Genomic DNA, 110982 nt, shown 5'->3' on the forward strand with positions numbered 1-110982 from the left:
CAGCCACGGAATGGCGGCAACCAGCAGCAGGCCGATGAAGATCGAGCACATGTATCCCACGATAGGCTTGATGCCCTTGTCGGGAGCGACCCGTCCGATGGCGCAAGCGGCGTAGTAGCCCACGCCGAACGGCGGAGCGAACAGCCCGATGCCCATGGCCAGGATGGCCACCATGGCGTAGTGCACGTCATTGATGCCCAGCTCTTCCGCAATGGGAAACAGCAGCGGTCCCAGCAGCACCACGGCGGGAATACCTTCCAGCACGCTGCCCAGCACGATGAATGTGACGATGGACACGCAGAAGAAAGTGAATGCGCCGCCCGGCAACGAACCCATCAGGTCGGCCAGGTCGGCCGAAAAGCCCGACTGCGTCAGCGCCCAGGCCATGCCCGTGGCGGTTCCGATGATCAGCAGAATGGCGCCCGACAAGGTCGCGGTGTCGATCAAGATGGGATACAGCCGCTTCACGTCGAACTTGCGATAGACGCAGATGCCGATAATGCACGAATACACAATGCCGATGGTCGAGACTTCCGTGGCGGTGGCAACCCCTTCGACCACCGCGGCGCGAATCACGAACGGCAGTGTCAGGGCAGGTAGCGCAACAACGAAACTCTTGAGCACTTCCGAGCGCGGCTGGCGCACCACGCCGGTCAGGTCGACCTTGCGGTTGCGCCACCACACCACCAGACACAGCATCACGCCCAATACGGCGCTGGGCACCAAGCCGCCGATGAACAAGGAAGTAATCGACACGCTGGTCACCGACCCAATGGTAATCAGCACCAGGCTGGGTGGCACGGTTTCGGTTTGGGCGCCGGTGGCCGACAGCAGCGCCACCAGCTCGCCTTCGTCAGTGCCGCGCGACTTCATTTCCGGAAACAGCACGGGCGCGATGGCGGCCATGTCGGCCGCCTTCGCACCCGAGATGCCGGACACCAGGTACATGGCGCCCACCAGTACATAAGACAGGCCGCCGCGCACATGGCCCAGGATGCTGGCCAGGAAAGACACCATCTTGTGCGCCATGCCGGTCATGTCGATCAACAGGCCCAGGAACACGAACAGCGGCACGGCCAGCAGGATCAGGTGCGACATGCCTTCGTCCATGCGTCCCACCAGCACCATTACGGGCACATACGTGCTGAACGACAGGTACGCATAAGTGGCAATGCCGAACGAGAACGCAATGGGCACCCCGGTGAAGACGCCGACGGCCACCAGCACCACGAAGAAGACCACCAGCGTGTAGTTGCCCAGGTCTTCGAAGAACGGCGTCATGGCATACAGCGCCAGGCCGATAGCCGCTATCAGCAGCAGGGCCTTGCCGACCAGCCGCCAGTTCGAAATTTCGATCAGGCGCATTACCGCGAAAACGGTCATGAACACCAGGCCGGTGGGCAGGGCCGCGGTGCGCCAGGCCATGCTGATGCCCATGGCGGGCGTGGTAATGACGGATTGTTCAGCCACCGAACTGAAGCCTGGCTCGAGCACCAGCAGCACGAAGACCAGCGACACCGAAATGGCGAACACATTCAGGAAAGCCTGGGTGGATGGCGACGCCCGGTTCACGAACGCCGTCATGCGCATGTGTTCGCCACGCCGGAAAGCCACCGCCGCGCCGAGCATTGCCAGCCACAGGAACAGCAGCGAAGCGAGCTCGTCGGACCAGATCAGCGGGGTATTGAGCACGTACCTGGCAAAAATGCCCGAAAACAGAATCACCACTTCCGCGATGACGAGCAGCGCGACGGGGATTTCTATCAGGTATCCCAGGAAGGTATCGAGCGGGCGTATCCATTTATGCCCGATACCCGGACTGGGCGCAATAGCATCTGGCGTATCTGGCATGGCGGTGGTTTGAGAGGACATCGAACGGTTCCCCTCTTATGCCAGCGAGCCGACCGAATCTTCCAGAATGGCCCAGGCCTGGTCGCCGAACTTGCCCTTCCATTCGGAATAGAAGCCAGCTTTCTTGAGTTGGGCGCGGATCGGGGCGACGTCAGGCGTGTTGAACTGCATGCCTTCCTCGGTCAGCTTCTTCTGCAGTTCGTCGTTCAGCGCGTGCACGTCTTTGCGTTCGTTCATGCCGGCTTCGTTGATATGCTTGCTTACCACGGCCTGGATGTCCTTGGGCAGGCGATCCCATGCTGCCTTGTTGCCCAGGAACCAGAAACCATCCCACATGTGGTTGGTAAGCGAGCAGTATTTCTGCACTTCGAACAGCTTGGCCGTCTGAATGATGGCCAGCGGATTTTCCTGGGCGTCCACCACCTTGGTCTGCAGGGCCGAATACACCTCGTTGAAGTTGATGCTGGCCGGCGCCGATTGCAGGGCCTTGAACATGGACGTCCACAGCGGGCTGACCGGCACGCGGATCTTCAGATCCTGGAAGTCTTCGGGACCGTTGATGGGCTTGGTGCTGGTGGTGATTTCACGGAAGCCGTTGTCCCAGATTTTTTCCATGACGATCAGGTCGTGCTTGTCGATCTCGCCGCGAATGTACTCGCCCAGCTTGCCGTCCATCGATTTCCAGACGGTGTCGTAATCGGGGAACGCGAATCCGATGCCGCTGATGGCGGCCGCGGGCACCAGGGTGGAAAGAATCAGGCCAGACAAGGTAAAGAACTCGACCGCGCCCGAACGCAGCTGGTTCAGGGTTTCGGTATCAGAGCCCAACTGGCTGCTGGGGAACACCTGCAGCTTGAATGCGCCATCGGTTTCATCGGCAATTTTCTTGGCCATTTCCTTTGCGCGCAGATTCATGGGGTGCGACGGCGGCAGGTTGTTGGCGTACTTGTAGCGATACGTCTTGGCGGCGAACGCGGACTGCAGGGGAACGCCGAGCATGGCTGCGCCAGCAATACCGGTGGTCGAAAGCATGAACGAGCGACGGGAAAGCGTCATCTTTGTCTCCTAGGCCAGGTCAGGCCCGTTGTTAGTAATAGGTATGAGCAGGCGATCAACTCGACGAGCGCGGTTCATAATATGAACCGAAAATGAATCATGCCCCATCGGTTTCGTTGATTTTATAAAGCCGGCGCGTAGAATTGGCAATTAGTTAATTTCCTACGGTCCACCATATGGAACTACTGGACTCTCCTTCTGATACTGCGCGCGCCAACGGGTCCCAGGCCATACACCGTGCGATCAGTGTGTTGCGCTGCATTGCGCGCGGCCGCAACCAGGGGGTTGCCCTGTCGATCATATGCCGACAAACAGGCCTGAATAAATCCACGGTTCATCGTCTTACCACGGCCCTGATCATCAACGGGCTGGTTCAGCAAGATGAACAAACGCGCCGGTATTTCCTGGGCGCGGAATGCTATGCCCTGGGATTGGTGGCGTCCGACCGCTTCGGCCTGCACAACTTCGTGGGGCAACCCGTGCGGCGGCTGGCCGCCACCACGGGCGATGCCGCATTTTTTTCGTTGCGCCAGGGCACCCATTCTTTGTGCCTCTTGCGTGAAGAAGGCAACTATCCGCTGAAGTCGCACGTTCTTCAAGCCGGCGACCGTCATCCGCTGGGCGTTGGTGGAGGCAGCCTGTCGATGCTGGCCGCGCTGGACGACGCCGAAGTCGAATCGCTGCTCGACCAGAACATGGAAGACATCGCCCTGGTGTATCCCAACTACACGCGCGAAGCGCTGCTCGAGCACGTGCAGGCCACCCGTGCGCGGGGATACGCGCTGAACCGGGGCATGGTGCTCAAGGGCTCCTGGGGCCTGGGCGTGGCCGTGCGCGACCCGGACGGCAAGGTGGTCGGGGCCTATAGCATCGCCACGGTCGAAAGCCGCATGACGCCCGAACGCGAAGCGCAGTTGTACGGCCTGCTTAGAAAAGAAGCCGACGCGCTGGAAGAATACTTGCGGGAACGAGGGCTGCCGTGTGCGTTCAACACACAAGCCCACGCATAAGAAACGAAGAAACACTCACCATCAAGGAGACACAATGACCAAGGCAGTGATTGCAGGATGGTCACACATTCCGTTCGGCAAGCTGGCGGACCCCGACACCGAAAGCCTGATGGCCCAGGTTTCGGGCGCCGCGCTGACGCATGCCGGCATCAGCGGCAAAGACGTCGACGGCATCTACGTCGGCGTCATGAACAACGGCTTCCAGAAGCAGGATTTCCAGGGCGCCCTGGTAGCCCTGGCCGACCCGGACCTTGCCCATGTTCCGGCCACCCGGCTCGAAAACGCCTGCGCCACCGGCTCGGCCGCGCTGTACACGGCCATGGATTTCATCGAATCGGGCCGCGGCCGTATCGCGCTGGTGGTGGGCGCCGAAAAAATGACTTCCCGCCCTACTCCCGAAATCGGCGACCTGCTGCTCAACGCCAGCTACCGCAAGGAAGAAGCCGACATCAAGGGCGGCTTCGCAGGCGTTTTCGGCCAGATCGCCGGCGAGTACTTCAAGCGCTACGGCGACCGCAGCCGCGAACTGGCCATGATCGCCGCCAAGAACCACAAGAACGGCGTCGCCAACCCCTACGCGCAGATCCGCAAAGATCTGGGCGTGGAATTCTGCGACACCGTGTCCGAAAAAAACCCCTATGTCGCGCCGCCCCTGCGCCGCACCGACTGCTCGCTGGTGTCCGATGGCGCGGCGGCCATCGTGCTGGTGGACGAGGCGCTGGCCGCCCAGTTTCCGCGCGCCATCGGCTTTCGCGCCAGGCAGCATGTCAATGACATCCTGCCGCTCAGCCGGCGCGATCCGCTGGCGTTCGAAGGCGCATCGCGCGCCTGGCGGCAGGCGCTGCAGGCGGCGGGCATCACGCTCGACGATCTCAGCCTGGTGGAAACGCACGACTGCTTCACCATTGCCGAACTGATCGAGTACGAGGCCATGGGCCTGGCAGCGCGCGGCGAAGGCTACAAAGTGGTGCGCGAGGGCATCGCCCAGAAAGACGGCAAACTGCCCATCAATCCGTCGGGCGGCCTGAAAGCCAAGGGCCACCCCGTGGGCGCCACCGGCGTTTCCATGCACGCCATGGCGTGCATGCAGCTTACCGAATCGGCCGGCGACATGCAGGTTCCCGGGGCCCGGTTGGCGGGCGTGTTCAACATGGGCGGCGCCGCGGTGGCCAACTACGTCAGCATCCTGGAGCGCATCAAATGACGGCAGCGCGGCAAGACTCTCCCGCAGGGGGGCTGGCTCCGGTGTCGCGGCGGGTCATGAACCTGGCCACTTTTCTCAGCCAGGTCGCGGCGCGGCTGCCCGACGAACCCGCGCTGATCATCGACGACCAGGTCACCACCTGGCGCGAACTGGAACGGCGCGTGCAGGCTTTGGCCGCCGCCTTCCAGGCAGCGGGCCTGGCCAAGGGCGACCGCGTGCTCACGCATTCGTCCAACTGCCGCGAGCTGCTGGAAGTGATGCTGGCCACCTTCCGCATAGGCGGCGTATGGGTGCCCACCAACTTCCGCATCACGCCCGACGACGTGGATTACCTGGCCCGCAGCTCGGGCGTGTCGGCCTTCATTTGCCACGCCGATTTTCCCGAACATGCCCGGCTTGCCCAAAGCCTGGAGGGACTGAAACTCGTGGCCGGCGCCGGGCCCGCCGCCGGGGCCAACGGCATCGAGGCGATCATCGACGAGAACCTTGCGGCCGGCGCGTCGCACCAGACGCAGCAGGTCGATTACGACGACCCGTGCTGGTTCTTCTTTACTTCGGGCACCACGGGAAAACCGAAAGCGGCAGTGCTCACGCACGGCCAGATGGCCTTCGTGCTGACCAACCACTTGTGCGACCTGATGCCCGGCACCACCCACCACGACCGCAGCCTGGTCGTGGCGCCTTTGTCGCACGGGGCGGGCATCCATTACCTGGCTCAACTGGCACGCGGGGCCGCCACCATTTTTTCCACCAGCCCGCGCTTCTCGGCCGACGCCGTATGGCAAGCCATAGAGCGGTACGGCGTCACCAACTTCTTTACCGTGCCCACCATCCTGAAGATGATGACCGAGCACGAAAGCGTGGACCGCTACAAGCACGACACGCTGCGCTACATCATCTACGCGGGCGCGCCCACGTATCGCGCCGACCAGAAACTGGCCTTGCAGAAGCTCGGGCCGGTGCTGGTGCAATACTTCGGCCTGGGCGAGGTCACGGGCAACATCACGGTGCTGCCTCCGTGCGACCACTCGCCCGATGACGAGACCATGCCGCGCCTGGGATCTTGCGGGTATGCGCGCACCGGCATGGAGGTCAGCATCCAGGACGCCGAAGGCAACCCGCTGCCCTCCGGACAAACGGGCGAGATCTGCGTATGCGGCCCGGCGGTATTCGCGGGCTACTACAACAACCCCGAAGCCAACCGCAAGGCGTTTCGCAACGGCTGGTTCCGCACGGGCGATGTCGGTTACCTGGACGAGCAAGGCTATCTGTACATTACCGGACGCGAATCCGACATGTACATCTCGGGCGGGTCCAATATCTACCCGCGCGAAATCGAAGAAAAAATCCTGGCCGCGGGCTTGGTAAAAGAAGTATGCGTGCTGGGCGTGCCCGACCCCACCTGGGGCGAAGTCGGCGTCATGGTGGGCGTGCTGAAAGACGGCGCGCAATGGGACCCCGAGGCCTTTCAGGCCTGGCTCGACGCCAACATCGCCCGCTACAAGCATCCGCGCCGCTTTGTGATCTGGCCCGAACTGCCTAAGTCGGGCTACGGCAAGATCACCAAGAAGATCATCTACCAGGAGCTACTACAGCGAGGTTCACTTTCCCAACCCTGAGGGCCACCGCCCGTCAATAAAAAGGCAATAAGATGATTACCCCATCTACCGTCCAGTTGCTGAAGCACCCTGGCCCCGTTTCGCCCACAAGGCGCGACGTGATGGCTGGGCAGAACCAGAAGACATACCGCATCGTCCTGCGCGGCGGCGCCAGTTTGTACGACAGCGTGGCAAGCGCCATGGCTGCCGCGGGAGTGAGCGCGGCGGCCCTCAATATCGAGCACGCGGTGTTCAGCCACCTGCGCTACTTCCTTATTACCACCAGCCCCGACATCGAGCAGGTGGCGCACTACACCACCCCGCTCGATCTCGAATGTACCGCCATGCTGGTGGGCGCCGGCGCCACCGTAGGCACCACCGACCAGGGCAAGCTGGCCATACATTGCCACGGCCTGGTCACTACAGATTCCGGCGAGCTCGTCGGCGGCCATTTCCTTACCGAGCATTGCATTCTGGCCGAAGACGGCGTGGCCTACCTGAACACCCTCGGCCACATGAACCTGGTCATCGGCGTCGACCCCGAGATCCGCACGCCGGTGTTCCAACCCAGCTACCGGGAGGCCTGAGATGGCAGTAATGGAACAAGGCCACACCGGGCGCATTTTCTATATACGCATCCATCCCAACGAGGACCTGGTGCAAAGCCTGGAGAAAACCTTCATCGAATCCGGGCTGTCGCGCGCCATCGTGCGCAGCAGCGTCGGCAGCCTGGCGCACTGCAGCCTGCAATGCGGCGCGCAGAGCACGCTCGAGCTGGAAGGGCCGGCCATCGAGATCCTGAACATGAACGGCGAAATCCGCTGCGACAACGGCGCTTACCCCACCGCGCACGTCACGGGCATCGTCATGGACATGCAAGGCAAGATCCACGCCGGACGCTTCACCAGCGGCCGCAATCCGGCCTGCATGACAGTCGAAGCCGTAATAGAAGAATGGGTCGTTGAACAGACAGTGCAGCAAGACTGAACCCAGGCCAAAGGAGACAACAGCATGGGTGGAGCAAATGAAGATCAGGACGGCGTAGTGGTTGTCACGGGCGGGGCGTCGGGCATCGGCCTGGCGCTTGCCCAAGGACTGCTCGACCAGGGCCGGCGCGTGCTGGCCCTGGACGTGCAGCCGGAACGCATCGAGGCGGCGCAGTCCGGCCTGCGCATGCTTTCTCCCGGCCAATTAAGGCTGGAAACCCTGGATGTCACCGACGAGGCCCGGGTCGATCAGGTAATTGCCGACTGCGAGGCGGGCTTTGGCCCCGTGACAGGGTTGGTGAACTCAGCCGGCATCGCGGCTGAAGTCCCGTGCCTGGACACTGACGTAGCCGCATTCCGCCGCATTCTGGACGTCAACGTGATCGGCTCGTTCATTACCGCTCGCGCCGCGGCTCGCCGCATGCGGGCGCGCGGCGCGGGTTCGATCGTGCACATCGCGTCGGTATCAGGCCTGCGCGGCAACTACGGCCGCGTGGCGTACGGGTCGTCGAAAGGCGCCATCGTCACCATGACGCAGGTCATGGCCGTGGAATTCGCCAAATTCGGCGTCCGCGTCAATGCGGTGGCCCCCGGCCCCATCGAAACCCCGCTGACCCGCGCGGTGCATTCGGAAGCCACGCGCGGCAACTGGCGCCGCGCGGTGGCGCTGGGGCGCTACGGCCAGGCGCACGAACTGTGCGGCACGATCAACTGGCTGCTGGACGACTCGGCGTCCGGCTATGTCACCGGGCAGATCATCGCCGTGGACGGCGGCTTCACGGCAATGGGGCTGGCGGTTCCAGAAAGCCAGGAACAGGCGTCGGCGGCTTGACGCGCGCGGCGGGTAACGCAAGCGACGCCCGCCATTGCACCTTTGATGCTTAGGGCAAAGGCGTGCGCCAATGCCCCAGCAATTGCAACGGCGGCGCCGGCTGCAACCAGTGCACAGCGTCGGCGTCAATATGGGTATCGGCCGTGCCGGGCTCTGGCCGCCACGCCGCGGCGGCCACCCAATCTTGGGGCAATCGCCATGCCATGGCCCGCCATTGCCCTTGCGGCGCCCGCAGAACGGCCGCCGGAGTGCCCGCCTGCGCCAGGCCGACCTGCGCCATGCCTGCCGGAAACGCCAGGCCGGCAGCCTTCAATAGCGATTCCTTGAGCGTCCACAGCACATAGAAATACTGCAGGCGGGCGGCCGCATCGGCGTGCGCCATCAATGCGCGGCGCTCCTCCGCGGTGCACACCCACCCGGCCAGCGCGTCGACATCTCGCGAACGGCAACGCTCCAGGTCCACACCCAAAGCCCATCCCGCCGGCGCCAGCGCGGCCAGCGCGTGGCCGTTGCTATGGCTTAGCGCCAAGGGCGCATTGCGGCCGGCCCCCGTTGCGCGGCGCAACGCAGACCCCGCCGCCCTGCTGACTCGCCAGTCGCGCTCGGCGCGCGGCGCTCGCGCCACGGGCAACCGGGCGCGGTCGGCATCACAAAGGTCTTCCGGTTCGTAGCGGCATTGCCATGTGGGCGTACCGAGGCAAAGCTCAATCATCTTCCATCACCGGTCAACTCCGGTAACATTGTACGCAAAATTGGTACAATAGACGCAAATGCTTACGTTCTCGATCGAGAAATGGGAAGCATGGGCACCCGGCTTGATTACAGATATCCATTGGCGCGAATGGGCATGCTCTCCATATTGTCCATATCCGGCCGAGACCGAGGAGTTGCCAAGCACCCATTTTCTGCCCGCCATGCAGCGCCGCCGGCTCAGCCCGCTGGCGAGGATGGTGTTCGGCTGTGCGTGGCCGCTGGCAGAGAACCTGGCGCCGATGCCGGTAGTGTTTGCCTCGCGCCACGGCGAAACCACTCGCAGCTTCCGGCTCTTGCGCGACTTGGCCGCCGGAGAACCGCTTTCACCAACGGCCTTCGGCCTTTCCGTGCACAACGCGATCCTGGGCCAATGGTCTATCGTGCGCAAGGAAACCGAAGAGACAATCGCGCTTGCGGGCGATACTGACATGCTGGAACACGCCGTCCAGGAGGCCTGCATGCTGCTGCATGCGGGATCTCCCCGGGTATTGCTCGTCGTGGCGGAAGAAAGGCCCCCGCCCGCGTACCTTGCCTGGATCGACGATGCGCCGTTTTCGTATGTTGTCGCGCTGCGCCTGAGCGCCGGAAACGACTGGCAGCTTGGCATCGCTCCGGCGGGGCAGGCGCCTTGCTCCAGTGCCTGGCCGCACCCGCTCAATCTGCTGCGGAATCTCATCAATGGCACGCCGTCATGGTCGCACGCCGGCCCGACGCGTCATTGGCAATGGCGCCGGATGCCTGCATAAGAGTCTGCCAACCATGAGCGCCAATCCGCTACTGGACCCGCGTCCCCATCCAGGCCGCCAGGATGCCTGGTTGTGGCGGTTATTGGCTACTGCCATAGCCTTCACGCTGTTCGGGCTGGGCGGGTTGCTGCTGCGCCTGGCGGTATTTCCGTGCCTGCGCCTGTTCACGGGCGACGCCAGCCAGCAACGCCGGCGCGCCCGCGTGACCATCGCCTGGACGTTCCGCTATTTCATCCGCTTCATGGTGCGTTTGGGCATTCTGACCGTCGATTTCCAGGGCGCGGAACGGTTGGGCCGCCCCGGGCAGATGATCATTGCCAATCATCCTTCATTGCTCGATGTGGTTTTTCTGATCGGGCACGTCGCCAATGCCAACTGCATCGTGAAGCACGACCTGGTGAACAATGTCTTCACCCGTGGACCGGTCACCGCGGCTGGCTACATCAGCAACAACGAGAGCTTCGACATGCTGAACCAGGCCGCGCAGGTACTGCGCGACGGCCAGACACTGATCGTGTTCCCAGAGGGCTCTCGCACGCCACGCGACAGCCTGCCGCGATTCCACCGGGGCGCCTGCGCCATCGCCATGCGCGGCGCCGCGGTAATTACGCCGGCTGTCATACGCATGAGTCCCCGCAGCCTGATGAAGGGCGAACCCTGGTATCGGATACCCCCCCGGCGCATGCACTACAGCATTCATGTGGGCGCCGATGTCGACCCATCTCAATGGCGATCGCAAACCCCGTTGCCCATTGCCGGACGCCGCTTGAACGAGCGCCTGCATACGTACTTTCACAACGAACTTGCCAAGCATGACAAGCACTGAACTAGAAAACGACATCAAGGTACTGATCATCGAGTCATTAGGACTCGAAGACATACACCCCCAAGACATCGACAGCCACGCCAAGCTCTTTGGCGACGGGCTCGGCCTGGACTCGGTTGATGCCCTCGAGCTCGGCCTGGCCTTGCAAAAAAAATTCGGCGTCGCCATAGACCCGGAGACACGCAACATGCGCGAGCACTTCGAGTCGGTCGCCAATCTGAGTCTATTCGTGGCCTCGCAGCGCGGAGCCTGAGACAGGAGTTACCTATGCAAAGCCGGGAAGACATTTTTGCCGTGCTGCGCGACGCGCTGGTCGAGCTGTTCGAGCTGGAACCAGAGCGCATCACGCCCACCGCCAACCTCTATACCGATCTGGAAATCGACAGCATCGACGCTATCGACCTGATCGACCACATCAAGCGCCAGACCGGCCACAAGCTGGCGGCCGAGAATTTTCGCTCGGTTCGTACAGTGCAGGACGTAGTCGACGCAGTATGGCAAAAAATGAGCGCGACCCAATGAAAGCTGCGGTGGGATTTCTGCTTGCGCTATTGAGCGCGGCCTATCCCTTCGCGGTGCACGCCAGCCTGGGCCGCTGGCCCACGGGCTGGCTGCTGGGCCTGGTCGGCGCCGTCTGGCTGGCGCGCGCCCTGCTGCGTCCGGCCGACTCGCAACCAGGCGGGCGATGGCTGCCTGCGTTGGCGCTGGCCGGCTGCATCGCTTTAGCGCTCATCAATACCGAGTCAGCGCTGCGCGCCTATCCCGTGATGATGAACGCGCTGCTGTTGCTGGCCTTTGGCGTAAGCCTGGTGCGCGGCCGTCCGGTGATCGAACGTCTGGCCCGGCTGCGGCAACCCTGCCTGCCGCCGGAAGGCGTGCGCTACACCCGCCGTGTCACGCAGGTATGGTGCGGCTTCTTCCTCGTCAACGGCTTGATTGCGGCGGCGCTGGGAGTGTGGGGTTCGTGGCGGGCCTGGACCTGGTACAACGGGGCGATCAGCTATGCGCTCATCGGCATGCTGCTGGCCGGTGAATGGTTGGTACGCCCCCGCATGACTGCCGGCCCGGTAGGCACCCCGCCATGAACGCGTCCCAGTGGATCGACCCCACCAGGCTGCTCTTGCCGGTAAGCGGCCGGAAACTGTCGAACAGTCCCGCGCTGGACAGCGCCGGGTTCAGCCAACGGGTGTTGTGCCTGGCTGGCGCCCTGCGTGAGCGCGGCACGCGTAATGCTGCGCTCTGGTTCGACGATGCGCTGGAACTGGCCGTGGCGCTGTATGCGTGTTGGCGCGCCGACGTGGTAGCGCATATTCCTGGCGACGTGCTGGCGCAAACATGCGCGCGCCTGGACACCGATGTCGATCTCTGGCTATCCGACGCGGCTCTGCCGCTGGCAGCGCCGCGTGTCCATTGCCCAGCCTCGATGAATGCAGCGCCGCTGCCCGCCTGCGTGCTCGACGAGACCCACGCGGCAGTAGTGCTGTACACCTCTGGCTCCAGCGGCGCACCTAAAGCTGTCATCAAACAATGGCGCCAGCTGGCCGGCGAAATCCGCGCGCTCGCCCGCCACCTGCCGGGCGACGAAACGCTGTGCGTGCTTGGCAGCGTCGGACCGCACCATATGTTCGGGCTGCCATTCCGCGTGCTGTGGCCGCTGTGCGCCGGGCACCTGATTGACCGCCCGCAGCGCCACTACCCCGAAGAACTGGCCGACGCCAGCCTGGCTCATCCGCGCTTCATGTGGATCACCAGCCCGGCGCTGCTGCGTCGCGTGGAACGCCGCATCGACTGGCCTGCACTGCGTGGCCGGCTCGCGGCAATCTACACAGCCGGCGGGCCACTGCCGTTGAGCATTTCCGACCAGATCGCGGCGGCCAGCGGCTGCCGTCCCACTGAAATCTATGGCAGTTCCGAGACAGGCGCAGCGGCCATCCGGCAGGGCAACCAGGAATGGCGCCTGTTGCCCGGCATGCAGGCAGGCCTGGACGCGCAAGGCGCGCTGTGGCTTGAATCGCCATGGACCGCCGGGCGCGAGCAGACGGCCGACGCCGCCACCCTGACAGCCACCGGATTGCAGTTGCACGGCCGCCTGGATCGCATCATCAAACTCGAAGAGAAGCGCATCAGCCTGGCCGAGGTCGAGCAGGCGCTGGAAGCCCATCCGCATGTGGCAGAAGCGCGCGCTGGACTGGCGCCGGGGCAAATCCGGCTGACGGCTCTGATCGCGCTTTCAGCTAAGGGCTTGCACGCGCTGCGCAACGGCGGCCGAAAAGCGCTGATCGACGATTTGCGTGCACACCTGCGTGAGCGCATCGCGCCGCTCGCGGTGCCGCGTTCCTGGCGCTTGTTGCGGCAGCTTCCCTGGAACGCCCAGGGCAAGCTGACCCACGCGCAGTTCATCGAGCTGGCCGGCCCACGCCCGAGCCATCCCCGGTTCGAAGCGCCGCACCCCGTCGATGGCGACGCCGTGCAGACAGCGTTCGACGTACCGCTCGACCTGCCCGTGTTTCTGGGCCATTTCCCGGCGGCGCCGGTCGTGCCTGGCGTCGTGCAAATTGAATGGGCGCTGGCGCAGGCCCAGCGTCACCTCAGCCCTGGTTTGCAAGCGGCGACCATCGAGAACCTGAAATTCCAGCGCCTGATGCGCCCGGGCGATCAGGTCACGCTTACTCTGCGTTGGAACGAAGCCCGCAACAAACTCAATTTCAATTATCACCTTGCTGGCGAGCCCTGCTCGTCTGGCCGCTTCGTGTGCGCACCCAATGAGCCTCAACCCGTTTGAACCCTGCGCGCTGATTCCGGTCTACAACCACGGCGCCACCATTGGCGCCGTGGTGCAAGCGCTGCGCGCGCTAAATCTGCCCTGCATACTCGTCGACGACGGTTCGCATGCCGATTGCGCCGCCGTGCTCGACACGCTGGCCGGACCAGGAGTCACCCTTTTGCGGCGCAACGTCAACGGCGGCAAAGGCGCCGCCATGCACGACGGCCTGCGCGCAGCCGCCGCCGCGGGCTATACCCACGCCCTGCAAATCGACGCCGACGGTCAGCACGACCTGGATGCGGTGCGGCATCTGGTCGACCGGGCCCGCGCCGAACCGCGCGCGCTGGTAGGCGGGCAGCCCATCTACGGCGACGACGCCCCGCGCGCGCGGCTTTATGGCCGCTGGCTCACCCGCATCTGGGTCTGGATAAACACCCTGTCACGCGACATTCCCGATGCCATGTGCGGCTTGCGCGTCTACCCGCTCGCCCCCGTGCTGCCCTTGCTGGACGGCACCGGGTATCACATGGAATTCGACATCGCGGTGCTGGTGCGGCTGCATTGGGCCAACGTGCCAATGCACTGGATTCCCACCCGCATAAGGTACCCGCAAGACGGTATTTCCCATTTCCGCGGGTTGGCCGATAACGTGCTGATCAGTCGTATGCACGCACGGCTGTTCTTCGGCATGCTGCTGCGCGCGCCCCGCTTGCTGCGGCGTCGTTTCAGGGCCACGGCATGAAGCCCGCCACCGCTTCCCGTTCCTCGCACTGGGCAGATCAGCCCGAGCGTGGCAGCCCGCTGCTGATGCGCCTGACGGCAGCCATTGCGCGCCGGCTGGGGCGCCGCGCGATGGCGCCGCTGGTATGGCTGGTAGTGCTGTACTTCTACCTGACCGGCTCGCACGCTCGCCGCAGCATCGCGCTGTACCAGCGGCGGCTAGCCGCCGCTTCTCCCGGCACGGAACTGCCGCGCCATGCGCCGGTGTATCGCCAGTACCTGGCATTTGCCACCGCGCTGCTCGACAAGCTGGATGTATGGCAGGACAAAATCCGCATGTCGGACGTCGATCTGATCGACCCGGACGGGCTCCACGAGCAGATGCGCGGCGGCAGCGGCCAGCTACTGGTGGGCGCGCACCTGGGCAATATTGAACTCTGCCGCGCCCTGGCCGAACGCGAACAGAAACTCAAGCTTAATGTGCTGGTGCACAACAAGCACGCGCAGGCATTCAACCGATTGCTCGGCGATGCCGGTTCCACGCATCTACGCCTTATTCAAGTCAGCGAACTGGATGCGGGACGAATGATGGAACTGGCGCAGGCGCTGGAGCGCGGCGAATGGATCGCCATTGCGGGCGACCGCGTGCCGTTGTCTGGCGAACGCACCGTGGAGGTGGATTTTCTCGGCGCTCGCGCACCGTTTCCGCAAGGGCCTTGGTTGCTGGCCGGCCTGCTGGGCTGCCCCGTGAACATTCTGGACTGCACCCGCCACCAGGGCCGCCACCGCATCAACATCACCCGGCTGACCGAACGAGTCCGCTGGACTCGCGCCACTCGGGCGCAGGAAGTCGCGCGCTGGGCACAGGCCTACGCCGAACATCTGGCTGCCAGCTGTGCCCGCGCGCCGCTGCAGTGGTTCAACTTCTACCCTTTCTGGAGCGATGATGCGCGGCCGCGGCGTTCATAGTGTGCAAGTTGAAGTCGTAGTGCCGTTCTTCGACGTCGACATGATGCAGGTCGTATGGCACGGCCACTACGTAAAGTACCTGGAACAGGCCCGCTGCGCACTGTTGGCCGAGCTGGGCTATGACTACCCCGCCATGCTGGACTCGGGCTACGCTTGGCCCGTGGTCGACCTGCAGCTGCGCTATGTGCAGCCCGCCGTTTTTGGCCAGCGGCTTTACGTGCGCGCCGATCTGGTCGAATGGGAAAACCGCCTGAAAATTCATTACCTCATCACCGATGCCGACACTGGCCAGCGCGTCACCCGCGCCAGCTCGGTGCAGGTGGCGGTGAAAATCGCCACGCGCGAAATGCAGCTGAACTCGCCCGAGGCGATGCGCGCTATCATCGCCGCCCGCCTGGCCCAACTGAGGGCGCGCACATGACTACAACGCGCCACTTTCTTCACCATCTACTGCGCTTGGTCGCGCTGGCGTTGTGCATGCAGCTTCCCGCGACCGGCCTGGCTTTCGAGCTCGACCAACTGCGGTCAACCTTGACCGCGGCCCCGGTGGTGCGCGGCACTTTCGTTCAGGAAAAGCACCTGCGTGCGCTGCCTCAACCCCTGGTATCGCGCGGGACGTTCGTGTTGGCCGCGGGCTACGGCGTGCTGTGGCAACTGCGTAGTCCGCTACAGCAAACGCTGCGCATCACCACGCAGGGCATCGCCCGCGAACAGGCCGATGGAACCTGGCTGAACTCCCCCCAGGGGAACAGCCGAGAAAGCCATATGTTTCTTGCCTTGCTGAGCGGAGACACGGTCGGCCTGGCCGAGAATTTCGATCTGCGCCTGGAAGGCAACGCGGACGATTGGCGCTTGCACATGGCGCCCAACTCGGCCATCGTTCGCCAGATCTTCACTGAAATCGAGATTCGTGGCGGCGCGCTGGTGCGCAGGATCGAACTGCGCGAAACCCAAGGCGACAGCACCGTGCTGCGCATGGATGACGTCCAGGCGTTTTCTACCCTGAACAGCGATGAACTGCGCGCCTTCGCCAACTGAAAAGCACCTGCGCCGCGCGGCCTGGCTGGCAATCGCGCTGCTGGTGGCACTGCTGGGCTGGCAGTGTCGGCACGGCTTGCCGGTCACTTCCGACCTGATGGCGCTGGCGCCGCGCACTACGTCCGATCCGCTGCGCACCTTGGCACAGAAGCGCGTCGACTTGCCGCTGTCGCGACAAGTGGTGGTGCTGGTCGGCCACTCGGACCGCAAACAAGCCGTGGCGTTGGCTGAATCGGTGACGAACCGGCTAAGCGGCAGCAGACGTTTCGATGACGTGCGCCTGCGAGTTCATGTAGATCTGTCCGCAGTACGCCAATCTTTGCTTGCCGCGCGCCTGGCGATGCTGCCGGCGGCCGACCGCCGCCAACTCGCCAACGACCCGGCGGCCTACGCCGCCCGCCGCGCTGCCGAAATGGCGAACCCTTTCGGCAGCGCCGGTGTGGGGGGACAGAAGGAATGAGACAGGCGGGTCTATATGGGTTGGGGTGGGCTGAAGCGGGTTAAGCCCCCGAGAAACAAAGCAACTTGCTAGGTGCCAGGAGCGCATGGCATGCGGTGATGGTTTGCGACCTGGCCGCGCCATACGGCTGTACAAGCCAGATGATATGCGACATGCAGCCAGCGAGAACGCCGGCGTTTATTGAGGCCGGCGCTCAATGGCCCAGAAACCTACATTAAGGCGCGTTTAGGCCCCTACCCGGACGCGTGGCACTTCGTGGCCGCGTCATCCCGCTGATCCAGTGAGGGCGCCTGCTGGACGCTGCCGTCGCCGCCGATGATCACCACCCCGCGATTGCCAATGATGATGTTGCTCTGAACGAGGCGCCCACCGGCTCGATATTGCCCCCTATCCAAGATTTGCCGGATTTCCTCGTCCAGCTGGCTATCCTCGCTCATATGTCTCCCGGCCTAAGCACGCTACCTGTAAGCAGCTAAATCGATAATATTGCTTACTGTAACGTGATCTGGCTGCTCATGTCGGCTGGAAAAGTGGCGATAAAGCACACGAATTAGCCGAGCTTGGCCAGCGGGATCTAAGCCGATTCCCCGTCGCTGTAGTTCCTCGAAAGTGGTGCGCGCCACGCGTTCCAGCAGGTCCAAATCGATCCCGCCGTCGGTGTTGGGCGTCGATTCGCCAGGTTCTCCGGAGCCCGTGGCCAGCCAAATAAGGCTTACTTCGGCTGCCGACGCAATGGCCACCAGATGCGGCCTGGTCGGCTCCCCTCCAGCAAAGTACCTCCTGATGCCGCTCTGCGAAATGCCCGCCTTGCGGGCTAGCGCAGAAACGCTTCCCGCCCTGGCTGCGCATGTGTTCATCCGCCCTATAAAGCTATTTTCAGGTTCAGAGGAAGAACCTGAAAGGACGGATTCATCTATTCTTGCGGCTTTCATCTTTCACCTAACTACCTGATATTTAAAAAGTTTTACTGCATCCGCCGCGCTTAAGCGGGCGCATGAAACTTGAAAGCTCTAAAGAGCTTGTTCATCTAGCTCAATCGAGCTAGAATGCCGTCATGACTAAACAACGCACGGCAAAAAAAACGGCCCTAAAGGACTGGCATCGCGCCGACATTAAGGCCGCGCTGGAAAAGGCCGGGTGGTCGCTACGCCGACTGGCGAAGCACCACGGCTATTCATCTCCGACGACCTTAACCATTCCCCTTATGCGCCCTTGGCCCAAGGGAGAGCGAATCATTGCCAGTGCCATAGGCCGAAGCCCGGCCGAAATCTGGCCGAGCCGCTACATCGAAAAGTATAGCGATCCCATCCGAATTGCCAGTGAAAAGGCGTTAGAGCAGGAGGCCGTATGTGCATGAACAGGCTCCGGTGGCGGAAAAGCGGACAGATTAAAGCGCTCACAGGGATCGCACTAGATGCAAAGGCTCGTGGCGTTTGGAATATGCACGGCACAAGGGGGTGCAGATGAGCCGCCGCCGCTGGAAGCCGCGCCAAGCATCGACGATGCAGGAGGCTATCCGCCTCTGCCTTGACTACGCCTTGCACAAGCACAATCGATCAGTGGCCCGCGTAGCCGAGCTTAACGGTGTATCTGAATGGGTCATCTACAAATGGATGAGCGAGGGGTCCATTCCCAGCAAGCGCATCCGCCCCTTCGAGTTCGCCTGCGACTCCACATTTGTTACGCAGTACATCGCGGTTAGCGCCCAAAAACTGGTGATTGACATTCCGGCCGGCCGGGCCGCTGGCGAAAGCGACCTGCTCGATCTGCAGAATGCCCTCAACACTGCCGTATCCCTGCTGACGCGATTCTATCGAGACGACGCCAAGCCCGAGGATGTCCTGCAGGGCGTGACGCTGGCCATGGCGCAATTGGCTGGCCACCGCGAGAATGTCCGCAAGCATGCCGCCCCCGAACTGGATCTGTTCAGCGGGGAGGATGAGGCATGACACAGGACTGGTTTGCTGCGCAAGAGCTTGCCGGCCTCCCTGCGATGCCCGCGACCGTACAAGGGATCAACCACCGGGCCAAGACGAGTGCCTGGCAGAGCCGCCCGCGTGCAGGCCGAGGCGGTGGCCGCGAATATGCGTTCGCTTCTTTGCCCGTTGAGACTCAGGCAGCGCTGCTCAAGCGGACAACTCCTGCAGCCCCTGCACGCCCAGCGCCCGCCGCGCCCGACCGCGCCGGCCTGTGGGAGGCCTACGAACGTCGGCCGCAAACTTTGAAAGATGAAGCTGCTCGCCGTCTGTCGGCGTTGCAGGCTGTCGAGCACCTGGTGACTGCCGGCACTGGCCGGTCGCGGGCTCTAGAGGAAACGGCAAAGGCATTCGGGGAATCGCGCGCCACGCTCTATCGGTGGGCCAAGTTGGTGTCAGGCCTGAATGCGGCCGACTGGCTGGCCGCGCTGGTACCGGCCTATACCGGCCGCACCGTGAAGGCGGAGTGCGACGAGCGAGCGTGGGACTTCTTCAAAGCCGAATGGCTGCGCCCCGAGGCGCCGTCCATTGCTACCGCCTATGACCGCATGGTGCGCGCCGCGCGTGAGCATGGCTGGGTGGTGCCCAGCCAGCGCACCGTCACGCGCTGGGCGAACGAGATACCCCGCACGCTGCGCGTCCTGCAGCGCGAGGGCGAACACGCCATGATGCGCCTGTATCCGTCGCAGCAGCGCACTGTGCGCGACCTGTACGCGATGGCCTGGATCAATGGCGACGGGTACCAGCACAACGTATTCGTCCAATTCCCGGACGGCAGCATCGGACGCCCCAAGACCTGGTTCTGGCAGGACGTTTACAGCCGCCGCATCGTGGGCTACCGCACCGACCGAACCGAGCATAGCGACATGATCCGCCTGGCCCTGGGCGACGTGATCGAACGCTACGGCATACCCGAACACGCCACTATCGACAACACCCGCGCGGCGGCCAACAAGTGGTTGACCGCTGGTGTCCAGACGCGCTACCGCTTCAAGGTCAAGGAAGAGGACCCCGTGGGCTTGATGCCGCAGCTGGGCATCAAGCTGCACTGGACCAGCGTACATAACGGTAAAGGCCATGGCCAGGCCAAGCCAGTCGAGCGCGCCTTCGGCGTGGGCGGCCTGGGGGAGTACGTGGACAAGCATCCCAAGTTTTCCGGTGCCTACACCGGCCCCAACGTCATGGCCAAGCCCGAGAACTACCAGTCGACGGCGGTTGAGTGGGACGTGTTCGTGCACGTGCTGCGCAGCGAGATCGAAGCCTGGAACGCCCGCACCGGCCGGCGTACCGAGGTATGCGCCGGCGAGTTGTCCTATGAGCAAGCATTCCGCGTCAGCTACGAGCGCAGCGCGCACCTGATCCGCCGTGCGACTGATGCACAGCGCCGCATGTGGATGCTGTCGGCCGAAGCGGTGACGGTGCAGCGCGATGCCAGCGTGGCGCTGGCCATCGGCAAGGGACCGAGCGGCCGCAACCGCTACACCTGCGACGCGCTGATCGAGCACGTCGGCCGCAAGGTGGTGGTGCGCTTCGACCCGGACAGCTTGCACGAATGCGTACACCTGTACCAGCTGGATGGCCGTTACATCGGCCAGGCCGATTGCATGATCGCTGCCGGCTTTGGTGACACCAGCGCGGGCCGCGAATGGAGGCGCCAGCACAAGCAGCGCCTGAAGGCGGCCAAGCAGATGGCGGACGCCGAGATCCGCATGTCGGCCATTGAGGCGGCCGACTACATGCCCGATCCCCAACCGGACCCCGCGACGCCAATGCAGACCAATGTGGTGCGCGGCGCCTGGAAGGCGCCGGCCAAGAAGGTGGCCAACAGCGATGTGGTGCCAGAGGCCGACGGCGAGATGCCGGCCGAACGGCACCGCTTCGACGATTTCATCCTTGGTCAGATGGAGAAATGGAAACAGGGCCAGGTATGAAAAAACCCCGCGAAGTAGGCGCTTCGCGGGGCGTGTAGCAACGGGCCATACGGCCCATCAACCAGCAAACAGGAGCATAGCAGATGGACGATAAAGTGACGCAACTGGAATCCGCCCGACGCGCTGCGCATGACGCGGTGCTGATCGGCGAGGTCAAGGCAATCATGGACGCCGAGGGCCTGACCCAGGCTCAGGTGAGCGGACTGACGGGCATCGGGAAGGCACGCCTTAGCCAATGGCTGAACAGTGTCTACACCGGCAACGTGGGCGCCATCGAGGCGGACATCCGCCGCTGGCTGGAAAGCCGCCAGGCTGCTGCGGCCGTAGCGGCAACGCTGCCGGCCGCACCCGGTTGGGTCGAAACACCGACGGCGCGCGCCGTGCTGTCGGCTCTGTCGTTTTCGCAAATGGCGGAGGCCGTATCGGTGATCTACGGCGGGGCGGGCGTTGGCAAATCCAGCACGCTGGCGCAGTACCAGCGCCGTGCGCCGAATGTGTGGATCGTGACAGCCTCTCCGGCCGTGTCCGCACCTGGACCGATCCTGACGCGCATCGCCCAGACCCTTGGCATCCGCACCACCGGCGCGGTGCATGTGATCGAGGCCAACATCATCGAGCGCGTGCGCGAGACGCGCGGCCTGCTGATCATCGACGAAGCGCAGCACCTGACGCACCGCGCGCTGGATGCAGTGCGGTCCATCCACGACGCGGCCGGCATCGGCTTGGCGTTGGTCGGCAACGAGATCGTGTACAGCCAACTGACCGGTGGCCAGCGCTCGGTGGGCTTTGCGCAGCTGTTCAGCCGCGTAGCCAAGCGCGTGCGTCTGTCGCGCGCCAAAGATGCCGACGTGTTGACCCTGCTGGACGCTTGGCGCATCGAGGACGCGGAAGCGCGCCAACTGTGCCTTGGCATAGGCCGGCGCCCCGGCGCGCTGCGCGGCCTGTCGCAGACGCTGCGCCTGGCCAGCATGTTCGCCGCCACGTCCGGCGCAGCCCGGCCGACCGCCGAGCATGTGCGCGATGCCTGGCAAGACTTGGGCGGTGAGTCGTGAGCCGGGTCACCGATCAACCTGAGCGGGTCGAGCATGGCCCGCTGCACCCCGATCTGTTCGACGGTCAAACGCCCATCGTGTGGGTGGCCGGAGCGGTCCATCGACCTGCCGGCGATTCCCACACGCAGCGGGAAACCGGCAAGAAAGCACGCAAGCGCGCCCAGCGCGAGGAGGTCCCGAAATGAGGCTACAGCAACAGGATCGGCGAGATATGGACATGGCGTTTCTCGTCGAAATGAAAGAACGGCTCGCCCGAGCGCGGGCAGGCGACTGGACCGAGGCCGACATGATCGAAAAGATGATCAACGACTGGATCGACGAGTTGGCACAGGGGGAGCGTTCATGACCATCTACAGCGATGCCTACTTGAGTCACTACGCCGACCGCTATGTCGCCATGCAGCTGAAGCGGCACGGCGTCACGCTGGAGCAATACCTGGCCAACCCGGCCCACTACGACCGGCTGGAGTTCGAGCCGTTCCCGCCGCTGCCGGCACAACTGCGGGTGCAGCAGCAGATGGACGCCGAAGCCGCGCGCGCCGAGCAGGAAATCGAGCACTTGCCCAGGCGCAACGGCGCAGCTATCGAAGTGCTGCGGCACCGGCGCCATCACCGCCGCACGTTCTTCAGCTTCTTTACTCGGAAGGTTAAGGCATGAACGGCCCGGCCACCCGCTCGCGCGCGACCCTGGCTGTGGTCACTGCCGCCATGCAACTGGATGATCTGGTGCGCCTGGTCATTGAGCACCTGGCACGCCGCCGTGAGCCAACCACCGCTATGCACCTGGCGCGCGACCTGGGGCTGCCGCTGTACCTGGTGCGCGCCACCCTGAAGCAGCTGGGGCAGGCCGGCCGGGTGGCGGTGGTGGCCGACACCGTACCCGAGGGCCGCGCCTATTGCCCCGTCGAGATCGGCGTCTGCGAATGGTGCGGGCAGCTGGACCACCACCTGGTCGCAGGCGAGTGCCCCAGCTGCCGGCCCGGCGCGCAGAACGCGGCCCGCCCTGCGCACGCCCGACGCATCTGCTGACAACCACAGCTACATCCAAGGAGTAACCATGAGGACTACCGACACCACCATCCCCCCCGGCTACATGCGCAATGCGGCCGGCCACCTGGTCCCCGAGGACCAGGTGCGTGAGCACGATAAGATGCGCGACCAGGTCGCGCGCGAACTGGCCGCCGACGCCGAAGACCTGAGCGCGCGGCTGAGCGCCTTCAAGAAGAAGGCGCTGGGCGATATCGCCGACCTGGTGACCATCGCCGGCGACCGCTACGGCGTCAAGCTGGGCGGCGAGAAGGGCAACGTCACGGCCACGACCTATGACGGCGCCTACAAGGTGCAGCGCAGCTACGCCGAGCTTGTGCGCTTCACGGAGGAAATTGAAGCGGCCAAGGCGCTCATCAACCAGTGCATCACGCGCTGGAGCGAAGGAGCCAACGCCAACATCCGCGTGCTGGTGGACCGGGCGTTCCGCACCGACAGCAAGGGGCAGATCAAGACCGCCGCCGTGCTGGAATTGCTGCGCCTGGAGATCAAGGACGAAGACTGGTTGCGCGCCATGGAGGCACTGAAAGACTCGATCCAGACCGCTGGCACGGCCGTGTACATCCGCGTCTACAAGCGCATCGGCGACGGCGACCAGTACCAGGCGGTCGCCCTGGACCTGGCGGCGGTATGAGGGCCGCCACGTCCGACCTGGCCAAGCCGACCAGGGACCAGGTCCAGAGCATCGTCGATGAACTGTCGCGGCCATGGGGGCGCGTCGTCTTGACGTGTGACGGATACGAGGTTACAGCAGCGGTCCGCCGGGCTGGCGCGTTGACGTTCCGCATCTGCGTTTATGTCAATGGCTGGATGCGCGGCGAGTGGCTGATAAACGACTGCGAAGAGCGCCGCCGGTTCATGCGACAAGGAAGCCGGTTCCTCTATTCCGCCAAGGATCGAGCCGAATTTATCCGCAGGTTCGGCAAGCGCGCCGCCAGGCGGCACCAAATTGATCGGAAGATTGTTATCCATCGCCCGGACTGGACTTCGGCGCGTTCGATGCTCAAGCACTTTTGCTCAAACAACAGCGTCGTCACCGTACAGGCCATCGGCGTCACGGCCGAACGCCCAGCGCAGTCTGTGGACGGCGGCGCAGTTCAACCTTGAAGGAGTAAGGCATGGACACTCAGATTCAACGCATCCGCGCTGCCCTGGCCGCTTACAACGTGCCGGGCAGCCCGATCAGCAAAGCCGATTGCCTGGCTGAAATCCAGCGCATTGCGGGCGAAACAAAGTCGTCCGGCACTTCTGGTGCGATGGCCTACGACTATCACAATGGCCCTGAGCTTGGTCTGGAACCTAACGTTCCCATTTCGACCGAGACCCGTGCGTCCCCTTTGGCTCATACCGACGATGTGGCCGTCGATGTGTTCGCAGCAGCTATGAAGCAAAAGCTAGCCGCAGCACGCATCCAAGGGCGTGGCGGTTGGGAACAGCGCGACCCGGCCGTCCTATCGCAGATGCTCCGCGCGCACGTCGAGAAGGGCGACCCGTGCGACGTGGCCAACTTCTGCTGCTTCCTGTGGGTGCTCGGCGAACCGATCAGCACCACGCTGATGGCTGGGGAGGCATGACCATGGAAATCAAATGCACGCGGTGCCGGCACCGCCATACCACCGAGCAACGCCTGAGCAAGCCGCTGACCGACGGTATGACCGTGTCGATCTGCCCGAAATGCGCCTGCAGGAATTACTGCGACATGACCCCGATGTACGCCTGGTGCTGGGCGTCCGGCTTGATCGAGTTCGGCGCCACGCCGCCCAAGGATGGCGAGGACGGAAGCGGTGCCATCGTGATCGCCGAGGGGCCGGCCCACGCGCTGGAGGCGTGCGTTTCGGTTCTGGCCAGGCATGCCTACGATGGCCGGCTGTTGGTGCCCGGCGTGCCCGAGGCCGAGTCGCAAAACGTCGCCGGCAAGGCCCTGGCCGACTGGCTTGCGTGGTGCGGCAAGAGCAACGGCCGAGGTTATTGCGATAGCGTGGTGTTCAAGGCTCGCACGTCGCGCGCACAGACCATGGAGGTGCATTCATGACGGCGCGCAAGGCGACGAAACCCGGCTGCGCCCGCTGCCGCGCCGAGCTGGCCAAGATCCACATGGCCGCCAAGGCGCTGGGCATGGACACGACCGACCCGAACCCGAACAGCGACTACCGGGCCATGCTGCTGCAGCACGGCGGCAGGACTTCGGCGGGCGAACTGGACGCGGCCGGCCGCGCCCGCGTGCTTGATCATCTGCGCCGGGCCGGCGCCCAGGCTGCGCCGCGCAAGCGCGTGGCGCAGCATCCCGGCACTCCGCACAACCTGGACCGCGAGGCCATGCTGCAGAAGATCGAGGCGTACCTGGCCGACATGAAGCTGCCCTGGTCCTACGCCGACACCATCGCCCGCCAGCAGACCGGCATCGAGCGCGTGGCTTGGCTGCGCAAGCAAGAGGATTTGCGCGGCGTCATCGCGGCGCTGCACGTCGAACAGGAAAAGCGCGGCCTGCTGCAGGCGCTGGACGAGCGCCTGGCGGTCCTGGGCATGACCCGCGAAGCCCTGGCCGAACAGCGCCTGCTGAGTGCCGGGTGGATGCGGCAGCGGGCCACGCTGCGCCGCCTAGTGGCCGATCTGGATAGGAAGGTGCGCTGATGCCTTGCTATACCGGCCTGACGTCCAGCGGCGACAAATTCTTCCTGTGCGGCAAGCTGGGGCCGCACTGCGCAGCCGAGAAATGCGGCGACGTCGGCACGAACCTGTGCGATTACCCCGTCGGCGAGGGCAAGACGTGCGACCTGCCGCTGTGTGACAGCCATGCCTACGAGGTAGCCCCAAACGTTCACTACTGCCCGGGCCACCTGGTGCTGTGGCAGGAGTTCCGCGCCAGCGGCCGCGATCAACGTGAACTCGAAAACGTCGTCCCGTTCAAGGGCCGATAAACAGGATTTAAACGATGGCCAACACTGACATCCGTTGCCCCTGCTGTCATGCCGCCTTCAGCCTGGAACACGCCACCGAGGACGAGGCGCTGCGCGAGTTGATGGGCATGCTGGCCGACCTGCCGCGCGAAGTGTCCCGGCCGCTGGTGGCCTACGTGGGCCTGTTTCGCGGCCCTTCGCGGGCAACCGCCTACGAGCGCCAGCTGCGCCTGTCGCGCGAAGTCCTGGCCATGCACCAGGACACGCTGCTGGTCGGCGTGGCGCTGTCCGAGACGGTCGAAGCCATCCGGGCCAAGCGCGACACGGGCGAGGACTCCCGGCCGCTGAAGAACCACAACTACCTCAAGCGCGTGGTCGAGTCGCAGCAGGCACGCGGCGCCGGCGTCGTGCAGCCGCTGCGCGAGGCGGCCCCCCCGGGGCGCCCGGCCAGCAAGACGGCGGCCGCCCTGGCGGCGCTGGGCAGGAGGGGGCATGGCTGACCAGGCCGCCGTGCCCGAGTGGTTCTATCGGTCAATCAGCACCGGCCTGGCCGCACTGGTGGTCCTGCACCTGCCCGGCGCGCCCAGCCATGAGGTCATTTCCTACACCGAGGACGTGTGGGTGCGCGCGCTGTGGTCGGCCAATGTGGCCTGGCAGCAGGATCTGGACGCGCCGCGGCTGGCCGAGGCGTTCCTGCGCTTGACGCGCCAGGTGGACCGCTGGCCCGCGCCGCGCGCCGTGCTGGAGTTGCTGCCGGCGCGCCCCGAACCCAAGAAGCTGGCCGCGCCCCGGGTGTCTCCGGCCGAGCGTGAGCAGAACAGCCGCCGGCTGCGCGAACTGGTCGCCCGCCTAGCCGCCAGAAAGACGGTGCGCCATGGCTGACCGCTACTACATCGAGGCCGACCTGCTGCCGCAATCGCTGGCCGAGGTCATCGACGCCGTCGGCATGGCGCCAGCCATGGCGCTGGTCGAGCACGCTGGCGGCACGCGCGTGTACGTGCCCGAGCGCATCGACGGCGAACACCTGCTGGCCCAATGGATGGGGCTGGACGCGGCGCAGGCCCTGGCCGAGCGTTTCGGCACAGACACGCTGGACGTGCCGCGCTGCCTGGTGGGCATGCGCGTGGTCCGCGACCGCCGCATCCGCGCCGAGCGCCGGGCCGGCGCTCCCATCCGCGACTTGGCGCTGCGCTATCGCCTGACCATGCGGCAGGTCTATACCATCCTGGCCAACGGCGACCAGGACGATGCCGGCGTTGGGCAGGACTCGGCTGCCGTCTCGCAGTTCTGGCTGTTCTAGACGTTTTCGTCCGCACGCGCTACCCTGTCGCCTGCCTGCCTTAGTGCTGCACGGGTGAACCGCTTCACCTAATCCGCAGCCGCCCATCCCCGCACACTGCGGGGCATGAAAAAACATACCTTCTTCGACCGTCTGCGCCTGTGGCCCTGGCTGCTGGGCGCCCTGCTGACCACCACCGTGGTGGGCGTCATCGCGCCACACCAGCTGGGTTTGCTGATCTGGAGCCTGTCCAAGCTGTGCCTGGGCGCGTACCTGGGCTACTGGATCGACCGAGGCATCTTTTGTTATGCCCGCCCCGGCGCGGTGGTGGAGGCCGCCCAGGCCGCCGCCCGGCAAGGTAGCACTGACGGCATCGCCTGGACCGTGGCCTGCTGGTGCATGATGCGCCGGGCCGTCATCATCGCGGCGGCCGTACTGGCGCTGGGTCTGGGGGTCTAGCGTGGCGCGCCCGCATCTGTTCGCACGCCTGGCGGCCGTGGTGCTGCCCCTGTTGCTGTTTTCCTGCGGCGGGCCGGTGTACGCGCAGACCATCCCGGCCGCCGCCGACGGCTACAAGCGCGAACTGACACGCATCGTCCAGCAGGAGTGGGGGCTGGATGCTCCGGTGTCCATCCATGCCGCGCAGATCCACCAGGAGAGCGCATGGCGCCCTGGCGCGTCCAGCGGCGTCGGCGCGCAAGGGCTGGCGCAGTTCATGCCCGACACGTCCGCCTGGATCGCATCCATCTATCCCGACCTGGGCGAGGCCGCGCCGTATTCGCCCGGCTGGGCCATGCGCGCGCAGGCCCGCTACAACCGCTGGCACTGGCAGCGCATCGACGCGGCCGATGTGTGCCAGCACTGGGCCATGACGCTGTCGGCCTACAACGGGGGGCTGGGCTGGCTGCAGCGCGACCAGCGCCTGACGCGCCAGGCCGGCGGCGACGCCCACGTCTGGTTCGGCCAGGTCGAACTACATACCGCGCGGGCAGCTTGGGCCGAGCGCGAGAATCGGCACTACGTGCGCCGCATCCTGCTGCAGCTGGAGCCGATCTACCGGACGGCCGGCTGGCCTGGGGTGAGCCCATGCTGAAGCTGATCGCCACCGGCATGGGCAAGCTGCTGGGCAACACGACGACGCTGGCGCTGTTGGTAGCCGTCGGGATTTGGCTGTGGCACCTGTGGGCGGTCAGCGGCTTGGAAGATGACCTAGCCCTGGCCCAAACTGAAGCTACGGCCGCGCGTACCGATGCGGACAAGGCCGCCAGCGAACGGGACCAGTGGCGTGGGACAGCCGAACAGCGAGCGCGCGACTTGGCCGCCCTGGCCGATGAGCGCCGCCAGGTCGAGGCCGCCACCGTCGCTCTGCAGAACAAGCTGGCCAAGCACGAGGACACCTACCGCACCGTGCGTGAATCCATCCGGGCAGCGCCCGATGCGGACGACGGTGCCGTGGCACCGGTGCTGCGTCGAACCATCGAGGCGCTGCCGTGATCGCGCGCCTGATGGTTCTGGCGTGTGTGACGGCAGCGCTGGCGGGCTGTGCGGGTGCGCCGGCCTCGCCGCCACCACCGACCGATCCGGCGCCGGTGCTCTGCGCGGCCTCGGCCGGGCAGACCGAACTGGAAGCCCGGCCCGACAAGCCGACCGGCACGTACAGCCAGCGCGCCGTGGCGGCGTACATCGAGCAACTGCACCGCTGGGGCACCCGTGGCTGGGAAAAAGTCGCGGCCGTGCGGGCCTGGAGTAATGACTGTGTGGACAGAGCAGCAGTACGAGCTGGCAGCCCGGCTCGCTGAAGACGAGCGGGCAGCCGCGTTGGAGGCGGTGCGCGCTCGCATGAGCCAAGAAGTGCGCGGATCAGCGGACGGCAACTGCCTGGATTGCGGCGACGCCATTGCGCCGGCCCGCCTGGCTGTTCTGCCTGGTGCCGCGCGCTGCATGGACTGTCAGACCGCTCACGAAAAGCAACAAACACGACACGCGAGGTACTGATGTCAGAGGTGGATTGGGGCGCTGCGCGCCTGGGCTGGGATGTTCTGCAGACCGGCATTACTGCGGCCATCGCGCTGTATGTGTGGTGGACCGGCCGCAGCCGTGCGACGACGGACGCCATCGACCAGGTCGATGACCGCGTGACGAAGACGCAGCAGCGCTTGGACCGGGTGGAACAGACCCTGGAGAACAGACCCGGTTATGCCGATCTGCACGCGGTACGCGCCGAAATGGCGCAAACCAATCGCAAGCTGGCCGAGGTGTCGGCTCAGCTGCTCGGGGCCACGAACCTGCTCAACCGCCTGCACGACTATCTGCTCCAGGAGCGAAGGGAGAAGTAATCAATGAGCTTTCAGGACTTTGAGACCGAGGGTCGCCGGCTGGCGATCCTGCGCATTCTGTCGCGCCGCAATGCCTACACGACCAATGAGTACAGCCTGAACGACGAACTGGTCGGCGCCTACGCGCACAACGTCAGCCGCGACCGGCTGCACGGCGATCTGGCCTGGTTGCAGGAACAGGGCCTGGTCATCGTGCAGCAGCCGCGCGCGGGCTGGATCGTCACGCTGACCGCGCGTGGTGGCGATGCGGCAGACGGCCGCGCGACCGTTCCCGGCGTGGCGCGGCCGCGCCCGGGAGTGTGACATGCCCAAGCGCAGCAAGGTCTATGACCTGCCGCCCGAGGTGCGCGACGAACTGAACCAGCGGCTCGTCGGTAACGGCTTCCAGGGCTATGAGGGGCTGGCGACCTGGTTGGCCGAACGCGGCTTCCAGGTGTCGCGCTCGGCCATGCAGCGGTATGGGCAGGATCTGCAGCAGGAGTTCGAGCTGGCCATGGGCGACGTGCGCCGCACCACCGAGATGGCGCGCGCCTTCACCGAGGACGACGACGACAGCCGGGGGTCGCTGGTCGATGCCACCGCGCGCATCGTCCAGGAGCAGTTGCTTCGCATCACCATCGCATTGCGCAACGCCGAGCACGAACCGGACAAGGCGGCCAAGTACATGGCCACCGTCACACACGCCCTGGCCGACATCGGCCGTATGAGCCTGGGACAGAAGAAGTGGGCGCGCGAGGTTCGCCGCGAGGCCCTGGAGGCGGCGGCGCAGCGCGTCGAGGATGCGGCCGTTGCCAAGGGCCTGAACGCCGAGGACGCGAAGTTCTGGCGTGAACAAGTCTTGATGGGCATGTAGCGATGGCAGAAAACACCCTGGCCCCGCTGCCCGACACCCAGCGCATTGTCGAGTGGGACGAGCTGCCCGAGAACGTGCGCAGCATCCCGGCCGACTTCAACCCCATGGCCGAGGGGGTGCTGATGGCGCATCAATCGGCCTGGATTCGGATGCAGCAGGATCTGGACATCGCCGTGTGCGAAAAGGGCCGGCGCACCGGCATCACCTTTGCCCAGGCCCTGACCGACACCATCACGGCGGCCACCGCCAAGGAGGCCGGCGGGGCGAACATCTGGTACATGGCCGATACCCGCGAGAAGGGCCTGGAGTACATCGGCTACGTGGGCAAGTTCGCGCAGATCGTCGCGCGCGGCCAGACCAGCCGCATCGAGATGCACATCTTCGAGGATCAACTGCCGGACGGCAGCAGCCGCCAGATCCAGGCATTCCGCGTGCGCTTTGCCAGCGGCTTTCGCGTCACAGCCCTGTCGTCGCGGCCCGAGAACATCCACGGCCTGCAGGGCTTCGTCAACATCGACGAGGCTGCCCTGCACAAGAACGTGGCGCACGTCCTGGAGTCGGCCACGGCCCTGCTGATCTGGGGCGGGCGCATCCGCGTGTGGTCCACGCACCGGGGCAAGAAAAACGCCTTCAACGAGCTGGTAAGCGACGTTCGCGCCGGCCGCTACGGAAAAAAGGCCGGCGTGATCCGCATCGGCTTTGATGATGCGGTGGCCAACGGCCTGTACGAGCGCGTGTGCTTCATGGCCGGCCGGCCGGCCACGGCCAAGGGCAAGCGCGACTGGTACGAGAGCATCCGCGCCGCCTACGGCCCGCGCAAGGCAGCCATGCGCGAGGAACTGGACGTGATCCCGCGCGACGGCCAGGGCACGGCCATCCCGACCGTGTGGCTGGAGCGGGCCATGCCCGAGGTGCGGCCCGTGCTGCGCCTGGTGTTCGATGACGACTTCCCCCGGCGCTCGGAAGCCGAGCGCGAGGCGTGGTGCGAGAAGTGGCTGGCGGCCCACCTGGCGCCGGTGCTGGATGCCTCCATGGAGGGCTTCACCGGGCGCTGGGCGGTTGGCATGGACTTCGCGCGGCATCGACACTTTTCCATCATCAAGCCGGCGCGCATCACCACGGAGTTGGCGCGCGACGTGCCGTTCCTGGTCGAGTTGGCCAACGCGCCGACCAGGCAGCAGGAGCAAATCCTGTGGTTCCTGCTGGACAAGCTGCAGCGGTGGACGTTCGCGGGGGACGCCACCGGTCCGGGCCAAACGTTGATGGAGTACACCGGCGACCGCTACGGGCGGGCCGAACTGAATGAGGACACCGGTACCTACTACGGAGGCCCGGTGCATGAAGTGACGCTATCGCGCGCCTGGTACGGCCAGTGGATGAGCAAGTACATCGGCTTGTTCGAGGACGGCTTCATCGGCCTGCCGCGCGACGCATCGCTGGAAGACGATCACCGCGCCGTCGAATACATCGACGGCATCCCGATGGTGCCCAAGATCGAGCGCAAGGATCTGAAGGATGCCGACCTGGTGCGCCACGGCGACGGGGCCATCGCGGGCGCGCTGATGAACTTCGCCGCCACCAATCCCGCCGACCGGGAAATCGACTTTATGAGCACTGGCGTCAAGCGCAACAGCTATGCCGTGGAGGCCGACGAGGGGCGCGTCACGGATACCGGCTGGGGCACCGTCAGCGGCTCGCTGGACATGGGAGGGTTCTAGATGGCGACCAAGAACGAGAAGCCGGACAACGGCAAACCGATCATGCAGGAAGTGGCCACCACGATGGACGGCCGCGACATCACGCGCGGATTTGTCTCACCTCTGCAGCTGCTGCAGCCGGCCGACACCGTGCTGCGCAGCCGGGGAAATGGCGACCTGCGCCTGTACGAGGAGCTGCTGCGCGATGACCAGGTCAAGGCGACTTGGCAGCAGCGCCAGCTGGCGGTCATATCGGCCGATTGGGACGTGCAGCCGGGCGGCACCAGCGCGCAGGACCAGGCTGCCGCCGACTTCCTGCGCGAACAGCTGAACAACATCAAGTTCGACCAGACCACGATGGGCATGCATTACGGCGTGTTCTATGGCTACGCCGTGGGCGAGTGCATGTACGGCCGCGACGGCCGGCATGTGACGCTGGAGGCCATCAAGGTGCGCAACCGCCGGCGCTTTCGCTTCGATGGGGCTGGCCGGCTGCGCATGCTAACGGCCAGCAAGCCCGATGGTGAGCTGTTGCCGGGGCGCAAGTTCTGGACCTTTGCCACCGGGGCCGACCACGACGACGAACCCTATGGCCAGGGCCTGGGCCACTGGCTGTACTGGCCGGTGTTTTTCAAGCGCAACGGGCTGCGGTTGTGGCTGGTGTTCCTGGACAAGTTCGGCCAGCCCACCGCCAAGGGGCACTATCCCGGCTCGGCCACCCAGCAGCAAAAGGACCGGCTGCTGCAGGCCCTGCAGGCGGTCCATAGCGACTCGGGCGTGGCGCTGCCCGACGGCATGGACATCGAACTGATCGAGGCGGCCAGGTCGGGCACGGCGGATTACACCGAGCTGTACGACCGCATGGACCGCGCCATCGCCAAGGTGACCCTGGGCCATACCGGCTCCAGCGAGAGCGCGCCGGGCCGGCTGGGCGGCGAGGATATGGCCGGCGACGTGCGCGACGACATCACCAAGGCCGACGCCGACGTGCTGTGCGAATCGTTCAACGCGGGCGTCGCGCGCTGGCTGACCGAGTGGAACTACCCCGGCGCGGCCGCGCCGCACGTGTGGCGCAAGATGGAACAGCCCGAGGATCTGAACCGCCTGTCCGAGCGCGACGAGCGCGTATTCCGCCTGGGCTACCGCCCGACCCTGCGCTACATCCAGGACCACTACGGCGAGGACTGGGAGGTGGACAATCGCCCGGCGCCGGCGCCGGGCGCACCGTTCGGGTTCGCTGAACGCGACGACGGCAGCGTGCGGCTGCGCGCCGACACCATGGCCGACCGCCTGGACCGCGAGGCCGAGCCGGCCATGGCCGCGTTGATGGAGCCGGTGCGCCGCCTGGTGGCCAATGCTGGCAGCCTGCAGGAGATCCGCGACGGCCTGTTTAGCCTGTACGAGGGCATGCCCAGCGAGCAGCTGGCCGTCGTCATGCGTCGCGCCATGGCGGCGGCCGCGCTGGCCGGGCGCGCCGACGTGGTCGAGGGGGAATAGATGGCCGCCCAGTACCGCGACCTGCCGTTTCAGGAGGCCATCGCCTTCTTCCGCAAGAAGATCAACCTGCCCAGCAGTCGCTGGACGGACGTGTGGAAGGACGCCCACGACACCGCGTTCATGGTGGCGGGCGCGGCCAAGGCGGACCTACTCAAGGATCTGCGCGCAGCCGTGGACGAGGCGATCAGCCAGGGCACGACGCTGGCCAGGTTCCGGGAACGGTTCGACGAAACGGTGGCCAAGACCGGCTGGGACTATCGCGGCGGGCGTGGCTGGCGCACGCGCGTCATCTACGAGACCAACCTGCGCAGCGCCTACGCGGCCGGGCGCCACGCCCAGCTGACCGACCCGGACCTGCTGCGGGTGCGGCCGTACTGGCGCTACCTGCACGGCGGCAGTAAAGATCCCCGGCCCGAGCATCTGGCCTGGGACGGCATGGTGCTGCGCGCCGATGATCCCTGGTGGAACGAGCACTATCCGCCCAACGGCTGGGGCTGCAGCTGCAAGGTGGTAGCAGTGGGCGATGCGGATCTGCGCCGACTGGGCAAGGCCGGGCCGGACACCGCCCCGCCGGTGCGTCGCACGCCCTGGCAAGATCCGACCGGGGCGCGCCAGGAACAGGTGCCCGAGGGCGTGGACCCAGGGTGGAACTATGCACCCGGGCGTACCGTGGCGCAGCGCACCAGAGAAACGGTCGAGCGCAAGCGCGCTGGCCTGCCCGAGATCCTCGCCGACGCCATGATGACCGAGATCCTGGCTGCCCTGCGCCGGCGCCCGGACGACCTAGAGGACTAGACCCATGGCGGGCATCCAGCTGGAGGTAGACATCCGCGACCAGGTGGTCGGCGACGTGCTGGAGCGCATCGTGCGCAACATGGGCAGCACGCGTCCGGCTCTGTTTGAGATCGGCGAACACCTGCAGGGATCGGTCGAGGAGCGTTTCCGGTCGGAGTCCGACCCCGACGGGAATCCCTGGGCACCGCTGGCCCCGCTGACCCTGGCCAACAAACGCAACACCCAGATCCTGACCGAGTCGGGCGGCGCCGGCCTGCGCGGCTCCATCCACTACCAGGTCGGCGACAATGTCCTGGAGCAAGGCACCAACAAGATATACGGCGCCATCCACCAGCTGGGGGGGACCATCCGGGCCAAGGCCGGTGGGCGCCTGGCCATCGGCAATCCCAAAAAGGCGTTCGCCCTGGTCGAACAGGTGGAGATTCCCGCTCGCCGGTACCTGGGCCTGTCCAAGGATGATCGCCAGGTCATCGACGAGATCCTGGTGCGCCACGCCTTGCCGCCGGAGGCACGATAGCCGGCGTCGAATCACCGGCCCCACAAGGCTCCAGGAGGCCGGATACGCCCCGTTGCACCACCAGGAGGGCATTAAACGCGCCTGCGGCCCGTTAAACGGGTTTTAAACAGCTTGCCTGCCGACCAATCCGGTGGTTAGATATTCGGGTGGCCGGCAACCGCCCGCGCCATTCCCCATTCCGCCCCGCCTAGAGGTGAAGTGCTTCACCTGATGCGCCGGCGCGTGTCCCTAGATACTGGCCTCCACGAATACGGAGGCCGACATGCAGCGAATCGAGATTTTCCGGCCCGGCACGCATACCGCGATGTCGGGCGAAACCATCGGGTTCACCGAGGCCCAGCTGCGCGCCAGCGCCGCCGCCTATGACCCCACCCTCCACGAAGCGCCCATTGTGATCGGGCACCCCCGGGCCGATGGGCCGGCCTATGGCTGGGTCAAGGGCTTGCGCTACGCCGAATCCCTGGAGGCCGAGCCCGACCAGGTCGAGCCGCAATTCGCCGAGCTGGTCGAGGCCGGACGCTTCAAAAAGGTGTCCGCCTCTTTTTATCGCCCTGACTCCCCGAGCAACCCCGTGCCGGGCGTGTTCTATCTGCGCCACGTCGGTTTCCTGGGTGCCCAGCCCCCGGCCATCAAGGGCCTGCGCCAGGTCGAATTTGCCGATGGCGCTGGCGGCGACGTGGTCGAGCTGGAGTTCAGCGAGGCCATGGAGTTCGGCGAGGTCAATGTGGGCGTCCTGCAGCGCCTGTTCCGTGGAATGCGTGATTTCCTGATCGGCAAAGAAGGGATCGAAACCGCCGACCGGGTGCTGCCGGATTGGGCCGTCAGCGACATCGAGGACCGGTCCCGTGGTCCTGCCTTCCATGAATCCCCCAAAACCACTACCCAGGAGGTATCCGACGTGGACAAGCAAGAACTGCAGCGCAAGGAGCGGGAGATCGCCGACCGCGAGGCCGAGATCGCCCGCAAAGAAGCGTCTTTCGCCGAGCGCGAACGCCAGGATCGCGCTGCGGCCAGCGTGCAACTGATCGAAAAGCTGGTGACCGAGGGTCGCGTACTGCCCCGGCACCGCGACGGCCTGGTCGCCTTCATGGCCAGTCCCGAGTCCGAGCAGCCGCTGGAATTCGGCGAGGGCGCCGCCCGCACCAAGACCAGCGCCCGGGCGTTCCTGGAAGACTTCCTGAAGGAACTGCCGCAATCGGTGGACTACGCCGAACGCGGCCGCGCCGAAGAAGAGCCGGCCGTGGGCGCCTTCCAGGCGCCCCAGGGCTACGAAGTGGACCCCGACAAGGCCCGTCTGCACCAGCAGGCCCTGGCCTATCAGGAATCCCACAGCTGCGACTACATGACGGCCGTGCGCGCCGTCCAGCGTAAAGGAGCGTAACGCCATGAGCCAAAAAATCTCCCTGTTGACCCTGACGGTCACCGCTGCCGGTGCCGTCGCCGCCTGCCGGTTCATCGGATTCGGCGGCGCCCAGGTGGCAGCCGACGGCGCCAAGGCGCTCGGCGTGTCCAACACGTCCGCCCTGGATGGCGATGACCTGGCCGTCGATGTGATCGGCACCACGGTGATCGAGTCCGGCGGCGCCATCGCCGTGGGCGACGACATCGTGGCCGACAGCCAAGGCCGCGCCATCGTGAACCCGGCCGTGGGTGGCGAGATCGTGCTGGCTCAGGCGCTGGATGTGGCCAGCGGCGCCGGTGAATTCATCGAAGTGCTGCTGGCCCGCTAAGCCAAGTTCAAGGAGCTATCAAACATGAGCATGAATACCCGCCAGGCCCGCGTGATCGACCCGATTCTGTCGAACGTGGCCCAGGGCTACACCCATCCCGAGCGCGTGGGCTTCGCGCTGTTTCCCCGCGTGCCGGTGCAGCAGCGCGGTGGCCAGATCATCGAATTCGGTCGCGACAGCTTCAAGCGCTACAAGACTCGCCGCGCCCCCGGCGGCGCCACCAAGCGCGTGCAGTTCGGCTACGAGGGCAAGCCGTTCGCCCTGGTCCAAGACGCCCTGGAGGGCAAGGTGCCCGTGGAACACATGCAGGACGCCGCCCAGGTGCCCGGCATCGACCTGGGCACCGAGGCCACCAACGAGGTCATGGAGATCCTTTCGCTGGGCCTGGAGATCGAACAGGCCGAGATCGCCCTGAAGGCCGCCAACTACGTTGCGGGCAACAAGGACACGCTGTCGGGCACCGACGTGTGGAACGACCCCAATTCCGACCCGGCCAAGCAGATCCGCGAGTACCGCGAGGCCGTTCGCTCGAAGGTGGGCCTGCGGCCGAACACCATGGTGTTGTCGGCGTTGGGCTTCAATGCGCTGGCCGAGCACCCGAAGATCCTGGAGCGCTTCAAGTACACGTCCAGCGACTCCATCACCAAGGAAATGCTGGCCAAGCTGTTCAACCTGCGCCGCTTGGAGGTGGGCGAGGCCGTCTACATGAACGAGGGCAGCGACGAGATGGTGGACGTGTGGGGCAACGCGGCCGTGCTCGCTTACGTGCCGGAGCAAGTCAGTTCGGCCCGCACGCCGTCCTATGGCTACACCTACACGCTGCAAGGGAATCCGCTGGTACTGGAGCCGTACGCCGAGCGCAACGCCGATAGCTGGATCTATCCGGTCAAGTACGACCGTGCCCCCGTGCTCTCCGGCATCGACTCCGGCTTCCTGATCCAGGGCGTCACCAGCGCGTAACCGGCCGCCCTGGCCACACGGCCCGCCTGCGGGCGGGCCGCACTACTAGGAGGATGTGATCCCATGAAGTTTCCACTACTGGAGCCGCTGCGTCGCAATGGCAAGCGCCTGAAGGTCGGCGGCGCGGTCGAGCTGGACGAGGAGACCGACCAGGCCGAGATCATGCGCCTGGCCGTGCTTGGCGTGATCCGCGACGTGCGCCGGACCGTTTCGGCCGAACCGGCCAAGACCCTGGAAGGCGGCGGCGATGCCGGTGGCCAGGCTGGTGGCCAGACGGACAACCAGAGCAGCCAGGCCGATGGCCAAGGGGCTAACACTCCGGAAGGCGGCGATGCCGGTGGTCAGTCTGCTGACCAAACCGGCAACCAGGACGGCCAGGCCGGTAGCCAAGGTGCCAAGACCCCGGAAGGCGGCGGCGATGCCGATAGCCAGCCTGGTGGCCAGACGGGCAACCAGGGCGGCCAGGACGATGGCCAAGGTGCTGGCCAGGCCGGCGGCCGGGGCAAGCCCGCCGCCAAGACGGGCAAGGCCGGCGGCCGGCGATGAGCATGTACGCGAACGTGGCCGACCTGGTCGAACAGTTCGGCGAGACCGAGATTGTCGAACTGACCGACCGGGAGCGAACCGGCGAGATCGACACGGCCGTGGCCGAGCGTGCGCTGGAAGACGCCAGCGCCGAGATCGACGGCTACCTGGCGGCGCGCTACCGCCTGCCGATCAGCGAGCCGCTGCGCCTGCTGACTCTGCTGTGCACCGACATCGCGCGCTACCGCCTGCAGCGTGGCGTGGCCACCGATCAAGCACGCCAGCGGTACGAGGACGCTGTGGCCATGCTCAAGCGCATCCAGTCCGGCCAGATGAACATGCCGCTGGCCACCCGGCCGCCGGCGGTGGCCGAGCCGATGGTGATGCCGTCGGCCGGCCGCACGTTCGATGACGACGCGCTCCAGGGGTGGTGATGCTGGCCGAAGCTGAAGATTCCATCGTGGCGTCCGTACTCGCAGCAGTGGGCCAGGCCGTGGAAACGGTCGAGACGCTGCCGGGGCCCTGGGACCAGGACGCCCTGGTGCTGGCATTTCGCAAAATGCCTGGCGTGTGGGTGTACTTCGATGGCGGTACGGCCGGCCGGGGGCGCGGGCGCATCGTCGGGCGCTACCTGGTCTACGCGGTCACCAGCCACGCCAGCGGCGGGCGCGAACGCCAGCGCGGCAACAGCCGCCAGATTGGAGCCTACGAGATCGTCGAGCGCGTCGTGCCCACGCTGGACGGGCACAAGGCGGCGGATCTGGGCACGCTGCATTTCGCTGGGCTGCGGGTGCTGTCGCCCGCCTCGGCCCAGCGCAAGGGCGTCGCGGTTTACGAGATGGCGTTCTCGCTGGAAATGGGTTTTCCGGCTCCCCGCGACGTGGACGGTGTGGGCGGTGTGGGCGGCCTGGCCGACTTCGCCATCTACAGCGGCACGCATCATGTGGGCGACGGCCCCGACACCGAAAGTCATTTGCAACTGCCGACGGGCAGCGAGGAGGTATCCCCGTGACCAAGAAGTACGTCAAGCCGGCCCAGGATGGGCTGGTCGTGCGCCGGCCGCTCGATGGCCAGCCGTTGCCCCCCGAGGGCGCCTGGGTGGACTGGAGCGGTCACTGGGCGCGCCGCAAAGCCGAGGGGTCGATCACCGAAGCCGAGCCGCCCAAGAAAACCAAGGCCAGGCCTGCTCAGGCCGGCGCCGCAATGAAGGAGGTTGACTGATGGCTATCAGTTCCACCGTGTTCAACGAGATCCCGGCCGCCCTTCGCATCCCGGGTTGGTTCATCGAGTTCGACAATCGCCTGGCCGGCAATGCCGTGTTCCAGGGCAAGCTGCTGGTTATCGGGCAGAAGCTGCCGACCGGCAGCCAAGCCCCGGGGACTCTGGCACGCGTCACCAACGAGCAGCAAGGCGACGAATGGTTCGGGCGCGGTTCGATGCTGGCCGAGATGTTCCGTGCCATCAAGAAAATCGACCTCTACACCGAAACCTGGGCCATCGCGCTGGAAGACGCCGAGGTTGCGGTGGCGGCCGCTGGCTCCATCGAGGTCACCGACGGCCCGACCGAAACCCGGCCGCTGGCGCTGTACATCGCGGGATACCGGGTGTGGGTCTCGATGACGGGCGGCGACACGCCGTCGGACGTGGCCCAAGCCATCGTCACGGCGATCAGCGCGGATACGCGCGTGCCCGTAACGGCGGTGATCGATGCCGAAGCCCCCAGCAAGGTAGTGCTGACGTGCCGCTGGAAGGGCGAGACCGGCAACGACATCGATCTGCGCGACAGCGTCAAGGGCGAATCCAAGCCATCCGGGCTGGAGTTGACCTATACGGCGTTCTCGGGCGGGGCCGTGAACCCGGACCTGGACAGCGTGATCGCGGCCATGGGCGCGCAGTGGTGGAACTGGCTGTGCCTGCCGTACACCGACCAGGTCAGCCTGGAGATGATCGAGGCCGAACTGTCCGACCGCTACGGCCCGATGCGCCAGATCGGCGGGCGCGCGTTCGCCGCCTTCCGAGGCAACCATTCGGCCACGGCGACCAAGGGCAACAGCCGAAACAGCCCGCACGTCACGATCATGGGCACCAACCTGGCCGTGTCGCCGACCTGGCTGTGGGCTGCCACGGACGCCATCGTGGCAGCCGGTTCGCTGGCCATCGACCCGGCGCGGCCGCTGCAGCGCCTAGCGCTGCCCGGCCTGATCGGCCCAGCCGAGGATGTGCGCTGGATCGACGCCGAACGCAACCTGCTGCTGTACGACGGCATCGCCACCTACACGGTGGCCACCGACGGCACGGTGCAAATCGAGCGCCAAATCACGACCTACCAGGAGAACAGCGCCGGCATTGCCGACGACAGTTACCTGGACATCAACACGCCGGAAACCCTGGAGCGCATCCGCTTCGAGCAGATCAGTCTGTTCGCGCAGAAGTATCCGCGTCACAAGCTGGCCGCCGACGAGGACCGCGAGTTCTACGACCCGAGCCAGCCGATCATGACGCCGAAGGTGGCACTCAGCGAGTTGTTGAGCCTGTACCGCCTGACCTTCATGGGCGAGCGGGGCTGGGTGCGTGATTACGCGGGCTATGCGAAAAGCGCGCGGGCCAACATCGATCCCGACGACCCGAACAGGCTGAACGTCATCGACTCGCCGATGCTGATCGGCCAGTACCGCGTACACGCCCAGCAGACGCAGTTCCGTCGCTAAACGGCAGATAACCCAAGGATAAAGACATGAGCGGAAAAATCACCGGGGTGGCCACCATTCGCGTCGATGGCCAGGAATTCCCCACCGAGCGCGGCGCGACGCTCAACCCGGGCGGCGTCAACCGTGCCACCAAGATGGCCGGGCGCCGCGTCTTCTTCAACGAGGAGCCGGTCGCTCCCACGCTGCAGGCCACGGTGCTGCACACCGAAGATCTCGACATCATCGAGTTGGGCAAGATCAGCAATGCCACGGTCCTGTTCGAGTGCGATAACGGCCAGGACTACATGCTGACTGGGGCTTTCGTTACCGAAACGGCCGAACTGAACAGCGGCGAGGGCCAGATCCGCTTCAACATGGCCGCCCGCACCTGCGAGAGGATTTAAAGCATGGAAAACACGACCAACCAAGCCGACGATGCCGCCGGCCTGACCGAAGAAGAAGCCGCACGCGTCGAGTACACCGACGATGCCGTCGCCGTGACGCTGCTGGAGCCGCTGACTTTCAAGGCCAGCAAGCTGGATGACGAGCGCACCATCGAGCGCCTGGTCCTGCCCAAGAAGATCAAGGGCAAGCACCTGCAGGCGATGGACAAGGCCGCAGGCGAAATGGGCAAAACGCTGGCCTTGCTGGCGACCCTGGCCCGCATCCCGGTGGCCGCAGCTGGCGAACTGGATGCGCGCGATATCGACGTGGCTATGAAGGCGGTGACGCCTTTTTTGCCCAAACTCCCAGCGACTGGCCGGTACTGATTCGGGCGGTTGCGGTGGCATTCGGCGGATTCAACCCCGCCGATTTGCTGGAGATGGATCTTGAAGACTTGATCTGGTGGTATCGCCAGGCCGAGGTCATTGCAGAGGAGTTGAAAGCCCGTGGCTAACATGGTGACCAGCATTGTCATGCGCCTTGTGGACCAGGTGACCCGCCCCGTGCGTGGCATCCAGCGCAGCCTGGCTGGTCTGAGCCAGCGCGCTGGGCTGGACCGGCTTGCCCGGGCCGCGCGCGGCGTGTCGCAGTCCATGGGCGTGGCGGTCCAGCGCGCCATGGCGCTGGGCAAGCGCATGCTGGTCATGGGCGGGGTGGCGGCCGGTGCCGTGTGGGGAGTCAACCGCCTGGTCGCCGGCGTGGCCGAGATGGGCAACGAGATCCAGACGGCGTCCGAGCGCCTGGGCGTGGGCACCGACTGGCTGCAGCAATGGATGTACGTCGGGCGCCAGTTCGGCGTGCAGAACGATGCGATGGTCGATGGCCTGAAGGAATTGAGTCTGCGTGCCGACGAGTTCGTGCTGACTGCCGGCGGCCCAGCTGCCGAGGCGTTTGGCCGCCTGGGCATCACCACGGCCCAGCTCAAGAAGACGAAGGGCAACACCGATGCGTTGTTCAACCTGGTCTTGGGACGGCTGCGCGAGGTGGATAACTTCGCGGCGCGTCAACGCCTGGTCGACGAAATCTTCGGCGGTACCGGCGGCGAGCAGATGGCTCAGATGGTCAGTGCCACGCGCGAGGAAATCGAGGCCATGATGCGCGCTGCCCACCAGGTCGGCGCCATCATCCCGCCCGAACAAGTGGCGGCCGCACGAGAGTACACCCGCCAGATGGGTGACCTGCAGCAGATGCTGACCGGTATCCGCACGTCGGTGGTGGGTGCGCTGCTGCCGGCTGTCAACGAATGGACCAAGCGCATGGCCGCCCTGGGCCGCGCTAACCGCGAGGCGGTAGCGCAGCGGATTCTAAGCGGCATGCGCGAGTTCTGGTCCGTGCTGCGTCCTATCGGGGCCGCAGTGTCCTGGGTCGCTGACCAGGTCGGCGGGTTCGGCAACCTGCTGGGAGGATTGGCCACGATCATGGCAACCCGCCTGATCGTATCGGTCTTTGCCACAGGGGTGGCCCTGGTGAGATTAGGGTTCACCGCCGTTACCGTTGGTGCGCGCCTCACGGTTGCGCTTCTCGGCGGCCTTGTGTCCGTGTCGCGCGGACTCATCGGCTTGGCCGCGCGTGCGATTCCGGCCGCAATTATGGGTATCCGTGCGCTGTCGTTGGCCTTTCTCACCACGCCGGTGGGCTGGATCGTAACTGGCATTGCTGCCGTCGCTGGAGCCGCGTTCCTGATCTACCGCAATTGGGGCAGCATTGCCGACTGGTTCGGCAATCTGTGGCAAGGCGTCAAGGCATTTTTTAGCCGCGGCATCGGCGATATCGCCAAAGATCTGCTGGCGTTCTCGCCTGCGGCGCTGTTGCTGCACGGTATCGATGCGGTCTTTGAGATGTTCGGCGCCCGGCCCTTGACCGAGATCGGTGGGCAGTGGATCTCCGGCCTATGGGATGGAATCAGCGCGCGGTGGGATCAGCTGACCGGTTGGATGCGAGGCAAGGTGGCAGAGCTGACCAGCTGGATGCCGGACTGGGCTCGCGATGGATTGGGAATCGGCGGCGGCACCCCAGGCGGCTCCAGTTCACCAGTGGCGGCACTTGGTGCGCCCGTGGCCCGAGGTGCAGCCCTGCTGACTGCGCCTATGGCCCGGGCCGACGTGGGCGGCGAGTTGCGCATCGTGATCGACAGCCAGGGCCGGCCGCGCGTAACGGAAGCCCGCCGGAATGGCGGGCTGGACTTCGAGGTGGATTCCGGTGTGCTGGGGATGGCGCCGTGATGCGTTCAATTATCGACCGCTTTGTCCAACGTGACCTGTTGCTTTATCCCCTGATCGAGGCCGACAGCCACGACCACGCCGACGACTACGTGAGCAATCCAGCTGGCGCTTTCCCAAAAGTAGGCGCTCGCCAGACCGGACACCACGCCGCCAATGCCGGCAATGAGAGCGATCTTGTCGGATTTCTTCATGCTGGTACCCCTTTGGTTACTGATCGTGACAGGAGTGTAGTACATGACCTGGCGTGAACGCATTGATCCCGAGTTGCAGGGCTCTTACCGGGGCGTGCCATTCTACGTCGAACGCGCCGATACCAAGGGCGGGCGGCGCTGGCTGATACACGAATACCCGCGCCGGGACAAACCCTACTCCGAAGACATGGGCCGCCGCGCCAAGGAATGGCGGCTGCAGCTGTTCGTCGCAGGCGACAACTACGACCGCGAACGCGACGCCCTGATTGAGGCGTTCGACGCGCCTGGCGCGGCCACGCTGGAGCACCCGTATCTGGGCAGTGTCATGGCAGTGGCCAGCGATGTCGGCTGGAGCGAATCGACGGCCGAGGGCGGCTCTTGCACGTTCCAGGTCACGTTCAATGAGGCCGGCGAGGAGTCGTACCCCGCCACCACGATGGACACTCAGCGCGAAGTCGGCCAGGCCGCCAACGCGTGCGAAACATCGATCCTGGATGACTTCGCAGCCAAATGGAACGTGGATGGGCTATTGGGCTGGTCCCTGGAGGCCGTCGAGCGGGATCTGACTGCAGTGGTGCGCGGCATCGACGACGTGGTGGGGGGTATTGCGGATCAGGTCGCTGGCGCCATTCGTTTCCCCGTGAACGTGGCAGGCATCGTCATTGGTGGCTACAACCGGCTTAAGAATGCCGTCATGCGCCCCGTCAACGCGCTGGACCTGTACAGCGGCCTGAATCTGCTGAGCGGATCGGACGACGATGGCGGGAGCAATCGTGTGCTGCTGTCGCCCGGCACGCCCGTGCGCGCTGTGCGCCTGCTGCGCGACACCGGTGAGAGCGCCGCAGCGGTACCGCCGCCAGTGGCCGATACGCCCGAGCGGCGCCAACGCGCACAGAACGCCGTTGCTGCCCGGCAGTTGAACGGCCGTGCGGCCGCGCTTACAGCGGCGCGTCTGGTTGCCGAAACCGATTGGCCGAGCCGGCAGGAAGCGCAGGCCGCTGGCCAGGACACGCTGGCCCTGATCGACGCACAGATGGCCACGGAAGAGCCGATCAGCGATGCGGTCTATGGCGCCCTGGTGGCGCTGCGTTCGGCCGTCACGGCCGACCTGCGCGCCCGCGCCGTGGCGCTTCCCGGCTTGGCGACCTATACGCCCCAGGTGACGCAGCCCGCCCTGGTGGTGGCCCACCGTCTGTATGGTGACGCGCGCCGTGCCGACGAAATCGTCATCCGCAACGGCGTGCCGCATCCGGGCGCCCTGCGCGGCGGCATCGAACTGGAGGTGTTGAGTGAGTAGCCGTGAGCCTGTGATCCTGCAACTGGGCAGTGAGCGGCATCAAGGTTGGCAGGAGGTCCGTATCCGCATGAGCCTGGACCAGATCGCCGACTCGTTCGAGCTGACGCTGACCGAGCGCTGGTCCGAATCTGGCCTGGTGCGCCCGGTGACGCCCGGCCTGGCCTGCACGGTGCACGTGGGCGACGAACTGGTGGTGACCGGCTACCTGGACGAAGTGCTGCCCGACTACGACGCCGAAAGCCATACCATCGCGGCCAGCGGCCGCAGCAAACCGGCCGACCTGATCGACTGCAGCGGCGAGGACATGCGCCTGGATGGCCTAACGCTGCTGCAGATCGCCGAGAAGCTGGCCAAGCCCTACGGCATCGATGTGATCGACACCGTCAAGGCCACCAAGCCGTTCGCCGACTTCGCGCTGGAGGATGGCCAGCCCATCGCCGAGGCGCTGGAGCGGGCCGCGCAGATCCGTGGCGCGCGCATCGTCAGCGACGCCCAGGGCCGCCTGGTGATCGTTCACGCCGTGCAGCGCGAGATCGCCACGCCCCTGGTGCTGGGCGGGAACATTCGCAAGGGCAGCGGCGTGTTCAGCGAGCGCGACCGCTTCAACGAGTACATCGTGGTCGGGCAGACGCCCGGCAGCGACACCTGGAGCGGCAGCCAGGCCGCCGGCCCTAAGAGCAAGGCATCCGACCCGCGTGTGCGCGCGCCGCGCAAAACGCTGATCGTGTGCGACACGCCAGCCGATGCGGCCGACTGCAAGGCCCGCGCCGAGCTGGAGGCGCGTATGCGCTGGGCCAAGAGCCGGGGCGTCACCTACACGGTGCCCGGCTGGCGCCACGAGCAAGGCGTATGGCGTCCCGGCGACCTGGTGCCGGTGCAGGACGCCTACCTGGGCCTGGACGAGCGCCTGCTGGTGTCCGACGTGCAGCTGGTCGAGGGCGAAGGTGGCCGCACGGCCGAGTTGCGCGTGGCGCCGCCGGCGGCGTTCGAGCCGGTGCCGGTGGCCGAGTCCGAGAAGAAGGCCAGCGGCAAGACCGCCACGAAACCGTCGCCGAGCTGGGGGTGGGAATGACGGATCAACGCCGCGTATTGCAGCGCGTGATCGGCCCGGTGTGGCGCCGGCTGCGCCTGCTGTTGAGCCGGGGCGTGCTTGTTCTGGTCGATGATGCCCTGAAGCTGCAGCGCGTGCAGGTGACGCTGCTAGGCGATGCGCCGGCCTGGGCCGAGCGGTTCCAGCAGTACGGCTACACCAGCCACCCGCTGCCTGGCGCCGAGGCCATCGTGGCGTCGATCAGCGGCGCGCGCGCGCACCTGGTGGCCCTGTCGGTCGATGATCGGCGCTATCGCCTGGTCGGCCTGGCCGAGGGCGAAGTGGCGCTGTACGACGACCAGGGGCAAAGCGTGCATTTGACGCGCGCCGGCATCGTGATCGATGGCGCCGGCAAGCCGGTGACCATCACGAACGCGCCGAAAGTGCGCGCCGAGACGGAACTGCTGGAATGCACCGGCGAGATCCGGGATCTGTGCGACTCGGGTGGGCTCGCAATGTCCGAGATGCGGGAGACCCACAACAACCACGATCACCCCGGCGACTCCGGCGGCACGACCGGCAAACCGAATCAGGGGATGGGCTGATGGATCTAGCGCTGCGTTACGACTCCGGGGCCAAGGTGTTCGACCTGCTGCTGGACGGTGGCGACCTGGCCACGGACGAAGGGCTGACGACCGCCGTGGTGCTGTCGCTGTTCACGGACCGCCGGGCGCTGCCGGAAGACCGACTGCCTGACGGCGCTACCGACCGGCGCGGCTGGTGGGCGGATGCCTACAACTCACGCCCGCACGGTTCGCGCCTGTGGTTGCTGTGCCGCGAAAAGGAGCTGGACTCGGTGCTGCGCCGTGCGCAGCAGTACGCCGAGGAGGCGCTGGCCTGGCTGGTCGAAGATCAGATCGCGCGCGCCGTCGAGGTCGAGGCGGTACACCTGCGGCGCGGCGTGCTGCAGCTGCTCATCGGGATCGTGCGCAGCGATGGCACCGTCCTGCAGCGGCAATACGAGTACGTATGGCAAAACGCTGCATAAAGGAGGATTAGATGGCGTTTAAGCGACCCACATTGCCGGAACTGTTGACGCGGATCGACCAAGACCTGCTGTCACGCCTGCCTGGTGCCCAGGCCGAACTGGCGGTGCGTACGACGAAGGCCCTGGCCGCCGCCGACGCTGGCGCGGTGCATGGCCTGTATGGCTATCTGCAGTGGTTGGAACGGCAGTTGTTCCCGGAAAGTTGCGATGATGAGAATCTGTCGTTGCATAGCGCCGGGGTGCCCCGTCGGCAACCCGCGTTTTCTGTCGGGCGCGTGGTGTTTGAGGGAACCGACACCATCGTGATTCAAGAGGGCACGCTGGTGCAGCGCGGCGGCCACGAGTACACGGTCACAGAAGAAGCGACGATCTCGGGTGGCCAGGCTACCGCGCCCGTGCGCGCAGTCGAAACGGGGGCCGCTGGCGACCAGCCTGCTGGCGCACAGCTGAGCCTGGTATCCCCGTTGCACGGGGTGGCCAGCCAGGCCACGGTAGATTCCGAGGGCATCCGAGGTGGTGCGGACCTGGAAACTTACGGAAGCTGGCGCGATCGCATTATGCGGCGCCGTGCGCGAGTGCCGCGTGGCGGCGCACAGGGAGATTGGGAGGGATGGGCGCTCGATGTTCCGGGCGTCACCCGCGCATGGGAAGACCCGCTTGGCATGGGCCCAGGCTCGGTCGTGGTACGGATCATGGCCGACGACGCCAGCGATGGTCCGCTGCCGTCCGCTCAGCTGCTGCAAGCAGTATGGGACTACATCGAGAGCCAGAAGAACGTCCAAGCACACGTCTATGTAGTAGCGCCCATTGCGGTGCCTTTCATTCCACAACTGAGCGTGACGCCAAACACGGAGCAAGTGCGGGGAGCGGCTTCCCAAGCACTTCAAGACCTGGTCGAACGAGAGGGTGAGCCTGGCGGAACGTTATTGATTAGCAGGATTCGCAGCGCGATCAGCCTGGCTGCCGGTGTCGAGGATTATGACCTTCCGTGGCCGACCGGCAACGTCCCGCACGACACGGGCGAGTTGCCAACCTGGGGAGGCGTGCAGTGGATCGAGGGCTGACAGCGGACGATTATCGGGCGCTGCTGTTTGCGATGCTGCCCCCGGGGGTGGTCTGGCCGACGGACTCGGAAAGCCGGCTGCAGCAGCTGCTGCTGGGTATGGCGCAAGAGTTCGTGCGGGTGGACATCCGCGCCCGCGAACTGATGGCCGAAGCCGACCCGCGCCAGGCGCTCGAACTGTTCCCGGAATGGGAAAGCAGCTACAGCCTGCCCGGCAATTGCGCGCCAGCTGAGCAAAGCCTGGTCGAGCGCCGATTGGCGTTGATCGGGCGCATCGTCGGGCGCGGTGGCATGCGTGCGGTCGACTACACGGACATGGCCGACGGACTAGGGTATCCGGGCACGCAGATTATCGAGCACCACGAAGCGACGGTCGAGGTGGTCAATGGGGTCGGGCCGAGGGGCGCAGAGATCGGCGACCTGATGAATGGCGAGGACTGGTTATGGGCCTGGGATGTGTTGGTTCCGTCTGGCGTTATCAGGGAAGCGATAGTCGGCGGGTCCGAATGCGGCGACCCCTTGCGCAGCTGGGGCGATGAGTTGATCGAGTGTGCGCTGCATGAAGCGGCGCCGTCGTGGTTAGTTTTGAACGTGGGATACAGGGAGGTTTAACCATGGAAAAGATTGGCGCCTTTACCGACCGGGTAACGTCTGCCGGCGAATGGCGAAATGGAGATCCTGCCAGCAACGTGCGGGCAACTCCCATGCTGGCGGCCTACTTCAACATGCTGCAGCGTGAGTTGGTCGCAGTGATTGAGGGCGCGGGGCTGGAACTGGACATCGGGAACGATGGCCAACTGTTCCAAGCAATCGCGTCTCTGGCCTCCGGAAACTATTTGCCCAGGCTGGCGACTATCCCGGCTCAGCGGCTTGCCGGGGCCGATGAAATCTACGTGGCCGGCTGGGGCGAGATGGTTTGGACCGAAACGGAGTTTTTCATCGGTTATCGGTCGCCGCTTTGTGGCCGCCCTGTTGATGGCCACACCGCCAACCCGCTCGTCAGGGAACTGGATGCAGTGGGCGGACTGGCGAGTAAGGAAGTCTATGCCGGGCTTTGGGGTTATGCCCGCGAGCAAGGCTTGGTCGTCACCCAGGCAGAATGGGAAACGAGTATCGGCGCGCATTTGTTCGTCGATGTCAATGCAACGCAGTTCCGGTTGCCCGACCTGCGCAACATGTTTCGCCGCTACACCGGAACTGACGCTGACACTGCAAATGCAAGAGCACTGGGAAGCCGCCAGTTCCAATCCCTCCAGGCGCACAGCCACGGCCACGGCGGGGGTAGCACTGCATCTGGAACCAGTGGTGGAGCCGTGCGCTCCATTGGGCCGGGAACGTACTCTCCAACCGCCGAGGAGGGTACGGCCGAAACTCGGCCGGAAAACGTTGCCTTTCCGCCCCGTCTGCATGTCTAAGTCAGGCATGAATTCGGGGCGGATAGGCCGCGCTGACCGATCTGGTCTCGGAGCTTGTCCGCACGACCCGGGATGCATCAAAGGACACGATGGTTCTTGTGGCTGTGCTGCCGTCGTAATTGGGCGTGGTGGCGCTGGAGCCAACTGCAGTACCAAATGCTCCACTGACTGCAAGCGAGACAGTGGGGCGAACTTCCAGCGTACCGACGATGTTCTGAATGGCGTCCAGTTGCCGCGAGCCCAACACCCTTGCATTTGCAGTGGGGTGGTCAGGTTAGGCATGCAGGCGGGGCCAGTAGGCCGCATTGGCGGGGCGAGTTTCCGCCCCGCCCTCGGTCGAGGTGTAGGCCCCGGTGGTGGTATTGCTGCCGCTGGAGTCATAGTCGATACGAGCCTGCTCCAGCCCGGAAGCATCGCCGTATCGATTGAGAACGTTGCTGCCAAATCCGCTGATGTGCTTGTGCGCCTTGATGGCGTCCGCTTGGCGCGATCCGGCCTCTCTCGCATTTGCAGTGCAATTCGCATTTTTTTCAAAGGAGAATGATCAGTGAACACGATCACCGTATATCAAACCGACGCGGATGGGCTTTTCGTACACCAGGCTGTCGCCCATGAGTTCTCGCTTCAGCCTGGCACCTATAACGTGCCCTTCGGTGCACTGTTGGCGCCGCCGCCGGCGCTTTCTGAAGGCGAAGCCGCGCTGGCCGTGGGCGAAAGCTGGTTGGTCGTACAGGATCATCGTGCCGAGCGCTTTTATCGCACCGACAGCGGGCAGCCGTACGAATTCGGTGTGACGATGGAAGTGGCCGGTATGGCAGTGCGCTATCCCGGCTGGGGCGAAGTGCCCAACTGGTTGACCAACGAGGCGCCTCCGGCCCCCGGTTCCACCTGGGTCGACGGCGCCTGGGTCGCGCCTGAGCCGGACCCCGAAAGTCCCGCCGGAGCGTAAAAAAAGACGCGGCGACGTGATGGGTGGACAAACACCGATCACGCCCCGCACTAGCAGATGAGGGCTGCCAGATTGGCCGAGGCCGCGCCACCTGTCGACAGGCGAGGCACAGGCTACCAAAACCGTAAAAGGTTTGCAGCCAAATGCAAGACATTCGATGCGGTCATTGCCGCAGAAAGTTAGCCGAGGGAATCTATCTGCGGCTAGCGATTAAGTGCCCGCGCTGCGGGACGATGAATTTCATGAGCGCCGAGGGCGCCTGCCAACCAGAGCGCCATGGAGCGTCCCATCAAAAGGAAACGCTCCGTGAAGCGCAAGCAACATCCGATCTTTAACAACCTGAACCATGTACGCATATCTGGCGCGGATCTGTACCAGGGGGATTGCCTGGCGATCCTGCCAGCGCTGGACGGTCCATTTGACGCCGTCGTGACAGATCCCCCGTACTCCAGTGGCGGACAATCTAAGGGCAACCGCGCAGGAGGCACTGGCAGCAAGTACCTGAACTCGGGCGGTGAATCGCCCTGGCCAGATTTTGCCGGCGACTCCAAGGATCAGCGGGCCTACCTGCACTGGTCCACACTCTGGCTGGCCCTCTGCTACGAGAAGTTGACCGCCGGCGGCCTGGCCATTGTGTTTAGTGATTGGCGGCAACTGCCGGTCACCTCCGATGCTCTGCAGGGGGCCGGGTTTACCTGGCGAGGGGTCGGCGTGTGGGACAAGGCGGCCAGCTCGCGGCCCTACAAGGGTGGCTTCCGTGCTCAGGCCGAGTACTTCGTCTGGGGCAGCAAGGGGCAGCTGGCCGGCGATACGTACTCTGCCGGCGTGTTCCGAGTCCAGCAGCGCCCCGGCGACAAGCTGCACCAGGTCGGCAAGCCGCTGCCCCTGATGGACTCCCTGGTGGCCGCAGTGGGCCCACGGATTCTGGACCCGTTTATGGGGTCGGGGACGACAGGAGTGGCAGCCCTGACGCAGGGAAAATCCTTCACGGGTATCGAACTGGCCGGGCATTACTTCCAGATCGCCGCCGACCGATTGCGGACGGTCTAGCGTCATGCGACGAGCAGTTGCCGCTCCTCGCGCAACTGCTCCAATTGGCGCCGGCCCAACTGGCTGCGTGTGATCTGGTGAACCAAGTAGCGGCCGTCGGGATGGTAGTACCGTAGCAGCATCCGAGTGTCCCGATGGCCGGCCACCTTAGCTAGGTCGTGAATTTGGAAAACAGAGGCCAGCCGCGAGATGGCCTCATGGCGTAGGTCATGCAGCCGCAGATCAGCAAAATAGGCGGTGTTGGGGCGACGGCCATGAAAGCGGCACAGGGCTTCGTAGCGCTTTCTCGCTCGAAGCCTGGCGCGGATAAACGCCCGGGTCACCGAGCCAGCCCGCATGGTGAATATGCGACCTCGCAGGGGTTTGCCGACGACCCAGCGGCGCAGGGTTTCCTTGGCCACGGGCGTAAGGGGAACCGTCCGTGCGTGGCCGTTCTTGGTGTCTGGCAAGTACACAAGGCCATGCTGCAAATCCAGATTTTCCCGGCGGATCTGGATAATCTCGGACCGACGCATGCCGGTTTCCACTGCCATCGTCAAGATCGTTGGCAGTTCGAGCGATTTAGTGGCCTGGATAATCCAGGCCAGTTCGTCCTTCGGGCAGGGCACCCCACGAAGGCGGATCTGGTCGAACAGACGCCGATCCCGTGAGTCATTGACTGAAGGTCGGCGCACGAGTTGAACAGGGTTGGCAAGCGAGCGCCAGCCCCAATCCTTGCGCAGTACCGTGTACACATGGCTCAAGAAGGCCAGCCGCCGCACTACCGTGCCAGACGCCCGGTCCGCCAGCCAGGCATCACGCACTTCTATGATGTCAGTGTTGGTAATGCGGTCTACCGGGCGGTTGGCCAGACGGGTGGCCTGCCACGCCTTCGCAATAGATCGCTCAGAAACCGCCCCTTTCTTTGCCGCAGAGACTTCGACCAGGTACCTTTTCAGAGCGGCGGCGAGGGTGGGGGGTAAACGGCGGCGGCGGAGGGCTGTAGGCATTGTGCAAAAGGCATGATTATTGGCCAGCGGCCTTCATGCAAAAGCACGGATTATTGGCCGTTTACGCCCTCGTCTCAAACCTTGTGGCTAGGCGTCGCATACCATTTGGCGCGCTACAGCCGGCAGCGTGCCAATGGTTGATGACCTTCTGGGCCTGTCGACACGTATCGAGCGCGCACTTCGCCCTGCCGGCGCAGTCCGGCTCGACCCGGCCAGCGCCACGCTGCAGGCCGAGGCCGAAGGGCGGACTTGGGTGTTGATACTGGCCCATACCCGCCATGGCGCCTTCGATGGCGAAGCCAGCCGCGCAATCGCGGCAACGCTGCGCCAGGCAGACACAGATGTCGTCCAGCACGGCGGCCGCCTGCTGGCGGCCGGCGGCGCGCTGTACGCCGCCGCTGGCAGCCAGCAGGCGGCCGACGAAGGCAGCCATATCGGCGCCGTGTCGTTGATAGGCACCGTGTTCTTGTTGCTGGCAACCCTGGGCCGCTTCAGCGTGCTGCTGGCCATGTTGCCAGTAGCAGTTGGCCTTATGGCCGGCATGGCTGCCTGCGTCGCGCTGTTTGGCCAGATCCACGTCATCACGCTGGTGGTCGGCATGAGCCTGCTTGGCATCGTGATCGATTTCCCAATTCACTGGCTCGGCAAGAGCTACGGTATGCCTGACTGGCGGCCGGACGTAGCCATGCGCCGCGTGCGGCCCGGCCTGACCATCAGCCTGTGTGCCACGCTGGTGGGTTATGTAGCATTAGTTTTTACGCCCTTCCCCGCGCTCACCCAGACGGCGGTGTTCTCGGCCGCCGGCCTGGCTGCCTCATATGCCACCACGGTACTGCTGCTGCCAGCGCTACTACCCGGGTTGCGGCCGGCGCCGCGGCCCATTCTGACGCGCGCCGCTCAATACATGTTGAGCGCGCTGGAACGCGCTCGTCAAGCTCCGCGCGCTGTGCGCGCGTTGGCATTGTTGCTGGCCGTGGGCGTATGCGTGGCCGGCGTCTTGCGCCTGGACGTGCGAGACGACCTGCGCCAATGGCTGAACGTTCCGCCAGCCCTGGCGGATCAGGCACGCAAGATAGGCGCCATCACCGGCATCATGCCCACCAGCCAGTTCTTCCTGGTGCGCGCGCCCGATGCCGACTCGTTGCTAGAGCGCGAGGCCGCATTGACCGCCCGGCTCGACACCCTGGTGGCCACGGGCCGTCTGGCGGGCTACGCGGCACTAAATCAAGTGGCCGCGCCACTTGGCGCACAACGACGCATGCAAATGCACCTTCAGGCCCAGGCCGGTGACCCGGCTGCATGGCGTCCGCTAATGGCCCTGGGGCTGTCCGAAGACGCCATCCGGACAGAACTACGCAGGTTGGCCTCTTTGCCGCCGCTAGACCTGGACGCTGTGTTGGCCTCGCCGTTGGCGGAGCGCTGGCGCACGCTCTGGCTGGGCCAGATCGGCGCCGGCGAAGTAGCCGGGTTGATCGAGTTGCGCGGGCTGAATTCCGTCGACGTCCTGGCGCCCATGGCTTACGGCCTGCCTGGTGTTTCGCTGGTTGACCGCCCAGGCGAACTGAACGCCGTATTCACCGCAACCCGGTTGGAGGCCGCCGAACTCAAGGCAATCTCCTACGCGGTAGCCGCCCTGCTCATCTCGCTGGTACTGGGCCGAGCGGCAATGTGCCGAATCCTGGCCGTGCCAGTCGCCGCCACGCTGGCCACGCTGGCCGCGCTGGGGTTCGCCGGCCAGCCCCTCACCTTGTTTTCCCTGTTTGGCCTGCTGCTGATTTCCGCCATGGCGGTCGACTACGCGATTTTCATGTACGAGGGCGTCGGCGGGGCGCCCGCCTGCCTTATCGGCATCTGCCTGGCGGCGCTGACCACCCTGCTTTCGTTCGGCATGCTGGCAGCCAGCTCGACCCCTGCGATCGCCAGCTTCGGCCTGACCGTCGCACTGGGCGTGCTGCTGTCGGTTTTCTGCGCCGCATGGATTCGCGCGCCATTGACGTCATCCCTCCAACCTCATCCCAGGAATCTGCCGTGACTATTATGGAAAACCGTCAAGTCGTCGTGATCGGGGCCGGTCCGGCCGGCTCGATGGCCGCCACGCTGCTAAAACGCCGTGGCCACGATGTGTTGATACTCGAACGCCAACGTTTTCCGCGTTTTTCTATTGGCGAAAGCCTGCTGGCTCACTGCCTGGAATTCATCGAAGAAGCCGGGATGATGGACGCGGTACGCGCAGCCGGTTTCCAGATGAAAAACGGCGCCGCCTTTGCCTGCGGCGACGCCTACACCGATTTCGACTTTCGCGATAAGTTTTCACCCGGCCCCGGCACCACATTCCAGGTGCAACGCGCCCAATTCGATCAAGTGCTGGCCGATGAAGCAGCCCGACAGGGCGTAGAAATCCGCTACGAACAGGAAGTGACATGCGCTGACTTCGACGGCGACCATCCTGTGCTCGATGTGCGCAGGGCCGACGGCTCGGCATACCGTGTGAATTGCCGTTTTGTACTCGATGCCAGCGGCTACGGCCGCGTGCTGGCGCGCCTGTGCAACCTGGAGCAGCCCTCGGCCGCGCCGCCTCGCAAAGCCATCTTTACTCATATTGAAGATCACCTCGACAGCGGGCAGTTCGATCGCAACAAGATCCTGATCAGCGTGCATCCGCGAGCCCGCGGCATCTGGTACTGGCTGATTCCGTTCTCGAACGGCCGCAGTTCGATCGGCGTGGTGGGCGGCGAGGAGCTCGACAGCGCAGCGGGCGAGCCTTTGATCGACACATTACGCCGCATGTGCAATGATGCGCCCAACCTGCGCCGTGTGCTGCACCAGGCGCAATGGGATACGCCGGCCAGCATCATCAACGGCTACGCCGCCAGCGTGCGCTCGCTCTACGGCCCGGGCTTCGCGTTGCTTGGCAACGCGGCGGAATTCCTGGACCCGGTTTTCTCTTCCGGCGTCACTATCGCACTGCGTTCGGCAAAACTGGCCGCCGATACGCTGCACCGCCAGTTGAGCGGTGAAACCGTAGACTGGCAGCACGACTTCGCCGAGCCGCTGAAGGTGGGCATCGATACCTTCCGCACCTATGTAGAAGGTTGGTATGAAGGCGCCTTCCAGGATGTGGTGTTCTACGAACAGCCTCAGCCCGCCATACGCGCCATGATCAGCTCCATTTTGGCGGGCTATGCCTGGGACCGGGCCAACCCCTACGTCGCCGATTCCCGCCGCCGTCTCGATACGCTGGCCAAAGTGTGCCGGGGCGCCATGGAACGCGCCGCCGCTACCGCGGCCTGACGATCCACAATGATGCTCTACCTGGCCTGTATCTTTCGCCTTCCATGCCGCGCGGCGCTGCCCGCGCTGGTATGCCTGTTTCTGGCGGGGTGCGCCCCCAGCGTGCCGGTTCCTGCCACGCCTGTCTTGCTTCCCACGCCGCTCATGCGGCAGGTTACAGAATGGCGCCCTGGCGAGGCAGCGGACCATTGCGTGCTGGTTGTGCAGACTGAGAACCAGGGCACGCGCTGGTCTTTGTTCGACGCGTTGGGCGTCCCGCGGGCGCGCCAGATTCTGCAAGACGGTCAGTGGCGCAACGATGGATTCCTGCCGCCCGACAGAGCGGCCCGCATGCTGTTCGCGGCCCTGATCTTCGCCTGGACCCCGCCGGCAGAACTGGCGGTGCGCTATGGCGAACCGAATGTCCGAGTGCGCGACAGCGAACGCGTTCTTATCGCCGATGGCCTGCCAATCGTTACTGTGACGTTCGCGGCTCAAGGCAAGCTGCAGTTCGTGCTGGGCGATGGCACCCGCTGGCAGGTGGCGCCACTGGAGGACAACCCATGAAAGAAACTTTCTGGCTCGATGCGCCAGGCGTGATCTGCACACTCGGCGCTGACACTGCCACCGTGCGCGCCCGCCTGGCCGCTGGCGACATGACAGGTTTGCGCCGGCATGACGGCTGGCTGGCCGGCCGCGACGTTACGCTGGCCTCGGTAGAAAGCGCCCTGCCCGAGATCCCAGCCTCTCTGCCGGCACACCTGGACAGCCGCAATAATCGCTTGCTGCTGGCGGCGGCATTGCAGATAGAGGCGAACCTGCGGGCTACTGTTGCGCGCCATGGCGGCGCGCGCGTGGGAATTGTGTTGGGAACCAGCACCTCCGGGGTCAACGACAATGCGCCGGCATTCACTCATCTGGCCCATGCCGGCGGCTGGCCGAACGGCCACGACTACCGCCGCCAGGCGCTCAACGCGCCGGCTGAGTTTCTGGCGGCCTGGCTCGGCACGTCCGGGCCCGCCTACACCATATCGACGGCGTGCACCTCCAGCGCGCGAGCCCTGTTGTCCGCCCGCCGGCTTCTGCAAATGGACATTTGCGATGCCGTCATCTGTGGCGGCGCCGATTCCCTGTGCCGGCTCACCATCAACGGCTTTTCCGCCCTTGAAGCGATTTCAGATGCGCACTGCCTGCCGTTTTCGGCCAACCGCGCCGGCATCAATATCGGCGAAGCCGCCGTGCTGTTCGTGATGCATCGCGGCGGCTCGGGCGAGGTTGCCTTGCTGGGCGGAGCCGGCAGCTCCGACGCATGGCATATGTCGGCGCCAGAGCCTACCGGAGCCGGCGCTCGCCAGGCCATGCAGGCTGCCCTGGCCGACGCAAAGGTGCTCGCGAACGAAATCGGCTGGGTTAATCTGCACGGAACCGGCACAGCGCTCAACGACGCCATGGAAAGCCATGCCATGCACAGCGTCTTTCCGACCGGCGTTCCCTGCGCGTCGACCAAAGGCCTGACCGGCCACACGCTTGGCACGGCAGGCGCGCTTGAAGCTGCGTTGGCCTGGCTGACGCTCGATGGCACAAGCCTTGGAGCCCCCTTGCCCCGGCATGCCTGGGACGGCGTTCCGGACCCGGAGCTACCGCCGCTGGACTTCTGCGATGGCACGCAAGCGTACGCGGCGGGACGCAGGCGCATTGCCATGAGCAATTCGTTTGCCTTCGGCGGCAACAACACCAGCCTGATTCTGGCGGCATCATGACGATCTGGCCCGTACACGAGCTCATACCGCACGCCGGCGAGGCCATTTTGCTGGATGAAGTCCTGAACTTCGATGCCGATACGCTGCGGGCGCGCGCCACGGTGCGCACTGACGGGCCTTTCCACCAGGCAGACCAATCCCTGCCCAACTGGGTCGGGCTGGAATACATGGCGCAAGCCGTGGCCGCCTGGGCCGGATGCCATGCACGCGCCGCCGGCGAGCCGGTGGCGCTCGGGTTCCTGTTGGGCACGCGCCGCTACGAATGCCAGCTTCCAGCCTTTCCGGCAGGCATGGAACTGATCGTGGACGTCACACGCAGCCTGCATGACGCAACGGGAATGGGCATATTCGAATGCTCCCTGTCGTCTTCCGACCGCGTGCTGGCTGCAGCGCGGCTGAACGTTTACCGCCCGCCTGATGCCGGGGCATTTCTCTTAGAACCGTTCCTGGAATCACCATAAGCGCATGAGCTCTTCTACTATTCTCGTTACCGGATCGAGCCGAGGCATAGGGCGCTCCATTGCCGTCGCCCTGGCCGGCGCAGGCCACGATCTGGTTATCCACTGCCGCAGCCAGCGCGACCAGGCCGAAGAAACCGTCCAGAGCGTACGCGCCCTGGGCCGCGAGGCGCGCGTGCTGCAGTTCGACGTGAGCGACCGGGCGGCTTGCCGCGCAGCGCTCGAATCAGACATCGACGCGCACGGCGCTTACTACGGCGTCGTGCTTAACGCCGGCCTGACCCGCGACAATGCTTTTCCCGCCCTGAGCGATGGCGACTGGGACAGCGTACTGCGCACCAATCTGGACGGCTTCTTCAACGTCTTGCATCCAGTAGTAATGCCCATGATTCGCCGTCGCGCCAGCGGCCGCATCGTATGCATGGCGTCTGTGTCCGGCTTGATCGGCAACCGGGGCCAAGTCAACTACAGCGCATCCAAGGCCGGGCTGATCGGCGCCGCCAAGGCGCTCGCCGTGGAGCTGGCCAGCCGGAAGATCACCGTCAACTGCGTGGCGCCGGGTCTTATCGACACCGATATGCTCGACGAACATGTGCCAGTCGAAGAAATTCTCAAGGCCGTGCCGGCCCGCCGCATGGGCACGCCTGAAGAGGTTGCCGCCGCTGTTGCCTTTTTCATGGCGCCGCAGTCCGGCTACATCACGCGCCAGGTCCTGGCCGTCAATGGAGGGCTGTGCTGATGGAACGGGTTGTCGTTACTGGCATGGGCGGCCTTTGCGCCCTGGGCGACCAATGGGACCAGATCGAGGCCGCCATGAACGCCGGGCGCAATGCCGTGCGCGTCATGCCGGATTGGGATCGCTACACCGAATTGAACACCCGCTTGGCCGCGCCGTTGCCGGCGTTTTCCCCGCCTTCGCACTGGACGCGCAAGCAGCTACGCAGTATGGGCCGGGTATCGCAATTGGCGGTGTGCGCCGCCGAGCGCGCCCTGGCAGACGCTGGACTGCTGGGCGACGAGAGCATCAGCGATGGCCGCATGGGCGTAGCTTGCGGCTCTTCAACCGGCAGCACCGCAGAAGTGCGCGCCTTCGGCAACATGCTGCTCAATGGCGTGACTGACGATCTGAACGCCAATTCTTATGTGCGCATGATGCCGCACACCACGGCAGCCAATATCGGTATCTTCTTCAGCCTGAAGGGCCGCGTTATTCCAACTTCCAGCGCCTGCACCTCCGGCAGCCAGGGAATCGGCTATGCGTTCGAGGCAATCCGCTACGGCCGCCAGGCCCTGATGCTGGCTGGCGGCGCCGAAGAACTGTGCCCCAGCGAAGCCATCGTATTCGACGCGCTCTATGCCACCAGCCAGAAGAACCATGCGCCCGAGCTGACTCCGCGCCCCTACGATCGCTCGCGCGATGGCCTGGTGATCGGCGAAGGCGCCGGCATGCTGGTGCTGGAATCGCTTTCCCACGCGCAGGCGCGTGGCGCGCGCATTCACGCGGAACTGGTGGGATTCGGCTGCAACTCCGACGGCACGCACATCACCCGCCCCGAGGCCGTCACGATGCGCATTGCGATGGCCCAGGCTCTCGCCGACGCCGGCCTGCCGCCCGAGGCGATCGGCTATGTAAACGGACACGGCACCGCGACCGAGCACGGCGACATCGCGGAAACGCTTGCTACGCATGCGCTGTTCGGCCCGCGCGCAATGATCAGTTCGCAAAAGAGCTATCTGGGCCACACGCTGGGCGCCTGCGGCGCGCTCGAATCGTGGTTCAGCATCGAAATGCTGAAGGCGGGACGCTACGCACCCACCCTGAACCTGTGCGACGTCGATCCGCTGTGCGGAGACCTTGACTACATCATGGGCACGACTCGCCATGCCGAGGTCGAATATGTAATGAACAACAATTTCGCCTTCGGCGGCATCAATACTTCGCTGATTTTCCGGCGCTGGCCCTGACACGGCCTCACGCTTCAGGTTTTTCCACCACCCACGCAAAAGACTGCCATGCGTATAAACCGTAGCTGCTTTGCCCGATCGGGCGCCTTTATCATCCTGGCGCTGGCCGCTTCGAACGCCCAAGCCGCCGACAAGATCGTCCACCTTCCGCTTCAGAAGGCCATCGATGCCGCGACGGCGGCGGGCAAACTCGACGGCAGCGTCAAGTTTTATCTGGCCGGCACCGGGCCCAAGGGCAAAATACTGCGGGCAGGCGCGGTCACCAATAAGAAAGGCAATGCTTTTGCGAAGAAAAACGAAGAAGCCTGCATCTGGACAGCTCAATCGGCCCTGATCCAGCTCCAGGATGCTGCGCACGAGGCCGGCGCCAATGCCGTCACCGATATCGTCAGCTATTTCCGCAAGAAGGAATACACCAGCAAGACCGACTTCGAGTGCCACGCCGGCGCCATCATGGCTGGCGTCGCGCTCAAAGGGAACCTGGTTCGCGTCGGCAAATGACGACTCCAGGCGGCACGGCGCCCGACGCGTCGCGCCGCCTCGGCCGGGCCTCCACCCGCTACAATCCCGCCCATATGGGCGCGGCATACCCGCCCCACCCGCCTGTCGCAAATCCGGGCTCGCCTATATCCCAGGCGCGCCCGTCGGCACGCCGGCTTCGCCCAAGGGCGGATGGCCGGCCACGAACTGACCCGGCCCGCACCCGGCGCCGCGGCGATGTTCTGATGCGCATCCATCGCTTTACTCATGATTCCAAGATAGATAGGTGCCTAATGTCGCAGCGATCCAAAACCTTTGCCGGCCTGGCGGCCAGTATTCTCATCGGCGTGGCGGGCGCGGCCCATGCCGCGTACCCCGATCGGCCGGTCAACCTGGTGGTGCCCTTTCCGCCCGGGCAAGCCACCGACATCTTCGCTCGCATGGTGGCCGAGCAACTGGCCAAGGACATCGGGCAGCCCGTGGTGGTGGAAAACAAAGCTGGCGCGGGCAGCAATATCGGCATGCAGTACGTGGCGCGCGCCACGCCGGACGGCTATACGCTGGTGGTAGGCGGCAGCGCGGCGGCGGTGAACCAGACGCTGTACAGCAACCCCGGCTATTCGCTGCAGAAAGATTTCGTGCCCGTGGGCGGCATTTTCACCGTGCCGCTGATTTTCCTGTCCACGCCGCAAAGCGGCATCACCTCGCTGCCGCAGCTGATTCAACGGGCCAAGGCCAAGCCCGATGAACTGGCTTATGCCAGCGCGGGCATCGGCGGCACACAGCATTTGTCGGCCGAGATGTTCAAAGCGGACGCCAATGTCGAGCTGCGCCACATTCCTTACAAAGGCAGCGGCCCCGCCCAGGCGGATTTTCTGGGCAACCACGTGCCGCTGATGGTGGACTCGGTAACGGCCGCCCTGCCGCACATTGCCTCCAAGGCCGCCGTGCCGCTGGCGGTGACCACGCGCGAGCGCATCCCGCAGTTGCCCGACGTGCCAACGGTGGCCGAAACCCTGCCGGGCTTCGAGGCGGTAGGCTGGGCGATGATGTTCGCGCCCGCGCAAACTCCCGCCGACGTGGTGTCTTATCTGAACCAGAAGATCAACGCCATCCTGAAATCGCCTGGCATGGCCAAGGCGCTGGCTGATCGGGGCGCGCAGCCGCTGGTCTACGAGCCTGCCGCGGGCAAGCAGTTCGTGGACAACGAGATCGACAAGTGGGGCAAGGCCGTGAAGCGGTCGGGCGCCTCGGTCGACTGAAGCCGGCGCGGCATAGGCCGGGCAACGGGCAGCGGACGCGAGCCATGATGCTGACCTTCAAGCAGATCGAGGCGCTGTACTGGGTGGTGCAGCTGGGCGGCTTCGCCAATGCGGCGGAACGGCTCAACACCACTCAGTCGGCGATCACCAAGCGCATCCAGGAACTGGAAACCAGCTTCAATATCCAGATCTTCGACCGCAGCGGAAAAAAGGCCACGCTGACACGCACGGGCGAAGAACTGCTTGAAATGGCGGCCGACCTGCTCGGCCGGCGCGACCAGATGCTGCTGAAGATGAAGGGCTTCAAGCCCTTCTCGGGTTCGCTGCGGCTGGGCATTACCGAAATCACGGCAATGACCTGGCTGCCCCAGCTGATGCAGGCGCTGCGCACATCGTTTCCGGAACTGATCGTGCAGCCCAAGATAGGCATGGCCTGGCAACTGCAGCAAAGCCTGCTGAACGGCCAACTGGACATGGCGATTTTGCACTGGGAAATCCGCCACCCCTACCTGGAAATCGAGCCGATTGCGCAAGTGGATTTCGGCTGGGCGGGCAGCCCTTCGGTGATTTCGCCGGCCAAGGTGTACACGCCTGAAGATATTTCACGCATGAACATCATCCGGCAAGACCCGGACTCGGCCCTGAACGCCATCTACGATGAATGGCTGGCGCCGTACACGTCGCAATCGAACCTGTTCACCATCAACAGCCTGCAGGCTATGGTGGGGTTGGCGGTGGCGGGGTTCGGCGTGGCCTGCATTGCCACCGGCTATTTCGCCGAGCTGTTCAAGAGCCGCAAACTGGTGCTGGCGCGCACCACCAAACCTATGCCCACGTCAATGTACTGCGCCATGTACGCCAAGCAGTCGAACCCCATGTTCTACCAGGAAATCGCCCGCATCGCGCGCGACGTATGCGATTTTTCCCGTCCATATGGCGGCGGCCTGGGCGGCGGGCTCGGCACCTGATGTAAACACGGTCTTCATCAGACGACAACCCCTGGAAGGTGTCTGACTCCCGCAGGTTTCTAGCTCTGCCCGGTGTCTGACTCCCGCAGGTTTCTGGCTCTGCCCGGTGTCTGACTCCTGCAGGTTTCTGGCTCCGCCAGGTGTCTGACTCCCGCAGGGTGTCAGACACCGCGACTGGCTGCCCCCGCCTATGCCACAGCATAGCGGCTGGCGCATCTGCAAGTGACGGGCGTGGTCTCTTCAGGCCGTTTCAGTGCCGGATGTCGGCCAGGAACTTACGGGCCCGTTCGGTCTGCGCCTGCGCGAAGAACTGTTCGGGCGGCGCCTGCTCGACAATACGCCCGGCGTCCATAAACCATACCGTATCAGCCACATCGCGCGCGAAGTTCATCTCGTGCGTGACGCACACCATGGTCATGCCTTCGGCCGCCAGCGACTTCATCACCAGCAACACTTCGTTGACCATTTCCGGGTCCAGCGCGCTGGTGGGCTCATCGAACAGCATGATGCGCGGCTTCATGGCCAGGGCGCGAGCGATGGCCACCCGTTGCTGCTGTCCGCCCGACAACTCGCCCGGATAAGCCGTGGCCTTGTGGCCCAGGCCGACACGCTCCAGCAGCGCCTGCGCATGCTCGCGCGCCTGCGCCTTGCTCATACGTTTGAGCAGCACGGGCGCCATCATCAGGTTTTCGTGCACGTTCATGTGTGGAAACAGGTTGAACTGCTGGAATACGAAGCCGATATGGCTGCGCATGTCGTCCAGCGAGCCGCAGCGATATACATCGACCCCATCAACCAGGATGTTGCCCTTCTGGATGGGCTCCAGCCGGTTGATGGTGCGGATCAGGGTAGATTTGCCCGAGCCTGACGGCCCGCACACCACCAGCACTTCGCCCTGCCGCACCGAGGCATTGATATTGTCCAGGGCGAGATAGTCGCCGTACCACTTACTGACGTTCTTGAATTCGATCATGGAAATGCCCAGGGCCTATGCCGCCACCGTGCGCGTGCCGCCCATGCGGGCCTCGACGAGCTTGACGATGCCGGTAAGAATAAGGTTCAGCACGAAGTAGGTCAGCGCCAGCAGCGAAAACACTTCGAACGGCTTGGTCAGCAGCATGTTGTTGACCTGCGCCGCGGCAAAAGTCAGTTCATGCACGCTGATGACGAAACCCAGCGAGGTTTCTTTTACCGTCGAGATGAACTGGCTGAGCATGCTGGGAATGGTGTTGTACAACGCCTGCGGCAGCACGATCTTGCGCATGGCCTGCATGTGGCTCAGGCCCAGCGAGCGGCCCGCTTCCATTTGCCCCGCGGGCAACGCCTGGATGCCGCTGCGGATGATCTCTGACAGGTAAGCGCCCTCGTAGATGATCAGCGCCGCCGCCATGGTGACCACGCCGCTGACGGTATTGCCGATCAGCAGCGGCAGAAAGAAATACGCCCAGAAGATGAACATGATGAGCGGCAAACCGCGCACCACGTAAACCACGGCCGTTGCCGGCCAATAGAAGATCTTGTGCGAACTGATGCGCCCCAGCGCCAGCAGCACGCCAATGGGAAAAGCCAGGGCCAGGCTGACCAGCGCCAGCCCGACGGTGGCCACCAGCCCGCCCATGGGGCCGTTGGGCCATTGCCCCACCAGCAATAGCAGCCAGTTGTCGGAAAGTATGTCCAGCATGGCGGATTACCGGGTCTTGGTCACGTACGCGACCCGTTTGGATAACAGCGCGCCGGCCAGCATCAGCAGCAGCGAAATCGCCAGGTACAGCACCGTCACCACCAGGTAGGCCTCGAAGGTCTTGAAAGTGGCGGACTCGATGGTGCGGCCCGCCCCGGTGAGCTCGATCAGGCCGATGGCCATGGCCAGGCTGGTGTTCTTGAACAGCAGCAGCGTCTGGTTGGTGAGAGGCGGAATCGATATCTTGAACGCCTGGGGCAATATCACCTTGCGCATGGCCTGCAGGTAGCTGAGACCCAGGCTGCGCGCGGCCTCCATCTGGCCGCGCGGAATGGCCCGGATGGCGCTGCGCAGGTCTTCGCTGACATACGCGGCGGTGACCAGGCCGATGGCAATGGTGGCGTAGAAGAACTCGCCGCCGATGATGTTGATGGCGTCGTTGAGCGCGGGCGGCACGATGGCCGCCACGCCGAAGTACCACAGCAGTATGTGCACCAGCATGGGCACGTTGCGGTGAAACGCCACATACAGCGCGATAAGCCAGTTCAGCGCGCGCAGGTTCAGCATGCGCAGCACGGCCAGCAGGCTGCCCAGCGCGAAGGCCAGCAGCCAGGCCAGCAGGGTCATTTCGAGGGTCGTCGCCAACCCTCCCAGAATCAGCGTCGGGTAGCCGTTACTGAGTAACGCACCGAAATCCAATGTGTAGTTCATAAGCAGCTACCCGCCCCGACGGCTCAACCCTTGATTTCTTCGACCTTGAAGACGCGCTTGGTCGGGAACTTGGTGTCCGGGCCAAACCAGCGGTCGAAGATCACCTGCATCTTGCCCGAGGCTTCCAGGCCGGACAACACCTTGTTGACCTCGGTGCGCAGGCCGTCTTCACCCTTGGCCATGCCAATGCCCCAGGGTTCGACAAACAGCGGGTCTTCAATGATCTCGAGCTTGACGGGCGACGACTCGGCGTCTTGCTTGAACTTCAGCAGCATCAGTTCCGAACCGACGAAGCCGGACACCTTCTTCTGCTGCAGCGCCATGAAGGCGGTGGGCGGATCCTTGAACGTGACCGTGGTCACGTCGGGAATCAGGCGCTTGGCGCCGGCTTCCGACGACGACCCCGCCACGGCGCTGACGCGCTTGCCGGCCAGGTCGGCGTTGGTTTTCAGCGTACCCGCGTCGTCGCGGCGGATCAGGATTTTCTGCGGGCTGACATAGTGCTGGTAGCTGTAGTCGATCTGCTTGGCGCGATCTGGGCTCCAACCCAGGTTGGCGGCCACGACGTCCACCCGGCCGCCGGCCAGTTCGGGAATGCGGGCAGCCACCGAGATCATCTTGACCTCCAGCTTGACGCCCAGATGGTCGGCAATGGCCTTGCACAGGTCGATTTCATAGCCGACGACCTGGCGGGTTTTCGGGTCCTGGAAACTGAAGGGCTCGGACGTGCCCAGCGTGCCGCATACCAGCGCGCCGCGTTCCTTGATGTTGGCCAGCGCGTCGGCGTGCGCCACGCCGGCAACACCCAGGCATGCCAGCAAGGGCACGTACTTCAGAATGTTCTTGAAGCTCATGATTTTCTCCCGTGAAATGTTATTTAAGTTGGCTGCACGCCCAAGACAGCTTTTCGCATCCGGTCCGTATGGTGTCGAGATCGGTGGCGAAACTCATGCGCATGTAGCCGGGGTTGCCATAGGCGGTGCCGTCCAGGACGGCGACGCCGGCGGCGTCCAGCAGGTAATGCACAAAATCCAGGTCGTTCCCGATGGTCTTGCCATCGGGGGTTCGCTTGCCAATGAAGCCCTGGATATTGGGAAACACATAGAACGCCCCTGCGGGCATGGGGCACGACATCGATTCGATGTCGTTGAGCAGGTCCACGATGATGTCGCGGCGCGCTTTGTACAGGGCGATGATGTCGGCCACGCATTGCTGGTCGGCCGACAGCGCCGTGGCCGCCGCCACCTGGCAGATCTGGCTGGCGCAGGAAGTCGATTGCGATATCAGCGTCGAAATCGCCTTGGCCATCCAGGCGGGGCCGGCGGCGTAACCTACGCGCCAGCCGGTCATGGCATAGGCCTTCGATACACCATTGACCAGCAGCACGCGCGGCCCCAGGCCGGGTTTGACGGCCAGCGGCGACACATAGCGGCCATCGTAGCAAAAGTGCTCGTAGATTTCGTCGACCATCAGCAGCACGTGCGGATGACGTTCCAGCACGGCCAGAAGCGCCGCGAGCTCTGCTTCGGTGTAGATGGCGCCGGAAGGATTATTGGGCGCATTGAGCAGCAGCCACTTCGTGCGCGGCGTAATGGCGGCTTCCAGCGCCTGCGGCGTCAACTTGAAACCCTGGGCCTCGACCGTGGGCACGATGACAGGCTTGCCATCGTTCAACAGCACCATGTCCGGGTACGACACCCAGTACGGCGTGGGAATGATGACTTCGTCGCCTGCGTCCAGCGTGGCCTGCAGCGCCGAGAAAATCAGCTGTTTGGCGCCGGTGCCCACCACGAGCTGGTCGAGCGAGAACGACAGGCCGTTCTCGCGGCTGAACTTCTGCTGCGCGGCAACCAGCAACTCGCGGATGCCCGACGACGACGTGTACTTGACCGATCCGCTTTCAATGGCCGCGATGCCGGCCCGCGCGATATGCGCGGGCGTGGGCACGTCGGGCTCGCCGATGGTGAAGTCGATGATGGTCTTGCCTTCGGCGCGTAGGCTGTCTACCTTGCGCTTGGCCGCCATGCTGGGTGAAGGCTTGATGGCGCTCATGCGCCGGGCCAGGAACGCGGCCGGATCTTGTTGCGTGGAGGTTACGGTCATGGCGGTCTACAGCAGGTTCTTCGCTTCCAGCACGGGGTGCAGCCAGCTCTGGCGTTCGTCGCCCGCGGCAATCTCGGCCATGATGCGTTCTTCCTTGGCGGCATGCTCGCGTGCCTTCTGCACCAGCACATCAGCCATGGCCACCGGGAACGACACAATGCCGTCTTCGTCGGCCACGATCACGTCGCCGGGCTGGATGATCTGGCCGCCAATGCTGACCGGCACGTTGACTTCGCCGGGGCCGTCTTTATACGGGCCGCGGTGCACGTGGCCGCGCGCATAGCAAGGGAAGTCGTCGTTCTCGAAAGCCGCGACGTCGCGAATCGCGCCGTCCACGATCAGGCCCGCGCAGCCGCGCTGCTGCAGGTAGCGCTTCATGATCTCGCCCACGCAGGCGTTGGTCAGGTCGCCGCCCGCGTCCACCACCAGCACGTGGCCGGGCTGAATCAGCGTCATGGCTTTGTAGATGAACAGGTTGTCGCCCGGCCGCGTCTTCACGGTAAGCGCGCTGCCCACCAGCTTGCCGCGCCGGTTGTAGCGGGACAAGCCAACCACGCCGCGCTGGCGGTGCAGGTTGTCGCTCAGGTGCGGGGTCACGATGGGCTGCAGCGCGGCAGCAAGCTCGGCGCTAAGCACCGGGGGGGCGGAATTGAGGGTGAATGGCGATGAATTCTGCATGGGCTCGTACTCCAGGAGCAGCGATCATGCAAAAAACGCGGACAACCCAAAAGGGAATTAAAAGCTTAAGTTCTTATTCCTTTAAGGAATATTTGCTCGAGCCTCCCACCGTACGGACCGGAAAAATCGAATATTTCCCCTTTTATAACAACAACTTGAGAAATCTCCGCGGGGGCCGCGCCCTGGGTTGGCCGGCGGACGCACCAGCGCGCCAAAATGGCGCGGCTACGGGTAAGTCCTTATGCAGCGCCGTGGCATGCCCGGCAACGACCTCAGGTCCGATACTCCTGCTCCGCGGCTTTTACAAAAGCCTCCACCAGTTGCATGCGCGGACACGAGCGGGCCCAGATCAGGCCAAAGCGGCGCGGCTGGCAGGGCACGGGCAAGGGCAGGCTGATGACGTTCAGGCCCTGCTTCCACAGGTTCCAGGCATTGGGCACGATAGCCACGCCCAGGCCTTTGTTGACCATCAGGGCGATGGATTCGGTCGAGGCCAGTTCGTAGCGGTCGCGCGTGGCGATGCCCGACTTCTTCAGGTACTGGTCGATCAGGTTGCCGATCCAGCTGCCGGCTTCGTAGCGAATGAAGTCTTCACTGTTGAGCAAGTCTTGCGCGCTGCGCCCCTGATGAGAGGCCGAGGCCAGCAATGAAAAATGTTCTTCGCGCAGCAGGCGCCACACCAGCTTCTTGGGCAGTTCGAACGGCGCTTCCAGGGCAATGGCGACGTCCAGCTCGCCGCTTTCGACGCTGGCGTAGAACTCGGTGGACAGCCCGGCGCGAATGAACACATGCAGGTCGGGATAGCGCCTGGCCAGCGTGGCCAGGATATTGGGCACGGTGCTGTTCAACGACGTATTGCCGGTGCCCAGGCGCAACTCGCCGCGTATCTCGCGGGCGTGGGCCAGGGTGCGCAGGGAATCCACATCGTCCAATATTTTCTGCGATGTCTCGAGGATGCGATGCGCTGCTTCGGTCAGGTGCACCGTCTTGCCCGAACGGGCCACCAGGGGCGCGTCGACGTGCGTTTCAAGTGCGCGAATCTGCTGCGCCACGGCGCCATGCGTGATGTTCAGGCGGCGGGCGGCCTCGGCCATGGAGCCATAGCGGTGGATGGCCAGCAGCGTATGCAGGAAATGGGTATTCACGTCATAGATTTTATATCTTCTGAAGGTAGATTAAGCACAGCCGAACGGCGCGGCGCTTCTCCATAATCGCAGCAAAAGGAGACCCCATGAGAAGCAAGCTGTTCGTCCCGGCTTCCCGCCCGGAGTTGTTCACCAAGGCACTCGCCAGCGCGGCCGACGCCATCAGTTTCGACCTGGAAGACGCCGTGCTGCCCGATCGCAAAGCATATGCGCGCGAACAACTGGGCCTGCTGCTGGACGAGCCCGCGGCGGCACGATCGGGCAAGACCCTGATCGTGCGCGTCAATGCCATGGACACGAGCCACTTCGTGGACGATCTGCGCGTGGCCTGCCGGGCCGGCATCGACATCATCAATATTCCCAAAATCGAATCGCGCGATGACCTGCTGGCCGGTATTGCGCAGTTGGAACAGATCGAACCCGGAGTACGCGCCGCGGGCCAGCCGCCCGTGAAGGTGCTGGCCAATATCGAGTCGCCGGCGGCGCTGCTGAACGCGGCGCAGATCGCGGGCGCGCACGAGCGGGTGTGGGGCCTGCAACTCGGCCTGGGCGATCTGTTCGAACCGCTGGACATCGCCCGCTACGACGCCCCCAATGTGCATGCCGTAATGTTCGCCTTGCGTATGGCGGCCGCCGCGTCGGGCCGCGTGGTGCTGGATTCGGCCTACGCCGACGTGACGAACGCGCAGGGTTTCCGTGAAGAGGCCCTGCTGGCGCGGCGCGTGGGCTTTCTGGGTAAGACTTGCATCCACCCCAGCCAAGTCGCGCTGGCCAACGACGTATTCAGTCCTACCGAACAAGAACTGGCCTGGGCGCGCAAGATCATCGATGCCGAGGCCCGCAATGGAGGCAACGGCGCCTACCTGCTCGACGGCAAGATGATCGACGCACCCTTCGTGCAGCGCGCGCGGCTGATCGTGGCGCGGGCTGGGCAACAAGCAGCGGGGCACTGACATGAGCCAGCCAGACGCTCCCGCCGGGTCTGCCCCGCTGGCCGGCATCAAGGTCATCGACCTCAGCGCCTATATTGCCGGCCCCTACGGCGGCGCCTTGCTGGCCGACCTGGGCGCCGATGTCATCAAGGTAGAACCGCCCGACGGCGACAACCTGCGCCGGTATCCGTCGACCCTGGCCGCGGAAAGCCGCGCCTTCCTGGGCGTGAACCGCGGCAAGCGCGGCGTGTGCCTGGACCTGAAACAACCCGCCGGCCAAAAGATACTGCGGCGGCTTGCGCGGCGGGCCGACGTGCTGCTGCACAATTTCCGGCCTTCGGTGCCCGCCCGCCTGGGCATCGACTACGCGACGCTCGGCGCGCTCAACCCGCGCCTGGTGTACTGCGCCATGACAGGCTATGGGCAAAGCGGTCCGCTGGCCGACAACGCCGGCTATGACCAGGTGCTGCAAGCGCGCACCGGCATCTGCGCGGCGCAAGGCATGGGCCGCGCCGGGCCGGAGATCGTATATGGGTCGGTGGTGGACTACTACGCCGCCGCCATGGTGGCCAACGGCATCACGGCGGCGCTGTACCAGCGCGAGCGCACCGGCCGAGGCCAGGAAGTATCGGTGTCGCTGCTGGGCAGCGCGCTGGCCATGCAGTCGGCGCGCCTGGTGATGCAGCAGGACGAGCCGCGCGACATTAACCGCGACATGCGGTCGGGAGGCATTACCGGTATTCATCCCACCAAGGCCGGACACCTGTACATATCGGCCAATACCGCGCACTTCTGGAAGTCGCTGTGCACGCTCATCGGCAAGCCTGAGCTGGCCGACGACGAACGCTACGATTCGGTCAAAAAACGCGCGGCCCATGCCGACGAGCTGATTCCCCTGATCCGTCAGGGCCTGGCGGCGCGCACGGCCCTGGAGTGGGAAGAAATATTCGGGGTATCGGTGCCCTGCGCGGCGGTGCGCAAGGTAGAAGACATGTTCGACGACCCGCAGGTCGCCGCGCAGGATTTCATCTTGGACATGCACCACTGCAAGGCCGGCGCATACAAAGGGATAGCCAACCTGATCAAGTTCGGCGCCAACCCCGCCGGCACCCGGCCCTACGGGGCGCCCGGCCTGGGCGAGCATACCCGCGCGGTGCTGGGCGAGCTGGACCTGTCGCCACAAGAGATCGAGTCCGCGTTTTCAAGCGGAGCCGCCGCCGAACACGAAACCGGCGGGTGACGCCGCGCACACGCCCACTTGCGTCTTACGCAGTATCTATAAACAATCCGCCGGCACGACTGGCGTACAACGGAGACAAACCATGCGTCATACCAGGAAAATGCTGCAAGCCGCCGCGCTGGCCTGCCTGCTGGGCCAGTTCGCGCTGCCCGCCACGGCGGCGGCCCAGGGCTACCCCGACAAACCCATCACCATGCTGGTGCCCTACCCGGCCGGCCAGTCGGTGGACTTGCTGGCGCGCGTCATCAGCGACGGATTGTCGAAGGTGCTGGGCCAGCCCATCATCGTCGAAAACAAGCCGGGCGCCGGCGGTACCTTGGGCACGGGCCTGGTGGCGCGCGCCGCGCCCGACGGATACACCCTGGGCATGAGTTCCAGCGGTCCGCTGGGCATTGCGCCGCACCTGTTCAAGAACACCAACTACGATCCGGTCAAGGACTTCACCGCCATCATGAACGTGGCCGCCGTGGCGCAGACCATGGTGGTGTCGGCCAAGTCGGACATCACGTCCGTGCAAGACCTGGTGGCCGCCGCCAAGGCCAAGCCCAACAAGCTCAACTTCGGTTCGCCGGGCAACGGGTCAACCAGCCACTTGACCCAGGAAATGTTCAAGCAGCGCGCCCACGTGCAGATGCTGCACGTGCCCTACAAGGGCGGCCCGGCCGCCATCACCGACCTGATCGGCGGACAGATCGACGTGCTGTTCGAAGCTTCGCCCACCGTCACGCCTTTCATCAATCGCGGCGACCTGCGCGCGCTGGCGGTAACCACCCGCGCGCCGATTCCGGCGCTGCCGCAAGTCAAGCCGCTGGCCAGCCAGGGCTACGAGAACTTCGAAGCCGTAGGCTGGATGGGCATCGTGGGGCCGGCCCACATGAAGCCGGAAGTCGTGCGCACGCTGCACGCGGCGCTGGTCAAGACGCTGCAAGACCCCGCCGTGCGCCAGAAGCTCGACACGCAGGGTATGCTGACCGTCGGCGACACGCCTGAACAGTTCGCGGCCTTCATCAAGAGCGAATCCGAAAAATGGGGCTCGGTAATTCGCAGCGCCGACATCAAGGTTCAATAATCCCGCAGCGGCATACCGGAGGATAGCCATGACTGGCGAACGCGGACAACAACGATGGAAGCACCGGCCGCCGGGGTCGAACTGGGGCGACTTCGGTCCCGACGACCAGCTGGGCCGCCTGAACCTGCTGACGCCGGCCCGCGTGGCCGCCGCCGCGCGGGAAATCACCAGCGGCCAGCGCTTCTGCCTGAGCCTGCCGCTAGATTACCCGGGCGGCAACCTGCTGAACCCGTTCCGGTATCCGCCGCAATTGCGCGCCACCACGCGCAAAGGCAAGTTCGCCTACAACATGGCGCATTGCTGCGAGCACCCCGGCGTGACCGACGTGATCTGCGACGACTACGTCGTGCTGTACACGCAGTACTCGACACAGTGGGACAGCTTCGCGCACGTGGGCTCGATGTTCGACGTGCACGGCACGGGCGAACCCGTGCCGGTGTACTACAACGGCTATGCCGCGGGCGAGCATATCCAGGGCGCCTCGCGCGCGGCCGAAGAAGGCGAGCACCAGCCCGTGCGCGCGGCCCGGCTGGGCATCGACAATTTCGCCGCCACGCCCATCCAGGGCCGCGGCGTGCTGGTGAACCTGCGCAAGCACTTCGGCGACGAGCGCCACGAAGTGGACTACGACGACCTGATGCATGTGCTGCAGGCAGACCGCATCGTGGTCGAGCCCGGCGACATCCTGTGCCTGCACACCGGCTTTGCCGATGTGCTGCTGTCGATGGAGCGCCAGCCCGATCCGCATGTGCTGCACGGCGCCTGCAGCGTGCTGGACGGCCGCGACGAGCGCCTGCGCGACTGGATCCGCGACAGCCAGATCGCCGCGCTGGTGGCCGACAACTACGCGGTAGAACGCCGCCCGCCGCAAGGGCCGCTAGGCATACAGGGCGCCTTCATGCCCATCCATGAACTGTGCCTGTTCAAGCTGGGCGTGCCGCTGGGAGAACTGTGGTACTTGTCGGAACTGGCCGCCGCGCTGGCGGCGCAAGAGCGCAGCCGGTTCTTTCTGACGGCGCCGCCCCTGCGCCTGCCGGGCGCGGTGGGGTCGCCGGTAACGCCGGTAGCCACTATCTAGGCAAGGTTGGCCCAGGCCTATCGCAAGTGCCTGGGCAGCGCATCCCCCACCGGGTACTTCTGCCGGTTGACCTCGATCTTGTGGGCAATGGCCTCGTTCATGTCCACGCCCAGCTCCATGGCCAGGCGCACCAGGTACAACATTACGTCGGCCAGTTCATCGCGCACCGCGCGGGCGGTGCGCGCGTCTTGCGCCACGCGCCTGGACGCGTCTTCGGTCAGCCACTGAAAAATCTCGACCAGCTCGCCCACTTCGCCAGTCAACGCCATGGCCAGGTTCTTGGGTGAATGGAACTGGTTCCAGTCGCGCTCGTCGGCAAACTTCTGCAGCACCGCTTCCAGCGGCTTCAAGTCGATGAGTCGGTCGGTGGCGTCCATAGCGTGTTTCCAGCGGGGTTACGGGCGAATCCAGCCAGTGTAGCGGCTGCTGTGTACGGGTAAACCCGTGTGGCGAACGCGCGTCGCCATGCCACAGAACGCCTGGCCTCGGCCGCCAATACTTCAAAACAAGAACTATTTCTATTACCATTCATGTGTCCAACTTTGCTGAAAACTCCCCAGAGAGTTTCGATTGTGACCGCCGCGCCCCCCTTTTCGCTTTCTTCGCCACCGATCGATACGCTGTACGCCGATCATCACGCCTGGCTGCGGGCCTGGCTGCAGCGGCGCCTGGGCAACGCCGCCGACGCGGCGGACCTGGCGCACGAAGCATTCCTGCGCCTGATCCTGAAGCCGGCCTCGCGTGGCTTCGGCAGCCCGCTCGAAGCCCGGGCGTACCTGCGCGCCATGGCCCAGGGCATGTGCATCAACCTGTGGCGCCGCCGCGAAATCGAACAAGCCTGGCTGGATACGCTGGCCGCCCAACCCCCGGCGTACGCGCCGTCGGCTGAACGGCAGGCCATGGTGCTCGAGGCCTTGCAAGAAATCGCTGAGCTGCTGCACAGCCTGCCCGGCAAGGCGGCGCAGGCCTTCCTGATGTCTGCCGTGTGCGGCATGACCGCGGCCGACGTGGGCGGCGAGCTGGGCGTGTCGTCGCGCATGGTGCGCAAGTACGTGGCCCAGGCCATGCTGCGCTGCATGCAGGCGCAAGCCGGGCAAACCGCGGCCGCGTTGCGGCATGCGCCGCCCCTATGAGCCAGCCTTCGCATGCCGTCATGGAGCATGCGGCGCAGTGGTATGCGCTGCTGATTTCGGGCGAAGCCAGCGCGGCCGACCAGGCACGCTGGCAGGCCTGGCTGGCCGCGCACCCGCATCACCGGCAGGCCTGGCAGTACGTGGAATCGGTCAGCCAGCGCGTGCTGGCGCCGCTGCAGGACACGCCCGACCCGCGCCAGATGGCCGCCAAGGTTTATGCCGTGCATGAGCGCGCCCGCATGCGCCGCCGGGTGCTGGCGGGCATTGGCACCATAGCGGGCGCCGCCGCGCTGGGCTGGGCGGCGCGGCCCGACTCGCCCATGGCCGGTGCCATCGCCGCCTGGACGGCCGACTACCGCACCGGCGCGGGAGACATACGCCAGTTCACCCTGGCCGACGGCTCGCAGGTATGGCTGAACACCGCCAGCGCGCTCGATGCCGACATGCGGGGCGGCCTACGCAGGCTGACCCTGGCGGCGGGCGAGATCCTGGTGTCCACCGCTCGCGGCGACGCGCGGCCCTTCGTGGTTGACACGGCGCAGGGCCGCATGCGCGCGCTGGGCACCCGCTTCACCGTCCGCCGCGAACAAGGCCACACGTTCCTGGCGGTATTCGACGGCGCCGTCGAAATACGCACCGCCAGAGCTGGCGCGGTCCAAGTCATTCCGGCCGGCTGGCAAACCCGGTTCGCTGCCGGCACTATCGAGGCCAGCGTGCCCGCCGACCTGGCGCGCGAGGCGTGGAGCCGGGGCGAGCTGGTCGCCTGGAATCTTTCGCTGGCCGACGTCGTCGACGAACTGGGCCGCTACCATCCGGCGCACATCAGCCTGGCGCCCAATGTCGCGCAACGACGCGTGTTCGGCACGTTTCCCTTGCGCGATATGGATGGCGCCCTGGCCATGCTGTCACAGGCCGCTGCGCTGCGGGTGCGCCGGCCCTGGCCGTGGTGGATATCCATTACCGACGGCGCGGCGCAGCCGCCCTCGCGGTGATTTTTCAAAAAACAGTTCCGCTTTTCGCCTTCTCGATTGATTAAGGGAATAGAAGGGCCGCAACGCCAGAGCGCGCCATGCGCGCGCGAACGGCAGGCCGCCATTTACCGTCATCGTAGAAAGGGAAACCGCCATGTACCGGCGTTTATCGCATGCCTTGCCCCGCGCCCTGGCCGGGCAGCCCGCGCCAACCCGCGCACTCTGCCACGAACAGCCCGCCAGCCCGGCCGAATGGCCGCCACGGCCAATGGCGGCGTGGATGCGGATGGCGGCGTCGGCAGCCATCGCCGCGGCCGCCTGGGCGCTCCCCGGCCAGGCCGGCGCTGCGCAGGCGCAGTTGCACGCGCAGGTTCAAATGCAACCACAACAGCGAGCCCCGGCGCAGGCGGCCGCGCAGCACCCTTACGATATTCCCGCCGGCCCCCTGCGAACCGTGCTGACGCAGTTTGCCAGCGAGGCGGGCATCTACCTGGCCGGCTCCATCGATCTGGCCAACGGCAAAACCAGCCCTGGCCTACAGGGCAACTACACCGTGTCGCAGGGCCTGGCCCGCGTGCTGGCCGGCACCGGCCTGCAGGCCGTGCCGGACGCGAACCGGCGCTACGTGCTCAAGCCGCTGCCGCCTGCCAGCGTCAGCGAACTGCCGGCGGTGACGGTCACGGGCCAGTCTGAATTCGCCACCGGCCCGGTGGTGGGCTACATGGCGCAACGCAGTGCCACCGCCACCAAAACCGACACGCCCATCGTGGAGACCCCGCAGTCGATCTCGGTGGTCACCGCCAACCAGATCCGCGACACCGCTTCCAACACGCTGGACCAGGCGCTGACCTACAGCGCCGGCGTGCGCACATCCATCTACGGGGCCAGTTCGCGCATGGACACGGCCCAGGCGCGCGGCGTGGAAATCGAGGACATTTTTCTGGACGGCCTGAAAGACCGGGTGGACTTCTGGACCAGCACACCGCGCGTCGAACCCTATCTGATGGAGCGCATGGAAGTGCTGCGCGGGCCTTCGTCCATGCTGTACGGCCAGGGCGGCACCGGCGGGTTGATCAACAACGTCAGCAAGCTGCCCCAGGCCGAGGCGCGGCACGAAATCGGCGTGCAAGTGGGCAGCCACAATGCCCGCCAACTGCAGGCAGACCTGACAGGCCCGCTGACCGAAGACGGCACCTGGCTGTACCGGCTGGTGGCCCTGGGCCGCGAAAGCGGCACGCAAATCGACTACGGCCAGGACGACCGCCAGTTGATCGCCCCATCGCTCACCTGGACGCCCAGCGCCGCCACCGAACTCACCCTGCGGCTGAAATGGCAGAAAGACCGGGCCAACGGCGATTCCGGCAGCACGCTGCCCTGGGAAGGCACCATTCTGCCGAACCCCAACGGGCGCATCTCTCGCCACACCTTCGTGGGCCAACCTGGCTACGACCGCTTTGATGCCGACAGTCTGCAGGCGGGTTGGTCGTTCCGGCACGACCTGAACGACCAGTGGACATTCCGCCAAAGCACGCGCTGGACCGACAACAAGACCGATTACGGCGCTTTCGACGTGTATGCGCCCTACCTGGATCCCGACCAGCGCATGCTGAGCCGCGCGGCGTATTTCTGGAAACACCACACGCAGATCCTGGCGACAGACCAGAACCTGGTGGGCAAATTCTCGACCGGATCGGTCGCTCACCAGTTGCTGGTGGGCGTGGACTTCCTGCGTTATCGGGATTCGGGTTCGGGCGTAGACGACTACACCGGCCTGGCCCCCATCGACGTCTACAACCCCATTTATCAGGTAGGCTACCAGCCCCCGCCGCGCGAGCCGATCGCCACCAGCGGCATCAAGCAACTGGGGGTGTATATCCAGGACGAAATGCGCTGGCGCAACTGGATCCTGCTGGCAGGCTGGCGGCACGACGAAGCCAAGAACTGGGAAGACGGCGCAGACGACCGCAACGACCGCGCCGATTCCATGCGTTTCGGCCTGATGTACGAAATTGTGCCCGGGCTGCTGCCGTACATCAGCTACGCCGAATCGTTCCTGCCTCAGGCCAATACCAGCTACGGCCAGCGGCTGCGGCCGCTGCGCGGCAAGCAATGGGAAGCCGGCATCAAGTACCAGCCGCCCGCGCAAGACTGGCGCGCGTCGGCCGCCGTGTTCGAACTGCGCGAAGTCAACCGCACGGTAGAGATCTCTGAAACGCAAGTCTCGCAACGCGGCAAAACCCGCAATACCGGCCTGGAACTGGAATGGGTGGGGTCCATTACGCCGCGGCTCGACATCAACGCCAGCTTCACTTACTTGAACGTCGACAAAGAACTGACGGGCGTACCCAAGCGCCAGGCGGCCTTGTGGAGCACTTACAAGTTCTCGCTGGGCAACATCGACGGCTTCACGGTAGGCGCGGGCGTGCACTACGCCAGCAGCTTCGTGGACGAATCCGGCGACGTCGCCAACGTGCCGCGCACCCCTTCAGTAACCTTGCTCGACGCCATGCTGGCCTGGGAAAACCGCAACTGGCGCGTGGCGCTTAACGCCAGCAACCTGACCGACAAGGCGTACTTCTCGCAATGCTGGTCATGGGGCTCATGCGCCTACGGCCCTGGCCGGCTGGTCACGCTGACCACTTCGTACCGCTGGTAAGCGCCGCCTGCCGCGACATCGGATGTGCACGCCGCGGAAGTTACGCAATCACACTTCGCCGCGCGCGGTTAAACGGCAGGTTTCCATAGATGCCAGGTTCGCCATAGCTGTACGCAGGCGTCAGGTGCGCCACAAATGTCCACAGATGTTCGCAGGTGTCTGGCTCCGTACTGATCCGCAGGTGTCTGGCTCCGCAGGTGCCTGACACCGTACTGATGAAGCAGCCGAGGCGCACCTCGGTGTCTGACACCTACGGAGTCAGACACCTGACATGGCACTGACCTGGCACCTCCGCAGGTGTCTGGCTCCGCAGGTGTCTGACACCGTACTGATGGAGCAGCCGAGGCGTACCTCGGTGTCTGACACCTACGGAGTCAGACACCTGACCTGGCACTGACCTGGCACTGACCTGGCATCTCCGCAGGTGTCTGGCTCCGCAGGTGTCTGGCTCCGCAGGTGCCTGACACCGTACTGATGAAGCAGCCGAGACGCACCTCGGTGTCTGACACCTACGGAGTCAGACACCTGACCTGGCACTGACCTGGCATCTCCGCAGGTGTCTGGCTCCGCAGGTGCCTGACACCGTACTGATGGAGCAGCCGAGGCGCACCTCGGTGTCTGACACCTACGGAGTCAGACACCTGACCTGGCACTGACCTGGCATCTGACCTGGCACCTGACCTGACCGCTGGTTCCCCCTCCCAGCCACGACATGGGACCTGCGCGGCCCGCGAATTCGCTCGATCGCAGTTTGACGGCGTGTGGCTGGGCGGGGTGGCGCGTTGGGCGGCGGGGTGGCCTGCATAGCAGGCCGAGGGCGCGTGGGTGCGCCCGAGCCCGACGCACGGGCGCCGCCCTGCCCAGCCGCACGCCGCGAAGCGGGGCAAGAAATCCCCCCGCCCCCCCAAAACCCCGTTTTACTGCCGCCCCAGACTCAGGCAATATGGCGTTTTGCTTACGAAAAAGGAGTCTTCCATGGCCCAAGCATCCGCACGCCATATCCTGGTTTCCACCGAAGCGAAGTGCAACGAGCTCAAGGCCGCGATCGAAGGCGGCGCCGACTTCGCCCAGGTGGCCCGCGAGAATTCCAGCTGCCCCTCGGCCCGCGACGGCGGCAACCTGGGCACCTTTGGCCCCGGCCAGATGGTCAAGGAATTCGACACCGTCGTCTTCAGCGCCCCCGTCGGCGTGGTGCAAGGCCCGGTGAAAACCCAGTTCGGCTATCACCTGGTCGAAGTCACCGACCGCCAAGACTGAACCCCTTGGGCCGCGGCCGCCCTACAGCGGCGCCGCGCCCACCGACAGCCCCCCGCACGCGTACAAAACCTGCCCTGTAACAAAGCGGGCATCGGCAGACAGGAAAAAAGCAATCACCCCCGCGATATCTTCAGGCTTGCCCAGGCGCTTGAGCGGAATACGCTGCTCCAGTTCCTGTCGCTGAGCGGCGCTCATGGGGTTGTTGTTGCGATACAGCTCTGTCATCACCGGGCCGGGCGCCACCGCATTGACCGTAATGCCGTGCGTGCCCAGTTCCAGCGCCCAGGTGCGGGTAAAGCCCAGCAGGCCGCTCTTGGCTCCGGCGTAGGCCGTGCGCCGAGGCATGCCCAGCGCGGCGCGGCTGGCAATATTCACAATGCTGCCCTGGTTGCTGCGTATCATCGATGGCAAGCAGGCCTGCACACACTGCATCGGCGCCCGCAGGTTCACGGCCAGCAGCCGGTCCAGCTCCTCGGGCGAGGTTTCCCGCAGCGTGTGTGAAGTCGTCAAGCCAGCGTTGTTCACAATGCTGTCTACCGGAAAACGCGCCACAATATCGGCCAGCGTGCCAGCGGTGGCGGCGGCATCGGCCAGATCGGCCTGGAAGAACTCGCCGGGAAATCCCTCCGCCGGCGCGCCGCGGGCCAGGCCAATAACCTGGTGGCCGTCACGCGCCAGGCGCTGCGCCGCAGCCAGGCCAATGCCGCGGCTGGCGCCGGTAATCAGAATCGTGCGCGCAGACATGGTCGGACTCATTCGACTTTGGCGCCCGACTGCTTCACCACCTTGGCCCACCTGTCCACTTCGCCCTGCACGAACTGGGCAAACTCCGGCGTGGCATTGGGCGCCTTCGGCTTGACCACGCCGCGCTGGTCGAACACCTTGCGCACGGCGTCGCTGGCCAATGCCTTGTTCACGGCCACGTTCATCTGCTGCACGATGGCGGGGTCCGTTGCCGCGGGCGCAAACAGGCCAAACCAGGATTGCACCGAGAAATCCGGCAGGCCAGACTCGGCCAGAGTGGGAATATCCGGCGCCGAGGGCGACCGCTCGGACGTGGTCACGCCCAGGGCGCGCAGCTTGCCCGCCTGCACGTTGGGCAGCACGGTTGGCATGTTGTCGAAAATGGAATCCACCTGCCCGCCCAGCAGGTCGGTCATGGCGGGGCCGCTGCCGCGATATGGCACATGCAGAATATTGGTTCCCGTCTGCAGCTTGAACAATTCGCACGACATATGAATCGCCGAGCCGGTGCCCGATGACGCACAGGTCAGCTTGCCGGGATTCGCCTTGGCGTACTCGATGTAGTCTTTCACGCTTTTGATCGGCAGCGACGGATTCACCACCAGCAGGTTGGGCACGGTGCCCAACATCGCCACGCTGGCGAAGTCTTGCACAATGTCGTAGTTCAGTTGCTTGTACAGCGTGCGGTTGATGGCGTTGGCCGTAGACCCGACATAAAAAGTGTAGCCATCGGGCTCCGCGCGCTTGACGATCTCGGCGCCGATGTTGCTGTTTGCCCCGGTACGGTTTTCCACCACAAAGGTCTGGCCGGTCTGCTCGCTGAGCTCGTGCGCCAGGGTGCGGGCGATGATGTCGGTGGTGCCGCCCGCGGCGTAGCCGACCACCCATGTCACAGGGCGTTGGGGCCACGTCGGCCCAGCCCACGCGGCGGGAACGGTCTGCAAAACCATGGCCAACCCGCACAAAATAGCAATTCTCCTGAACATTTGCTCTCTCCTTTGTTCATTGTGGTTATGCGCGCGGCCGGCGGCCGGCCGCGCGGCGGCCCGTATCAGGCCGGGACAGTGCCCTGGATAGTGATGCGGTGCATCTCGCGGCGCTGCCCAGGGTAGTCGTTGATGGCGTAGTGCATGGTGCAACGGTTGTCCCAGAACGCCATAGAACCCTTGCGCCACCGGAACCGGCAGGTGTTTTCGGGCTTGGCGCTGTGCTGGTACAGGAACTGCAGCAGCGGCAGGCTTTCCTCGCGCGTCATGTTCTCGAACGAATACGTGAACGGATGATTCACGAACAGGCACTTGCGCCCGGTTTCTTCATGGGTGCGCACCACCGGGTGCACGCTGGTAATCGAGCCCACGTCTTCGCGCAGCTTGGTCGACCGCGTGCTGTTGCGGTACTTCGAATTGGCCGACAAAAAGTCGTTGGTATGCACCGCGCGCAGGTTCGCCAGCTTGGCCTTCATGCCGTCCGACAGCGTGTCGTAGGCGCGATACATATTGGCCCACAGAGTGTCGCCGCCGGTTTCAGGCACCTGGCGCCCGTACAGAATCGAGCCCAGCGGGGGCGTCGGGTGATAGGTTTCGTCGGTATGCCAGGTGTCGCCGATAATGTCCTGATCGGTAGGCTCTTTCACCACCGGCATGATCTCGGGATACTCATCCAGCGTGCGGTACACCGGCGTAGTGCTGATCACGCCGAAGCGCCGCGCGAAAGCGATGTGCTGCTCCGGGGTCAGGGTCTGGTCGCGAAAGAAAATCACCTGGTGGTCCAGCAGGGCCTGCCGGATCGCGGCAACGTCGGCGTCTGGCAGATCGCGCGACAAATCAATGCCCAGCAACTCGGCGCCGATCACGCCGGTAAGCTTGCGTACTTCCATCCTTCTCTCCTGGATCCGTAGGCGGATCTTGTTTTGGGTGAATCTGATCTTGGCAAAGCCCAGTTTATTGACGCTGATTATTCATGTCTAATATAGTTTTGATGGCTGATTAATAGGCATAAGTAGAATAATGATCGACCTGAAAAGACTGCGCTATTTCGTGGCGGTGGCCGAAGAAGCCCACTTTGGCCGCGCCGCCAACCGGCTGGGCATAAGCCAGCCACCGCTTAGCGAACATATCCAGGCACTAGAAACCAGCCTGAACGCCAAGCTGCTGTTTCGCACCACGCGCTCGGTCAGCCTTACCGTCGAAGGCGAAGCCCTGCTCAAGCACGCGCGCGCCATCCTGCATGACACCGACCGCTGCCAGGAAATCGTCAACGCATCACGCCAGCAGAACATCGAGTCGCTGACGTTGGGCATTCTGCATGCCCATACCTATACCTTTTTGCCGGGCCTATTGCGAAGCTACTTCGCGCGCCATCCGGCGTATCGCGTTCATCTGGTCGAATATTCCACCACCGAGCAAGTCGGCAAACTGCTCGAAGGCGTGATCGACATCGGCCTGGTGCGCGAGCCTATCTACCATCCGTCGCTGCGCACACAGCGGCTGTTCTCGGAACGCTACGCGGTGGCGGTGCCCGACACCTGGGACATTGCCCGCAAGAAAACCCTGTCGGTGCGGGACCTGGGCGGGCGCAGCATAATCGGCTACCCCAGCCACGACCATCGGCGCAGCACGCAAAGCCTGTTCCGCGATTTCTTCCACCAGTACGCCGTCAACCCCTCGGACCGCTTCGAGGTCAAGACCATGCACGCCGCGCTGGCGCTGGTTGCCGCGGGCTGCGGGTTCGCGCCCGTGCCCCGCTCGCAGATGGTGCTGCAGCTGGCGGGGGTGGCATACCGGCCGTTTCGCGAGCCGTCGCCCGAATTGTCGGTGGGCCTGGCCTGGCGCGAGGACAAGGCCTCGCCGCTGGTGGCCGAGTTCGTCCAGCTGTGCCAGACGCATTTCGCCCAGCCGCCACGGCGTGGCCGCGCGCGGGCGTCGTCTTAAAGTGACCGTCTTGCGGTTACCGTCTTGAAGTTACATTCGCCGCAACAAGGAGCCCCCACAAAAATGCATACCCGCGCAGACTGCCTGCAGGCCGACCGGCAAGATCCCCTGGCGCCGCTGAAGCAACTATTCGACTTGCCGCCCGACGTCATTTACCTGGACGGCAATTCGCTGGGCGTGCTGCCCAAGACCGCGGCCGCGCGCGCCGCGCAGGTAATCGGGCAGGAATGGGGCAATGGCCTGATCCGCAGCTGGAACACAGCGGGCTGGTTCGAGCTGCCCGCGCGGCTGGGCGATAAGCTGGGGCAGCTTATTGGCGCCGGCCAGGGCCAGGTGGTGGTTACCGACACCACCTCGCTGAACCTGTTCAAGGCGCTGGCGGCCGCTCTGCGCATCCAGCAACAGGCTGCGCCGCAACGCCGGGTGATCGTGTCCGAGCGCGACAACTTCCCCACCGACCTGTACATGATCCAGGGCATGATCGACCTGCTGCAGCAAGGCTACGAACTGCGCCTGATCGACGACAACCTGCCCCTTGAACAGGCGCTGGACGATTCCACTGCCGCACTGCTGTTATCGCACGTCAACTATCGCACCGGCGCCATGTACGACATGGCCGCGGTCACCGCGCAGGCCCATGCCCGGGGCGCGCTGGCCATCTGGGACCTGGCCCACGCCGCTGGCGCAGTGCCGGTGGACGTTACCGGGGCCAACGCCGACTTCGCGGTGGGCTGCACGTACAAATACCTGAACGCCGGCCCCGGCGCGCCGGCCTACATCTGGGTAGCGCCGCGCCACACTGACCGGTTCTGGCAGCCCCTGTCGGGCTGGTGGGGCCACCAGCGCCCCTTCGACATGACCGCAACCTACGAGCCGGCCGGCGGCATCCGCCGCTACCTGTGCGGCACGCAGCCCATTGTGTCGCTGTCGTTGGTGGAGTGCGGGCTGGACGTCAGTCTGGCCGCCGACATGAACGAAGTGCGCAAGAAATCCCTGGCGCTGGGCGACCTGTTCATCGAACTGACGGAAAACCGCTGCGCCGGCCATCCGCTGACGCTGGTCACGCCGCGCGAACATGCTCGGCGCGGCAGCCACGTCAGCATCCGGCATCCGCACGGGTATGCGGTCATGCAGGCGCTGATCGCACGCGGCGTCATCGGTGACTACCGCGAACCCGAAGTGCTGCGCTTCGGCCTCACGCCGCTATACCTGGGTTACGCCGACGTATGGGATGCGGTTGACGTATTGAAAGACGTGCTGGACAGCGAAGTGTGGAAGCAGCCGCAATTTTCGCAACGGGGCGCGGTAACCTGACGCACGACGTAATCATCGGCTACGCCTATAGAAGAACAGGAAAATTCCCCAGCCTGTTGTGGAATTTTCCTACCAATCGGCAACGAGGCGCCGAGCATTATCGGCAAGCATGCAAACAGATCTTCCTGCCATCTGGCAGGGGCATGCCATTCCATCGCCACGGAGCCGATCATGAAAACACCCCGCACTGCCTGTCTCGTCGCGAGCATCGCCTTGCTGGCCAATACGCCCTCGGCCTGGGCGCAGGGCGGAAATGTCACATTCACGGGCGCCGTCGTCGCCGAAAGCTGTGAAATCGGGGGCGGCCACCCTGCCGTGGCGCGCAGCCTGTCGCCGCGTTTCACGGTAGACCTGCCCGCCATCGGCACTGATACGCTAACCACACATGGCCAGACCGCGGGCTGGTCGCCGTTCGCCATAACCTTGCGGCACTGTGGCAACAGATACGCCTTGGTGCGCACCCATTTCGAGCCCGGCGCCTTCGTAGACATGGCCACCGGCCGCCTCAGCCCAGACAGCCATAGTTCCGCCGGCAACGTGCAAATCGCCCTGCGCGAACTGGGCAGAACCCGGCACATTCTTATCGGCGCGCCACCCGGCAGCCAGGGCAGCACCCCCGTTGTGCTGCAAGGCCATGCCACCCAGGTATACGAGGCCGGTTACTACGCCCTGGGCCAGGTGTCGCCAGGCACTGTGCACACCAGCGTGGAATACAACCTGGTCTACCAGTAGCCGCGCCGCGCCGGCGCAACTTGCAGTGTCTGATGCTGACAAGAACTTTCCCCTACGTCTGTCAGATTTTTCCTCAACCCTGCAAGCCCCCTCATCTCTAGACTCCGTCTTGCTGCGATCGGCTTACGAAGTTCCGGCAGTTCGCCAGCCTTTCAACTTTCTTGTTAACGGAGTCAATCATGAAACTCTCTCGTATTGCCGGCCTGCTTGCGGGCGCTGGAATCCTGGCCGCGGCGCATGTCGCAGCCGCCGCCGACGGCACCATTACCTTCACCGGGCAGATCCTGGCCACTTCCTGCACCATCAATGTCAATGGAAAGGGCAACGCAAACGATACCGTCGCCCTGCCCCAGGTCAACATCAGTGCACTGGCAACGACGGCAGCCACGGCAGGCTGGACGCCGTTCGAAATCAAGCTAACGGGTTGCCAGGGGCCTCTCGTTTCCGCCATGGCGAATTTCGAGCCGGGTCCCAACGTCACTCCCCAGGGGCGGCTGAAGAACATCGCTACGGTTCTTCCCGCATCGGCCGTCGATATCGCGCTGCGGCAGGCCGGTAGCACGAACAACATCGTCGTCGGCAGCGCTGCCAGCACCCAAAGCACGCCGGTTTCGTTCAACACCGGGGCAGCCACCCTCCAGTACGAAGCCGGCTACTACGCAACGGCTCCGGCCACGGCGGGCGCCGTCGAATCCAACGTCACCTACTCCATCGTCTACCAATAAGCCCACCAGGCTTACGGTGTCTACGGGCGCCTTACCGGGCGCCCCATTCTCCAGCCGTCCGTATCCCGGCACGGCTGCCAACAGCCTGGCCTGCAACCCGCGGCCCTGGCATGCACTACCAGGAACTCTCATGCGTCTGCACCGCTATCTGTACGCCGCCTTTTCCACCGCCGCGCTAGCCTTCGCTATCGCGCCGGCCATCTCGCATGCTTCCATCGTTATCGGCGCCACGCGCATCATCTACGACGCGGCGGGCGGCGAACAAACCGTTCGGCTTACCAATAAAGGCGAGTCGCCCAGCCTGGTACAAACCTGGCTGGATACCGGCGCCGTACAAGCCGAACGCGGCACGCTGGAAGTGCCCTTTGTGGTGTCTCCCCCTATGTCACGCGTAGATCCTGGCAAAAGCCAGACGCTGCGCATCATCCATTCCGGCGAACCCATGCCGCAAGACCGCGAAAGCGTCTTCTGGCTGAATGTGCTGGATGTCCCCGCCCGGCCCGCCGCCAACAGCGAAAACTTTCTGCAATTCTCGTTTCGCTCGCGCATCAAGCTGTTCTTCCGGCCTGCCGGCTTGGCCGGCACGGCAGCGCAAGCGCCTGCTCAGCTGACCTGGCAACTGGCCACCAAAGACAGCCAGCCAATACTGCAGGTAAGCAACCCCACGCCTTATCACGTCAGCTTTGCCGCGGTGGAACTCGCCACCGGCGGGCAGACCCTGGCCGTGCAAGAGCCCGGCATGCTGGCGCCGTTCGAAACGCGCGCCCTGACATTGCCCCGCGCGGCCACGGCATCGTCCGGCACGCGGGTGCGCTACCAGTTCGTCAACGACTACGGCGGCATCACCGAAGAAGAAGCCGCGCTGCAAGGGCCCTCGCGCTAGCGCCGCGGCTCGCTTAAGGAAACGCATCATGCTGGCTTCCCGCTCTCATCTGCCGCCCCTGCGCTATGCATGCGGCCTGGTCTCGGCGCTGTTCGCCTGCGGCATCGGGGCTTCAGTGGCGGCGGAAGCGTCGTCCGCCCAGGTGGCCGAAGTGCAGTTCAACACCGACATGCTGCGCGGCTTTGGCGACGCCCCGGTGGACATCAGCCGCTTCAACCGGGGCAATTTCGCCGCACCCGGCGACTACACGGTACCGATCGTCGTCAACGACAGGCGGGTAGGGCGCGGCACGGTACGCTTGCGCCAGCTCGCCGGCGAAGCTTATCCACAGCCCTGCGTAGATACCGATTTACTGACGACGGCTGGCGTCAACGTGCAGCGGCTGGACGACGCCGCGCAAGCGCAGTTGCAAGAAAATTCCTGTGTGCGGCTGCCCGGCCTTATTCCCGACGCTCGCGCCGAGTTCGACAACGGCGAACAACACCTGTACCTGAGCATTCCGCAAATCTGGCTGAACCGCAGCGCACGCGGCTATGTCGACCCCGACCACTGGAACGAAGGCATCACGGCCGGCATGCTGCGCTACAACGCCAACGTATACCGCTACAACAGCCGGCACGGCAGCGCGTCCACGCAAGGCTACCTGGGCCTGGACAGCGGCTTCAACGTTGGCGCGTGGCGGTTCCGCCATCGCGGCAATCTGAGCTATCAAGAAAATCTGGGTACGCATTATGAAAGCATCCAAACCTCCGTGCAGCGCTCACTGGCGCCCATCAAAAGCCAGTTGACCGCCGGCGAATTCTTTACCGAAGGAGACGTGCTGGAAAGCTTGAACTTGCGCGGCGTGCGCCTGTCCAGCGATGACCGCATGTACCCGGAGTCGCTGCGCGGCTATGCGCCTACGGTACACGGCATTGCCAACAGCAACGCCCGCGTCAGCATTCGCCAGAACGGCATCGTCATCTACGAAACCACGGTAGCGCCCGGCGAATTCCAGATCGACGACCTGTACCCCACCGGCTACGGCGGCGACCTGGAAGTCGTGGTAACCGAAGCCGACGGCAGCGTGCATATTTCGCGCGTGCCGTTCTCGGCCCCCATCAACGCACTGCGGGCTGGCGCCACACGCTACAGCCTGGCCGCCGGGCAATACCGTAACACCATGGGCGGCGAAACCCCGTATGTATTTCAAGGCACGGTGCGCCACGGGTTCAACAACCTGGTGACCGGCTATGGCGGAATCACCGCGTCCGAACATTATTTGGCGGGCGAAGTCGGCGCCGCGCTGAACACGTCATGGGGCGCCTTCAGCCTGGACGCCACCTATGCCCGCGCCCGTCTGCGCAACCAGCCCGACCGCCGCGGCCAAAGCTACGGCCTGAGCTATTCGCGGCTGTACGAGCCCACCGCTACCAGCGTCACCCTGGCTGCCTACCGCTATTCCACCGATGGCTTTCTTAACCTGGCCGATACCGTGGCCCTGCGTTCGGCCGACTCTCTTTACGCGTTGCCCCGAGGCTACGGCAGCGCAAAAGGGCGGCTTCAGGTCATGCTGAACCAACCCCTGGGCGAGCGCTGGGGGTCGTTGTATTTGTCGGGCTATAGCCAGAACTACTGGGGCCACAGCGGCCGCGACACCGAATACCAGGCGGGCTACAGCAACTCGTTCAAACGGGTGAACTACAACATCAGCGCCTCGCGGCAGTACAGCGCGTACTCGGGCAAGTGGGAAAACACCTACATGCTGAACTTCAGCCTGCCGCTGGGCAGCGGCGCCAACGCGCCGCGGTCCAATACCACCATCCAGCGCAACAACCGTACCCGCAGCACGTTCATATATGAAACCGTCAACGGCAGCCTGGGCGGTTCTGACAGCCCGTTGTACTACGGCGTCAGCGCCAGCCACTCGCGGCACGGCGGCCAAGGCGCCAATAGCAATAACGTCAGCGCCAATGCTTCCTGGACCTCGCCCCTGGCGCAATTGGGCGCCAGCGCCAGCCGCTCTAGCAACAGCAGCCAGGCCAGCGCCAGCATTTCGGGCGCGGCCGTGGCATGGGGCGGCGGGGTCGCGCTGACGCCATCGCTGGGCGACACCTTCGCCATCGTCGACGCCCAGGGCGCGGCAGGGGCCCGCATCGCCAACATGGGCGGGCTGCGCGTCAATTCGCGCGGCTACGGGGTGGTGTCGAACCTGACTCCCTTCGCGCAAAACACCATCGAAGTCGATCCCAATGGCCTGCCGCTGAACGTGCAGTTCAAATCCACCATCCAGCACGTGGCGCCCACGGCCGGCGCCATCGTGCCGGTGAAGTTCGAGGTCGAGGCCGGCGGGCAGGCGGCGGTTATCCGTGCGCGCCAGGCAGATGGCCAGGCGTTGCCCTTCGGCGCCCAGGCGCTGGACGGCAACGGCAATCAGGTCGGCACCGTGGCCCAGGGCAGCCGCATCATCGCCAGCAGCCTGAAAGACACCAAGGGCCGCATCACCATCAAATGGGGCGCCACGGCCGCGCAGCAATGCACCGTGGACTACGCCCTTCCCGAAGCAGCCGGAAAGGCTGACCAACCATTTCACCTGTTGCAGGGCACGTGCGTGCCCACGGGACTCTGAATATGAATATCACTCAGTACTTCCGCTTGGCTATGCGCGCCATCCTCGCTGTTGACCACCAACGTCCTCGACCGCTATTCCAGCGAATTATGTATAAGCTGAGTGCGGGAGGGCTGGTGCTAGCAGGCGTGGCGATGATGCCTACGTCGATCGTCTTCGCCTCCACCCTAACCTGCACCATGTCTACTGCCGGTTCTGGTAGCTTCAAGCCAGAGGATAGGTACATATCTAATATCAGCTCCGCGGCGCTCAAGACTCCTCCAAATCCACCTCTGTACACGGTCCTCCACACCTCTACCATTTACCGCGTGTTAATAAATCGCAGGGTAATGTGCACCGGCGAAAAAGATGCTTCTTTATACTCCAGACTTGAGCTTTCGCTACTACCACCGTGGAAGGCATTGCCAGGAGGCATAGTAACTATTCCTGGAATGAGTGTTGGCTATCGTTTTGTCGGAGCCACAACAGTGACGGAATCAACTATGTTCCTACCGTCGTTCCCCAACGCGTTTAACTATACGTACGGTGACAATTTCCACAACAACGTTATGCCTAGTAGTCAAACGGTCGAACTTATCGCCTTAGGGCCTATCTCATACGACACAATTTCCCCCTCACACCGTCCCATTGGCTACGTAAGGACCAGTTCGAACGCCATCGCGGACGGGGACGCCTACTACGCACTCAACTACGCCCGTATCATCGTAGCAGAAGAACCGCCAAACATTCAGCTGCACACCTGCAAAGTACCGGGCTATACTGTCGTCGATCTGGGTTCGCACCACTTCAACGGCTCCACACCGGGGGTTACCTCGCCAACAGTGAATTTTACTATTCAACTGATAGACTGCCCTACTGGCGTGCCCATAAGAATGGGCTGGAAACCTTCCGTTCCCTCTGCCCCGACCATTCCGGCTCCGTACACTAATAGCATAATGGCACTTGACAGCACTTCTACTGCCACTGGAGTCGGCATTCAGCTCCTAGGGGAGGAAGGTGCGGAAGCCATAATAGCGGATGGCACGGGGTATACGATGGTAACGACCCAATCCCAACCCACTCAGCCTCTGAAACTAAGCGCCCGTTATATGCAGGTAGCGCCGAATGTTACCCCTGGTTCCGCCAAAACGTCGGGCACATTTACGATTACCTATCCATAAAACAAAAACTCTGCGCGCCCACGCGCAGGGCGTTCAGAAATTTCCGACGCATTTCGCGAAAATTCTGCATTTATGACGCTGTAGTAGCGCGTAGTCTTGCGACTATGGCACGTCGCAAGAACTTTCCCCTGGCGCTAACCCTTGCAGGCTCGACCTTGAGCTTTGTCGGGATCGCTTTTGTTTGCATATCCGTGGCAACCGCCACGGACGATCAGCTGGCGGCCATGCTGGCCGCACAGCCGTGGCGCGGGTTCCTGGCCTGGTCTTCCTTGCTGGCGTTGGCGGCGGGCACGCTGGCGGTTGGCGCCGCCCTGCTTCTGGTGGGCCGCATGCACCGCCAACGGCGCATCTTACGCACTATGAGAAGCCTGCTGCACACGTACATGACGATGCTCGACGCCATTCCCATGCCCATCTACTTGCGCAACAGCAAGCTGGAACTGACGGCATGCAATAGGGCATATGCGCACCTTTGCGGCCAGCCTCGCAGTGCCTTGAATCTTGCATCGGTTGAAGCCACCTTGCGCGCCATGGGCGCAAATACTCTGGATGCCCGCGAACTAGAACGCCAATATCGTCTTACCATGAACAGCGCCACCCCGGCCATTGAAGACCGCACCGTACGGCTGCGCTCGGGCACGGCTACGCTGCAGCACTGGACATCGCCATTGCGCGGCGGAGGCGGCAAGGTTATTGGGGTGATCGGCGGCTGGTTCGACGTTACCGAACGGCACCGCGCCCTGGCCGAGCTGGCCGGGGCGCGCGACCGCGCCGAAGCCGCGTATCGCGCCAAGTCCACCTTCCTGGCATCCATCAGCCATGATATTCGCACACCCATGAACGCCATCATGGGCATGCTGGAGCTCACGCTGTTGCAAGACTCGCTGGCGGCCGCCGCAAGGCAGCAACTGGAAATGGCCCTGCAATCGGCGCGCTCGCTGCTGGCGTTAATAGATGATCTGCTCGATTTATCAAAAATGGAAGCCGGCAAGCTCGACTTGCGGCCATCCATCGTGTCGTTGCGCGATATTGCGGCCGAGGTTTCTGGTGTGTTTTCACCCATGGCCCACAGCAAAGGCGTGGCGCTGGATGTCGACATCATGCCCATGGTTGCCGACCATCATTTGGTTGACCCGCTGCGGCTGAAGCAGATTCTGAACAACCTGCTTTCCAATGCGATACGCTTCACGGAACAGGGCAGCATTCAAATTCAGATACGCGCGACAAGCATCCGCGACGCACACCAATGGGTGCAGTTTGCCGTCAGCGATACCGGCATTGGCATCGAACCCGCCGTATTGCCCACGTTGTTCGACCCGTTCGTGCAAGCCGGGGCGTCGGCCACGGTTGGCGGGGCCGGGTTGGGGCTGTCCATTTGCAAGCGGCTGGTCGACATCATGGGCGGGTATATACGCATTAGCAGCAAGCGGAATCAAGGCACCCGCGTGGTGGTTCGCCTGCGGTTTCCCGTAAAAGCGCTGCCTCAGCTTTCGCCAGGCGGCCAGGCCAATGCACCCGAGCCGCAAGCGCCGATATTGGTTGTGGACGACCATGCGGCCAACCGTACGTTGCTTAAGCACCAGCTGCAAAAGCTTGGTCATGCCGTCGTCTGCGCCGAGAATGGTCTGCAGGCGCTGGAAGCCGTCGGCAGGCAGGTTTTCAAGCTGGCGATCTGCGACTGCGCCATGCCCAGGATGAACGGCATGGAGTTCGTGCGCGCATTGCGGGCAGGCCCCGAACCCAATGCCCGCATGCCGGTCTTGGGTTATACGGCGGGTGCGCAAGATAACTACGCCCAGCAAGCCATCGACGCCGGCATGGACGCCGTGCTGTTCAAGCCGGCAGGGTTGGCGGAATTGCAAGCGGCGCTGCGGGCACACTTGCCACAGCCCGTATTGTCTTAACCAACCAGCGCAGCCAACGTCTGCGACAAGCGCTGCACAGCGGGCACGTACAGGCTGGCCAGCGCCGCTACTGTGTCGCCTTGCTCATGCTGGGCCAGCAATTCAATGCGCTGGCTGAGCGCTACCAGCGCGGGCGCGCCCACCAGATGTGCCGTGCCCTTGATGCGATGCGCGCAAGCGCGGGCGTCGGGCCAGCGGCGCGCGGCGCAGGCCTGGCGGAAGTCGCGCAAGTCAGACTGATTGGTGTCGAGCAAACTGGCGACGAGTTCCGTCACCACCGACGGATCGTCGTCCACCAAGGCGCCAAGCTGCTGCGCCAGCGCCGCTTTATCTGGAATCGGCGCCGCATAGCCGGCGCCCGTCAACGCAACGGCCATGGCGCCTTCGTCGGCCGGATCGGATAAATGCCGACGCACGGACGGCGCACCAGCCGGCGCGGCGCCACAGGTAAGGACGATGGCGCCCGCCAACCCTGCCCGGCTCAGTTGGTCGGCATCGGGAGCGGCCTCGCCTACCGATAGCTCGATGATAACGACAGCGTGGTCGACATCGGCGAAAGGCGCGGCCGCCGGCCAGGCAGCTTCGCGCACGGCCATGCCGAACCCGCGCAAGATATCGGCCGGGCCGCGCCCGGCGGCGCGATCGTGATGCGTAGACAGGATCAAGGCATGGTGCATGGCGGTAAGTGTGTAGGCGGGAAGGCACACGGGCTTAGCGCACGATTTGGTGCCTGCGCGCGAAGTCGACCAGTTCTACCAACGAACCCACACCCAATTTGGCCATGAGGCGGGTTTTGTAAGTGCTGACGGTTTTGTTGCTGATGAACAGCGCGTCGCCGATGTCTTTATTGGACATGCCGCGCACCAGCATCTGCATGACGATGATTTCTTTGTCGGACAGCCGCTCGATTTTATTGGCGGCGTCGGCATCGCTGCTTGGAACCGGGCGATGGGCAACATCGGGAAAAACACTGTAGCCCGCCAGCACGGTTTCGATGGCGCGCACGATTTCAGGTAGTTCCTGCACCTTGCTGATGTAGCCTTGCGCGCCAGCCGCCTTGACCCGCGGCGCGAAAACGACGGGATCTTGCGCGGAAATGACCAGAATGCGGATGTCGGGCTTGATAAGCTTGATGCGGGGAATGGCCTCAAGGCCGTTGATCTTGGGCAGATCGATGTCCAGAATGACGAGGCCGGGCTCGTGCTGGCGCACGGCCTGCACGGCGTCCTGGCCGTTGCCGGCCTCGATGATCTGCGACACGCCCAGCATCTGGGACAGTTGCTGCCTGAGTATCAGCCGCAACGAAGGATGGTCGTCGACGATGAGTACGCTGGTCACGGGTTCAGTTGATCCATTTATTGATGCATTTTTGCAGGTCGATGAAAGCGACGGGCTTGGCAAGGTAGTCGTCCATGCCGCTGGCGCGGCAGCGCTGCATCTGCTGAGTGCTGCAGTCGGCCGTCACGCCCACGATGGGCAGGCGCGGCCGCTGCGCTTGCGCTTCTTGCTGGCGCACGCGCCGCGCAAGTTCGCAGCCGTCGATGCCGGGCATCTGGCAGTCGGTAAACAGCATGGCGTAGTCGTGCTGGCGCAGGGCTTCGAGCGCCTGTTCGGCGTCGGCCACGGTGTCGCAGTTCAGGCCGGCCCGAAGCATCAGTTGGCGCAGGATGATGCGGTAAGGTTCGTGGTCGTCCACGGCCAGGACGCGTGCGGTTTGGGCGCCAGAAGCGGGGCGGGCGGCGAGCCGAGCCGCCTGGTCGGCGCCGGCGTCGGGGCCGCTATCGATGTCTGAGTTGACGCTCGCATCGGCGCTGGCGCTGGCGCTGGCGCTGGCATCGATAGTGCCGGTAATCGCGTTGACGGTGGCGGAAGCGTGCGCCACGGGTAGCGGCAAGCTCACCTGGAAAGCGCTGCCTTGCCCTGGCGCGCTGTGCAGCAGGCGTATGGAGCCGCCCAGCAGGCCGGCCAGCCTGTGGCAGATGGCCAGCCCCAGGCCGCTGCCGCCGTATCGCCGCGCGGTGGAAATATCGGCCTGGGTAAACGCCTGGAACAGCTGACTGTGTACCGACTCGGGAATACCGACGCCTGTGTCAGCGACCGTAAGCGCGATGTGCTGCACTTCGGGCAAAGCGGACGCCCGCGCATCGGCGCGCGCAGTCATATCTAGCGCACAATCTTGCCCTTCATGTTGCCCGTCATCTTGGGCGCCGGTGCGCGGCGCGGCTTCGAGACAGGCGCTGACGTGGATGCCGCCCTGCTCGGTGAACTTGACGGCGTTGCCCACCAGGTTCAGAACGATTTGCTGAATGCGGGTGGGATCGCCCATTAACGTGTGGGCCACACCCGGCGCGACGTCGAGCGTCAGCGCGATGCCTTTGCGCCGCGCCAGCAGTTCGAATACGCGCAGCACCTGACCCAGTACGTCGCGCAGATCGAAGGGCACGGCCTCGGCTTCTGCATAGCCGGATTCGAGGCGCGAGAAATCGAGAATGTCGCCGATGATCTCCATCAGCAGGCGGGCGGCGTCGTCGGCAAGCTGGTAGTGCTGGCGCTGCCCGGTTTGCAGGCCGGTTTCACGCATGAGGTCGAGCGCCCCGATGATGGTGGCCAGCGGCGTGCGAATTTCGTGGCTCATGGCCGCCAGGAAGCGGGCCTTTGCTTCGGCGCTGGCTTCGGCATCGTGCTTGGCCTGGGCCAGGATTCGCGCCTGTTCATGCTCGGGCGTGGTGTCGGCCCAGTAGCCGGCCCAGATCACGGATTGGTCGGGCCGGCGGTCGGGCACGCCTGTGCCCAGGCGCACCCAGGCCGATCCGCCTGAGCGCCGCACTTGGAGATCGACACGAATGGGGCGCGATTCGGCCAGCGACCGGGCGATGGACTGTTCAAGCGTGGCGCGGTCGGCATCGGGCAGACGGCGCAGCCAGTTGTTGGCATCGGCGGTGATGTGTTCGGCTGGGCAGCCGATAAAGCGCTCGGTGCGGCCCATTACATGGAAGAAGCTGCGCTGCCCGCGGGTGTCCTGGCGCAGGAGGAACAGCGCGACCCGGCCGGTGTCGGTGATGCTTTCGATGGCGCGGCGGGTGTATTGCTCGCGCGACTGCAGGGTGTCGCGTTCGGACCGCAGATGGTGGCGATCGAGAAACAAAAAAGCCACCGTACCCATTGCAATGGGTGCAAAGAGCAGCAGGGCGGCAACCCAGGCCGCTTCGGGATGAGTGGCTGACATGGAAGGCTCGACCCGATGGAAATGATCCCACGGCGGATAGGGTACATCCGGACGGGCGCCAGGCAAACCATTTCTTGGAAGTTCAGGAGTAAAGCGCAAGCAGGAAAAGCCGGACGGGTTACCGCGCTGGCGTGCAAATGACACTGATGACGCCCGTGGCCGCGCGGCCACGGCATAGCGGGCGTGCAGGCCTGCAAGCAAGGCATCGGGGCAACGCGGCGATTGAAATGACAAACGAAGGGCCAGGCAGCGCGACGGCGAGTACGGCTGCGAGGCGCTTAACTTGTGGATTCTGATGGACTAGTCAGAAAGCACGCTTGTCTGCCGTCAAGGTTGACCGATCAATTAGTTGGCGGCGCGGGATTCGGTAACCGGCCCTTGCAGTTCGGCGCGAACGAAGTCGGCAAACGCCCGCACTTTGGCCGCCACATGGCGGCGCGAGGGATAGACCGCATAAAGATAGGTATCGACCATGGCCCAGTCGTTCAGCACGGCGCGCAGGCGGCCCTGCGCGAGGTCGTCTTCTACATAAGTGCGCGGCACCAGGCTCAGGCCGAAGCCGGCCCGCAGCGCGTCGCGCACGGCCAGGCTGGAATTGACCTGGTAGCGTCCGCGCACAGGCACGCGCACGGTCTGCCCGTGCCGGCGGAAAGTCCACTCGTCGGCGTGGCCAGACAGGGTGAAGCGCAGGCAGTTATGGCCTCGCAGCGCCTGGGGGGTATCAGGCTCGCCGTGCCGTTGGAAGTATGCGGGCGCGCCGCATAGTACATGCGGCAGCACGGTGAGCGGGCGGGCGACGAGCGAGGAGTCTTCGAGCTGGTCGGTACCGCGGATGGCAAGGTCATAGCCTTCCTGGATGATGTCGACGCGCCGGTCTTCCAGGTGCAGGTCGAGCGACAGGTCGGGGTAGGCCTGCAGAAAGGCCGGGATGGCGGCGGACAGCCGGGACAGCGTCAACGACATGGGCGCGCTGACCCGCAGCACCCCGCTGGGGCCGGTCTGCAGGGGGGCAAGCGAACGGCCGGCTTCGTCGAGGTCATCGAGAATGCGGCTGATCTGTTCGTAATACAGGCTGCCGGCTTCGGTCAGGCTCATGCGGCGAGTGGTGCGCTGAAGCAGGCGCGCGCCCAGGTGGGCTTCGAGTTCGCCGATGTTCTTGCTGACCGCCGCGGGCGATAGCCGCAACTGGCGGGCGGCTTGGGCGAAGCTGCCCAACTGGACGACGTTGCGGAACACGCGCAGGGCGGTGAGCTGTTCCATGATTATTTACTCTCAGATGATAGTGATTGCACTTTAGTGAATATTATCAATTCATGGTAGATGGATTAGTCTGACGGTATGGGTTTCGACGGGGTTTCGGTTCTTGCGACGCCCCGCGGCGTCCAGTTGGGCGGGGCGGCACACGTGCGCCGGGCTCGGGCGCATACAGGCGCCCTCGGCCTGCTGCGCAGGCTGCCCCGCCGCCCAACGCGCCGCCCCCGCCCAACTGGACGCCGCGGGGCGATGACAAAACGCTTCATTCTGGAGAATTTCACTGATGGAAAACGCATTGATTGCCGCGATCGAGGAGCGCACGTCGGCGAATTATTTCGACCCGGACCACCAGCTTGCACTGGCGCAGATCGAGCGGCTGACCGAACTGGCGACGCGCGCGCCGACCGCTTTCAATTTGCAGAACTGGCGTTTTATTGCGGTGCATACCGCGGCCGCCAAAGCACGGCTGCGCGAGTTGGCCTGGGGCCAGGCGAAGGTGGGCGATGCGGCGGTGACGTTCATTGTGGTGGGCGTGCTGGCGCGGCACGATGTATTGGCCACGCGGCTGACACCTTCGGTGCAGGCCGGCTTCATGCCGGCCGACATGGTGCCGGCCTGGGAAGACGCGGCGGCCCGTCTGTACCAGGACCAGCCTCGTCGACAGCGCGACGAAGCCGTGCGTAGTGCGGCGCTGGGCGCGTCGACGTTGATGCTGGCGGGGCAGGCGTTGGGACTGGCATCATGCCCCATGAGCGGGTTTGACGCGGCCGGCGTGGCGCGCGAGTTTGCGCTGGCCGACGATGAGGTGCCGGTGATGCTGGTGGCCATGGGCCGCGCCGCGCCCGGCAACTGGCCCCAGAAGCCGCGCCGGCCGCTGGCGCAAGTATTGGAACTGGCTTAACACGCCGCGCCGGAAACCACATCAGGAGCCACACCATGCCTCGCAGCGCCGACGTGTTTGCCACGGCCCTGGCCCCGGCCATCTGGGGAAGCACCTATATCGTGACCACCGAATTGCTGCCGGACGGCTATCCGCTGACGGTTGCCATGTTGCGCGCCCTGCCGGCCGGCCTGCTGCTGCTGTGGTGGGCGCGCAGCCTGCCGCACGGCATATGGTGGCTGCGCAGTTTCTTGTTGGGCGGGCTGAATTTTTCGGTGTTCTGGGCCATGTTGTTTGTCAGCGCCTACCGCTTGCCCGGCGGGGTGGCAGCCACGCTGGGCTCGATCCAGACGCTGATCGTGATCGGCCTGGCCCGGCTGCTGCTGGGCGCGCCGGTGCGGGGCTGGTCGGTGGCGGCCGCGATGGCCGGCATAGGCGGCGTGGGCCTGCTGGTGTTGACGCCCGACGCGGCGCTGGACCCGCTGGGCGTGGCCGCCGGGCTGATCGGCGCGTTGGCCATGGCGCTGGGCACGGTGCTTAGCCGCCGCTGGCAGCCGCCCGTGCGGGCGCTGACCTTCGCCAGTTGGCAGTTGACGGCGGGCGGCCTGTTGTTGCTGCCTGTCGCGGCCTGGCTGGAACCGCCGCTGCCCGCGCTGAGCGCCGCCAATCTGGGCGGCCTGGCGTACCTGGCGGTAATTGGCGGCGCTTTTACCTATGCGCTGTGGTTTCGCGGGCTGGCGCGACTGGGGCCTGCCGCGGTGGCCGCGCTGGGTTTCCTGAGCCCGGTGACAGCGGTGGTGCTGGGCTGGGCGCTGTTGGGTCAACGCCTGAATACACCGCAACTGGCGGGCATGATTATCGTGATCGGCAGTGTATGGGTGGTGCAACGGGTGCAGGCCATGCCTGCCCGTACGCCCGCGAAAGCAGCGGCGCGCCCGTTAACCTGAAGTTAAAAATGTTTTGAATCGCCAGCGGCCCGCCGCGGCGATGCGCTGGGTACAGTGCCCGACAAGCAAGCTGGCGACGGTCGCCGGCCAGGAGTCAGGCACATGAAGACGTACCGCATCGCAACCATTCCCGGCGACGGCATCGGCAAAGAGGTCATTCCCGCGGGCCGGCAGGCCATGCAGGTGCTGGCCGAGACCGACGGATCGTTTACGTTCGAGTTCCAGGATTTCGACTGGGGGGGCGACTACTATCGCCGCCACGGCGTGATGATGCCGGCCGACGGGCTGGAGCCACTGCGCGACAAGGACGCGATTCTGTTCGGTTCGGCGGGCGACCCCGACATTGCCGACCACATTACGTTGTGGGGCCTGCGGCTGAAGATCTGCCAGGGCCTGGACCAATACGCCAATGTGCGCCCTACCCGCCTGCTGCCCGGCATCGACGGGCCGCTGAAGCGCTGCACCGCCGAGCAGCTTGACTGGGTGATCGTGCGCGAGAACTCCGAAGGCGAGTATTCCGGAGTGGGCGGCCGTGTGCATCAGGGGCTGCCGATCGAGGCCGCCACGGATGTGTCGATGATGACGCGCGCCGGGGTGGAACGCATTCTGCGCTATGCGTTCCGGCTGGCGCAGTCGCGGCCGCGCAAGCAGCTGACGGTGGTAACCAAGTCGAACGCGCAGCGCCATGCCATGGTGATGTGGGATGAGATCGCGCTGGAGATCAGCCGCGAGTTTCCCGATGTGCGCTGGGACAAGGAACTGGTGGACGCCGCCACGGCGCGCATGGTCAACCGCCCTGCCTCGCTGGACACCATCGTGGCGACCAACCTGCACGCCGATATTCTGAGCGATCTGGCCGCGGCGCTGGCGGGCAGCCTGGGCATCGCACCCACCGGCAATATCGACCCGGAGCGACGCGGCCCGTCGATGTTCGAGCCTATTCACGGTTCGGCCTTCGACATCATGGGCAAGGGCCTGGCGAATCCGATAGGCACGTTCTGGTCGGTGGTCATGCTGCTGGAGCACCTGGGCGAGCACCAGGCGGCGGCGCGCATGATGCGCGCCGTGGAAAGCGTGACGGCTGACCAGGCATTGCATACGCGCGACCTGGGCGGCACGGCGACCACCGAGCAGGTTACGCAGGCCGTTTGCCAGCACCTGCGGCAGACGGCGGGCCAGGCGCGCGCGGCCTAGGGGCAGCGCGCCATTCATCTATAAAAAACAGGAGACATCATGAAACTTGCAAGGAACAGCCTGCGCCGCGCGCTGGCCGGCGCGCTGTGCGCCACGGGCATCATGCTGGCGGGGGGCGCCGCGGCGCAGTCGTATCCGGCGCGGCCGGTGAGCCTGGTGGTGCCGTTTCCGGCCGGCGGCACGACCGACGCGCTGGCGCGCGCGCTGGGCGATGAGCTGGCCAAGAGCCTGGGGCAGCCGGTGGTGGTGGAAAACAAGCCCGGCGCGGGCGCCACGCTGGGCGCCGACTACGTGTCCAAGGCGCGGCCCGATGGCTATACGCTGCTGATGGGCGCGGTGCACCACACGATTGCCACGAGCGTGTATCACAGCCTGAACTATGACTTTCAGAAGGATTTCGCGCCGGTCACCACGGTGGCCCTGGTGCCGAATATCCTGGTGGTGAACCCCAAGGTGCCGGCGCATAGTGTGCAAGAGCTGCTGGATCTGGCGCGCAAGGAGCCCGGCAAGCTGACTTTCGGTTCTAACGGCATGGGCACGGGGCAGCACATGATCGGCGCGCAGTTCCAGAACCTGGGCGGGGTGACGCTGCTGCACGTGCCCTACAAGGGTAGCGGTCCGTTGACGACCGACCTGCTGGGCGGCCAGATCGATATGTCGTTCGACACGATTACGCCGGTGCTGCCGCACGTTAAGTCGGGCAAGTTGCGCGCCCTGGCGGTGACGACCGACCAGCGCTCGGCTGCCCTGCCCGATGTGCCTACGCTGCAGGAAGCGGGGCTGAAGGGTTTCAACATGGGTACGTGGTTCGGCGTGCTGGCGCCGGCGGCAACGCCGCCCGAGGTGGTGGCGCGCCTGAATGCCGAGATGGTGAACATCATCAAGTCGCCGGGGTTTGGCCAGCGCATGGCGGAGATTGGCGCGGTGCCGGTGGGCGACAGCAGCGCGCACATGGCGCAGCAGATCAAGGACGATACTGAGCGCTACGCCAAGCTGGTGAAGCAGGCGAATGTGGCGATCAACTGAGGGAGGTCTTCGAGTGGGCTCGGGGTTCTTGCGCCGTCCCGCGGTGTTCGCTGGGGTGGGGGCGGCGCCCGTGCGTCGGGCGCGGGCGCGTGCAGGCGCCCTCGGCCTGCCGCGCACTGCGGTGTCAGGCACCTTCGGAGCCAGACACCAGCCAGCGGGCCGCACCGGTATGCCAGGTGTCTGACTCCCACTGGGTGTCAGACACCGTTTGCAAGCGGCAATTGCCGCGCACGGCAGTGTCAGGCACCTTCGGAGCCAGACACCTGCCAGCGGGCCGCGCGGGTATGCCAGGTGTCTGACTCCCATAGGGTGTCAGACACCGTTTGCAAGCGGCAGTTGCCGCGCTCTGCGGTGTCAGGCACCTTCGGAGCCAGACACCAGCCAGCGGGCCGCGCGGGTATGCCAGGTGTCTGACTCCCATAGGGTGTCAGACACCGTTTGCAAGCGGCAGTTGCTGCGCTCTGCGGTGTCAGGCACCTTCGGAGCCAGACACCAGCCAGCGGGCCGCACTGGTATGCCAGGTGTCTGACTCCCACAGGGTGTCAGACACCGTTTTCAGGCGGCATTGCCGCGCACTGCGGTGTCAGGCACCTTCGTGAAGTGACCCCCAAAAGTTGGATACCAACTTATGGGGGTATTTTTATGGTGAAGTACAGCGAACAGACCAAGTTTGCAGCGGTCGAGGAGTATTGCCGGGGCGATTTGGGACTGGAAGCCGTGGCGCAACGCCACGGCGTGAACCCGCATGCGCTGCGACGCTGGGCGGCGGCCTACCGGGAGCATGGCGCCTCGGGCGTGCGCGCCAAGCGCGGCCGCTACAGCGCCTCGTTCAAGCAGACGGTGCTGCAACAGATGAAACAGCAGGGCCTGTCGTATCGGCAGGCGGCAGCGCGGTTCGACATCCGCAACTTCAACATCATCGCCCGCTGGGCACGCCAGTATGATGTACAGGGTCTAGCCGCTTTATCTACAGGACAGCCCCCCGCAATGACCTCGCCCGTGAAACCGGCATCGCCCGATGCCACGCGTACACGCGAAGATCTGCTCAAGGAACTGCAGTTTCTGCGCATGGAGAACGCGTACCTAAAAAAGCTCGATGCCTTGGTTCAAGCCAAACAGAAATCGGCGCAGCAGAAAAAGCGCAAATAGTGCTTGAACTAAGGCAGCAATTCCCTCTTGCGGGCTTGTTGTCGGTGGTGGGGCTGTCACGCAGCACCTTCTACTACCAATGGCGGGCCGGGCAAGCCGAAGACAAGTTCGCGTCATTGAAGTCCCGGATCTGCGCAATTTTTGCCCAGCATCACGGCCGCTACGGCTATCGACGCATCACCGAGGCGATCCGCCAGCAAGGCTGGCCGGTCAACCACAAGACGGTGCAGCGCCTGATGGGCCTGTTGGGGTTGAAGTCTTGCGTACGGGTCAAGAAGTATCGCTCCTACCGAGGCACGCTGAGCCAGCTCGCCCCGAACGTGCTGCGACGCCAGTTCAGGGCTGCTCGCCCGAATCAGAAGTGGGCCACCGATGTGACCGAGTTCAGGGTCGGCACCCAGAAGCTGTACCTCTCGCCGGTGATGGACCTGTGCAATGGCGAGATCATCGCCTACGAAATGGCCTGCCGCCCCAGCTTCGCCATGGTCGCAGCCATGCTCAGGCAAGCCTGCGCCCGGCTCAGCCCGTACGAGCGGCCCATCCTGCACTCGGACCAGGGGTGGCAATACCAGATGCCCGCCTACCGCGAGCTCCTGGCGCAGCACGCGGTCACCCAGAGCATGTCACGACAGGGAAATTGCCTGGACAATGCCGCCATCGAGAGCTTCTTCGGCACCCTGAAGGCCGAGTTCTTCCACCTGAACACCTTCCAGACCATCGAACAGCTCAAGGACGGGATCGACCGATATATCCACTACTACAATCATCACCGCATTAAGCTCAAACTTAACGGGTTGAGTCCGGTGCAATACCGGACTCAGCTCCTGGCCACATAACGGCCAAAACTGTCCAACTTTGTGGGGTCACTTCACTTCGGAGCCAGACACCTGCCAACGAGCCGCATCGGAGCCAGACACCTGCCAATGGGCCGCACTGGTATGCCAGGTGTCTGACTCCCACAGGGTGTCAGACACCGTTTGCAGGCAGCAGTTGCCGCGCACTGCGGTGTCAGGCACCTTCGGAGCCAGACACCTGCCAACGGGCCGCATCGGAGCCAGACACCTGCCAACGGGCCGCACCGGTATGCCAGGTGTCTGACTCCCACAGGGTGTCAGACACCGTTTGCAGGCGGCAGTTGCCGCGCACTGCGGTGTCAGACAACTGTCACCAGGCGGCGCCGGTGGGTTGGCGGCGGTCTTGGAAGTAATCGACCAGGAAGTCGATGAACACGCGCACCTTGGCCGACAGGTGATTGCGTTCGGGGAATACGGCGTGGATGTCGGCGGGCGGCAGGGCGTAGTCTTGCAGCAGCAGTTCCAGCCGGCCCGACCGCAGGTAGCGCGCCAGATCCCATTCGGCGCGTTGCAGGATGCCCAGCCCGGCCAGTCCCCAGGTCAGCGTGACTTCGCCGTCGTTGCTGCTCAAGCCGCCGCGTACTTTTACGGTGTCGCTGCGGTCGCCGCGGGTAAAGCGCCACAGGCCGTAGGTGTCGTCGTTCTGGCGCAGCACGATGCATTGGTGGCGCGCCAGGTCTTGGGGCGTTTGCGGGCGGCCGTGTTTTTTCAGGTAGGCCGGCGCGGCGCACACCAGGCGGCGGTTGGGTGCGATGCGCCGGGCGATCAAGCGGGCGTCGGGAATATCCCCGAACCGGATGGCCACGTCGAAGGCGTCTTGCACGAAGTCGCCGGGCGCGTCGGTCAATTGCAACTGCACTTCTACCTTGGGGTAGCGGCGCGCGAACTGCACGATGGCCGGGGCGATGTAGCTGCGTCCGAAACCCAGCGGCGCGTTCACTTTCAGCAGGCCGCGCGGCTGGGCCTGGCGGTTGGCCATGAGCTGGTCCAGGTGCTCGATGTCGTCGAGAATGCGGCGAGCGTTTTCCAGGTACAGCTCGCCTTCGGCCGTCAGGCTGATGCGGCGGGTATTGCGGTTGAGCAGGCGTACGCCCAGGCGGTCTTCGATCTGCGCCAGGCGCTTGCTGACCGCGGCGGTGGTTACACCCATTTCGCGCGCGGCGGCGGAAAAGCTGCCGGCGCGCACCAGTTCGACCAGCAATTGCAGTTCTTGGGACTGGCCCATAGCATTTGGCATCTTGCGGGGAATGGCAGCCATAGTAGCCCAGCCCGGCCCGCCGTCCGGTAGACTGGCGCCCACGGGAGCAGACTTGATGAGCAATACCTCGTACACCAGACAGGCCGCCGCACTGCGCGCCCAGAACCTGGCGCAGGCGCCGGGCGCCGCGCCGCGCCTGCCGCAGGCGATTCGCACATTGAAGGAGACCGATTGTGTCGCTCGTCAGGGCCGGCCGTCTCGCGCGGCCGGCTAGGCGCATCGCGCCGCCGGCCGTGCTGGCGGGCCTGGGCGCGGCGGCCTTGCTGGTGGCGCTGCTGGCCGCGCTGAGCGGCGCGGTGCATATTCCGCTGGCCGACGCGCTGCGCGTGCTGGCAGGTGGCGCATCGCAGCCCGACGATACGCTGTGGCGCAATGTGCTGCTGGACATCCGCCTGCCGCGCGTGCTGTTTGCCGCGGTGGCGGGCGCGGCGCTGGCTGTTTCGGGCGCGGCCATGCAGGCGCTGTTCCGCAACCCGCTGGCCGAGCCGGGCCTGGTGGGAATATCAGCCGGGGGCGCGCTGGGCGCGGTATCGGCCATTGTGCTGACCGCCGGAGGCTTTGCCATAACGGCGCCGGCGGCGTTCGCCGGCAGTCTGCTGGCCACCGGCGCGGCCTACGCCGTGGGCCGGCGCGCAACCGGCGTGGCAGGCCTGCTGCTGGCCGGCATCGCTATCAATACCGTGGCGGGCAGCCTGATCGGCCTGCTGACCTACATGGCCTCTGACGCGCAACTGCGCGACCTGACCTTCTGGAGCATGGGCAGCCTGGCGGGCGCCAGCTGGCCGCTACTGGCTTTCCTGGCGCCCTGGACGCTGCTGTGGTCGGCCTGGCTGATGCGCCAGTGGCGCGCCATGAACGCCCTGCTGCTGGGCGAGCGCGAGGCGCAGCACCTAGGCTTTGCGTTGATCACGGTGCGCTACAAGCTGGTGCTGGCCACGGCCCTGATCGTGGGCCCGCTGGTGGCGGCCACCGGAGGCATTGGTTTCGTGGGGCTGGTGGTGCCGCACCTGGTGCGCATGAGCCTGGGAGCCGACCACCGTTGGCTACTGCCCGCGTCCATGCTGGCGGGCGCGCTGGCGCTGACGCTGGCCGACTGGCTGGCCCGCGTCGTGGTCATTCCGGCCGAGTTGCCGATTGGCCTGGTCACCAGCCTGGTGGGCGGGCCGTTTTTCTTGTGGCTGCTGGCGCGGGGGCGGCGTTTCTGATGAGCCTGCAAGCTGTCGATCTGGCCTTGTCGCGCCACGGCGCGCGCATCTTCTCCGGTGTGTCGCTGGCGGTCGAGCCCGGGCAGGTGCTGGGTCTGCTGGGAGCCAATGGCGCGGGCAAATCGACGCTGCTGGCCGCGCTGGCGGGCGAGCTGCGCGCCGACAGCGGCGCCATCTTGCTGGACGGCGCGCCCTTGTCCAGCCTGCCGCCGCGCCGCCAGGCGCGGCAGCGCGCGGTGCTGCCGCAAAAGCCGTCGCTAAGCTTCGACCTGGGCGTGGAAGAAGTGGTGGCCATGGGAGCCTACCCGTTTCCAGAGCTGGACCCGATCGAAGTGCAAGAACTGGTGGACGCCGCACTGGCCCTGGCCGGCGTGTCGCACCTGGCGCAACGGCGCTATCCGGAGCTGTCGGGCGGCGAGCAGCAGCGCGTGCAGTTCGCCCGCGTGCTGGCGCAATGCCAGGCCGGGCACGCCCCCGGCACGACCCGTTACCTGCTGCTGGACGAGCCGATTTCCAGCCTGGACCCCAAACACCAGATCGAACTGCTGCGCACCACCGCCACGCTGGCCCGCGAACAAGGACTGGGCGCGTTGGTTATTCTGCACGACGCCAACCTTGCGGCCCGCTGGTGCGACCGGCTGGTGATGCTGGGCGGCGGCACGATGGTTGCCGACGGCGCGCCGGATGCGGTGCTGACGCCCGCAAACCTGCGCGCGGTGTACGACATCGAGGCCGATGTATTGCCGCACCCGACGCTGCCGGGCAGGTTGCTGGTGCTGCCGCATTGAGGCGGCGCGCCTGGGGGTGTCAGGCTGCGCGGGCGCTTCAGTCAGGTGTTGGGCTGCATGGCTGCTTCAGTCAGGTGTCTGGCTGCATGGCTGCTTCAGTCAGGTGTCTGGCTCCGCAGGTGCCTGACACCGATGTGTGCCGCGACTGTCTCAACCAGACGGTGTCAGGCACCTGCGGAGCCAGACACCTGGGTACGGCATCGGCACGCGGCTGCGCATTGGCGCCTGGGTACAGCATCGGCACGCGGCGCATCTTGCGCCTGGGTACAGCATCGGCACGCGGCTGCGCATTGGCTACCGCATTGGCGCCTGGCTGCTACCTTCATCAACTGGCCAGCGCTTTCATCTCGGCATACAGGTCGGCCTTGCCTTCGAAGCCGATGCCCGGCAGCTCCGGCAAGGTCACGATGCTGTCTTTCACTTGCACGCCATCCGGGAAACCGCCGTAAGGCTGGAACAGGTCCGGGTACGATTCGTTGCCGCCCAGGCCCAGGCCCGCCGCAATGGCCAGCGACATCTGGTGGCCGCCATGCGGAATGCAGCGCCTCGCCGACCAGCCGTATTCTTTCAGCATGTCGAGCGTGCGCAGGTATTCCACCAGCCCATAGCTGAGCGCGCAGTCGAACTGCAGCCAGTCGCGGTCGGGGCGCATGCCGCCGTAGCGAATCAGGTTGCGCGCGTCTTGCATCGAAAACAGGTTTTCGCCGGTGGCCATCGGCTTGTCGTAATGGTTGGCCAGCTCGGCCTGCAGCGCGTAGTCGAGCGGGTCGCCCGCCTCTTCGTACCAGAACAGGTCGTACTGGGACAACGCCTTGGCGTACTCGATGGCCGTCTTCAGGTCGAAGCGGCCGTTGGCATCAACCGCCAGCTGCTGGCCCGGGCCCAGCAGCTTCAGCACCGCCTCGATGCGCTGGCAGTCTTCGGCGAGCGACGCGCCGCCAATTTTCTTTTTCACTACCGAATAGCCACGATCCAGGTAGCTTTGCATTTCGCGCCGCAGGCCATCCAGACCCTGGCCCGGCCAGTAATAGCCGCCCGCGGCATACACGAACACCTCGCGGTTGGCCCGGCCGTTGCCGTAGCGCTCGGCCAGCAACTGATACAGCGGCTTGTCCTCGATTTTGGCCACCGCATCCCACACCGCCATGTCGATAGTGCCCACCGCCACCGAGCGTTCGCCATGGCCGCCGGGCTTTTCGTTAGTCATCATGGCGGCCCAGATCTTGTGCGGGTCGAGGTTGTCGCGCGCCTCGTCGCGCAGAGTGGCGGGGTCGGCGTCGAGAATGCGCGGCGCGAAGCGCTCTCGAATCAGTCCACCCTGGCCATAGCGGCCGTTCGAGTTGAAGCCGTAGCCGATCACCGGCTTGCCGTCGCGCACCACGTCGGTTACCACGGCGACGAGGCTGAGCGTCATCTTGGAAAAATCGATGTACGCGTTGCGGATGTTGGACTTGATGGGACGGGTGGATTCGCGGATATCGACGATCTTCATGAAGCGGAGCTCCGGCAATAACAGGGCGGCGCCGGCATGCCGGCAGCTGATGCGGCGTATTATCGGGGCCGTGCGGCGGGCTTGCCCAATGCCGTTTTTTTCTGCTTTCATGCTTTGTAGGCATCGCCCATGAACCTGTCGTGGCTGGAAGATTTCCTGGCACTGGCCGCCAGTGGCAATTTCTCGCGCGCCGCGCAAGACCGCCACATGACGCAGCCTGCGTTCAGCCGCCGCATCCGCGCCCTGGAAGACTGGCTGGGCGTACCGCTGTTCGACCGCGCCACGCACCCGGTGGCGCTGACCGAAACCGGCGAGTGGTTCCGCGCGACCGCGCAAGAAATTCTGGGCCGGGTGGCGCGGGTGCCCGACGAGGCGCGCGCCGTGGCCGCCGCCGGATCGGCCACGCTGCGCTTTGCCGCCACCCATGCACTGTCGCTGACTTTCCTGCCGCAGTGGCTGCGCGGCCTGGAATCGCGCACGCCCGTCGGGCCGATTCAGCTGGTGTCCGACATGCTGCAGCAGTGCGAAGCCTGGATGCAGCAGGGCCGCGTGCAGTTCCTGCTGTGCCATACCCACTCCCAGGCGCCCGGGCGGCTGGACTCGCCAGCTTACCGTTCCCTGAAAGTCGGCACCGACACGCTGGTGCCGGTGTGCGCGCCGGACCGCGCCGGCCGGCCGCGCCATGTCTTGTCGCTGCGAGCGCGCAAGACCGTGCCCCTGCTGGCGTACAGCGCGGAATCGGGCCTGGGGCGGCTGATGCGCGCGCTGCTGGGGGCGTCGCTGCCGCAGGCCCGGGTCGAGCCGGTGTTCACTGCACACCTGGCGGCGGTACTGAAAAGCATGGCCCTGGACGGGCGCGGCGTAGCGTGGCTGCCGTACAGCATGGTGGACGCCGAGCTGCGCGACAAGCGGCTGGCCGAGGCGGGCGATGCAGCGTGGCGCCTGCAGGCCGACATCCGCCTGTTTCGCCCCGACCAGGCGCTGGCCCCCTCCGCCGAGGCCTTCTGGCGCGCGGTGGAGGCCGCGCACGGCGGATAGCGGGAACAGCAGAGGGAACTAATCCCGCGTGCGGCATCTAATCTCCAGAAGAACAAGATACACCGCACGATATGGACCTGAACTGGCATCAGCAACTGGGCAGCAGCCTGTTATGGCTGTTGGGCAGCTTCGCCATTGCGGGCGTGGCTTCGGCGGCGCTGGTATGGGCGCTGGCGCGCGGCACGCCCTGGGGCCGCCAGTTCTGGCGCCTGGCCTGGCCCTACCTGACGCCGCGCCGCAGCTGGCGCCCGCTGGGCAGCCTGGCGCTGCAGCTGTTGCTGACGCTGGCCGCGGTGCGCATGACCGTACTCTTCTCGTACTGGTACAAGGGCTTTTACGATGCCCTGCAGGCGCTGAATTCCGCCGCGTTCTGGACCATGCTGGGCATCTTCGGCGTGCTGGCCACCGTACATGTGGCGCGCAGCCTGGTCGACTACTACGTGGGCCAGGCGTTCGAGATCGACTGGCGCACCTGGCTGAACACGCACCTGACGCGCGACTGGCTGGCGGGCAACGCATACTACCGGGGCCAGTTCCTGGACCGCCCCATCGACAACCCCGACCAGCGCATAGAACTGGACATCGCCAGTTTCGTCACCGGCTCGCGCACGCTGGCGCTGGGCGCGGTCAGCGCGGTGGTGTCGCTGGTGGAATTCACCGCCATCTTGTGGAGCCTGTCTGGGCCGCTGCAATTGGGCAGCCTGGAAGTGCCACGCGCCATGGTGCTGCTGGTCTATCTGTATGTGATCGTGGCCACGCTGCTGGCCTTCAAGGTGGGGCGTCCGCTCATCGGCCTGAACTTCCTTAGCGAGCAACTGACCGCCAACTTCCGCTACGCGCTGGTGCGCCTGCGCGAAAACGCCGAGAACGTGGCGTTCTACCAGGGCGCCGAGGTCGAACGCCGCACGCTGGGCGCGCGCTTTGCCGCCTACATTGCCAACCTGTGGGCCTTGATCCGCCGCACCTTGAAGTTCTCGGGCCTGAACCTCGGCATCAGCCAATTGGCGGTGGTGTTTCCTTTCATACTGCAGGCGCCGCGTTTTTTCAGCGGAGCCATCAAGCTGGGCGACGTCATGCAAACCTCGCAGGCGTTCGGACAGGTGCAGGATGCGTTGTCGTTCTTTCGCACGTCGTACGATACTTTCGCGCAGTACCGCGCCACGCTGACGCGGCTGGACGGCTTCCAGGACGCCAACCGGCAGGCGCGCGAGCTGCCCGGCATTGCCATCGACACGATGCCCGACGGCTTGCAGATCGACGGCATGACAGTACAGCGCCCCGATGGCCAAGTGCTGCTGCAAGACCTGCGCCTGCAACTGACGCCCGGCCAGGCCTTGCTGATCAAGGGTCCGTCGGGCAGCGGCAAGACCACGCTGCTGCGCGGCCTGGCCGGATTGTGGCCGTATGCGCAGGGCCAGGTGCGGCGCCCGGTGGGCGCGCGGGCGCTGTTTCTGTCGCAGCGCCCCTATCTGCCGCTGGGCGATTTGCGCACCGCCATCGCGTATCCGGCCACGGCCACTCCGGCTGACGACCCGCGCCTGAAAGAAGCGCTGCGGCAGACGCAACTGGGGCACCTGGAAGGCGCGCTGAACAAGGCGGGCGACTGGTCGCGCATTTTGTCATTGGGCGAGCAACAGCGGCTGGCCTTCGCGCGCGTGCTGTTCAACCGCCCCGCCATCGTGTTCATGGACGAAGCCACCTCGGCCACCGACGAAGGGCTGGAGCACGCGCTGTATGGCTTGTTGCGCAGCCAGCTGCCCGAATGCATGATCGTCAGCGTGGGGCATCGCGGCACCCTGGATGCGTTTCATGACCTCAGCGTCAGCCTGGACGGCCGCGCGGGCTGGACACTGTCCGGCATGCCGACGCCGCCGCTTGCGGCAGCGTAGCGGGCGCCTGCGCAACGCCTGGCCGCCACTTGACTGATCCGCCCCGGGCAACGGAGACTGACGTCCCAACAAAGCGGCTGCGGCCGCTTGAAGCGTCATTCGTCTGGAGTCACAGTGGGAGAGTTTGCAAAGCACGCGCGTCATGGCAAGATCGCCGGGCCCAGCCTGCCTGGTTTCAAGCGCGAAGAATGGGAAAAGCGGCTGAACGACCCTGCCCTGGACGACGACGACAAGCGCATCCTGGCGGCGGGCCTGTTCCTGAACGATCTGCTGTCTTTCCTGCGTGGCCAGATTCGCCTGGCGGACATCGGCATGCGCCCGCAGGCCTTGATACGCCTGACCATCGGCCTGGCCACGCACAACTTGTACCAGCTCTACGCAGCCACCCGCATCGATCAACCCTTGCCGGGGACCGCGGCCGAACTGGATTTTCCCACCCTGCTTTCAACCACCGTCAGCGTGCCGGGCGGACAGGCATTCGCACCGGACGAGCTCATCACCGGCGCGGGCGACGGAATGAAGCACATGTTCGGCCAGTTGCTTGCGAGCCAGGCCAAACCCAGCGACAGGGACGAGCATGACGTCAACATCGACGACCTCGCCCGCATCAGCGCCGAACTGAACAACGCCGTGCTGTACGAGTGTGCCGTTGGATACTGGCACTCGTGCGTGGGCA

Annotated in this window: 127 protein-coding genes (2 of these 127 running past the window's edge); 103 read left to right on the forward strand and 24 right to left on the reverse strand. The window is 65.0% G+C overall.

Annotation, left to right across the window (positions count from 1 at the left end; all coding sequences use genetic code 11):
- Positions 1–1872 carry the 5' portion of a TRAP transporter large permease gene (locus tag BPET_RS22160; protein ID WP_012251195.1) on the reverse strand. 24 nt of this gene lie to the left of the window's left edge, so only the first 1872 of its 1896 coding nucleotides appear in the window; it begins with the start codon at positions 1870–1872; the stop codon falls past the left edge of the window.
- 15 nt (positions 1873–1887) lie between these two features.
- Complete coding sequence (locus tag BPET_RS22165) at positions 1888–2907, reverse strand: TRAP transporter substrate-binding protein (protein WP_012251196.1); 1020 nt, start codon at positions 2905–2907, stop codon at positions 1888–1890.
- A 176-nt stretch (positions 2908–3083) separates the two neighbouring features.
- On the opposite strand from BPET_RS22165, the gene BPET_RS22170 reads away from it, so the two are divergent.
- Genes BPET_RS22170 through BPET_RS22195 form a run of 6 tightly spaced genes read left to right on the forward strand, consistent with a single transcriptional unit; the run spans position 3084 to position 8537 of the window.
- Entirely contained in the window at positions 3084–3917 is an 834-nt protein-coding gene (locus tag BPET_RS22170) for an IclR family transcriptional regulator (protein WP_012251197.1), read from the forward strand.
- 34 nt (positions 3918–3951) lie between these two features.
- Complete coding sequence (locus BPET_RS22175; protein ID WP_012251198.1) at positions 3952–5121, forward strand: acetyl-CoA acetyltransferase; 1170 nt, start codon at positions 3952–3954, stop codon at positions 5119–5121.
- On the forward strand, positions 5118–6740 hold the full coding sequence (locus tag BPET_RS22180; protein ID WP_012251199.1) for an acyl-CoA synthetase: 1623 nt from the start codon (positions 5118–5120) through the stop codon (positions 6738–6740). The genes BPET_RS22175 and BPET_RS22180 overlap by 4 nt, the downstream gene beginning before the upstream one ends.
- 32 nt (positions 6741–6772) lie before the next feature.
- Positions 6773–7306 (forward strand): PPC domain-containing DNA-binding protein, encoded by a 534-nt coding sequence (locus BPET_RS25580; RefSeq protein WP_012251200.1) that lies wholly within the window; start codon positions 6773–6775, stop codon positions 7304–7306.
- Between the two features lies 1 nt (position 7307).
- Positions 7308–7706, forward strand: coding sequence for a PPC domain-containing DNA-binding protein (locus BPET_RS22190; RefSeq protein ID WP_012251201.1), 399 nt, complete (start codon positions 7308–7310; stop codon positions 7704–7706).
- 24 nt (positions 7707–7730) lie between these two features.
- Positions 7731–8537 (forward strand): SDR family NAD(P)-dependent oxidoreductase, encoded by an 807-nt coding sequence (locus tag BPET_RS22195; RefSeq protein WP_012251202.1) that lies wholly within the window; start codon positions 7731–7733, stop codon positions 8535–8537.
- A gap of 49 nt (positions 8538–8586) precedes the next feature.
- Here BPET_RS22195 and BPET_RS25585 read toward each other — a convergent pair whose 3' ends face one another.
- Entirely contained in the window at positions 8587–9249 is a 663-nt protein-coding gene (locus BPET_RS25585) for a 4'-phosphopantetheinyl transferase family protein (RefSeq protein ID WP_012251203.1), read from the reverse strand.
- Positions 9250–9307: 58 nt separating this feature from the next.
- On the opposite strand from BPET_RS25585, the gene BPET_RS22205 reads away from it, so the two are divergent.
- From BPET_RS22205 to BPET_RS22255, 11 genes are read left to right on the forward strand one after another with little or no spacing between them, the layout of a single operon-like run.
- Entirely contained in the window at positions 9308–10036 is a 729-nt protein-coding gene (locus BPET_RS22205; RefSeq protein WP_012251204.1) for a beta-ketoacyl synthase chain length factor, read from the forward strand.
- Positions 10037–10049: 13 nt separating this feature from the next.
- Positions 10050–10862, forward strand: coding sequence for a lysophospholipid acyltransferase family protein (locus BPET_RS22210; protein WP_012251205.1), 813 nt, complete (start codon positions 10050–10052; stop codon positions 10860–10862).
- Positions 10849–11115 carry a phosphopantetheine-binding protein gene (locus tag BPET_RS22215; RefSeq protein WP_012251206.1) on the forward strand — a complete coding sequence of 89 codons (267 nt, stop codon included), beginning with the start codon at positions 10849–10851 and terminating at the stop codon, positions 11113–11115. The genes BPET_RS22210 and BPET_RS22215 overlap by 14 nt, the downstream gene beginning before the upstream one ends.
- Positions 11116–11129: 14 nt before the next feature.
- The gene (locus BPET_RS22220; protein ID WP_012251207.1) at positions 11130–11384 is read left to right on the forward strand and encodes an acyl carrier protein; all 255 of its coding nucleotides are present in this window, start codon (positions 11130–11132) and stop codon (positions 11382–11384) included.
- Positions 11381–11947, forward strand: a complete 567-nt coding sequence (locus BPET_RS22225) for a COG4648 family protein (RefSeq protein ID WP_041863163.1) — start codon at positions 11381–11383, stop codon at positions 11945–11947. The genes BPET_RS22220 and BPET_RS22225 overlap by 4 nt, the downstream gene beginning before the upstream one ends.
- Entirely contained in the window at positions 11944–13644 is a 1701-nt protein-coding gene (locus tag BPET_RS22230; RefSeq protein ID WP_041863165.1) for an AMP-binding protein, read from the forward strand. The genes BPET_RS22225 and BPET_RS22230 overlap by 4 nt, the downstream gene beginning before the upstream one ends.
- A complete protein-coding gene (locus tag BPET_RS22235; protein WP_012251210.1) occupies positions 13625–14368 on the forward strand; it encodes a glycosyltransferase family 2 protein in 744 nt (247 codons plus the stop codon). The genes BPET_RS22230 and BPET_RS22235 overlap by 20 nt, the downstream gene beginning before the upstream one ends.
- The gene (locus BPET_RS22240; protein ID WP_012251211.1) at positions 14365–15315 is read left to right on the forward strand and encodes an LpxL/LpxP family acyltransferase; all 951 of its coding nucleotides are present in this window, start codon (positions 14365–14367) and stop codon (positions 15313–15315) included. Before BPET_RS22235 ends, BPET_RS22240 begins: the two co-directional genes overlap by 4 nt.
- Positions 15293–15736 (forward strand): acyl-CoA thioesterase, encoded by a 444-nt coding sequence (locus BPET_RS22245; protein ID WP_012251212.1) that lies wholly within the window; start codon positions 15293–15295, stop codon positions 15734–15736. The genes BPET_RS22240 and BPET_RS22245 overlap by 23 nt, the downstream gene beginning before the upstream one ends.
- 56 nt (positions 15737–15792) lie before the next feature.
- Positions 15793–16353, forward strand: coding sequence for an outer membrane lipoprotein carrier protein LolA (locus tag BPET_RS22250; protein WP_231852633.1), 561 nt, complete (start codon positions 15793–15795; stop codon positions 16351–16353).
- The gene (locus BPET_RS22255; protein ID WP_012251214.1) at positions 16328–16813 is read left to right on the forward strand and encodes a hypothetical protein; all 486 of its coding nucleotides are present in this window, start codon (positions 16328–16330) and stop codon (positions 16811–16813) included. Before BPET_RS22250 ends, BPET_RS22255 begins: the two co-directional genes overlap by 26 nt.
- Before the next feature lie 233 nt (positions 16814–17046).
- Here the strand turns inward: BPET_RS22255 and BPET_RS22260 are convergent, their stop codons facing one another.
- Together BPET_RS22260 and BPET_RS26185 are read right to left on the reverse strand one after the other, a co-directional pair.
- Entirely contained in the window at positions 17047–17250 is a 204-nt protein-coding gene (locus BPET_RS22260; RefSeq protein WP_041863166.1) for a hypothetical protein, read from the reverse strand.
- A 21-nt stretch (positions 17251–17271) separates the two neighbouring features.
- Positions 17272–17745, reverse strand: a complete 474-nt coding sequence (locus BPET_RS26185) for a helix-turn-helix domain-containing protein (RefSeq protein WP_012251215.1) — start codon at positions 17743–17745, stop codon at positions 17272–17274.
- A gap of 122 nt (positions 17746–17867) precedes the next feature.
- Here BPET_RS26185 and BPET_RS26190 point away from each other — a divergent pair, with 122 nt between their 5' ends.
- From BPET_RS26190 to BPET_RS25605, 40 genes are all read left to right on the forward strand, one after another.
- On the forward strand, positions 17868–18170 hold the full coding sequence (locus BPET_RS26190) for a helix-turn-helix domain-containing protein (RefSeq protein ID WP_012251216.1): 303 nt from the start codon (positions 17868–17870) through the stop codon (positions 18168–18170).
- Between the two features lie 106 nt (positions 18171–18276).
- Complete coding sequence (locus BPET_RS22265) at positions 18277–18762, forward strand: hypothetical protein (RefSeq protein WP_012251217.1); 486 nt, start codon at positions 18277–18279, stop codon at positions 18760–18762.
- 44 nt (positions 18763–18806) lie between these two features.
- Positions 18807–20720: a transposase domain-containing protein gene (locus BPET_RS22270; protein ID WP_407921192.1), complete on the forward strand. Its 1914-nt coding sequence runs from the start codon at positions 18807–18809 to the stop codon at positions 20718–20720.
- Positions 20721–20803: 83 nt separating this feature from the next.
- On the forward strand, positions 20804–21772 hold the full coding sequence (locus BPET_RS22275; RefSeq protein WP_012251219.1) for an AAA family ATPase: 969 nt from the start codon (positions 20804–20806) through the stop codon (positions 21770–21772).
- On the forward strand, positions 21769–21957 hold the full coding sequence (locus BPET_RS26790; RefSeq protein ID WP_151208984.1) for a hypothetical protein: 189 nt from the start codon (positions 21769–21771) through the stop codon (positions 21955–21957). Before BPET_RS22275 ends, BPET_RS26790 begins: the two co-directional genes overlap by 4 nt.
- The gene (locus tag BPET_RS26975; protein WP_158310097.1) at positions 21954–22118 is read left to right on the forward strand and encodes a hypothetical protein; all 165 of its coding nucleotides are present in this window, start codon (positions 21954–21956) and stop codon (positions 22116–22118) included. The genes BPET_RS26790 and BPET_RS26975 overlap by 4 nt, the downstream gene beginning before the upstream one ends.
- Positions 22115–22429: a hypothetical protein gene (locus tag BPET_RS22280; protein WP_041863167.1), complete on the forward strand. Its 315-nt coding sequence runs from the start codon at positions 22115–22117 to the stop codon at positions 22427–22429. The genes BPET_RS26975 and BPET_RS22280 overlap by 4 nt, the downstream gene beginning before the upstream one ends.
- Positions 22426–22800: a hypothetical protein gene (locus tag BPET_RS22285; RefSeq protein WP_012251221.1), complete on the forward strand. Its 375-nt coding sequence runs from the start codon at positions 22426–22428 to the stop codon at positions 22798–22800. Before BPET_RS22280 ends, BPET_RS22285 begins: the two co-directional genes overlap by 4 nt.
- 28 nt (positions 22801–22828) lie before the next feature.
- Positions 22829–23452, forward strand: coding sequence for a DUF3164 family protein (locus tag BPET_RS22290; protein ID WP_012251222.1), 624 nt, complete (start codon positions 22829–22831; stop codon positions 23450–23452).
- A complete protein-coding gene (locus tag BPET_RS25590; protein ID WP_050978280.1) occupies positions 23449–23925 on the forward strand; it encodes a hypothetical protein in 477 nt (158 codons plus the stop codon). Before BPET_RS22290 ends, BPET_RS25590 begins: the two co-directional genes overlap by 4 nt.
- Positions 23926–23936: 11 nt before the next feature.
- Positions 23937–24392, forward strand: coding sequence for a hypothetical protein (locus BPET_RS27415; protein WP_012251223.1), 456 nt, complete (start codon positions 23937–23939; stop codon positions 24390–24392).
- Positions 24389–24850: a hypothetical protein gene (locus BPET_RS27210; RefSeq protein ID WP_197535832.1), complete on the forward strand. Its 462-nt coding sequence runs from the start codon at positions 24389–24391 to the stop codon at positions 24848–24850. The genes BPET_RS27415 and BPET_RS27210 overlap by 4 nt, the downstream gene beginning before the upstream one ends.
- Positions 24847–25449, forward strand: coding sequence for a gp16 family protein (locus tag BPET_RS22310; RefSeq protein WP_012251225.1), 603 nt, complete (start codon positions 24847–24849; stop codon positions 25447–25449). The genes BPET_RS27210 and BPET_RS22310 overlap by 4 nt, the downstream gene beginning before the upstream one ends.
- Positions 25449–25736, forward strand: a complete 288-nt coding sequence (locus tag BPET_RS22315) for a hypothetical protein (protein ID WP_012251226.1) — start codon at positions 25449–25451, stop codon at positions 25734–25736. Before BPET_RS22310 ends, BPET_RS22315 begins: the two co-directional genes overlap by 1 nt.
- Before the next feature lie 14 nt (positions 25737–25750).
- Positions 25751–26215, forward strand: coding sequence for a hypothetical protein (locus BPET_RS22320; RefSeq protein WP_012251227.1), 465 nt, complete (start codon positions 25751–25753; stop codon positions 26213–26215).
- Complete coding sequence (locus BPET_RS22325; RefSeq protein ID WP_012251228.1) at positions 26208–26597, forward strand: hypothetical protein; 390 nt, start codon at positions 26208–26210, stop codon at positions 26595–26597. The genes BPET_RS22320 and BPET_RS22325 overlap by 8 nt, the downstream gene beginning before the upstream one ends.
- Positions 26590–27015: a Mor transcription activator family protein gene (locus tag BPET_RS22330; RefSeq protein WP_012251229.1), complete on the forward strand. Its 426-nt coding sequence runs from the start codon at positions 26590–26592 to the stop codon at positions 27013–27015. The genes BPET_RS22325 and BPET_RS22330 overlap by 8 nt, the downstream gene beginning before the upstream one ends.
- Positions 27016–27120: 105 nt before the next feature.
- Positions 27121–27453, forward strand: coding sequence for a putative holin (locus tag BPET_RS22335; RefSeq protein ID WP_012251230.1), 333 nt, complete (start codon positions 27121–27123; stop codon positions 27451–27453).
- 1 nt (position 27454) lies between these two features.
- A complete protein-coding gene (locus BPET_RS22340; protein ID WP_012251231.1) occupies positions 27455–28087 on the forward strand; it encodes a transglycosylase SLT domain-containing protein in 633 nt (210 codons plus the stop codon).
- Positions 28081–28488 (forward strand): hypothetical protein, encoded by a 408-nt coding sequence (locus tag BPET_RS22345; RefSeq protein ID WP_012251232.1) that lies wholly within the window; start codon positions 28081–28083, stop codon positions 28486–28488. The genes BPET_RS22340 and BPET_RS22345 overlap by 7 nt, the downstream gene beginning before the upstream one ends.
- Positions 28489–28499: 11 nt before the next feature.
- Positions 28500–28793 carry a hypothetical protein gene (locus tag BPET_RS26800; RefSeq protein ID WP_151208985.1) on the forward strand — a complete coding sequence of 98 codons (294 nt, stop codon included), beginning with the start codon at positions 28500–28502 and terminating at the stop codon, positions 28791–28793.
- A 40-nt stretch (positions 28794–28833) separates the two neighbouring features.
- Positions 28834–28989: a TraR/DksA C4-type zinc finger protein gene (locus BPET_RS27590; RefSeq protein WP_085970278.1), complete on the forward strand. Its 156-nt coding sequence runs from the start codon at positions 28834–28836 to the stop codon at positions 28987–28989.
- Positions 28989–29330 (forward strand): DUF2730 family protein, encoded by a 342-nt coding sequence (locus BPET_RS22355; RefSeq protein WP_012251235.1) that lies wholly within the window; start codon positions 28989–28991, stop codon positions 29328–29330. Before BPET_RS27590 ends, BPET_RS22355 begins: the two co-directional genes overlap by 1 nt.
- A gap of 3 nt (positions 29331–29333) precedes the next feature.
- Positions 29334–29633, forward strand: a complete 300-nt coding sequence (locus tag BPET_RS22360; RefSeq protein WP_012251236.1) for a VpaChn25_0724 family phage protein — start codon at positions 29334–29336, stop codon at positions 29631–29633.
- A gap of 1 nt (position 29634) precedes the next feature.
- Positions 29635–30183, forward strand: coding sequence for a DUF3486 family protein (locus tag BPET_RS22365; RefSeq protein WP_012251237.1), 549 nt, complete (start codon positions 29635–29637; stop codon positions 30181–30183).
- 2 nt (positions 30184–30185) lie between these two features.
- A complete protein-coding gene (locus BPET_RS22370) occupies positions 30186–31901 on the forward strand; it encodes a hypothetical protein (protein WP_012251238.1) in 1716 nt (571 codons plus the stop codon).
- Positions 31902–33377 (forward strand): DUF935 domain-containing protein, encoded by a 1476-nt coding sequence (locus BPET_RS22375; protein WP_012251239.1) that lies wholly within the window; start codon positions 31902–31904, stop codon positions 33375–33377.
- Positions 33378–34172: a phage head morphogenesis protein gene (locus tag BPET_RS22380; protein ID WP_012251240.1), complete on the forward strand. Its 795-nt coding sequence runs from the start codon at positions 33378–33380 to the stop codon at positions 34170–34172.
- Between the two features lie 4 nt (positions 34173–34176).
- The gene (locus BPET_RS22385) at positions 34177–34689 is read left to right on the forward strand and encodes a phage virion morphogenesis protein (protein WP_012251241.1); all 513 of its coding nucleotides are present in this window, start codon (positions 34177–34179) and stop codon (positions 34687–34689) included.
- Positions 34690–34951: 262 nt separating this feature from the next.
- Complete coding sequence (locus tag BPET_RS22390) at positions 34952–36070, forward strand: hypothetical protein (protein ID WP_012251242.1); 1119 nt, start codon at positions 34952–34954, stop codon at positions 36068–36070.
- A 4-nt stretch (positions 36071–36074) separates the two neighbouring features.
- Positions 36075–36419 carry a DUF2190 family protein gene (locus BPET_RS22395; protein WP_012251243.1) on the forward strand — a complete coding sequence of 115 codons (345 nt, stop codon included), beginning with the start codon at positions 36075–36077 and terminating at the stop codon, positions 36417–36419.
- A 24-nt stretch (positions 36420–36443) separates the two neighbouring features.
- Positions 36444–37379 (forward strand): major capsid protein, encoded by a 936-nt coding sequence (locus BPET_RS22400; RefSeq protein WP_012251244.1) that lies wholly within the window; start codon positions 36444–36446, stop codon positions 37377–37379.
- 63 nt (positions 37380–37442) lie between these two features.
- On the forward strand, positions 37443–37925 hold the full coding sequence (locus BPET_RS22405) for a hypothetical protein (protein ID WP_012251245.1): 483 nt from the start codon (positions 37443–37445) through the stop codon (positions 37923–37925).
- 2 nt (positions 37926–37927) lie between these two features.
- The gene (locus tag BPET_RS22410) at positions 37928–38338 is read left to right on the forward strand and encodes a gp436 family protein (RefSeq protein WP_041863171.1); all 411 of its coding nucleotides are present in this window, start codon (positions 37928–37930) and stop codon (positions 38336–38338) included.
- Positions 38338–38916, forward strand: a complete 579-nt coding sequence (locus tag BPET_RS22415; RefSeq protein WP_012251247.1) for a DUF1834 family protein — start codon at positions 38338–38340, stop codon at positions 38914–38916. Before BPET_RS22410 ends, BPET_RS22415 begins: the two co-directional genes overlap by 1 nt.
- A complete protein-coding gene (locus tag BPET_RS22420) occupies positions 38913–39125 on the forward strand; it encodes a DUF2635 domain-containing protein (RefSeq protein WP_012251248.1) in 213 nt (70 codons plus the stop codon). The genes BPET_RS22415 and BPET_RS22420 overlap by 4 nt, the downstream gene beginning before the upstream one ends.
- Positions 39125–40612, forward strand: a complete 1488-nt coding sequence (locus BPET_RS22425) for a phage tail sheath subtilisin-like domain-containing protein (protein WP_012251249.1) — start codon at positions 39125–39127, stop codon at positions 40610–40612. Before BPET_RS22420 ends, BPET_RS22425 begins: the two co-directional genes overlap by 1 nt.
- A gap of 26 nt (positions 40613–40638) precedes the next feature.
- Entirely contained in the window at positions 40639–40995 is a 357-nt protein-coding gene (locus BPET_RS22430; protein ID WP_012251250.1) for a phage tail tube protein, read from the forward strand.
- 3 nt (positions 40996–40998) lie between these two features.
- On the forward strand, positions 40999–41361 hold the full coding sequence (locus BPET_RS22435) for a hypothetical protein (protein ID WP_012251251.1): 363 nt from the start codon (positions 40999–41001) through the stop codon (positions 41359–41361).
- Positions 41362–41481: 120 nt separating this feature from the next.
- Positions 41482–43257, forward strand: a complete 1776-nt coding sequence (locus BPET_RS25605) for a phage tail tape measure protein (RefSeq protein ID WP_151208987.1) — start codon at positions 41482–41484, stop codon at positions 43255–43257.
- Between the two features lie 5 nt (positions 43258–43262).
- Here the strand turns inward: BPET_RS25605 and BPET_RS22445 are convergent, their stop codons facing one another.
- Positions 43263–43448, reverse strand: a complete 186-nt coding sequence (locus BPET_RS22445) for a hypothetical protein (RefSeq protein WP_151208988.1) — start codon at positions 43446–43448, stop codon at positions 43263–43265.
- A gap of 43 nt (positions 43449–43491) precedes the next feature.
- On the opposite strand from BPET_RS22445, the gene BPET_RS22450 reads away from it, so the two are divergent.
- The 10 genes from BPET_RS22450 (at position 43492) to BPET_RS22495 (ending at position 51300) form a co-directional block, all read left to right on the forward strand.
- Positions 43492–44745 carry a DNA circularization protein gene (locus BPET_RS22450; RefSeq protein WP_012251254.1) on the forward strand — a complete coding sequence of 418 codons (1254 nt, stop codon included), beginning with the start codon at positions 43492–43494 and terminating at the stop codon, positions 44743–44745.
- Positions 44746–44755: 10 nt separating this feature from the next.
- Positions 44756–45817 carry a phage baseplate assembly protein gene (locus BPET_RS22455; RefSeq protein WP_331386539.1) on the forward strand — a complete coding sequence of 354 codons (1062 nt, stop codon included), beginning with the start codon at positions 44756–44758 and terminating at the stop codon, positions 45815–45817.
- The gene (locus BPET_RS22460; protein WP_012251256.1) at positions 45814–46380 is read left to right on the forward strand and encodes a phage baseplate assembly protein V; all 567 of its coding nucleotides are present in this window, start codon (positions 45814–45816) and stop codon (positions 46378–46380) included. Before BPET_RS22455 ends, BPET_RS22460 begins: the two co-directional genes overlap by 4 nt.
- A complete protein-coding gene (locus BPET_RS22465; RefSeq protein ID WP_012251257.1) occupies positions 46380–46823 on the forward strand; it encodes a phage GP46 family protein in 444 nt (147 codons plus the stop codon). The genes BPET_RS22460 and BPET_RS22465 overlap by 1 nt, the downstream gene beginning before the upstream one ends.
- 11 nt (positions 46824–46834) lie before the next feature.
- A complete protein-coding gene (locus BPET_RS22470) occupies positions 46835–47887 on the forward strand; it encodes a baseplate J/gp47 family protein (RefSeq protein WP_012251258.1) in 1053 nt (350 codons plus the stop codon).
- Positions 47872–48498, forward strand: a complete 627-nt coding sequence (locus tag BPET_RS22475) for a YmfQ family protein (protein ID WP_012251259.1) — start codon at positions 47872–47874, stop codon at positions 48496–48498. The genes BPET_RS22470 and BPET_RS22475 overlap by 16 nt, the downstream gene beginning before the upstream one ends.
- 2 nt (positions 48499–48500) lie before the next feature.
- Positions 48501–49301 (forward strand): hypothetical protein, encoded by an 801-nt coding sequence (locus BPET_RS22480; protein WP_012251260.1) that lies wholly within the window; start codon positions 48501–48503, stop codon positions 49299–49301.
- Between the two features lie 547 nt (positions 49302–49848).
- Positions 49849–50250, forward strand: a complete 402-nt coding sequence (locus tag BPET_RS22490; RefSeq protein WP_012251261.1) for a hypothetical protein — start codon at positions 49849–49851, stop codon at positions 50248–50250.
- 143 nt (positions 50251–50393) lie between these two features.
- A complete protein-coding gene (locus BPET_RS26200) occupies positions 50394–50585 on the forward strand; it encodes a Com family DNA-binding transcriptional regulator (protein ID WP_081483074.1) in 192 nt (63 codons plus the stop codon).
- The gene (locus BPET_RS22495) at positions 50557–51300 is read left to right on the forward strand and encodes a DNA-methyltransferase (RefSeq protein ID WP_197535833.1); all 744 of its coding nucleotides are present in this window, start codon (positions 50557–50559) and stop codon (positions 51298–51300) included. The genes BPET_RS26200 and BPET_RS22495 overlap by 29 nt, the downstream gene beginning before the upstream one ends.
- A 2-nt stretch (positions 51301–51302) precedes the next feature.
- Here BPET_RS22495 and BPET_RS22500 read toward each other — a convergent pair whose 3' ends face one another.
- Entirely contained in the window at positions 51303–52289 is a 987-nt protein-coding gene (locus BPET_RS22500) for a site-specific integrase (protein ID WP_012251263.1), read from the reverse strand.
- A gap of 133 nt (positions 52290–52422) precedes the next feature.
- Between BPET_RS22500 and BPET_RS22505 the strand changes: the two genes are divergently transcribed.
- The 10 genes from BPET_RS22505 (at position 52423) to BPET_RS22550 (ending at position 62452) form a co-directional block, all read left to right on the forward strand.
- Positions 52423–54321 (forward strand): MMPL family transporter, encoded by a 1899-nt coding sequence (locus tag BPET_RS22505; protein WP_012251264.1) that lies wholly within the window; start codon positions 52423–52425, stop codon positions 54319–54321.
- Positions 54322–54326: 5 nt separating this feature from the next.
- Positions 54327–55580 carry an NAD(P)/FAD-dependent oxidoreductase gene (locus BPET_RS22510; RefSeq protein WP_012251265.1) on the forward strand — a complete coding sequence of 418 codons (1254 nt, stop codon included), beginning with the start codon at positions 54327–54329 and terminating at the stop codon, positions 55578–55580.
- A 192-nt stretch (positions 55581–55772) separates the two neighbouring features.
- Positions 55773–56126, forward strand: coding sequence for a hypothetical protein (locus tag BPET_RS27220; protein WP_197535834.1), 354 nt, complete (start codon positions 55773–55775; stop codon positions 56124–56126).
- Positions 56123–57319 (forward strand): beta-ketoacyl-[acyl-carrier-protein] synthase family protein, encoded by a 1197-nt coding sequence (locus BPET_RS22520; RefSeq protein WP_012251267.1) that lies wholly within the window; start codon positions 56123–56125, stop codon positions 57317–57319. Before BPET_RS27220 ends, BPET_RS22520 begins: the two co-directional genes overlap by 4 nt.
- Complete coding sequence (locus tag BPET_RS22525) at positions 57316–57780, forward strand: ApeP family dehydratase (protein WP_012251268.1); 465 nt, start codon at positions 57316–57318, stop codon at positions 57778–57780. Before BPET_RS22520 ends, BPET_RS22525 begins: the two co-directional genes overlap by 4 nt.
- Positions 57781–57784: 4 nt before the next feature.
- The gene (gene fabG, locus BPET_RS22530) at positions 57785–58516 is read left to right on the forward strand and encodes a 3-oxoacyl-ACP reductase FabG (protein WP_012251269.1); all 732 of its coding nucleotides are present in this window, start codon (positions 57785–57787) and stop codon (positions 58514–58516) included.
- Positions 58516–59742, forward strand: coding sequence for a beta-ketoacyl-ACP synthase (locus BPET_RS22535; RefSeq protein ID WP_012251270.1), 1227 nt, complete (start codon positions 58516–58518; stop codon positions 59740–59742). Before fabG ends, BPET_RS22535 begins: the two co-directional genes overlap by 1 nt.
- Before the next feature lie 48 nt (positions 59743–59790).
- A complete protein-coding gene (locus BPET_RS22540) occupies positions 59791–60243 on the forward strand; it encodes a hypothetical protein (protein ID WP_012251271.1) in 453 nt (150 codons plus the stop codon).
- A 272-nt stretch (positions 60244–60515) separates the two neighbouring features.
- Positions 60516–61484, forward strand: a complete 969-nt coding sequence (locus BPET_RS22545) for a Bug family tripartite tricarboxylate transporter substrate binding protein (RefSeq protein ID WP_012251272.1) — start codon at positions 60516–60518, stop codon at positions 61482–61484.
- Positions 61485–61528: 44 nt separating this feature from the next.
- On the forward strand, positions 61529–62452 hold the full coding sequence (locus BPET_RS22550; protein ID WP_012251273.1) for a LysR family transcriptional regulator: 924 nt from the start codon (positions 61529–61531) through the stop codon (positions 62450–62452).
- A 250-nt stretch (positions 62453–62702) separates the two neighbouring features.
- Here BPET_RS22550 and BPET_RS22555 read toward each other — a convergent pair whose 3' ends face one another.
- From BPET_RS22555 to BPET_RS22585, 7 genes are all read right to left on the reverse strand, one after another.
- Positions 62703–63425, reverse strand: coding sequence for an amino acid ABC transporter ATP-binding protein (locus BPET_RS22555; RefSeq protein ID WP_012251274.1), 723 nt, complete (start codon positions 63423–63425; stop codon positions 62703–62705).
- Between the two features lie 15 nt (positions 63426–63440).
- Complete coding sequence (locus BPET_RS22560; RefSeq protein WP_012251275.1) at positions 63441–64133, reverse strand: amino acid ABC transporter permease; 693 nt, start codon at positions 64131–64133, stop codon at positions 63441–63443.
- 6 nt (positions 64134–64139) lie between these two features.
- Positions 64140–64844, reverse strand: coding sequence for an amino acid ABC transporter permease (locus tag BPET_RS22565; RefSeq protein WP_012251276.1), 705 nt, complete (start codon positions 64842–64844; stop codon positions 64140–64142).
- Between the two features lie 23 nt (positions 64845–64867).
- Complete coding sequence (locus BPET_RS22570; protein ID WP_012251277.1) at positions 64868–65698, reverse strand: ABC transporter substrate-binding protein; 831 nt, start codon at positions 65696–65698, stop codon at positions 64868–64870.
- Between the two features lie 19 nt (positions 65699–65717).
- Positions 65718–66947, reverse strand: a complete 1230-nt coding sequence (locus BPET_RS22575) for an aminotransferase class I/II-fold pyridoxal phosphate-dependent enzyme (protein ID WP_012251278.1) — start codon at positions 66945–66947, stop codon at positions 65718–65720.
- A gap of 6 nt (positions 66948–66953) precedes the next feature.
- Positions 66954–67625 carry an RraA family protein gene (locus BPET_RS22580; RefSeq protein ID WP_012251279.1) on the reverse strand — a complete coding sequence of 224 codons (672 nt, stop codon included), beginning with the start codon at positions 67623–67625 and terminating at the stop codon, positions 66954–66956.
- Between the two features lie 272 nt (positions 67626–67897).
- Entirely contained in the window at positions 67898–68770 is an 873-nt protein-coding gene (locus BPET_RS22585; RefSeq protein ID WP_012251280.1) for a LysR substrate-binding domain-containing protein, read from the reverse strand.
- Positions 68771–68856: 86 nt separating this feature from the next.
- On the opposite strand from BPET_RS22585, the gene BPET_RS22590 reads away from it, so the two are divergent.
- The 4 genes from BPET_RS22590 to BPET_RS22605 all read left to right on the forward strand — a co-directional run bounded on the left by BPET_RS22590 (position 68857) and on the right by BPET_RS22605 (position 73089).
- Complete coding sequence (locus BPET_RS22590) at positions 68857–69723, forward strand: HpcH/HpaI aldolase/citrate lyase family protein (protein WP_012251281.1); 867 nt, start codon at positions 68857–68859, stop codon at positions 69721–69723.
- 1 nt (position 69724) lies between these two features.
- A complete protein-coding gene (locus BPET_RS22595) occupies positions 69725–70942 on the forward strand; it encodes a CaiB/BaiF CoA transferase family protein (protein ID WP_012251282.1) in 1218 nt (405 codons plus the stop codon).
- Between the two features lie 82 nt (positions 70943–71024).
- Complete coding sequence (locus tag BPET_RS22600; protein ID WP_012251283.1) at positions 71025–72011, forward strand: Bug family tripartite tricarboxylate transporter substrate binding protein; 987 nt, start codon at positions 71025–71027, stop codon at positions 72009–72011.
- Positions 72012–72039: 28 nt separating this feature from the next.
- Positions 72040–73089, forward strand: coding sequence for a cyclase family protein (locus BPET_RS22605; protein ID WP_012251284.1), 1050 nt, complete (start codon positions 72040–72042; stop codon positions 73087–73089).
- A gap of 17 nt (positions 73090–73106) precedes the next feature.
- Here BPET_RS22605 and BPET_RS22610 read toward each other — a convergent pair whose 3' ends face one another.
- A complete protein-coding gene (locus tag BPET_RS22610) occupies positions 73107–73466 on the reverse strand; it encodes a nucleotide pyrophosphohydrolase (protein ID WP_012251285.1) in 360 nt (119 codons plus the stop codon).
- A gap of 153 nt (positions 73467–73619) precedes the next feature.
- On the opposite strand from BPET_RS22610, the gene BPET_RS22615 reads away from it, so the two are divergent.
- From BPET_RS22615 to BPET_RS22630, 4 genes are all read left to right on the forward strand, one after another.
- Positions 73620–74222 carry a sigma-70 family RNA polymerase sigma factor gene (locus BPET_RS22615; protein WP_012251286.1) on the forward strand — a complete coding sequence of 201 codons (603 nt, stop codon included), beginning with the start codon at positions 73620–73622 and terminating at the stop codon, positions 74220–74222.
- Positions 74219–75214 carry a FecR domain-containing protein gene (locus BPET_RS22620; protein WP_012251287.1) on the forward strand — a complete coding sequence of 332 codons (996 nt, stop codon included), beginning with the start codon at positions 74219–74221 and terminating at the stop codon, positions 75212–75214. Before BPET_RS22615 ends, BPET_RS22620 begins: the two co-directional genes overlap by 4 nt.
- A 133-nt stretch (positions 75215–75347) precedes the next feature.
- Positions 75348–77849, forward strand: coding sequence for a TonB-dependent siderophore receptor (locus BPET_RS22625; protein WP_050978285.1), 2502 nt, complete (start codon positions 75348–75350; stop codon positions 77847–77849).
- A 975-nt stretch (positions 77850–78824) separates the two neighbouring features.
- Positions 78825–79106, forward strand: coding sequence for a peptidylprolyl isomerase (locus tag BPET_RS22630; RefSeq protein ID WP_012251289.1), 282 nt, complete (start codon positions 78825–78827; stop codon positions 79104–79106).
- Between the two features lie 21 nt (positions 79107–79127).
- Here BPET_RS22630 and BPET_RS22635 read toward each other — a convergent pair whose 3' ends face one another.
- The 3 genes from BPET_RS22635 to BPET_RS22645 all read right to left on the reverse strand — a co-directional run bounded on the left by BPET_RS22635 (position 79128) and on the right by BPET_RS22645 (position 81726).
- Positions 79128–79850, reverse strand: a complete 723-nt coding sequence (locus tag BPET_RS22635) for an SDR family oxidoreductase (protein ID WP_041863177.1) — start codon at positions 79848–79850, stop codon at positions 79128–79130.
- A gap of 8 nt (positions 79851–79858) precedes the next feature.
- Positions 79859–80836, reverse strand: a complete 978-nt coding sequence (locus BPET_RS22640) for a Bug family tripartite tricarboxylate transporter substrate binding protein (protein WP_012251291.1) — start codon at positions 80834–80836, stop codon at positions 79859–79861.
- Between the two features lie 65 nt (positions 80837–80901).
- On the reverse strand, positions 80902–81726 hold the full coding sequence (locus BPET_RS22645; RefSeq protein WP_012251292.1) for a TauD/TfdA dioxygenase family protein: 825 nt from the start codon (positions 81724–81726) through the stop codon (positions 80902–80904).
- 130 nt (positions 81727–81856) lie between these two features.
- On the opposite strand from BPET_RS22645, the gene BPET_RS22650 reads away from it, so the two are divergent.
- From BPET_RS22650 to BPET_RS22680, 8 genes are all read left to right on the forward strand, one after another.
- Positions 81857–82780, forward strand: coding sequence for a LysR family transcriptional regulator (locus BPET_RS22650; RefSeq protein WP_012251293.1), 924 nt, complete (start codon positions 81857–81859; stop codon positions 82778–82780).
- 63 nt (positions 82781–82843) lie between these two features.
- Entirely contained in the window at positions 82844–84094 is a 1251-nt protein-coding gene (gene kynU, locus BPET_RS22655; protein ID WP_012251294.1) for a kynureninase, read from the forward strand.
- 171 nt (positions 84095–84265) lie between these two features.
- Positions 84266–84826, forward strand: a complete 561-nt coding sequence (locus tag BPET_RS22660) for a fimbrial protein (RefSeq protein WP_012251295.1) — start codon at positions 84266–84268, stop codon at positions 84824–84826.
- 179 nt (positions 84827–85005) lie between these two features.
- Entirely contained in the window at positions 85006–85551 is a 546-nt protein-coding gene (locus BPET_RS22665) for a fimbrial protein (RefSeq protein ID WP_012251296.1), read from the forward strand.
- 130 nt (positions 85552–85681) lie between these two features.
- Positions 85682–86434 carry a fimbria/pilus periplasmic chaperone gene (locus tag BPET_RS22670; RefSeq protein WP_012251297.1) on the forward strand — a complete coding sequence of 251 codons (753 nt, stop codon included), beginning with the start codon at positions 85682–85684 and terminating at the stop codon, positions 86432–86434.
- A gap of 28 nt (positions 86435–86462) precedes the next feature.
- Positions 86463–89042, forward strand: a complete 2580-nt coding sequence (locus BPET_RS22675) for a fimbria/pilus outer membrane usher protein (protein WP_012251298.1) — start codon at positions 86463–86465, stop codon at positions 89040–89042.
- A gap of 548 nt (positions 89043–89590) precedes the next feature.
- The gene (locus tag BPET_RS27595; RefSeq protein ID WP_407921193.1) at positions 89591–90202 is read left to right on the forward strand and encodes a fimbrial protein; all 612 of its coding nucleotides are present in this window, start codon (positions 89591–89593) and stop codon (positions 90200–90202) included.
- 191 nt (positions 90203–90393) lie between these two features.
- Complete coding sequence (locus BPET_RS22680) at positions 90394–92106, forward strand: ATP-binding protein (protein WP_050978286.1); 1713 nt, start codon at positions 90394–90396, stop codon at positions 92104–92106.
- Here BPET_RS22680 and BPET_RS25610 read toward each other — a convergent pair.
- The 4 genes from BPET_RS25610 to BPET_RS22700 form a co-directional block, all read right to left on the reverse strand.
- The gene (locus tag BPET_RS25610) at positions 92103–92771 is read right to left on the reverse strand and encodes an Hpt domain-containing protein (RefSeq protein ID WP_050978287.1); all 669 of its coding nucleotides are present in this window, start codon (positions 92769–92771) and stop codon (positions 92103–92105) included. The genes BPET_RS22680 and BPET_RS25610 overlap by 4 nt on opposite strands.
- A 46-nt stretch (positions 92772–92817) precedes the next feature.
- Positions 92818–93444 (reverse strand): response regulator transcription factor, encoded by a 627-nt coding sequence (locus BPET_RS22690; RefSeq protein WP_012251302.1) that lies wholly within the window; start codon positions 93442–93444, stop codon positions 92818–92820.
- Between the two features lie 4 nt (positions 93445–93448).
- The gene (locus tag BPET_RS22695) at positions 93449–95332 is read right to left on the reverse strand and encodes an ATP-binding protein (RefSeq protein ID WP_081483036.1); all 1884 of its coding nucleotides are present in this window, start codon (positions 95330–95332) and stop codon (positions 93449–93451) included.
- A gap of 345 nt (positions 95333–95677) precedes the next feature.
- Positions 95678–96592 (reverse strand): LysR family transcriptional regulator, encoded by a 915-nt coding sequence (locus tag BPET_RS22700; protein WP_012251304.1) that lies wholly within the window; start codon positions 96590–96592, stop codon positions 95678–95680.
- Positions 96593–96869: 277 nt separating this feature from the next.
- Here BPET_RS22700 and BPET_RS22705 point away from each other — a divergent pair, with 277 nt between their 5' ends.
- The 5 genes from BPET_RS22705 to BPET_RS26210 all read left to right on the forward strand — a co-directional run bounded on the left by BPET_RS22705 (position 96870) and on the right by BPET_RS26210 (position 102618).
- Entirely contained in the window at positions 96870–97487 is a 618-nt protein-coding gene (locus BPET_RS22705; protein WP_012251305.1) for a nitroreductase family protein, read from the forward strand.
- Between the two features lie 35 nt (positions 97488–97522).
- On the forward strand, positions 97523–98413 hold the full coding sequence (locus BPET_RS22710) for an EamA family transporter (RefSeq protein WP_012251306.1): 891 nt from the start codon (positions 97523–97525) through the stop codon (positions 98411–98413).
- A 102-nt stretch (positions 98414–98515) separates the two neighbouring features.
- The gene (locus BPET_RS22715) at positions 98516–99607 is read left to right on the forward strand and encodes a tartrate dehydrogenase (RefSeq protein WP_012251307.1); all 1092 of its coding nucleotides are present in this window, start codon (positions 98516–98518) and stop codon (positions 99605–99607) included.
- 39 nt (positions 99608–99646) lie between these two features.
- Positions 99647–100633, forward strand: a complete 987-nt coding sequence (locus BPET_RS22720) for a Bug family tripartite tricarboxylate transporter substrate binding protein (RefSeq protein ID WP_012251308.1) — start codon at positions 99647–99649, stop codon at positions 100631–100633.
- Between the two features lie 642 nt (positions 100634–101275).
- Positions 101276–102618, forward strand: a protein-coding gene (locus tag BPET_RS26210) for an IS3-like element ISBope1 family transposase (RefSeq protein WP_085970199.1) whose coding sequence is annotated in 2 segments (ribosomal slippage) — positions 101276–101717 and positions 101717–102618 — 1344 coding nt in all. Because the reading frame shifts where the segments join, the coding sequence is not laid out codon by codon here.
- A 328-nt stretch (positions 102619–102946) separates the two neighbouring features.
- Here BPET_RS26210 and BPET_RS22735 read toward each other — a convergent pair.
- A complete protein-coding gene (locus tag BPET_RS22735; RefSeq protein ID WP_050978288.1) occupies positions 102947–103861 on the reverse strand; it encodes a LysR family transcriptional regulator in 915 nt (304 codons plus the stop codon).
- A gap of 299 nt (positions 103862–104160) precedes the next feature.
- Here BPET_RS22735 and BPET_RS22740 point away from each other — a divergent pair, with 299 nt between their 5' ends.
- Together BPET_RS22740 and BPET_RS22745 are read left to right on the forward strand one after the other, a co-directional pair.
- Positions 104161–105099 (forward strand): FecCD family ABC transporter permease, encoded by a 939-nt coding sequence (locus BPET_RS22740; RefSeq protein WP_085970279.1) that lies wholly within the window; start codon positions 104161–104163, stop codon positions 105097–105099.
- Entirely contained in the window at positions 105099–105887 is a 789-nt protein-coding gene (locus BPET_RS22745; protein WP_012251311.1) for a heme ABC transporter ATP-binding protein, read from the forward strand. Before BPET_RS22740 ends, BPET_RS22745 begins: the two co-directional genes overlap by 1 nt.
- Before the next feature lie 325 nt (positions 105888–106212).
- Here BPET_RS22745 and BPET_RS22750 read toward each other — a convergent pair whose 3' ends face one another.
- Positions 106213–107379 (reverse strand): mandelate racemase/muconate lactonizing enzyme family protein, encoded by a 1167-nt coding sequence (locus BPET_RS22750; RefSeq protein ID WP_041864382.1) that lies wholly within the window; start codon positions 107377–107379, stop codon positions 106213–106215.
- A gap of 129 nt (positions 107380–107508) precedes the next feature.
- Here BPET_RS22750 and BPET_RS22755 point away from each other — a divergent pair, with 129 nt between their 5' ends.
- From BPET_RS22755 to BPET_RS22765, 3 genes are all read left to right on the forward strand, one after another.
- Complete coding sequence (locus tag BPET_RS22755; RefSeq protein WP_012251313.1) at positions 107509–108417, forward strand: LysR family transcriptional regulator; 909 nt, start codon at positions 107509–107511, stop codon at positions 108415–108417.
- A gap of 71 nt (positions 108418–108488) precedes the next feature.
- A complete protein-coding gene (locus BPET_RS22760) occupies positions 108489–110306 on the forward strand; it encodes an ABC transporter ATP-binding protein/permease (RefSeq protein WP_012251314.1) in 1818 nt (605 codons plus the stop codon).
- Between the two features lie 114 nt (positions 110307–110420).
- A protein-coding gene (locus BPET_RS22765) for a hypothetical protein (RefSeq protein WP_012251315.1) crosses the window boundary here: on the forward strand, positions 110421–110982 show its 5' portion. It continues 1448 nt past the right edge of the window; 562 of the gene's 2010 nt are visible here — the first part of the coding sequence; the start codon lies at positions 110421–110423; its stop codon lies off the right edge, out of view.

This window comes from Bordetella petrii (assembly GCF_000067205.1).
Taxonomy (GTDB): Bacteria; Pseudomonadota; Gammaproteobacteria; order Burkholderiales; family Burkholderiaceae_B; genus Bordetella_A; species Bordetella_A petrii.

Bases quoted from the DNA above. Each gene is read 5' to 3' on its own strand.
- BPET_RS22165 (WP_012251196.1), bottom strand. From the start codon at position 2,907: ATGACGCTTTCCCGTCGCTCGTTCATGCTTTCGACCACCGGTATTGCT.
- BPET_RS22170 (WP_012251197.1), top strand. From the start codon at position 3,084: ATGGAACTACTGGACTCTCCTTCTGATACTGCGCGCGCCAACGGGTCC.
- BPET_RS22175 (WP_012251198.1), top strand. From the start codon at position 3,952: ATGACCAAGGCAGTGATTGCAGGATGGTCACACATTCCGTTCGGCAAG.
- BPET_RS22180 (WP_012251199.1), top strand. From the start codon at position 5,118: ATGACGGCAGCGCGGCAAGACTCTCCCGCAGGGGGGCTGGCTCCGGTG.
- BPET_RS25580 (WP_012251200.1), top strand. From the start codon at position 6,773: ATGATTACCCCATCTACCGTCCAGTTGCTGAAGCACCCTGGCCCCGTT.
- BPET_RS22190 (WP_012251201.1), top strand. From the start codon at position 7,308: ATGGCAGTAATGGAACAAGGCCACACCGGGCGCATTTTCTATATACGC.
- BPET_RS22195 (WP_012251202.1), top strand. From the start codon at position 7,731: ATGGGTGGAGCAAATGAAGATCAGGACGGCGTAGTGGTTGTCACGGGC.
- BPET_RS25585 (WP_012251203.1), bottom strand. From the start codon at position 9,249: ATGATTGAGCTTTGCCTCGGTACGCCCACATGGCAATGCCGCTACGAA.
- BPET_RS22205 (WP_012251204.1), top strand. From the start codon at position 9,308: ATGCTTACGTTCTCGATCGAGAAATGGGAAGCATGGGCACCCGGCTTG.
- BPET_RS22210 (WP_012251205.1), top strand. From the start codon at position 10,050: ATGAGCGCCAATCCGCTACTGGACCCGCGTCCCCATCCAGGCCGCCAG.
- BPET_RS22215 (WP_012251206.1), top strand. From the start codon at position 10,849: ATGACAAGCACTGAACTAGAAAACGACATCAAGGTACTGATCATCGAG.
- BPET_RS22220 (WP_012251207.1), top strand. From the start codon at position 11,130: ATGCAAAGCCGGGAAGACATTTTTGCCGTGCTGCGCGACGCGCTGGTC.
- BPET_RS22225 (WP_041863163.1), top strand. From the start codon at position 11,381: ATGAAAGCTGCGGTGGGATTTCTGCTTGCGCTATTGAGCGCGGCCTAT.
- BPET_RS22230 (WP_041863165.1), top strand. From the start codon at position 11,944: ATGAACGCGTCCCAGTGGATCGACCCCACCAGGCTGCTCTTGCCGGTA.
- BPET_RS22235 (WP_012251210.1), top strand. From the start codon at position 13,625: ATGAGCCTCAACCCGTTTGAACCCTGCGCGCTGATTCCGGTCTACAAC.
- BPET_RS22240 (WP_012251211.1), top strand. From the start codon at position 14,365: ATGAAGCCCGCCACCGCTTCCCGTTCCTCGCACTGGGCAGATCAGCCC.
- BPET_RS22245 (WP_012251212.1), top strand. From the start codon at position 15,293: ATGCGCGGCCGCGGCGTTCATAGTGTGCAAGTTGAAGTCGTAGTGCCG.
- BPET_RS22250 (WP_231852633.1), top strand. From the start codon at position 15,793: ATGCAGCTTCCCGCGACCGGCCTGGCTTTCGAGCTCGACCAACTGCGG.
- BPET_RS22255 (WP_012251214.1), top strand. From the start codon at position 16,328: ATGAACTGCGCGCCTTCGCCAACTGAAAAGCACCTGCGCCGCGCGGCC.
- BPET_RS22260 (WP_041863166.1), bottom strand. From the start codon at position 17,250: ATGAGCGAGGATAGCCAGCTGGACGAGGAAATCCGGCAAATCTTGGAT.
- BPET_RS26185 (WP_012251215.1), bottom strand. From the start codon at position 17,745: ATGAAAGCCGCAAGAATAGATGAATCCGTCCTTTCAGGTTCTTCCTCT.
- BPET_RS26190 (WP_012251216.1), top strand. From the start codon at position 17,868: ATGACTAAACAACGCACGGCAAAAAAAACGGCCCTAAAGGACTGGCAT.
- BPET_RS22265 (WP_012251217.1), top strand. From the start codon at position 18,277: ATGAGCCGCCGCCGCTGGAAGCCGCGCCAAGCATCGACGATGCAGGAG.
- BPET_RS22270 (WP_407921192.1), top strand. From the start codon at position 18,807: ATGCCCGCGACCGTACAAGGGATCAACCACCGGGCCAAGACGAGTGCC.
- BPET_RS22275 (WP_012251219.1), top strand. From the start codon at position 20,804: ATGGACGATAAAGTGACGCAACTGGAATCCGCCCGACGCGCTGCGCAT.
- BPET_RS26975 (WP_158310097.1), top strand. From the start codon at position 21,954: ATGAGGCTACAGCAACAGGATCGGCGAGATATGGACATGGCGTTTCTC.
- BPET_RS22280 (WP_041863167.1), top strand. From the start codon at position 22,115: ATGACCATCTACAGCGATGCCTACTTGAGTCACTACGCCGACCGCTAT.
- BPET_RS22285 (WP_012251221.1), top strand. From the start codon at position 22,426: ATGAACGGCCCGGCCACCCGCTCGCGCGCGACCCTGGCTGTGGTCACT.
- BPET_RS22290 (WP_012251222.1), top strand. From the start codon at position 22,829: ATGAGGACTACCGACACCACCATCCCCCCCGGCTACATGCGCAATGCG.
- BPET_RS25590 (WP_050978280.1), top strand. From the start codon at position 23,449: ATGAGGGCCGCCACGTCCGACCTGGCCAAGCCGACCAGGGACCAGGTC.
- BPET_RS27415 (WP_012251223.1), top strand. From the start codon at position 23,937: ATGGACACTCAGATTCAACGCATCCGCGCTGCCCTGGCCGCTTACAAC.
- BPET_RS27210 (WP_197535832.1), top strand. From the start codon at position 24,389: ATGACCATGGAAATCAAATGCACGCGGTGCCGGCACCGCCATACCACC.
- BPET_RS22310 (WP_012251225.1), top strand. From the start codon at position 24,847: ATGACGGCGCGCAAGGCGACGAAACCCGGCTGCGCCCGCTGCCGCGCC.
- BPET_RS22315 (WP_012251226.1), top strand. From the start codon at position 25,449: ATGCCTTGCTATACCGGCCTGACGTCCAGCGGCGACAAATTCTTCCTG.
- BPET_RS22320 (WP_012251227.1), top strand. From the start codon at position 25,751: ATGGCCAACACTGACATCCGTTGCCCCTGCTGTCATGCCGCCTTCAGC.
- BPET_RS22325 (WP_012251228.1), top strand. From the start codon at position 26,208: ATGGCTGACCAGGCCGCCGTGCCCGAGTGGTTCTATCGGTCAATCAGC.
- BPET_RS22330 (WP_012251229.1), top strand. From the start codon at position 26,590: ATGGCTGACCGCTACTACATCGAGGCCGACCTGCTGCCGCAATCGCTG.
- BPET_RS22335 (WP_012251230.1), top strand. From the start codon at position 27,121: ATGAAAAAACATACCTTCTTCGACCGTCTGCGCCTGTGGCCCTGGCTG.
- BPET_RS22345 (WP_012251232.1), top strand. From the start codon at position 28,081: ATGCTGAAGCTGATCGCCACCGGCATGGGCAAGCTGCTGGGCAACACG.
- BPET_RS26800 (WP_151208985.1), top strand. From the start codon at position 28,500: ATGGTTCTGGCGTGTGTGACGGCAGCGCTGGCGGGCTGTGCGGGTGCG.
- BPET_RS27590 (WP_085970278.1), top strand. From the start codon at position 28,834: ATGAGCCAAGAAGTGCGCGGATCAGCGGACGGCAACTGCCTGGATTGC.
- BPET_RS22355 (WP_012251235.1), top strand. From the start codon at position 28,989: ATGTCAGAGGTGGATTGGGGCGCTGCGCGCCTGGGCTGGGATGTTCTG.
- BPET_RS22360 (WP_012251236.1), top strand. From the start codon at position 29,334: ATGAGCTTTCAGGACTTTGAGACCGAGGGTCGCCGGCTGGCGATCCTG.
- BPET_RS22365 (WP_012251237.1), top strand. From the start codon at position 29,635: ATGCCCAAGCGCAGCAAGGTCTATGACCTGCCGCCCGAGGTGCGCGAC.
- BPET_RS22370 (WP_012251238.1), top strand. From the start codon at position 30,186: ATGGCAGAAAACACCCTGGCCCCGCTGCCCGACACCCAGCGCATTGTC.
- BPET_RS22375 (WP_012251239.1), top strand. From the start codon at position 31,902: ATGGCGACCAAGAACGAGAAGCCGGACAACGGCAAACCGATCATGCAG.
- BPET_RS22380 (WP_012251240.1), top strand. From the start codon at position 33,378: ATGGCCGCCCAGTACCGCGACCTGCCGTTTCAGGAGGCCATCGCCTTC.
- BPET_RS22385 (WP_012251241.1), top strand. From the start codon at position 34,177: ATGGCGGGCATCCAGCTGGAGGTAGACATCCGCGACCAGGTGGTCGGC.
- BPET_RS22390 (WP_012251242.1), top strand. From the start codon at position 34,952: ATGCAGCGAATCGAGATTTTCCGGCCCGGCACGCATACCGCGATGTCG.
- BPET_RS22395 (WP_012251243.1), top strand. From the start codon at position 36,075: ATGAGCCAAAAAATCTCCCTGTTGACCCTGACGGTCACCGCTGCCGGT.
- BPET_RS22400 (WP_012251244.1), top strand. From the start codon at position 36,444: ATGAGCATGAATACCCGCCAGGCCCGCGTGATCGACCCGATTCTGTCG.
- BPET_RS22405 (WP_012251245.1), top strand. From the start codon at position 37,443: ATGAAGTTTCCACTACTGGAGCCGCTGCGTCGCAATGGCAAGCGCCTG.
- BPET_RS22410 (WP_041863171.1), top strand. From the start codon at position 37,928: ATGTACGCGAACGTGGCCGACCTGGTCGAACAGTTCGGCGAGACCGAG.
- BPET_RS22415 (WP_012251247.1), top strand. From the start codon at position 38,338: ATGCTGGCCGAAGCTGAAGATTCCATCGTGGCGTCCGTACTCGCAGCA.
- BPET_RS22425 (WP_012251249.1), top strand. From the start codon at position 39,125: ATGGCTATCAGTTCCACCGTGTTCAACGAGATCCCGGCCGCCCTTCGC.
- BPET_RS22430 (WP_012251250.1), top strand. From the start codon at position 40,639: ATGAGCGGAAAAATCACCGGGGTGGCCACCATTCGCGTCGATGGCCAG.
- BPET_RS22435 (WP_012251251.1), top strand. From the start codon at position 40,999: ATGGAAAACACGACCAACCAAGCCGACGATGCCGCCGGCCTGACCGAA.
- BPET_RS22445 (WP_151208988.1), bottom strand. From the start codon at position 43,448: ATGAAGAAATCCGACAAGATCGCTCTCATTGCCGGCATTGGCGGCGTG.
- BPET_RS22450 (WP_012251254.1), top strand. From the start codon at position 43,492: ATGACCTGGCGTGAACGCATTGATCCCGAGTTGCAGGGCTCTTACCGG.
- BPET_RS22460 (WP_012251256.1), top strand. From the start codon at position 45,814: ATGACGGATCAACGCCGCGTATTGCAGCGCGTGATCGGCCCGGTGTGG.
- BPET_RS22465 (WP_012251257.1), top strand. From the start codon at position 46,380: ATGGATCTAGCGCTGCGTTACGACTCCGGGGCCAAGGTGTTCGACCTG.
- BPET_RS22470 (WP_012251258.1), top strand. From the start codon at position 46,835: ATGGCGTTTAAGCGACCCACATTGCCGGAACTGTTGACGCGGATCGAC.
- BPET_RS22480 (WP_012251260.1), top strand. From the start codon at position 48,501: ATGGAAAAGATTGGCGCCTTTACCGACCGGGTAACGTCTGCCGGCGAA.
- BPET_RS26200 (WP_081483074.1), top strand. From the start codon at position 50,394: ATGCAAGACATTCGATGCGGTCATTGCCGCAGAAAGTTAGCCGAGGGA.
- BPET_RS22500 (WP_012251263.1), bottom strand. From the start codon at position 52,289: ATGCCTACAGCCCTCCGCCGCCGCCGTTTACCCCCCACCCTCGCCGCC.
- BPET_RS22505 (WP_012251264.1), top strand. From the start codon at position 52,423: ATGGTTGATGACCTTCTGGGCCTGTCGACACGTATCGAGCGCGCACTT.
- BPET_RS22510 (WP_012251265.1), top strand. From the start codon at position 54,327: ATGGAAAACCGTCAAGTCGTCGTGATCGGGGCCGGTCCGGCCGGCTCG.
- BPET_RS22520 (WP_012251267.1), top strand. From the start codon at position 56,123: ATGAAAGAAACTTTCTGGCTCGATGCGCCAGGCGTGATCTGCACACTC.
- BPET_RS22525 (WP_012251268.1), top strand. From the start codon at position 57,316: ATGACGATCTGGCCCGTACACGAGCTCATACCGCACGCCGGCGAGGCC.
- fabG (WP_012251269.1), top strand. From the start codon at position 57,785: ATGAGCTCTTCTACTATTCTCGTTACCGGATCGAGCCGAGGCATAGGG.
- BPET_RS22535 (WP_012251270.1), top strand. From the start codon at position 58,516: ATGGAACGGGTTGTCGTTACTGGCATGGGCGGCCTTTGCGCCCTGGGC.
- BPET_RS22540 (WP_012251271.1), top strand. From the start codon at position 59,791: ATGCGTATAAACCGTAGCTGCTTTGCCCGATCGGGCGCCTTTATCATC.
- BPET_RS22545 (WP_012251272.1), top strand. From the start codon at position 60,516: ATGTCGCAGCGATCCAAAACCTTTGCCGGCCTGGCGGCCAGTATTCTC.
- BPET_RS22550 (WP_012251273.1), top strand. From the start codon at position 61,529: ATGATGCTGACCTTCAAGCAGATCGAGGCGCTGTACTGGGTGGTGCAG.
- BPET_RS22555 (WP_012251274.1), bottom strand. From the start codon at position 63,425: ATGATCGAATTCAAGAACGTCAGTAAGTGGTACGGCGACTATCTCGCC.
- BPET_RS22560 (WP_012251275.1), bottom strand. From the start codon at position 64,133: ATGCTGGACATACTTTCCGACAACTGGCTGCTATTGCTGGTGGGGCAA.
- BPET_RS22565 (WP_012251276.1), bottom strand. From the start codon at position 64,844: ATGAACTACACATTGGATTTCGGTGCGTTACTCAGTAACGGCTACCCG.
- BPET_RS22570 (WP_012251277.1), bottom strand. From the start codon at position 65,698: ATGAGCTTCAAGAACATTCTGAAGTACGTGCCCTTGCTGGCATGCCTG.
- BPET_RS22575 (WP_012251278.1), bottom strand. From the start codon at position 66,947: ATGACCGTAACCTCCACGCAACAAGATCCGGCCGCGTTCCTGGCCCGG.
- BPET_RS22580 (WP_012251279.1), bottom strand. From the start codon at position 67,625: ATGCAGAATTCATCGCCATTCACCCTCAATTCCGCCCCCCCGGTGCTT.
- BPET_RS22590 (WP_012251281.1), top strand. From the start codon at position 68,857: ATGAGAAGCAAGCTGTTCGTCCCGGCTTCCCGCCCGGAGTTGTTCACC.
- BPET_RS22595 (WP_012251282.1), top strand. From the start codon at position 69,725: ATGAGCCAGCCAGACGCTCCCGCCGGGTCTGCCCCGCTGGCCGGCATC.
- BPET_RS22600 (WP_012251283.1), top strand. From the start codon at position 71,025: ATGCGTCATACCAGGAAAATGCTGCAAGCCGCCGCGCTGGCCTGCCTG.
- BPET_RS22605 (WP_012251284.1), top strand. From the start codon at position 72,040: ATGACTGGCGAACGCGGACAACAACGATGGAAGCACCGGCCGCCGGGG.
- BPET_RS22610 (WP_012251285.1), bottom strand. From the start codon at position 73,466: ATGGACGCCACCGACCGACTCATCGACTTGAAGCCGCTGGAAGCGGTG.
- BPET_RS22615 (WP_012251286.1), top strand. From the start codon at position 73,620: ATGTGTCCAACTTTGCTGAAAACTCCCCAGAGAGTTTCGATTGTGACC.
- BPET_RS22620 (WP_012251287.1), top strand. From the start codon at position 74,219: ATGAGCCAGCCTTCGCATGCCGTCATGGAGCATGCGGCGCAGTGGTAT.
- BPET_RS22625 (WP_050978285.1), top strand. From the start codon at position 75,348: ATGTACCGGCGTTTATCGCATGCCTTGCCCCGCGCCCTGGCCGGGCAG.
- BPET_RS22630 (WP_012251289.1), top strand. From the start codon at position 78,825: ATGGCCCAAGCATCCGCACGCCATATCCTGGTTTCCACCGAAGCGAAG.
- BPET_RS22635 (WP_041863177.1), bottom strand. From the start codon at position 79,850: ATGTCTGCGCGCACGATTCTGATTACCGGCGCCAGCCGCGGCATTGGC.
- BPET_RS22640 (WP_012251291.1), bottom strand. From the start codon at position 80,836: ATGTTCAGGAGAATTGCTATTTTGTGCGGGTTGGCCATGGTTTTGCAG.
- BPET_RS22645 (WP_012251292.1), bottom strand. From the start codon at position 81,726: ATGGAAGTACGCAAGCTTACCGGCGTGATCGGCGCCGAGTTGCTGGGC.
- BPET_RS22650 (WP_012251293.1), top strand. From the start codon at position 81,857: ATGATCGACCTGAAAAGACTGCGCTATTTCGTGGCGGTGGCCGAAGAA.
- kynU (WP_012251294.1), top strand. From the start codon at position 82,844: ATGCATACCCGCGCAGACTGCCTGCAGGCCGACCGGCAAGATCCCCTG.
- BPET_RS22660 (WP_012251295.1), top strand. From the start codon at position 84,266: ATGAAAACACCCCGCACTGCCTGTCTCGTCGCGAGCATCGCCTTGCTG.
- BPET_RS22665 (WP_012251296.1), top strand. From the start codon at position 85,006: ATGAAACTCTCTCGTATTGCCGGCCTGCTTGCGGGCGCTGGAATCCTG.
- BPET_RS22670 (WP_012251297.1), top strand. From the start codon at position 85,682: ATGCGTCTGCACCGCTATCTGTACGCCGCCTTTTCCACCGCCGCGCTA.
- BPET_RS22675 (WP_012251298.1), top strand. From the start codon at position 86,463: ATGCTGGCTTCCCGCTCTCATCTGCCGCCCCTGCGCTATGCATGCGGC.
- BPET_RS27595 (WP_407921193.1), top strand. From the start codon at position 89,591: ATGCCTAGTAGTCAAACGGTCGAACTTATCGCCTTAGGGCCTATCTCA.
- BPET_RS22695 (WP_081483036.1), bottom strand. From the start codon at position 95,332: ATGTCAGCCACTCATCCCGAAGCGGCCTGGGTTGCCGCCCTGCTGCTC.
- BPET_RS22700 (WP_012251304.1), bottom strand. From the start codon at position 96,592: ATGGAACAGCTCACCGCCCTGCGCGTGTTCCGCAACGTCGTCCAGTTG.
- BPET_RS22705 (WP_012251305.1), top strand. From the start codon at position 96,870: ATGGAAAACGCATTGATTGCCGCGATCGAGGAGCGCACGTCGGCGAAT.
- BPET_RS22710 (WP_012251306.1), top strand. From the start codon at position 97,523: ATGCCTCGCAGCGCCGACGTGTTTGCCACGGCCCTGGCCCCGGCCATC.
- BPET_RS22715 (WP_012251307.1), top strand. From the start codon at position 98,516: ATGAAGACGTACCGCATCGCAACCATTCCCGGCGACGGCATCGGCAAA.
- BPET_RS22720 (WP_012251308.1), top strand. From the start codon at position 99,647: ATGAAACTTGCAAGGAACAGCCTGCGCCGCGCGCTGGCCGGCGCGCTG.
- BPET_RS22735 (WP_050978288.1), bottom strand. From the start codon at position 103,861: ATGGGCCAGTCCCAAGAACTGCAATTGCTGGTCGAACTGGTGCGCGCC.
- BPET_RS22745 (WP_012251311.1), top strand. From the start codon at position 105,099: ATGAGCCTGCAAGCTGTCGATCTGGCCTTGTCGCGCCACGGCGCGCGC.
- BPET_RS22750 (WP_041864382.1), bottom strand. From the start codon at position 107,379: ATGAAGATCGTCGATATCCGCGAATCCACCCGTCCCATCAAGTCCAAC.
- BPET_RS22755 (WP_012251313.1), top strand. From the start codon at position 107,509: ATGAACCTGTCGTGGCTGGAAGATTTCCTGGCACTGGCCGCCAGTGGC.
- BPET_RS22760 (WP_012251314.1), top strand. From the start codon at position 108,489: ATGGACCTGAACTGGCATCAGCAACTGGGCAGCAGCCTGTTATGGCTG.